The organism is Rhodococcus sp. NPDC127527 (assembly GCF_042672245.1).
GTDB lineage: Bacteria > Actinomycetota > Actinomycetes > Mycobacteriales > Mycobacteriaceae > Rhodococcus_G.
Map to the genome: position 1 here is coordinate 1 of NZ_JBHXVP010000006.1, position 115,343 is coordinate 115,343.

The 115,343-nt window shown below is 70.0% G+C and carries 94 protein-coding genes, 5 tRNA genes and 1 pseudogene (1 of these 100 running past the window's edge); 55 read left to right on the forward strand and 45 right to left on the reverse strand.

Features of this window, described 5'->3' with window-relative positions; genetic code table 11:
• The 3 genes from ACFVH2_RS11990 to ACFVH2_RS12000 all read left to right on the forward strand — a co-directional run.
• Positions 1–684: acetyl-CoA C-acyltransferase (locus tag ACFVH2_RS11990; RefSeq protein WP_378427372.1), on the forward strand; the 684-nt coding region annotated here is incomplete at its 5' end.
• Between the two features lie 92 nt (positions 685–776).
• Complete coding sequence (locus tag ACFVH2_RS11995) at positions 777–1,148, forward strand: DUF3817 domain-containing protein (protein WP_378427370.1); 372 nt, start codon at positions 777–779, stop codon at positions 1,146–1,148.
• 182 nt (positions 1,149–1,330) lie between these two features.
• The gene (locus ACFVH2_RS12000) at positions 1,331–2,203 is read left to right on the forward strand and encodes a tetratricopeptide repeat protein (protein ID WP_378427368.1); all 873 of its coding nucleotides are present in this window, start codon (positions 1,331–1,333) and stop codon (positions 2,201–2,203) included.
• 12 nt (positions 2,204–2,215) lie between these two features.
• On the opposite strand, the gene ACFVH2_RS12005 is transcribed toward ACFVH2_RS12000, so the two are convergent.
• From ACFVH2_RS12005 to ACFVH2_RS12015, 3 genes are read right to left on the reverse strand one after another with little or no spacing between them, the layout of a single operon-like run.
• The gene (locus tag ACFVH2_RS12005; protein ID WP_378427366.1) at positions 2,216–3,643 is read right to left on the reverse strand and encodes a metallopeptidase; all 1,428 of its coding nucleotides are present in this window, start codon (positions 3,641–3,643) and stop codon (positions 2,216–2,218) included.
• Positions 3,640–5,844 carry a 1,4-alpha-glucan branching protein GlgB gene (gene glgB / locus ACFVH2_RS12010; RefSeq protein ID WP_378427364.1) on the reverse strand — a complete coding sequence of 735 codons (2,205 nt, stop codon included), beginning with the start codon at positions 5,842–5,844 and terminating at the stop codon, positions 3,640–3,642. Before glgB ends, ACFVH2_RS12005 begins: the two co-directional genes overlap by 4 nt.
• Positions 5,841–7,847: an alpha-1,4-glucan--maltose-1-phosphate maltosyltransferase gene (locus ACFVH2_RS12015; protein WP_378427362.1), complete on the reverse strand. Its 2,007-nt coding sequence runs from the start codon at positions 7,845–7,847 to the stop codon at positions 5,841–5,843. Before ACFVH2_RS12015 ends, glgB begins: the two co-directional genes overlap by 4 nt.
• 96 nt (positions 7,848–7,943) lie before the next feature.
• Between ACFVH2_RS12015 and glgP the strand changes: the two genes are divergently transcribed.
• Positions 7,944–10,532: an alpha-glucan family phosphorylase gene (glgP, locus tag ACFVH2_RS12020; protein ID WP_378427360.1), complete on the forward strand. Its 2,589-nt coding sequence runs from the start codon at positions 7,944–7,946 to the stop codon at positions 10,530–10,532.
• 40 nt (positions 10,533–10,572) lie between these two features.
• Here the strand turns inward: glgP and ACFVH2_RS12025 are convergent, their stop codons facing one another.
• The 7 genes from ACFVH2_RS12025 to ACFVH2_RS12055 all read right to left on the reverse strand — a co-directional run bounded on the left by ACFVH2_RS12025 (position 10,573) and on the right by ACFVH2_RS12055 (position 20,870).
• The gene (locus ACFVH2_RS12025; RefSeq protein WP_378427382.1) at positions 10,573–11,853 is read right to left on the reverse strand and encodes a PucR family transcriptional regulator; all 1,281 of its coding nucleotides are present in this window, start codon (positions 11,851–11,853) and stop codon (positions 10,573–10,575) included.
• Positions 11,854–11,897: 44 nt separating this feature from the next.
• Positions 11,898–13,331 carry a phytoene desaturase family protein gene (locus ACFVH2_RS12030; protein WP_378427358.1) on the reverse strand — a complete coding sequence of 478 codons (1,434 nt, stop codon included), beginning with the start codon at positions 13,329–13,331 and terminating at the stop codon, positions 11,898–11,900.
• On the reverse strand, positions 13,328–15,157 hold the full coding sequence (locus tag ACFVH2_RS12035) for a DUF3556 domain-containing protein (RefSeq protein WP_378427356.1): 1,830 nt from the start codon (positions 15,155–15,157) through the stop codon (positions 13,328–13,330). Before ACFVH2_RS12035 ends, ACFVH2_RS12030 begins: the two co-directional genes overlap by 4 nt.
• Before the next feature lie 102 nt (positions 15,158–15,259).
• A complete protein-coding gene (locus tag ACFVH2_RS12040) occupies positions 15,260–16,738 on the reverse strand; it encodes a class I adenylate-forming enzyme family protein (protein ID WP_378427380.1) in 1,479 nt (492 codons plus the stop codon).
• 127 nt (positions 16,739–16,865) lie between these two features.
• On the reverse strand, positions 16,866–18,896 hold the full coding sequence (locus ACFVH2_RS12045) for an ATP-dependent DNA helicase (protein WP_378427354.1): 2,031 nt from the start codon (positions 18,894–18,896) through the stop codon (positions 16,866–16,868).
• Between the two features lie 9 nt (positions 18,897–18,905).
• Entirely contained in the window at positions 18,906–19,511 is a 606-nt protein-coding gene (locus tag ACFVH2_RS12050; RefSeq protein WP_378427352.1) for an isochorismatase family protein, read from the reverse strand.
• Between the two features lie 15 nt (positions 19,512–19,526).
• A complete protein-coding gene (locus ACFVH2_RS12055; RefSeq protein ID WP_378427350.1) occupies positions 19,527–20,870 on the reverse strand; it encodes a nicotinate phosphoribosyltransferase in 1,344 nt (447 codons plus the stop codon).
• Positions 20,871–20,972: 102 nt separating this feature from the next.
• Here ACFVH2_RS12055 and clpS point away from each other — a divergent pair, with 102 nt between their 5' ends.
• From clpS to rdgB, 7 genes are all read left to right on the forward strand, one after another.
• Positions 20,973–21,320, forward strand: coding sequence for an ATP-dependent Clp protease adapter ClpS (gene clpS / locus ACFVH2_RS12060; protein WP_378427349.1), 348 nt, complete (start codon positions 20,973–20,975; stop codon positions 21,318–21,320).
• Between the two features lie 58 nt (positions 21,321–21,378).
• Positions 21,379–21,951, forward strand: coding sequence for a DUF2017 domain-containing protein (locus ACFVH2_RS12065; protein ID WP_378427348.1), 573 nt, complete (start codon positions 21,379–21,381; stop codon positions 21,949–21,951).
• Positions 21,948–23,021 (forward strand): P1 family peptidase, encoded by a 1,074-nt coding sequence (locus tag ACFVH2_RS12070; RefSeq protein WP_378427346.1) that lies wholly within the window; start codon positions 21,948–21,950, stop codon positions 23,019–23,021. Before ACFVH2_RS12065 ends, ACFVH2_RS12070 begins: the two co-directional genes overlap by 4 nt.
• Positions 23,022–23,147: 126 nt before the next feature.
• A complete protein-coding gene (locus ACFVH2_RS12075; RefSeq protein ID WP_378427378.1) occupies positions 23,148–23,792 on the forward strand; it encodes a rhomboid family intramembrane serine protease in 645 nt (214 codons plus the stop codon).
• Between the two features lie 109 nt (positions 23,793–23,901).
• Positions 23,902–24,660, forward strand: coding sequence for a cyclic nucleotide-degrading phosphodiesterase (locus ACFVH2_RS12080; RefSeq protein ID WP_378427376.1), 759 nt, complete (start codon positions 23,902–23,904; stop codon positions 24,658–24,660).
• A 21-nt stretch (positions 24,661–24,681) separates the two neighbouring features.
• Positions 24,682–25,470 carry a ribonuclease PH gene (gene rph, locus ACFVH2_RS12085; protein WP_378427344.1) on the forward strand — a complete coding sequence of 263 codons (789 nt, stop codon included), beginning with the start codon at positions 24,682–24,684 and terminating at the stop codon, positions 25,468–25,470.
• Positions 25,463–26,080, forward strand: coding sequence for an RdgB/HAM1 family non-canonical purine NTP pyrophosphatase (rdgB, locus tag ACFVH2_RS12090; RefSeq protein ID WP_378427342.1), 618 nt, complete (start codon positions 25,463–25,465; stop codon positions 26,078–26,080). Before rph ends, rdgB begins: the two co-directional genes overlap by 8 nt.
• A gap of 79 nt (positions 26,081–26,159) precedes the next feature.
• Here rdgB and ACFVH2_RS12095 read toward each other — a convergent pair whose 3' ends face one another.
• From ACFVH2_RS12095 to ACFVH2_RS12105, 3 genes are all read right to left on the reverse strand, one after another.
• Positions 26,160–26,519 (reverse strand): DUF3817 domain-containing protein, encoded by a 360-nt coding sequence (locus tag ACFVH2_RS12095; RefSeq protein ID WP_378427340.1) that lies wholly within the window; start codon positions 26,517–26,519, stop codon positions 26,160–26,162.
• Positions 26,516–26,911, reverse strand: a complete 396-nt coding sequence (locus ACFVH2_RS12100) for a transcriptional regulator (protein WP_378427338.1) — start codon at positions 26,909–26,911, stop codon at positions 26,516–26,518. Before ACFVH2_RS12100 ends, ACFVH2_RS12095 begins: the two co-directional genes overlap by 4 nt.
• Before the next feature lie 78 nt (positions 26,912–26,989).
• Positions 26,990–27,074, reverse strand: a tRNA-Leu gene (locus ACFVH2_RS12105).
• A gap of 487 nt (positions 27,075–27,561) precedes the next feature.
• On the opposite strand from ACFVH2_RS12105, the gene ACFVH2_RS12110 reads away from it, so the two are divergent.
• From ACFVH2_RS12110 to ACFVH2_RS12125, 4 genes are all read left to right on the forward strand, one after another.
• Positions 27,562–36,852, forward strand: coding sequence for a fatty acid synthase subunit beta domain-containing protein (locus tag ACFVH2_RS12110; RefSeq protein ID WP_378427336.1), 9,291 nt, complete (start codon positions 27,562–27,564; stop codon positions 36,850–36,852).
• Positions 36,853–37,269: a holo-ACP synthase gene (locus ACFVH2_RS12115; RefSeq protein WP_378427335.1), complete on the forward strand. Its 417-nt coding sequence runs from the start codon at positions 36,853–36,855 to the stop codon at positions 37,267–37,269.
• Positions 37,270–37,483: 214 nt separating this feature from the next.
• Positions 37,484–38,023: a hypothetical protein gene (locus ACFVH2_RS12120; RefSeq protein WP_378427333.1), complete on the forward strand. Its 540-nt coding sequence runs from the start codon at positions 37,484–37,486 to the stop codon at positions 38,021–38,023.
• Positions 38,024–38,030: 7 nt separating this feature from the next.
• Positions 38,031–39,623, forward strand: coding sequence for an MFS transporter (locus ACFVH2_RS12125; protein WP_378427331.1), 1,593 nt, complete (start codon positions 38,031–38,033; stop codon positions 39,621–39,623).
• Positions 39,624–39,636: 13 nt separating this feature from the next.
• Here ACFVH2_RS12125 and ACFVH2_RS12130 read toward each other — a convergent pair whose 3' ends face one another.
• From ACFVH2_RS12130 to ACFVH2_RS12140, 3 genes are all read right to left on the reverse strand, one after another.
• Positions 39,637–40,377 carry a TetR/AcrR family transcriptional regulator gene (locus tag ACFVH2_RS12130; RefSeq protein ID WP_378427329.1) on the reverse strand — a complete coding sequence of 247 codons (741 nt, stop codon included), beginning with the start codon at positions 40,375–40,377 and terminating at the stop codon, positions 39,637–39,639.
• A 107-nt stretch (positions 40,378–40,484) separates the two neighbouring features.
• The gene (locus ACFVH2_RS12135) at positions 40,485–41,267 is read right to left on the reverse strand and encodes an ABC transporter permease (RefSeq protein WP_378427327.1); all 783 of its coding nucleotides are present in this window, start codon (positions 41,265–41,267) and stop codon (positions 40,485–40,487) included.
• Entirely contained in the window at positions 41,264–42,238 is a 975-nt protein-coding gene (locus ACFVH2_RS12140) for an ATP-binding cassette domain-containing protein (RefSeq protein WP_378427325.1), read from the reverse strand. The genes ACFVH2_RS12135 and ACFVH2_RS12140 overlap by 4 nt, the downstream gene beginning before the upstream one ends.
• Positions 42,239–42,344: 106 nt before the next feature.
• Here ACFVH2_RS12140 and ACFVH2_RS12145 point away from each other — a divergent pair, with 106 nt between their 5' ends.
• The 4 genes from ACFVH2_RS12145 (at position 42,345) to ACFVH2_RS12160 (ending at position 46,623) form a co-directional block, all read left to right on the forward strand.
• Entirely contained in the window at positions 42,345–43,094 is a 750-nt protein-coding gene (locus ACFVH2_RS12145; RefSeq protein WP_378427324.1) for a TetR/AcrR family transcriptional regulator, read from the forward strand.
• Between the two features lie 158 nt (positions 43,095–43,252).
• Entirely contained in the window at positions 43,253–44,731 is a 1,479-nt protein-coding gene (locus tag ACFVH2_RS12150) for an APC family permease (protein ID WP_378427322.1), read from the forward strand.
• A 1-nt stretch (position 44,732) separates the two neighbouring features.
• Positions 44,733–45,224 carry a hypothetical protein gene (locus ACFVH2_RS12155; protein WP_378427321.1) on the forward strand — a complete coding sequence of 164 codons (492 nt, stop codon included), beginning with the start codon at positions 44,733–44,735 and terminating at the stop codon, positions 45,222–45,224.
• A 34-nt stretch (positions 45,225–45,258) separates the two neighbouring features.
• Positions 45,259–46,623 (forward strand): dipeptidase, encoded by a 1,365-nt coding sequence (locus ACFVH2_RS12160; RefSeq protein WP_378427319.1) that lies wholly within the window; start codon positions 45,259–45,261, stop codon positions 46,621–46,623.
• A gap of 6 nt (positions 46,624–46,629) precedes the next feature.
• Here the strand turns inward: ACFVH2_RS12160 and bcp are convergent, their stop codons facing one another.
• Complete coding sequence (gene bcp, locus ACFVH2_RS12165) at positions 46,630–47,103, reverse strand: thioredoxin-dependent thiol peroxidase (protein ID WP_378427317.1); 474 nt, start codon at positions 47,101–47,103, stop codon at positions 46,630–46,632.
• Between the two features lie 112 nt (positions 47,104–47,215).
• Here bcp and ACFVH2_RS12170 point away from each other — a divergent pair, with 112 nt between their 5' ends.
• Positions 47,216–47,437 (forward strand): DUF3618 domain-containing protein, encoded by a 222-nt coding sequence (locus tag ACFVH2_RS12170; RefSeq protein ID WP_378427315.1) that lies wholly within the window; start codon positions 47,216–47,218, stop codon positions 47,435–47,437.
• 312 nt (positions 47,438–47,749) lie between these two features.
• On the opposite strand, the gene ACFVH2_RS12175 is transcribed toward ACFVH2_RS12170, so the two are convergent.
• Positions 47,750–47,822, reverse strand: a tRNA-Lys gene (locus ACFVH2_RS12175).
• Positions 47,823–47,886: 64 nt separating this feature from the next.
• A tRNA-Lys gene (locus ACFVH2_RS12180) sits at positions 47,887–47,959 on the reverse strand.
• A 267-nt stretch (positions 47,960–48,226) separates the two neighbouring features.
• On the opposite strand from ACFVH2_RS12180, the gene ACFVH2_RS12185 reads away from it, so the two are divergent.
• On the forward strand, positions 48,227–49,423 hold the full coding sequence (locus ACFVH2_RS12185) for an Ig-like domain-containing protein (protein ID WP_378427314.1): 1,197 nt from the start codon (positions 48,227–48,229) through the stop codon (positions 49,421–49,423).
• Positions 49,424–49,486: 63 nt separating this feature from the next.
• Here the strand turns inward: ACFVH2_RS12185 and ACFVH2_RS12190 are convergent, their stop codons facing one another.
• The 3 genes from ACFVH2_RS12190 to orn form a co-directional block, all read right to left on the reverse strand.
• Positions 49,487–50,452: a DUF389 domain-containing protein gene (locus tag ACFVH2_RS12190; RefSeq protein WP_378427312.1), complete on the reverse strand. Its 966-nt coding sequence runs from the start codon at positions 50,450–50,452 to the stop codon at positions 49,487–49,489.
• 198 nt (positions 50,453–50,650) lie between these two features.
• Positions 50,651–50,723 (reverse strand) — tRNA-His (locus ACFVH2_RS12195).
• 92 nt (positions 50,724–50,815) lie between these two features.
• A complete protein-coding gene (gene orn / locus ACFVH2_RS12200; protein ID WP_378427310.1) occupies positions 50,816–51,415 on the reverse strand; it encodes an oligoribonuclease in 600 nt (199 codons plus the stop codon).
• An 84-nt stretch (positions 51,416–51,499) separates the two neighbouring features.
• Between orn and ACFVH2_RS12205 the strand changes: the two genes are divergently transcribed.
• Complete coding sequence (locus ACFVH2_RS12205; protein WP_378427308.1) at positions 51,500–53,329, forward strand: helicase HerA-like domain-containing protein; 1,830 nt, start codon at positions 51,500–51,502, stop codon at positions 53,327–53,329.
• A 62-nt stretch (positions 53,330–53,391) separates the two neighbouring features.
• On the opposite strand, the gene ACFVH2_RS12210 is transcribed toward ACFVH2_RS12205, so the two are convergent.
• The 5 genes from ACFVH2_RS12210 to ACFVH2_RS12230 form a co-directional block, all read right to left on the reverse strand.
• Entirely contained in the window at positions 53,392–55,035 is a 1,644-nt protein-coding gene (locus ACFVH2_RS12210; RefSeq protein WP_378427307.1) for an AMP-binding protein, read from the reverse strand.
• A 106-nt stretch (positions 55,036–55,141) separates the two neighbouring features.
• Complete coding sequence (gene lysA / locus ACFVH2_RS12215; protein WP_378427305.1) at positions 55,142–56,485, reverse strand: diaminopimelate decarboxylase; 1,344 nt, start codon at positions 56,483–56,485, stop codon at positions 55,142–55,144.
• Positions 56,486–57,573: 1,088 nt separating this feature from the next.
• Complete coding sequence (cmrA, locus tag ACFVH2_RS12220; RefSeq protein ID WP_378427303.1) at positions 57,574–58,377, reverse strand: mycolate reductase; 804 nt, start codon at positions 58,375–58,377, stop codon at positions 57,574–57,576.
• Between the two features lie 17 nt (positions 58,378–58,394).
• Entirely contained in the window at positions 58,395–60,401 is a 2,007-nt protein-coding gene (locus ACFVH2_RS12225) for an FAD-dependent oxidoreductase (RefSeq protein WP_378427374.1), read from the reverse strand.
• Between the two features lie 96 nt (positions 60,402–60,497).
• The gene (locus tag ACFVH2_RS12230) at positions 60,498–61,025 is read right to left on the reverse strand and encodes a PadR family transcriptional regulator (RefSeq protein ID WP_378427301.1); all 528 of its coding nucleotides are present in this window, start codon (positions 61,023–61,025) and stop codon (positions 60,498–60,500) included.
• A gap of 100 nt (positions 61,026–61,125) precedes the next feature.
• Here ACFVH2_RS12230 and ACFVH2_RS12235 point away from each other — a divergent pair, with 100 nt between their 5' ends.
• On the forward strand, positions 61,126–62,304 hold the full coding sequence (locus ACFVH2_RS12235; RefSeq protein ID WP_378427299.1) for an amidohydrolase: 1,179 nt from the start codon (positions 61,126–61,128) through the stop codon (positions 62,302–62,304).
• On the opposite strand, the gene ACFVH2_RS12240 is transcribed toward ACFVH2_RS12235, so the two are convergent.
• On the reverse strand, positions 62,301–63,743 hold the full coding sequence (locus tag ACFVH2_RS12240) for a PQQ-binding-like beta-propeller repeat protein (protein WP_378427297.1): 1,443 nt from the start codon (positions 63,741–63,743) through the stop codon (positions 62,301–62,303). The two genes, ACFVH2_RS12235 and ACFVH2_RS12240, sit on opposite strands and share 4 nt — an antisense overlap.
• Before the next feature lie 112 nt (positions 63,744–63,855).
• Positions 63,856–64,764 carry a GDSL-type esterase/lipase family protein gene (locus ACFVH2_RS12245; protein ID WP_378427295.1) on the reverse strand — a complete coding sequence of 303 codons (909 nt, stop codon included), beginning with the start codon at positions 64,762–64,764 and terminating at the stop codon, positions 63,856–63,858.
• 148 nt (positions 64,765–64,912) lie between these two features.
• Here ACFVH2_RS12245 and ACFVH2_RS12250 point away from each other — a divergent pair, with 148 nt between their 5' ends.
• A complete protein-coding gene (locus ACFVH2_RS12250; protein ID WP_378427293.1) occupies positions 64,913–66,280 on the forward strand; it encodes an MFS transporter in 1,368 nt (455 codons plus the stop codon).
• Here the strand turns inward: ACFVH2_RS12250 and ACFVH2_RS12255 are convergent.
• Positions 66,253–66,834, reverse strand: coding sequence for a DUF4203 domain-containing protein (locus ACFVH2_RS12255; RefSeq protein ID WP_378427292.1), 582 nt, complete (start codon positions 66,832–66,834; stop codon positions 66,253–66,255). The genes ACFVH2_RS12250 and ACFVH2_RS12255 overlap by 28 nt on opposite strands.
• A complete protein-coding gene (locus ACFVH2_RS12260) occupies positions 66,834–67,679 on the reverse strand; it encodes an alpha/beta fold hydrolase (protein WP_378427290.1) in 846 nt (281 codons plus the stop codon). Before ACFVH2_RS12260 ends, ACFVH2_RS12255 begins: the two co-directional genes overlap by 1 nt.
• 231 nt (positions 67,680–67,910) lie before the next feature.
• On the opposite strand from ACFVH2_RS12260, the gene ACFVH2_RS12265 reads away from it, so the two are divergent.
• On the forward strand, positions 67,911–69,143 hold the full coding sequence (locus ACFVH2_RS12265) for a PucR family transcriptional regulator (RefSeq protein WP_378427288.1): 1,233 nt from the start codon (positions 67,911–67,913) through the stop codon (positions 69,141–69,143).
• A 45-nt stretch (positions 69,144–69,188) separates the two neighbouring features.
• Positions 69,189–70,169, forward strand: coding sequence for an endonuclease/exonuclease/phosphatase family protein (locus ACFVH2_RS12270; protein ID WP_378427286.1), 981 nt, complete (start codon positions 69,189–69,191; stop codon positions 70,167–70,169).
• Here ACFVH2_RS12270 and ACFVH2_RS12275 read toward each other — a convergent pair.
• Together ACFVH2_RS12275 and ACFVH2_RS12280 are read right to left on the reverse strand one after the other, a co-directional pair.
• Positions 70,151–70,954 carry a TetR/AcrR family transcriptional regulator gene (locus ACFVH2_RS12275; RefSeq protein ID WP_378427284.1) on the reverse strand — a complete coding sequence of 268 codons (804 nt, stop codon included), beginning with the start codon at positions 70,952–70,954 and terminating at the stop codon, positions 70,151–70,153. The genes ACFVH2_RS12270 and ACFVH2_RS12275 overlap by 19 nt on opposite strands.
• A 120-nt stretch (positions 70,955–71,074) precedes the next feature.
• Positions 71,075–71,560: a hypothetical protein gene (locus ACFVH2_RS12280; protein ID WP_378427283.1), complete on the reverse strand. Its 486-nt coding sequence runs from the start codon at positions 71,558–71,560 to the stop codon at positions 71,075–71,077.
• Between the two features lie 456 nt (positions 71,561–72,016).
• Here ACFVH2_RS12280 and ACFVH2_RS12285 point away from each other — a divergent pair, with 456 nt between their 5' ends.
• Positions 72,017–72,745, forward strand: a complete 729-nt coding sequence (locus ACFVH2_RS12285; RefSeq protein WP_378427281.1) for an HNH endonuclease family protein — start codon at positions 72,017–72,019, stop codon at positions 72,743–72,745.
• A 72-nt stretch (positions 72,746–72,817) separates the two neighbouring features.
• Here the strand turns inward: ACFVH2_RS12285 and ACFVH2_RS12290 are convergent, their stop codons facing one another.
• Positions 72,818–73,444: a TetR family transcriptional regulator gene (locus tag ACFVH2_RS12290; RefSeq protein ID WP_378427279.1), complete on the reverse strand. Its 627-nt coding sequence runs from the start codon at positions 73,442–73,444 to the stop codon at positions 72,818–72,820.
• Between the two features lie 232 nt (positions 73,445–73,676).
• Here ACFVH2_RS12290 and ACFVH2_RS12295 point away from each other — a divergent pair, with 232 nt between their 5' ends.
• Genes ACFVH2_RS12295 through ACFVH2_RS12305 form a run of 3 tightly spaced genes read left to right on the forward strand, consistent with a single transcriptional unit; the run spans position 73,677 to position 76,197 of the window.
• Complete coding sequence (locus tag ACFVH2_RS12295; protein WP_378427901.1) at positions 73,677–74,714, forward strand: ferredoxin reductase; 1,038 nt, start codon at positions 73,677–73,679, stop codon at positions 74,712–74,714.
• 41 nt (positions 74,715–74,755) lie between these two features.
• The gene (locus ACFVH2_RS12300) at positions 74,756–75,949 is read left to right on the forward strand and encodes a fatty acid desaturase family protein (protein ID WP_378427829.1); all 1,194 of its coding nucleotides are present in this window, start codon (positions 74,756–74,758) and stop codon (positions 75,947–75,949) included.
• Positions 75,943–76,197 carry a hypothetical protein gene (locus tag ACFVH2_RS12305; RefSeq protein ID WP_378427831.1) on the forward strand — a complete coding sequence of 85 codons (255 nt, stop codon included), beginning with the start codon at positions 75,943–75,945 and terminating at the stop codon, positions 76,195–76,197. The genes ACFVH2_RS12300 and ACFVH2_RS12305 overlap by 7 nt, the downstream gene beginning before the upstream one ends.
• 175 nt (positions 76,198–76,372) lie before the next feature.
• Here ACFVH2_RS12305 and ACFVH2_RS12310 read toward each other — a convergent pair whose 3' ends face one another.
• Positions 76,373–76,882 (reverse strand): MarR family winged helix-turn-helix transcriptional regulator, encoded by a 510-nt coding sequence (locus tag ACFVH2_RS12310; protein WP_378427833.1) that lies wholly within the window; start codon positions 76,880–76,882, stop codon positions 76,373–76,375.
• Positions 76,883–76,955: 73 nt separating this feature from the next.
• Here ACFVH2_RS12310 and ACFVH2_RS12315 point away from each other — a divergent pair, with 73 nt between their 5' ends.
• Positions 76,956–78,428 (forward strand): FUSC family protein, encoded by a 1,473-nt coding sequence (locus ACFVH2_RS12315; RefSeq protein ID WP_378427835.1) that lies wholly within the window; start codon positions 76,956–76,958, stop codon positions 78,426–78,428.
• A 55-nt stretch (positions 78,429–78,483) separates the two neighbouring features.
• Positions 78,484–78,651, forward strand: coding sequence for a hypothetical protein (locus ACFVH2_RS12320; RefSeq protein ID WP_378427837.1), 168 nt, complete (start codon positions 78,484–78,486; stop codon positions 78,649–78,651).
• A gap of 17 nt (positions 78,652–78,668) precedes the next feature.
• Here the strand turns inward: ACFVH2_RS12320 and ACFVH2_RS12325 are convergent, their stop codons facing one another.
• Positions 78,669–79,292, reverse strand: coding sequence for a hypothetical protein (locus ACFVH2_RS12325; protein WP_378427839.1), 624 nt, complete (start codon positions 79,290–79,292; stop codon positions 78,669–78,671).
• Positions 79,293–79,727: 435 nt separating this feature from the next.
• Here ACFVH2_RS12325 and ACFVH2_RS12330 point away from each other — a divergent pair, with 435 nt between their 5' ends.
• The gene (locus ACFVH2_RS12330; protein ID WP_378427840.1) at positions 79,728–81,434 is read left to right on the forward strand and encodes a sulfatase-like hydrolase/transferase; all 1,707 of its coding nucleotides are present in this window, start codon (positions 79,728–79,730) and stop codon (positions 81,432–81,434) included.
• A gap of 52 nt (positions 81,435–81,486) precedes the next feature.
• Here the strand turns inward: ACFVH2_RS12330 and ACFVH2_RS12335 are convergent, their stop codons facing one another.
• From ACFVH2_RS12335 to ACFVH2_RS12345, 3 genes are all read right to left on the reverse strand, one after another.
• The gene (locus ACFVH2_RS12335; RefSeq protein ID WP_378427842.1) at positions 81,487–81,627 is read right to left on the reverse strand and encodes a hypothetical protein; all 141 of its coding nucleotides are present in this window, start codon (positions 81,625–81,627) and stop codon (positions 81,487–81,489) included.
• A gap of 633 nt (positions 81,628–82,260) precedes the next feature.
• The gene (locus ACFVH2_RS12340) at positions 82,261–83,181 is read right to left on the reverse strand and encodes an alpha/beta hydrolase (RefSeq protein WP_378427843.1); all 921 of its coding nucleotides are present in this window, start codon (positions 83,179–83,181) and stop codon (positions 82,261–82,263) included.
• 152 nt (positions 83,182–83,333) lie between these two features.
• Positions 83,334–83,660, reverse strand: a complete 327-nt coding sequence (locus ACFVH2_RS12345; RefSeq protein WP_378427845.1) for an ArsR/SmtB family transcription factor — start codon at positions 83,658–83,660, stop codon at positions 83,334–83,336.
• Between the two features lie 16 nt (positions 83,661–83,676).
• Here ACFVH2_RS12345 and ACFVH2_RS12350 point away from each other — a divergent pair, with 16 nt between their 5' ends.
• The 3 genes and pseudogenes from ACFVH2_RS12350 to ACFVH2_RS12360 all read left to right on the forward strand — a co-directional run bounded on the left by ACFVH2_RS12350 (position 83,677) and on the right by ACFVH2_RS12360 (position 85,173).
• Positions 83,677–84,153, forward strand: a complete 477-nt coding sequence (locus ACFVH2_RS12350; RefSeq protein WP_378427847.1) for an SRPBCC domain-containing protein — start codon at positions 83,677–83,679, stop codon at positions 84,151–84,153.
• Between the two features lie 198 nt (positions 84,154–84,351).
• Positions 84,352–84,441 (forward strand): annotated as a pseudogene (locus tag ACFVH2_RS12355) (DUF2510 domain-containing protein); the annotation flags it as partial.
• 336 nt (positions 84,442–84,777) lie between these two features.
• Positions 84,778–85,173, forward strand: a complete 396-nt coding sequence (locus ACFVH2_RS12360) for an Ltp family lipoprotein (protein WP_378427903.1) — start codon at positions 84,778–84,780, stop codon at positions 85,171–85,173.
• A gap of 305 nt (positions 85,174–85,478) precedes the next feature.
• Here ACFVH2_RS12360 and ACFVH2_RS12365 read toward each other — a convergent pair.
• Positions 85,479–85,555 (reverse strand) — tRNA-Arg (locus ACFVH2_RS12365).
• Between the two features lie 124 nt (positions 85,556–85,679).
• Here ACFVH2_RS12365 and ACFVH2_RS12370 point away from each other — a divergent pair.
• Positions 85,680–87,710 (forward strand): cytochrome c oxidase assembly protein, encoded by a 2,031-nt coding sequence (locus tag ACFVH2_RS12370; RefSeq protein ID WP_378427849.1) that lies wholly within the window; start codon positions 85,680–85,682, stop codon positions 87,708–87,710.
• Between the two features lie 20 nt (positions 87,711–87,730).
• On the opposite strand, the gene ACFVH2_RS12375 is transcribed toward ACFVH2_RS12370, so the two are convergent.
• Positions 87,731–88,660 carry an oxygenase MpaB family protein gene (locus tag ACFVH2_RS12375; RefSeq protein ID WP_378427905.1) on the reverse strand — a complete coding sequence of 310 codons (930 nt, stop codon included), beginning with the start codon at positions 88,658–88,660 and terminating at the stop codon, positions 87,731–87,733.
• A 196-nt stretch (positions 88,661–88,856) separates the two neighbouring features.
• Between ACFVH2_RS12375 and ACFVH2_RS12380 the strand changes: the two genes are divergently transcribed.
• The 15 genes from ACFVH2_RS12380 to ACFVH2_RS12450 all read left to right on the forward strand — a co-directional run bounded on the left by ACFVH2_RS12380 (position 88,857) and on the right by ACFVH2_RS12450 (position 109,094).
• Positions 88,857–89,510: a TetR/AcrR family transcriptional regulator gene (locus ACFVH2_RS12380; RefSeq protein ID WP_378427851.1), complete on the forward strand. Its 654-nt coding sequence runs from the start codon at positions 88,857–88,859 to the stop codon at positions 89,508–89,510.
• Positions 89,511–89,676: 166 nt separating this feature from the next.
• On the forward strand, positions 89,677–90,168 hold the full coding sequence (locus ACFVH2_RS12385; protein WP_378427853.1) for a single-stranded DNA-binding protein: 492 nt from the start codon (positions 89,677–89,679) through the stop codon (positions 90,166–90,168).
• A gap of 87 nt (positions 90,169–90,255) precedes the next feature.
• On the forward strand, positions 90,256–91,380 hold the full coding sequence (locus ACFVH2_RS12390) for an alpha/beta hydrolase family protein (RefSeq protein WP_378427855.1): 1,125 nt from the start codon (positions 90,256–90,258) through the stop codon (positions 91,378–91,380).
• A 73-nt stretch (positions 91,381–91,453) separates the two neighbouring features.
• Positions 91,454–92,575, forward strand: a complete 1,122-nt coding sequence (locus ACFVH2_RS12395) for a lipase family protein (protein WP_378427907.1) — start codon at positions 91,454–91,456, stop codon at positions 92,573–92,575.
• A gap of 116 nt (positions 92,576–92,691) precedes the next feature.
• A complete protein-coding gene (locus tag ACFVH2_RS12400) occupies positions 92,692–93,834 on the forward strand; it encodes a lipase family protein (protein ID WP_378427857.1) in 1,143 nt (380 codons plus the stop codon).
• Between the two features lie 142 nt (positions 93,835–93,976).
• Positions 93,977–95,086, forward strand: a complete 1,110-nt coding sequence (locus ACFVH2_RS12405; protein WP_378427859.1) for a lipase family protein — start codon at positions 93,977–93,979, stop codon at positions 95,084–95,086.
• A 75-nt stretch (positions 95,087–95,161) separates the two neighbouring features.
• Entirely contained in the window at positions 95,162–96,841 is a 1,680-nt protein-coding gene (gene ettA / locus ACFVH2_RS12410) for an energy-dependent translational throttle protein EttA (protein WP_378427861.1), read from the forward strand.
• Positions 96,842–96,845: 4 nt separating this feature from the next.
• A complete protein-coding gene (locus tag ACFVH2_RS12415) occupies positions 96,846–97,268 on the forward strand; it encodes an acyl-CoA thioesterase (RefSeq protein ID WP_378427863.1) in 423 nt (140 codons plus the stop codon).
• Positions 97,269–97,407: 139 nt separating this feature from the next.
• A complete protein-coding gene (locus ACFVH2_RS12420) occupies positions 97,408–102,315 on the forward strand; it encodes an NAD-glutamate dehydrogenase (RefSeq protein ID WP_378427865.1) in 4,908 nt (1,635 codons plus the stop codon).
• On the forward strand, positions 102,312–102,764 hold the full coding sequence (locus tag ACFVH2_RS12425; RefSeq protein ID WP_378427867.1) for an acyl-CoA thioesterase: 453 nt from the start codon (positions 102,312–102,314) through the stop codon (positions 102,762–102,764). The genes ACFVH2_RS12420 and ACFVH2_RS12425 overlap by 4 nt, the downstream gene beginning before the upstream one ends.
• Positions 102,757–103,413 (forward strand): hypothetical protein, encoded by a 657-nt coding sequence (locus ACFVH2_RS12430; RefSeq protein WP_378427869.1) that lies wholly within the window; start codon positions 102,757–102,759, stop codon positions 103,411–103,413. The genes ACFVH2_RS12425 and ACFVH2_RS12430 overlap by 8 nt, the downstream gene beginning before the upstream one ends.
• A gap of 135 nt (positions 103,414–103,548) precedes the next feature.
• A complete protein-coding gene (locus tag ACFVH2_RS12435; protein WP_378427871.1) occupies positions 103,549–104,829 on the forward strand; it encodes an amidohydrolase family protein in 1,281 nt (426 codons plus the stop codon).
• Between the two features lie 92 nt (positions 104,830–104,921).
• Complete coding sequence (locus ACFVH2_RS12440; protein ID WP_378427873.1) at positions 104,922–105,662, forward strand: hypothetical protein; 741 nt, start codon at positions 104,922–104,924, stop codon at positions 105,660–105,662.
• A 4-nt stretch (positions 105,663–105,666) separates the two neighbouring features.
• Entirely contained in the window at positions 105,667–107,652 is a 1,986-nt protein-coding gene (locus ACFVH2_RS12445; protein WP_378427875.1) for a YhgE/Pip family protein, read from the forward strand.
• Positions 107,653–107,717: 65 nt separating this feature from the next.
• On the forward strand, positions 107,718–109,094 hold the full coding sequence (locus ACFVH2_RS12450) for a glutamate decarboxylase (protein ID WP_378427877.1): 1,377 nt from the start codon (positions 107,718–107,720) through the stop codon (positions 109,092–109,094).
• A gap of 99 nt (positions 109,095–109,193) precedes the next feature.
• On the opposite strand, the gene ACFVH2_RS12455 is transcribed toward ACFVH2_RS12450, so the two are convergent.
• The 3 genes from ACFVH2_RS12455 to ACFVH2_RS12465 form a co-directional block, all read right to left on the reverse strand.
• Positions 109,194–109,835, reverse strand: a complete 642-nt coding sequence (locus ACFVH2_RS12455; protein WP_378427879.1) for a hypothetical protein — start codon at positions 109,833–109,835, stop codon at positions 109,194–109,196.
• 102 nt (positions 109,836–109,937) lie between these two features.
• Positions 109,938–111,551, reverse strand: a complete 1,614-nt coding sequence (locus tag ACFVH2_RS12460; protein WP_378427880.1) for a glycoside hydrolase family 13 protein — start codon at positions 111,549–111,551, stop codon at positions 109,938–109,940.
• 70 nt (positions 111,552–111,621) lie between these two features.
• Positions 111,622–112,017: a globin gene (locus tag ACFVH2_RS12465; RefSeq protein ID WP_378427882.1), complete on the reverse strand. Its 396-nt coding sequence runs from the start codon at positions 112,015–112,017 to the stop codon at positions 111,622–111,624.
• 176 nt (positions 112,018–112,193) lie between these two features.
• On the opposite strand from ACFVH2_RS12465, the gene ACFVH2_RS12470 reads away from it, so the two are divergent.
• The 3 genes from ACFVH2_RS12470 (at position 112,194) to ACFVH2_RS12480 (ending at position 113,643) form a co-directional block, all read left to right on the forward strand.
• Positions 112,194–112,853, forward strand: a complete 660-nt coding sequence (locus ACFVH2_RS12470) for an HNH endonuclease (protein ID WP_378427884.1) — start codon at positions 112,194–112,196, stop codon at positions 112,851–112,853.
• 72 nt (positions 112,854–112,925) lie between these two features.
• The gene (locus ACFVH2_RS12475; RefSeq protein WP_142097234.1) at positions 112,926–113,186 is read left to right on the forward strand and encodes a hypothetical protein; all 261 of its coding nucleotides are present in this window, start codon (positions 112,926–112,928) and stop codon (positions 113,184–113,186) included.
• Positions 113,173–113,643 carry a DUF5130 domain-containing protein gene (locus ACFVH2_RS12480; protein WP_378427887.1) on the forward strand — a complete coding sequence of 157 codons (471 nt, stop codon included), beginning with the start codon at positions 113,173–113,175 and terminating at the stop codon, positions 113,641–113,643. Before ACFVH2_RS12475 ends, ACFVH2_RS12480 begins: the two co-directional genes overlap by 14 nt.
• An 84-nt stretch (positions 113,644–113,727) precedes the next feature.
• On the opposite strand, the gene pepN is transcribed toward ACFVH2_RS12480, so the two are convergent.
• Positions 113,728–115,343: the 3' portion of an aminopeptidase N gene (gene pepN, locus ACFVH2_RS12485; RefSeq protein ID WP_378427889.1), read on the reverse strand. It continues 964 nt past the right edge of the window; only the last 1,616 of its 2,580 coding nucleotides appear in the window; its start codon lies beyond the right edge, outside the window; it ends in the stop codon at positions 113,728–113,730.

Sequence of the window (115,343 nt, forward strand, 5' to 3'; positions counted from 1 at the left end):
CGGATCGGCCGGGAGGCGCAGGACGCGTTCGCGGCGGCCTCGCACCAGAACGCGGCGCGGGCCTGGAAGGACGGGCTCTTCGAGGCGGAGGTCGTCCCCGTGTCGATTCCGCAGCGCAGGGGCGAGCCGGTGGTGTTCGCGCAGGACGAGGGCATCCGGGCCGACACCACCGTCGAGTCGCTGGGCACGCTGCGTCCCGCGTTCAGCAAGGACGGCACCGTCACTGCGGGTTCGGCGTCGCAGATCTCCGACGGCGCCGCCGCGGTCGTGGTGATGAGCAAGGCCAAGGCGCAGGAGCTGGGCCTGAGCTGGATCGCCGAGATCGGCGCGCACGGCGTGGTCGCGGGCCCGGACTCGACCCTGCAGTCGCAGCCGGCACGGGCGATCGCGAGGGCCTGCGAGCGCGAGGGCATCGACCCGAAGGACCTCGACCTGGTCGAGATCAACGAGGCGTTCGCGGCGGTCGGCATCGCGTCCACCAAGGAACTGGGCCTCGACGAGTCGAAGGTCAACGTCAACGGCGGCGCGATCGCGATCGGTCACCCGCTCGGCATGTCCGGCGCTCGGATCGCGCTGCACCTCGCGCTCGAACTCGGCCGTCGCGGTGGCGGGGTCGGCGCAGCCGCACTGTGCGGCGGTGGTGGGCAGGGCGACGCGCTGATCATCCGGGTGCCGAAGAAGTAGGTACCGCGTTCACTCGCGCCAGAGGTGCTTCGAACTACGGGGCGTCGTAGATCACAGTCTGCGGCGCCCTGTGGTCGGGCACAATGGAGCGCATGCCGAAGTTTCTCGACGTGTCCACGCCCGCGAAGCGCTTTCGCCTTATCGCCGTCTGGGAGGCCATCACCTGGGCGGCCCTGCTCGTGGCGATGTTCTTCAAGTGGGTCCTCGGTCACGAGGAGGCCGTCAAGATTCCCGGCATGGTGCACGGTGTCGCGGCCTTCATCCCGTTCGTGATCATCGCGCTGCTGACTGCGCGCTCGCTCAAGTGGAATCTCACGACCACCTTCTGGGCGCTGGTGTCCAGCGTGCCGCCGTTCGGCTCGATCGTCTTCGAGCGCTGGGCCGTGCGCACCGGCCGGCTCGGCGAGCTGTCCGCGCCCGGCACCGTGGCGACCTCCGAGGATCCGGCGTTCAGCAGGGTCTGACGGCTTCCGGTACTTCCCACTGTGCCCGGCGCACCGCAACGGTTCGCCGGGCACAATGCTGTCCGGGCCGTGACGGCGGGGGTGACCGGAGGTGGCCGCGACGCGTGCGTGCCAAAATGGCAGATGTGACTCGACCCGGATCTCGCCAGCCCGCACGTCCGTCCGCCGCAGTGGCGGCAGCCATGTCCGGGGCAGTGGACCTGTCCGGATTCAAGGACCGTCCGCAGCCCCCCGTGGGCGGTCAGGCTGCTCCTACAGGCGGGCTCGCCCCGATCGTGGAGGTCACCGAGGCGAACTTCGAGGCCGAGGTGCTCGAACGCTCCATGCAGGTTCCCGTGGTCGTCGAGTTGCTCGCGGGCTCGATGCCGGAGAGTGCGGCCTTCTCCGCGACGCTCGAGGATCTCGCGCGTGGGCACGGCGGCGCCTGGGTTCTGGCGAAGGTCGACCTGGACGTGAGCCCGCGGATCGCGCAGGCCTTCCAGGTGCAGACGGTGCCCTCGGTGATCGCGGTCGCGGCGGGTCGACCGCTGGCGGACTTCGACGGCGGCGTCGAGCAGCTCGGTCAGTGGGTGGACGCGGTGCTCGCCGCGACCGACGGCAAGCTGTCCGGGCCGCCGCCGGTCGAGGGTGCCGAGCCCGAGCCTGACGATCCGCGATTCGTGGCGGCCGAGGACGCGCTCGCCGAGGGCGACCTGGCGGGTGCCGAGGCCGGGTACCAGGCGATCCTCGATGCCGAGCCGAACAACGTGCAGGCACAGGGCGCGATCCGTCAGGTGCGCTTCCTGGCTCGCGTGCAGACCGTCGCGCCGGATGCGGTCGCGACCGCCGCAGCGGAACCGGCGAACGTCGCGGCGCAACTCGACGCCGCCGACGCACTGCTCTACACCCAGCAACCCGAGGACGCGTTCGGGCTGCTGGTCGAGGCGATCCGGCGCTACGCGGGCGACGACCGGACAGCGGTGCGCACCCGGTTGCTCGAGCTGTTCGAGCTCTTCGATCCGGCCGACGCGGTGGTCGTCGCGGCCCGCCGGAAGCTGGCCTCCGCCCTCTACTAGGGCAGAGCGCGTTCAGCCGTAGCGGTTGGCGCAGGCGGGCTGGCCGCCGAGGACGCCGGAGCGGAAGGCGTCCACCCGGGCGAACCCGCTGGGTACGGTCTCGCCGTCGACGTCGCTCGCCATCAGACCGTCGGTGAGCAGGCCGGAGACGGCCTCGTCGAGGTCGCCGGGGGAGAGGGCCAGCGCGCCGGCCTGACCCGTCGCGGTCGCGGCCGTCCACGCACCGGACAGGCAGGCGGCCCGGACCGCGGTCTTCGCCTCGGTGAGGGAATCGCCCGCGACCTTCTGGACCGCGAGCGTGAAGCGCGAGGCCACCAGCACGTAGGCGCCGAAGTCCCCGCGCACGTCGGCGGCGATGTCGTTGCGCGACTCGCCCCGCGGCGTGCCGCGCTCGACGAGCTGCGGCATCGACACGCCGATGGTGTTGGTCGAGGGGCAGTAGGACACCGGCTCGGTACTGCGGGCGTCGGCGCAGCCGGTGTCGGCGCCGGTGAAGACGACCACGGGCTTGTCGGGCAGCGTGAACAGGGCCTGCAGCGAGTCGACGGTCTGCGTGACGGTCGACTCGGTGACCGGTGTCTCCCCGTTCCCGCCCGCCGCCCCGAACTGCTGGGGCAACTGCGCTCGTCTGCCCTCGACCTCGGCCTCGTCGATCTTGGTACAGGGGCGGGCGCCGTCGGTGAAGCCGATCTGGAACGCGGTGATCCGCTCGAACGCCGAGCCGTGCACCGACTCCGGGTCGTTCGGGTTGGTGTCGCGCACCGCGACCATCGCGGCCATCACCGAGTTGAGCCCGTCCGAGGTGTTGAGCGTGAAGTGCGCGGCGTCGCCCTCGGCCACGTGCCGCATGAACGCGCCCGCGAAGCAGTCGGCCTGCTGTTCGAGCACCAGCACCGGGGTGTCGTCGCCGGCCAGTCCGGAGTCGTGCTGGACGGCGTGCCCGTACTCGTGGGCCATCACCATCACCACCGCCATCGGACCGAAGGTGTCCATCAGTGTCGGCAGCAGGCTGGTTCGGTCCCAGCCGATCGAGCCGTTCCGCATGCAGTAGCCGGCGTTGACCACGCCGTGGGTGCTGTCGCCGCAGAAGGTGTCCGAGCGCGCCACGGGGGTGTCCGGGTCCCAGGACTGGAGATCGGTGACCGGCCGGAACTCCCCGGCGAACACCCTGGGGTACTCCGCGCGCCAGAAGGCGGTGATGTCGTCGACGGCGTTGGTGGCCAGGACGTCGGCGGCCGAGCCGTCCGCGCCGCGCACCGGCAGCGTGGACGCGGGCACGCCGTCGCGCGGGCCGCTCGGACCGGAGGTGGCGGGCAGGCCGGCGACGGTGAACGGATTGTCGTAGATCGAGACCGCGCGCCCGCCGACCGCCCCGGCGCAGCCCGCCAGTAGCAGTGTCAGCGACGCGGCGACCGACGTCGCCGCCGTCCGCATGCTCATCCGCGCTCCAGGCTCAGCCAGATCGCGCTGTTGGCGGGCAGCATCACCGCCGCGGACGCGGGCCTGCCGTGCCAGGAGTCGGTGGTGGCGTGCACCTGCCCGAAGTTACCCAGGCCGGAGCCGCAGTACTCGGTGGCGTCGGTGTTGAGGATCTCGACCCATCGGCCCGGCTCGGGCAGGCCGACACGGTAGTGCGCGTGGTTGGAGCCGGAGAAGTTGAACAGGCAGGCCACGATCGACCCGTCCGTGCCGTACCGCAGGTAGCTGAGCACGTTGTTCTCGGTGTCGTTCGCATCGATCCACGAGTAGCCGCCGGGGGAGGTGTCCAGGGTCCACAGGGCCTGGTGCGTGCGATAGACGGCGTTGAGATCGCGGACCAGGTCCCGGACCCCGCGCTGCAGTGGCGCCGTGGGGCCGTCCGCGAGCTGCTCCCAGGCCAGCCCGTGCTCCTCCGACCACTCGGTGCGCTGACCGAACTCCTGGCCCATGAACAGCAACTGCTTGCCGGGGTGCGACCACATGTACGCGAGCAGCGTGCGCAGGCCCGCGGCCCTGGCGAAGTCGTCGCCGGGCATCCGGGTCCACAGCGTGCCCTTGCCGTGCACCACCTCGTCGTGACTGATCGGCAGCAGGTAGCTCTCGCTCCACGCGTACATCAGCGAGAAGGTGACCTCGTGGTGGTGGAAGCTGCGATGGATCGGGTCTCGGCCGAGGTAGCCGAGGGTGTCGTGCATCCAGCCCATGTTCCACTTCATCGTGAAACCCAGACCCCCGACCGAGGTGGCGCGGGTGACGCCCGGCCAGGCGGTGGACTCCTCGGCGACGGTCACCACCCCGTGGTGATGCTTGTGCACGGTGGCGTTCATCTCCTGCAGGAACGCCACCGCCTCGAGATTCTCTCGACCGCCGTGAATGTTCGGGGTCCAGCCGCCGGGCGGGCGGGAGTAGTCGAGGTAGAGCATCGAGGCGACCGCGTCCACACGCAGGCCGTCCACGTGGAACTCCTCGATCCAGTACAGCGCGTTGGCGACCAGGAAGTTGCGGACCTCGGGCCGGCCGTAGTCGAAAACGTAGGTGCCCCAGTCCAACTGCTCGCCACGCTGCGGGTCGCCGTGCTCGTAGAGCGGACCGCCGTCGAACCGGGCGAGGGCCCAGTCGTCCTTGGGGAAGTGCGCGGGAACCCAGTCGACGATGACGCCGATGCCGGCCCGGTGCAGGCGGTCGACGAAGGCGCGGAAGTCGTCGGGCGTGCCGAACCGCGCGGTCGGCGCGTAGTAGGAGGTGACCTGGTACCCCCAGGAGCCGCCGTAGGGGTGCTCGGCCACCGGCAGCAGCTCGACGTGGGTGAAGCCGGCGTCCTGGACGTACACCGAGAGTTGCTCCGCCAGTTCGAGATACGTCAGCCCGGGACGCCACGACCCCAGATGTACCTCGTACACGCTCATCGGCGCCTGGTTCGGTTCCACGCGAGCGCGGGCCGCGATCCAGTCGTCGTCGGTCCAGACGTGGCTGCCCTGGTAGACGACGGACGCGGTGGCCGGTGGCACCTCGGTGGCGAACGCCATCGGGTCGGCCTTGTCGCGAACCGAGCCGTCGCGACCGTGCACCCGGAACTTGTAGAGCTCCCCGGGCCCGACGCCGGGCACGAACAGTTCCCACACCCCGGTCGATCCGAGCGCCCGCATCGGCAGGGTCCGGGCGCCCCACCCGTCGAAGTCGCCCATCACGGTGACGCCCCGGGCGGCGGGCGCCCACACCGCGAACGAGGTGCCGGCGACGTCGCCGTCCGGGGTGGTGTAGGTGCGCGGGTGCGCGCCGAGCACGTCCCAGAGTCGTTCGTGCCTGCCCTCGGCCAGCAGGTGCAGGTCCAGTTCGCCGAGGGTGGGCAGGAATCGGTATCCGTCCGCCACCACGACGGTGTTGCCGCCGGCGTACTCGACGACGAGCCGGTAGTCGATCAGGTCCTCGACAGGGACGACGCCGCTGAACAGCCCGTCGGCCAGGTGGTCGAGCGGATGGTCGGTGCTGCCGATGCGGGCCGACACGGCGACGGCGTGCGGTCGGAGGGTCCGAACCACGGTGCCGCCGGGGTGCGCGTGGGCACCGAGGATCGAGTGCGGGTCGTGGTGGGTGCCCTCGGCGAGGCGGGCGAGATCGGCGGCGGGCGGGGCGGCGTCGTACCGCCGCGGCGCGCCGCTCACGAGACGGGTGCGCGCAGGGCGAGGTGCATTCGCGCGGGGTAGGGGACGGTGGGCAGGGCGAGAACGTGCGCGACCGCACGCCAGGGCTCGAGCCGGACGAAATTGGCCTGGCCCCAGTGGAACTGCTCGCCGGTGACCTCGTCGAGCACGGTCATGTGGTCCTGCCAGTCCCGGCCGAGGGCGGGCATGTCCAGCCAGATGGTGCCCTGCTCGGCGCCGTACGGGTTGAGGTTGACGACGGTGAGCACCGCGTCGCCGGTGACCGGGTCGAACTTCGAGTACGCGATCAGGGAGTCGTTGTCGATGTGGTGGAAGGTGATGGTGCGCAACTGCTGCAGCGCGGGATGCGCGCGCCGGATCCGGTTGAGCACGGTGATCCACGGCTCGAGCGACTCGCCGCGTGCCCGCGCCTCGTCGAACGGCCGGGGCCGCAGCTGGTACTTCTCCGAGTCGAGGTACTCCTCGCTGCCGGCGCGCACCGGAACATGCTCGTAGAGTTCGTATCCCGAGTAGACGCCCCAGCTCGGGCCCATCGTCGCCGCGAGTACCGCCCGCAGCGCGAACATGCCGGGGCCGCCGACCTGCAGGCTCTCGTGCAGGATGTCGGGCGTGTTGACGAACAGGTTCGGTCGGGCCTCGTCCGCCTTCGCCGCGAGTTCGAGCGCGAACTCGGTGAGCTCGGACTTGCCGACCCGCCAGGTGAAGTACGTGTAGGACTGCGTGAATCCGCGTTTGGCGAGGCCGTACATGCGCGCCGGCCGGGTGAACGCCTCGGAGAGGAACAGCACGTCGGGGTCGGAGGCCTTCACCTCGGCGATCAGCCACTCCCAGAAGTCGGGTGGCTTGGTGTGCGGGTTGTCGACCCGAAAGATCTTGACACCGTTGTCGATCCAGTACCGCACCACGCGCAGCACCTCGGTGTAGATGCCGTCGCGATCCTCGTCGAAGTTGACCGGGTAGATGTCCTGGTACTTCTTCGGTGGATTCTCGGCGTACGCGATGGTGCCGTCGGGCAGCACGGTGAACCATTCGGGGTGCGCGCTCGCCCAGGGATGGTCGGGCGCGCACTGCAGGGCCAGGTCCAGCGCGACCTCGAGGCCCAGCCGTCGGGCGCGGGTGACGAACGCCCGGAAGTCCGCGAGGGTGCCCAGTTCCGGGTGGATCGCGTCGTGACCGCCCTCGGCCGAGCCGATCGCCCACGGCGAGCCGACGTCGTCCGGTCCGGGGGTGAGCGAGTTGTTCGGTCCCTTGCGGTTCACCCGCCCGATCGGGTGGATCGGTGGCAGGTAGACCACGTCGAAGCCCATGCCCGCGATGCGGGGCAGGTCGTTGGCCGCGGTGGCGAAGGTACCGTGCCGGGGCCTGCCCTCGGCGTCCCAGCCGCCGGTCGAGCGCGGGAAGAACTCGTACCAGGAGCCGAACAGGGCACGCCTGCGATCCACCGACACCTGCAGGATCCGGCCGCGAGTGACGAGATCGCGCAGCGGGTGGGCGCGCAACAACTGGGCGAGGTCGGAGGCGAACGCCGGCGCCACCCGGGCCGGCAGCTGCTGGTCGCTGCGCAGTGCGTCCGCGACCGCGGCGCACCGCGGCCGGTCGGCCCGCGGCACCGTCCGCGCGGCGCGGTCGAAGAGCCGGGCACCGAGCTCGAGGTCGTTGGCCAGATCGGCGGGCCCCTGCCCGACCGACAGCTTTGCCTCGACCACCGCACGCCAGGTGGTGATCGGGTCGCTCCAGCCCTCGATCCGGTACGTCCAGGTGCCGGGGCAGGTGGGGGTGAAGACCGCCGCGAAGGTGTCCGGGAGGGGGCCGGGGAGCATCGGGATCCGGATGGTGGAGACGGACTCCGGACCGCGGACCGCGAGCGTGGCGGCGACCGCGTCGTGGCCCTCCCGCCAGACCGTCGCCGAGACGGGGAAGGTCTCGCCGACCACGGCCTTCGCCGGGTATCGACCGCCCGCGAGCTCGGGGACGACGTCGTCGATTCCAATCCGCCCGGTCATGACCTCAACCTTACGGGTAGGTGGACGGCCCCGCGCGGGCGAACGCGGCCGCCGGACGACAGGACCGCGGCACCGGATTTGCGTAGTCTGATCCGGGTGAAAGCCTTGCGTCGGTTCACCGTCCGTGCCCACCTGCCCGACCGGCTGTCCGCCCTCGGGGCGCTGTCGACGAACCTGCGGTGGTCCTGGCATCCGCCGACCCAGGATCTGTTCGCGCGGATCGACCCGGAGTTGTGGTCGCAGGTGCGTCAGGACCCGATCCGGATGCTCGGTGAGGTCTCGCCCGCCCGACTGGACGACCTCGCCGACGACGCGGACTTCGTCGCCGAGCTCGACACCCTCGCCGCGGACCTCGACGACTACCTCGAGCGCCCGCGCTGGTACCAGAACCAGCAGGCGAAGGGCGCCGACCTGGCCAGTGGGATCGCCTACTTCTCAATGGAGTTCGGTGTCAGCGAGGTGCTGCCGAACTACTCCGGCGGGCTCGGGATCCTCGCGGGCGACCACCTCAAGGCGGCCTCGGACCTCGGTGTGCCCCTGATCGGCGTCGGTCTGCTGTACCGGTCCGGCTATTTCCGGCAGTCGCTCACCGTGGACGGCTGGCAGGCCGAGCACTACCCGTCGCTGGACCCGCAGGGTCTGCCGTTGCGGCTGTTGACCGAGCCCGGGTCGGGCGCCGCGGTCCTGCTGCACGTGGCGATGCCCGGCGGCCGGGTGCTCCGGGCGCGGGTGTGGATCGCGCAGGTCGGCCGGGTGCCGCTGCTGCTGCTGGACTCCGACATCGCGGAGAACGACCCGGATCTGCGGGGCGTGACCGACCGGCTCTACGGCGGCGATCAGGACCACCGGATCAAGCAGGAGATCCTGGCCGGGATCGGCGGGGTCCGCGCGGTGCGGGCGTACACGCGCTCGGAGTCGTTGGCGGATCCCGAGGTGTTCCACATGAACGAGGGCCACGCCGGATTCCTCGGGGTCGAGCGGATCCGGGAGCTGATCACCGGGTCCGGGCTCGACTTCGAGGCGGCGCTGGCCGCGGTGCGCGCGGCCACCGTGTTCACCACCCACACCCCGGTACCCGCCGGGATCGACCGGTTCCCGTCCGATCTGGTGCGGCACTACTTCGGCGGCAGCGGCGGCGAGAACGCGTCGGCACTGCTGCCGGGGCTGACCGTGGACCGGATCGTCGAACTCGGACGGGAGAACGATCCGTCCGTGTTCAACATGGCTCACATGGGCCTGCGGCTGGGCCAGCGCGCGAACGGGGTGTCGAAGCTGCACGGCGTCGTCAGCCGGGAGATGTTCAACGGCCTGTGGCCGGGATTCGACGCCGCCGAGGTTCCGATCGGCTCGGTCACCAACGGCGTGCACGCGCCGACCTGGGCGGCCCGCGAGTGGATGGACCTGGCGCGGCGGGCGGTCGGGCCGGAGCGGGTCGAGGAGGCACGGGGCTGGGAGCGGCTCAGCGAGATCGCGCCCGCCGAGCTGTGGACCACCCGCAACACCCTGCGTGCGCAACTGGTCGACGAGGTGCGGCGTCGGGTGCGGGCGTCCTGGCTCGAGCGCGGCGCGACGGACGCCGAACTGGGTTGGGTGTCCGGGGTTTTCGACCCGGAGGTGCTGACCGTCGGGTTCGCGCGCCGCGTGCCGACGTACAAGCGACTGACCCTGATGCTGCGCGACCCAGAGCGGCTGCGGGCCATGCTGCTGGATCCCGACCGCCCGGTGCAGTTGGTGGTCGCGGGCAAGTCGCACCCCGCCGACGACGGCGGCAAGGCGCTGATCCAGCAGGTGGTGCGGTTCGCCGACGCCCACGACGTGCGGCACCGGATCGTCTTCCTGCCGGACTACGACATGTCGATGGCGCGGTTCCTCTACTGGGGATGCGATGTGTGGCTGAACAATCCGCTGCGACCGCTCGAGGCCTGCGGAACGTCGGGGATGAAGTCCGCCCTCAACGGGGGCCTGAACCTGTCGATCCGCGACGGCTGGTGGGACGAGATGTTCGACGGCGAGAACGGCTGGGCCATCCCGACCGCGGACGGTGTCAGCGACGAGGTGCGCCGCGACGACCTCGAGGCGAACGCGATGTACGACCTGCTCGAGCAGGCCGTGCTGCCCAAGTTCTACGACCGCGGCCCCGGTGGGGTCCCGGTCCGGTGGGTGGAGATGGTGCGGCACACGCTGCAGTCGCTGGGGCCGAAGGTGTTGGCGTCGAGGATGGTTCGCGACTACGTGGTGGACTACTACGCCCCGGCCGCGCGCGCGTCGCGGGCGGTGATCGTGGACGGGTACGCGGGGGCGCGGCAGGTGGCGCAGTACCGCGAGCGTGTCGAGTCCGCCTGGCCCGGAGTCCGTGTGGTCCAGGTCGACAGTGCGGGCCTGCCCGACACCCCGGTGATCGGGGCCGAGCTGTCGCTGCGCGCGTACGTCCGGCTCGGCGGACTGGACGTCGCCGACGTCACCGTGGAGGCGGTGCTCGGCCGGGTCGACGCGGACGAGGAACTCACCGACGTCGTGACGGTGCCGATGACGCACGCCGGCGCCGAGGACCTGGGCGAGGTGTTCGTGGCGACCACGCCGGTGCCGCTGTCGGGCGCGGTGGGGTACACGATCCGGGTGCTGCCGCACCACGAACTGCTCGCGGGGGACGCCGAACTGGCGTTGGTGGCGGAGCCGGTCGGGTAGGCGCGAGGACATGGCCCGAGGCTCCGCCCGAGAGCGTCGGTCAGGCCGGCCGCAGCACGATCGCCCCGAGGTACTCGCACACCTGCAGCGCCAGCGCCACGTCGAGCTTGCTGCGTGCGCCGGGACCGCCCGGCGCGGAACCGCCGAGGGCCTTGTTGATGCGGTACTTCACGGTGTTGCGGTGCAGGTTCATCTGCTGGGCGGTGTGCAGATGGCTCTCGCCGGTCGCGAAGTACGTGCTGACCGTGGCCCGCAGGGTGGCCGCCTGCTCGGTGTCGGCGGCCAGCGGACCGAGCACCTCCCACACCCATGCGCGGGTCGAGTCCAGGTTCTCGGCGAGCAGGGACACCACCGCGACACCGCGGTCGCCGAAGCTCACCACGTGCCGGGCAGGCGAGTTCGGCACGCTGGCGACGGCATAGGCGGCGACGGCCTGCTCGTGCGATCGGCGAAATCCCGCCAGGCCCGCGGCGGGCAGACCGAGGGCGACCCGCGTGCCGGTGCCGGTCGGCAGGCCGTGCGCGAGTTCGGCGGTGTCGATCGTCGGTTGGCGTCGTCCGAAGGGCAGCCAGGCCCAGAGGGTCCGGCGGTCGACCGCGGTCACGATCGGTGACCCGTCGGTGGCGAGATCGCGCGCGATGTCCCGGACGTAGCGGTCCAGCACGGTCAGCCCGGTGCCGTCGTCGGCTCCGGTGGACCAGACGACGACGGCCACGTGGTGCTGCTCGAGGCGGTACCCGGTGGCGGACTCGAAGGCCGCGACGTCGACGGCGCCGCCGGCCAGCACCGTGTGGATGGTGGTGGAGTGGACGTTGGCCTGTGCGCCGATCCATCGGCTGCGCTCCTGTTCGTACGCGTCGAACACGTACAGCGTGATCCAGTCGATGTAGCTGTACACGACATCCGAAAGGTGCTGCAGGACAGCCAGACTCTGTCGGGAGGGCAGGTCGAGCGCGCTCACCTCGTCGAAACAGATGCGCATCATCGCGTCCTGGCCCATGTGGTATGCCCGTACCAGCGAGTTCGAGGACACGTCGCGTTGCGCGAGTCGCAGCGCGTACTCGACGGCCGCGGTGGTGGGCTGCAGATGGTCGACCGGGATGTCGTTGGCGAGAACGTGAATCATCGTCGAGACGTTTCCCTGCACGCTCGCCTCGAGCAGTTCGACGAGTTGAGGGTCCTCGTCGAGTTCGTCGATCTCGTGGGCGAGCAGGGCGCTGATCGTGCGCGTGATCTCGCCCTGCCTGCGGTCGAGCCCGCGTGCGATCCCCACGACGACGTCGAGCACGTCGGACTCGGCCGTCGCGGGAACCCTGGCCAGCTGCCGCCGTGCGTCGATGCCGCGGTCGCGGTGTCCGGGTCGGCTCACAGCACCTCGTTCCGGCCGCGGCGCAGGTGACGCAGGGCGGACTCGGCCGCGTTGTAGCCGCACATCCCGTGTGCGCCCGCCCCGGGCGGTGTCGAGGCCGAGCACAGGAACACACCCGGCACGCCGGTGCGGTACGGGTCGAGCGCGACCCGCGGTCGCAGCACCACCTGGGTCTCGGTGTTGGCGCCGCCGATGATGTCGCCGCCGACGTAGTTCGGGTTGGACTCGGCCAGCCGGCCCGGACCGCTGCTCACCGCGGCGACGATCCGGTCCCGGAAGCCGGGTGCGAACCGTTCGACCTGCGCGACGATCGCCTCCGTCGCGTCACCCGTGTATCCGTGCGGCACATGGGCGTACGCGTACACCGGGTGCAGGTCTCCCTTCGATCGGGTGGGGTCCGCGAGGTACTGCTGGCCCAGCAGGACGAACGGCCGCTGCGGCATCCGGCCGGCAGTGACGTCGCGCTCGGCCCGGGCGACCTCGGCGAAGCTGCCGCTCAGGTGCACGGTGCCGGCGCGACCGCAGTCGGGGTCGGTCCACGGGACGCCGCCCTCGACCGCGAAGTCCACCTTGAACGCACCCGCGCCGTGCCGGAAGCGGCGGTACGCCCGGGCCACCCGGGCCGGCACCCGGTCGCCGAGGATCTCCAGCGCGGCCGCCGGCGCGAGATCGAGCAGCACGACATCGGCCGGCGGGATGTCGGCGGCGCTGCGTACCCGGACCCCGGTGCTGATCTTCCCGCCCCGGTCGGTGAGCATCGCCGCGAGTGCGCCCGTGATCGACTGCGACCCGCCCTCGGCCACCGGCCACCCGTACCGGTGACCCGCCGCGACGATCATCAGACCGACCGCCGAGGTCGCCGGACGGTCGAGCCGGTAGTACGCGTGCGCCGCGACACCGCCGAACAGCGCCCTCGCCTTGTCGGTGCGCCAGAACTTCGCGGTCGCGGTCGCCGGGAGCAGGGCCCGGGGGCCGAAACTCGCCAGCCGGAGCGGGTGGCGGGGCACGTTCGCGATCGGGCGCATCAGGTCGGCGGCCAGGTCGTCGAAGCCCTCGGCGAGGCCCCCGAACATGCGCCGCCACCGGGGGCCGTCCGCACCGAGGCCGTCCGCGGTGGCCGCGACGGACCGGTACAGCAGGCCCGCGTCCCCACGGTCGAGGGGATGGGCGCAGTCGATCTCCGGCCACCGCCAGGTGAGACCGTACCGGTCGAGTCCGAGGGTCTGCAGGTACGGCGAACCGGCGCCCATCGGGTGGAAGGCCGAGCACTCGTCGTGCAGCAGGCCGGGCACGGTGAGTTCGCCGGATCGCGTTCCGCCGCCGATGGTGTCCGCGGCCTCGAGCACCTGGACGTCGACCCCGTGCCGGGCGAGGTGGACCGCGGCAGCGAGCCCGTTCGGCCCGCTGCCGACGACGACGGCGGTGGTCACGGGCGCACACCCTGCTCGACGTCACGCATGTCCCGCTCCTTCGGCTCCCGGAGTGTCCGATCCGTCGGCTCCGCCTCCAGTCTCCACCGCACGTCGAACGGAATGGGCCCGTTCGGCAGCCACGGCTGCTCGTCGATCGCGTCGCGGACCCGGTAGGTGCCGCGTTCGATCACCCCGAGCGCCGCGTCGATCACCTTGTACTCCTGGAAGTTCTTGTGGATGGGCTGCGATTCGACCCAGGCGACGAGGAACTCGCCTGGCGCGAAGTTGCAGCGCCGCTGGATCGCGGCGATCAGGTGCTCGTTGTGCAGGTGCCCGTCGCCGAAGTTGAAGGCCACCAGCGAATTACAGCTGAACTCGGCCTCGCGCAGCGAGTAGGCGTCGAGGTCGTCGCCGAGGTGGTTCATCATCAGCGAGAACAGTGCGCGGCCCTGACTGTGCATCGATCGCCAGCCGAGCATCTGGTGCAGGACGACATCGGCCTCCTCCGGGGTGTAGGTGGCGAGCAGCTGGGTACGGGGGTTCTTGGCGGGCCGGGGGATGTACTCGTCGAGCTTGTCCTCGGCACCGGGCGCGAACGCCCAGGTGGCCGACGCCCAGTTTCCCGCGTACTGACGCATGGACGGCAGGAACGAGACGAGGTCGGGTCGCAGATTGCCCAGGATCGGGAAGAACACCAGCGCGGCGACGATGCCCGCGGTCAGCCACGGCGAGGACATGTCGGCCACGCCGTAGCCGTTCCACGCGGGGAAGCCGAGGAACAGGAACACCGAGGCGTAGGCGAACAGCAGGTTCCACTCCAGCGGGACCGCCAGCGGGAACGTGGACAGGATGAACAGGTGGAACGCCACCATCAACGCGACGGCCAGCAGGGTGAGGGTCCGGTTGGTGGAGAAGAGCAGCACCAGCGGGGTGACCACCTCGACGACGGTACCGAGCACGTGGGCGACCCCGCCGGCGACGATCGAGGGCCTCAGGTCCTCGGGGAAGCTGCGGTAGTGGGCACGCTTGATCGTCTTCGACGGCATCCACGGCGTGTTGCTGAGCATCGGCGGCACCACCATCGAGAAGTGGTGGCCCAGCTTGGAGATCCCGGCGCCGACCCACACCGTGACGATGAGCAGCTTGAGGGCGATGATCATGTCGACGAACGGGAGCGCCGCGAAGAACACCAGGGCGGGCAGGTACTGCTCGCTGCGGGCGGCGATGAAGACGACCTTGTCGCGCAGGCCGAGGACCACCAGCAGCACGACGATCGGGACCAGCACGGCGGGCCGGACCAGCCCGGCGTTGTCCGCGATCGCGGCGTCGATCGACGCGCTGTGCACGCCCGGAAGGGCAAGCGCGGCAACGATGTTGACCAGCAGCGCGGCGTACATAACGACGTCGGCGACGGTGCGGGTGTCGCCGGCGGTGAACGGGACCTTGCCCGGCCACGGTGCGAGCCGGATCGTGCCCGGACGCAGCCAGTATCGGAAGCCGCCGGTCATCGGCTCGAAGTGGCCGGCCAGCGGTCCCCATGATCCGCCGAGCCCGAGAGCCTCGAGCAGCACGGTCCACAGGACGAGCTTCTGGTAGACGATCGGTTCGTTCCACCACGAGGTCACGTCGAGCACGTTGTGCCCGGAGGTGACGGTGGCGATCGACACTCCGGCGGCGATGTAGAGGAAGAGCAGTTTGAGAATGTAGATGGCGTGCACCATCTTCGGTGATCCGAAGCCGTGGTCCACCCAGTGCGTCGAGACAGCCCGCAGGCGATCGCGGAAGGGTCGGTCGAGGAAGGTGGCGGGGTCGACGTCGGGGAAGTTCCCGGTTGTGAAGCCCATCGGATGCTCCTAGGGGTGTGGCTTGGGGTGTCTCGGGGTAGGCGTCATCGCCTCGGGTGCTGCCCGAGGTGCGTGACGGTGTGGGGTCGGCGGCCGAGGCGGTCAGCCGGCGGGGGCGGGCTGCGGCCGGTGGCGGCTGCGGAGTCCGGGTTTGTCGATCTTGCCGACGGGGTTGCGCGGCAGCGCGTCGACGATGTGAATGGCAACGGGCAGTTTGACTTTGGTGAGCCGGTCGCGCAGGTGGTCGGCGAGCTGGTCGTCGGTGACGGGGGTCTCGGGGTAGACGACGACGTAGGCGACGGGTACCTCCCCGTACACCTCGTGCGGCGCCCCGATCACCGCCGCTTCCAGCACGGCTGCGTGACCGGCGAGGGCGTTCTCGATCTCCTTGGGATAGATGTTCTCGCCGCCGCGAATGATCATGTCCTTGATGCGGTCGACGAGGGTGAGGTAGCCGTCCTCGTCGAGGTGGCCGACGTCGCCCGTGTGGAGCGCACCGTCGACGACGGTGCGCGCGGTCTCCTCGGGGCGTCCCAGATATCCGTGCATGACGTTCGCGCCGCGGATCACGACCTCGCCGGTCGAACCCGGCGGCAGTTCGGTGCCCGCCTCGTCCACGATCGCGATCGTCTGGCCGGGGAGTGCGGGTCCGACGGTGCCGGGCTTGCGGGTGCCGCCCGGCGGGTTGCACGCAGACGCGCAGGTGCCCTCGGTGAGCCCGTAGCCCTCCACGATCGTCATGCCGAACCGCCGCTCGGCGCGGTCGAGGAGTTCGCGCGAGATCGGTGCGGCGCCACAGACCGCGAAGCGCAGGGAGGAGGTGTCGGCGACCGTGTCCTCGGGCTGCGAGACGAGCAGCGCGTAGATGGTGGGAACCGCCGAGAAGTACGTCGGTCGCAGCCGGGCGAGGTCGTCGAGGAAGCGGGTGGGGGAGAACCGCGCGGTGACGCTCAGTTGCGCGCCGGCCAGCATCGGGGCGAGGAAGCTGACGCAGATCGCGTTGACGTGGAAGAGCGGCAGGATCAGCAGGCAGTGATCGTCGGTGGTCAGCGAGAGGAGCCGCGCCATGGACGAACTCATGAACTGGAGGTTGTCGTGTGTGAGCATGACGCCCTTCGGGCGTCCCGTGGATCCCGAGGTGTAGACGAGGAGGGCGACGTCCTCGTCACGGGGGCGGGCGCTCGGCCGCCAGCCGGGGTCGGGGGTGTGCGCCAGGTCGTCTACCGCCAGGACGGGCCGGTCGGCCGAGGCCGGGTGCGACGCCTCGCCGACGACGAGAACCGCTGCGGCGTCGTCGATCTGATACCGAGCCTCGGCGGCGGTGAAGGTCGGGTTCACCGGGGTCGCGGTGGCCCCGATTCGCCAGGTCGCCATGAGGGTCACGAGCAGTTCGACGCGATTGGGCAGCATGATCGCGACGACGTCGCCGCCGCGCACGCCCGCGGACTCGAGTTGCGCGGCGGCGGCGTCGACCCGGTCGGCGAAGCCGCGATAGGTCAGGTCGAGTTGGTCGTCGCGCACGCAGGGTGCGTCAGCATGGAGCGGGGCGAGGTTCCAGGCGAAGTAGCCGATGTCCGACACGATTTCGGTCACCTTTCCGGTCGATGTGACTCACGACACTATCGACGGGAAACTGCCTGGAAAACGGTCCGCGAGGCTCGAGTTCGGGGCGGGTGTTGTCAGTTGGGGACAAAGGGCTCGACGGTAGCTACCCCGCCGCCAGCCGGGTGAGGGCCTTGCGCACGACCTCCGGATCGGAGGTCTCCCAGAACGGCGGCAGCGACGCGCGCAGGTACCCGCCGTACCGTGCGGTGGCCAGGCGGGAATCGAGCATCGCGATCACCCCCTTGTCGTCGACGCTGCGGAGCAGTCGGCCGACACCCTGCGCCAGCAGCAGGGCGGCGTGATTGGCCGAGACCGCGAGAAAGCCGTTCCCGCCGCGGGATTCGACGGCGCGCTGTCGCGCCGCCAGCAGCGGGTCGTCCGGGCGGGGGAACGGGATCCGGTCCAGAATCACCAGCGACAGCGACGGGCCCGGCACGTCCACGCCCTGCCACAGCGACAGGGTGCCGAACAGCGAGGTCGCCTCGTCCTCGGCGAACTTGCGCACCAGCTGTCCGGTGGCGTCCTCGCCCTGGCACAGTACCGGCGTGTCGAGGCGGTCCCGCATGACCTCGGCCGCGGCCTTCGCCGCCCGCATCGAGGAGAACAGGCCCAGCGTGCGCCCGCCCGCGGCGGTCACCAACTCGGCGATCTCGTCGAGGTAGCTCGGCGCCAGTCCGTCCCGGCCCGGTGCGGGCAGATGCTTTGCGACGTAGAGGATTCCGGCCTTGGCGTGGTCGAACGGCGAGCCCACGTCGAGGGAGTTCCACCGGATGTCGGCGCCGTCGGAGGGCGTCTCGGTGCCCGTCGCCATCGCCGGATCGCTGCGGACCGCCGACTCCGGGGGCAGGCCCCAGTTGGCGGCGAGGCCGTCGAAGGAGCCGCCCACCGTCAGGGTCGCGGAGGTGAGCACGACGGTCGACTCGGCGAACAGGCGCGAGCGCAGCAGCCCGCCGACCGACAGCGGCGCCATCCGGACCAGCCGGCCGCGGCGTTCCTCGTCCGCGAGCCACACCACGTCGCGTCGCTTGGAGTGGTCGGGCTCGTCGAAGGCTGTGAGCACCCGCACCGCGCTGTCGTGCACCTCGTCGACCGCGGCGAGCGCGGCGTTGCGGGCGGCCGCGGCCTCAGGGTCGGTCGCGTTCATGCCCGGCCGCACGGGTCCGATGGCCGTGCGCACCGCCCAGGCGGCGTCGCGCACCGCGGCCAGTGCCGGGCCCGCGCCGTCGGGCAGGTCCTCCCAGCGGCCGACGCGGGACTCCTCCAGCACCGCCGCCCAGCCCTCCGCGGAGGCCTCCATCCGGTCGGCGTCCTGCTCCTCGACCAGCTTCACGCAGCGCCGCGCGGCCGCGCTGATGGTCGACGGCGACAGCTCGGCAGTGGCGACGCCGGTGACCCGGTCGACGAGTTCGTGGGCCTCGTCGACGACCACCACGTCGTGCTCGGGGAGTACCGCGATGCCGGTGATCGCGTCGATGGCGAGCAGCGCGTGGTTGGTGACCACGACGTCCACCTTCGACGCCTCCGACCGGGCGCGCTCGGCGAAGCAGTCCTCGCCGACCGGGCAGCGGGACTTGCCGAGGCACTCACGGGCGGTGACGCTGACCTGCCGCCAGGACTGGTCGCTGACGCCGGGGACCAGTTCGTCCCTGTCTCCGGTCTCGGTGTCCGAGGACCACTTGGTCAGCCGCTGCACCTCGCGGCCCAGCCGGGAGATCGCGAACGCGTCGAACAGTTCGGCGTTCTCCGGCTCCTCCGCGGTCCCGGTGTGGATCTTGTTCATGCACAGGTAGTTGTTGCGGCCCTTGAGGATCGCGAAGCGTGGCTCGCGGCCGAGCGGCTTCTTCAACGCCCCGGCCAGCCGCGGCAGGTCCCGGTCGACGAGCTGACGCTGCAGCGCGATGGTCGCGGTGGAGATCACCACCGTGCGGCCGGACTCGACGGCGTGCCGAACGCTGGGGACCAGGTAGGCGAGGGACTTGCCGGTGCCGGTGCCGGCCTGCACGGCGAGGTGCTCGCCGGTGTCGATGGCGTGGGCCACGGCGGACGCCATGGTCAGCTGGTTCCGACGTTCGGCGCCACCGAGCGAGCGCACCGCCTCGGAGAGCAGGTCGGGGACGGCGGGGAGTTCGGGCACCGACTCAGGTTACGTGGCGACGGTCCCGACCAGCCGCACCCCGGCCGTACGCATCCGGTCGAGCGGTCCGTCGAGCGTGTCGGGGGCGACCGCCGCCGTGTACCGGAGCAGCACGGTCGTGTCGAATCCCTCCCGGCGTGCGTCCAGCGCGGTCGCCAGCACGCAGTGGTCGGTCGCGATCCCGACCACGTCGACGGCGTCGATTCCGCGCCCGCGCAGCCACCCGGCGAGCGAGTCACCGGCTGCGGTGCTGCCCTCGAACCCCGAGTACGCGGCCGAGTACGCGCCCTTGGCGAACACCTCCTGCAGCGGGCCGCGGTCCAGCGCCGGGTGGAACTCGGCGCCGACCGTGCCGGCCCGGCAGTGCGGCGGCCAGGTGTCGACGAAGTCGGGATGGTCGGAGAAATGGGTGCCCGGGTCGATGTGGTGGTCGACGGTCGCGACGACGGCGTCGTACCGAGGTCGATCCGGGTCGGCCAGGTACGCCGACACGGCCCCCGCGACCGCCGCGCCACCGGTGACGGCGAGCGAGCCGCCCTCGCAGAAGTCGTTCTGCACATCGACGACGATCAGCGCGCGCTTACCCGTGGCGGGGGGCCTACCGCTGGTGCTCATGAGAACTTCCTGGTCCTAGCTGACGAATCGGGTGGGCACGGCCGCCTCGCCGCGCGAGAGTTTGAGGCCCTCCCACGGCAGGCTCACCAGCCCGTCGGCGAGCAGCTTCCGGCTCTCGGTCAGGGTCGGCTGGCCCGGCTCCCGGACCCCGCCCCGGACCATCGGCACCATCAGCGGCCGAGCGGTCAGGTCGCCGACGTCGGGGACGGCGACGTCGGCGGGGTAGACGAGCTCCTCGACGATCGTGCCGGTCGGACGGGCCACGCGCATCGCGCGTTTCGTCCCGCCGCGCGAGACCTTGTTGCTGCTGCGCTTCTCCACCGGGATGCCGTCGACCTCGACCAGCTTGTAGACCATGCCCGCCGTGGGCGCGCCCGAGCCGGTCACCACGGAGGTGCCCACACCGTAAGTGTCCACCGGTTCGGCGCGCAGCGCCGCGATCGAGTACTCGTCGAGGTCGCCGGAGACCACGATCTTCGTCTCGGTCGCGCCGAGACCGTCGAGCTGCTCGCGGACCTGACGCGCCCACACCCCGAGGTCGCCGGAGTCGATGCGAACCCCACCGAGCCCCGGGCCCGCGATCTCGATCGCCCTCTTGACGCCCTCGGTGATGTCGTAGGTGTCGACGAGCAGGGTGGTGCCGACACCCAGCGCCTCGACCTGTCCGCGGAACGCCGCGGCCTCGTCGGGCCCGCCCGCGCCGGTGTGCAGCAGGGTGTACGAGTGCGCGCTGGTGCCCGCCCCCGGCACGCCCCAGCGGCGCACCGCCTCGAGGTTGGAGGTGGCGTCGAAGCCGGCCAGGTAGGCCGCGCGCGAGCAGGCCACCGCGGACTCCTCGTGGGCACGTCGCGAACCCATCTCGATCAGCTTGCGGCCCGCGGCGGCACTGACCATCCGCGCCGCGGCGGAGGCGATCGCGCTGTCGTGGTTGAGGATCGACAGGATCACGGTTTCGAGCAGCACGCATTCGGCGAACGTCCCGCGGACGGACAGGATCGGCGAACCCGGGAAGTACAGCTCGCCCTCGCGGTAGCCGTCGACGTCGCCGGAGAACCGGTACTCGCGCAGCCACTGCACCGTGCGCTCGTCGAGGAACCTCGACACCACCGCCAGTTCCGGGTCCCCGAACCGGAACCGCTCGAGGGCGTCGAGCACGCGCGCGGTGCCACCGACCACCCCGTATCGACGCCCGTCGGGCAGCCGCCGTGCGAACGCCTCGAAGGTGCACCGACGGTGCGCGGAACCGTCGGCGAGTGCGGCCGAGAGCATGGTGAGTTCGTACTGGTCGGTGAGCAGTGCGGTGCTGGTCGCGGGGACGGACCAGTCGGAAGCGGAGCTCGACGCCGGAGTGTTCGTCACGCGCTCACCTTACGAGTCGCGACCGCGGGGAGGCCGTTCGTCGTCCCCGGCGTTTTGTCCGCGGCGGTTCAATCTGTCCGGATCACGTCGTAGGCTGGGGGCATGGCCCCATGCCCAACCGAGTTCCCGATGGTGGCCCCGACGGCGAGCATGCCCGCCCCGGCGCCGCAGGTGCTGCCTGCGGAGCAGGAGATCACCGATGCCGACGAGGCGCAGGACCGTCCCTGGGTGACGGTCGTATGGGACGACCCCGTGAACCTCATGCACTACGTGACCTACATCTTCCAGAAGCTCTTCGGCTACAGCAAACAGAAGGCAACGGATCTGATGATGCAGGTGCACAAGGAGGGCAAGGCGGTGGTCTCCTCCGGCTCGCGCGACAAGATGGAGCACGACGTGCAGCGGCTGCACATGGCCGGTCTCTGGGCCACGATGCAGCGGGACAGCTGACGCGGGACCTCCCGCGACGGTCTCAACACCACCTCGAGAGGACCTGTAGGTATCCACGGTGCGCACATGGAGTCGGAAGAACTCGCTGAGCGGCGTCAAGATTCGCTCCGAGATGGATGCGCGTGAGGCGTCGGTGCTGCGGTCGCTGGTGACCTCGGTGCTCTCCCTGCTCGAGGACCGGTCCGAGTCCGCGCCGCAGGACGACCTCGCCGAACTGACCGGCCTGCGGACCGGGAACTCCACCGCGCCGACGGATGCCGCACTGGCCCGGCTGCTGCCGGACTTCTTCCGGCCGGAGGACGCGATTGCGGACGGGGACCGGACCGCGGACGCCAGCGGGGCGCTGCGCAGCCTGCACGAGCCGGACATCATCGACGCGAAACTGGCGGCCGGGTCGGTGATCCTGAAGACCGTCCCCGCCGAGGGCGGCAAGGTGGTGCTCACCCCCGAGCAGGCCGACGCCTGGCTGTCCGGGCTCAATGACGTTCGCCTCGCGCTGGGCACCACCATCGGGATCGACGCCGACACCCCGGACGAGCTCGACCCCGACGACCCACGCGCCCCGCACCTGGACGTCTACCACTGGCTCACCTGGATGCAGGACTCACTCGTACAGGTCCTGCTGCCGTGACGGGGCCCACGACTGGGTCGCGCAACTCGCTCTCCGACGTGGACGGGCTGCTGGTCGGGCACCATCACGAACTCGACGAGGACGCGACCCTCGGCTCGGGCCGGGCCACCGGATGCACGGTGGTGCTCGCGCCCGCCGGAACCACCGCGGCCGTGGACGTGCGCGGCGGCGGCCCGGGGACCCGGGAGACGGACCTGCTCGATCCGAGCCACAGCGTGCAGCAGGTGGACGCGGTGCTGCTCACAGGTGGCAGCGCGTACGGACTCGCCGCCGCCGACGGGGTGATGCGGTGGCTCGAGGAGCGAGGCCGTGGCATCCCGATGGACGCGCAGGGGCACGTCGTCCCGATCGCGCCGGGCGCCGTCATCTTCGACCTGCCCGTCGGCGAGTGGTCGGTCCGGCCCACCGCCGACCACGGCTACCTCGCGATCGATACCGCCGCGGCGGACTTCGCCCGCGGTTCGGTCGGGGCGGGCACGGGGGCTCGCGCGGGGATCCTCAAGGGCGGAGTCGGCACGGCCAGTGTCGTGCTCGGCGCCGGCCCCGCCGAGGGCGTGACGGTCGCGGCGCTGGTGGTCGCGAACCCGGTCGGCTCGGTGTTCGACCCGGGCACCGGACTGCCCTGGGGAGTCGGATACGCCGACGCCGCGAGTTGGGGCCTGCGGCCGCCGGACCGCGCCGAGGTGGACGCGGCGGTCGAACTGGGGCAGAAGGGCACCGTGCTCAACACCACCATCGGGGTCGTCGCGACGGACGCGGCACTGAGCAAGGCCGGCTGCCGCCGCGTCGCCGTCGCCGGGCACGACGGACTCGCCCGGGCGATCCGTCCCGCACACTCGCCGCTCGACGGTGACACCCTGTTCGCGCTCGCCACCGGAACCGCCGAGACCGCACGGGTCGAGGTGCCCGCGGCGTTCCCCGCCGAGCTGCCGGTCCTCGACGCCGTCTGCGCCGCCGCCGCGGACGTCGTCGCCCGCGCCATCGTGGACGCCGTGCTGTCCGCCGCCCCGGTCGCCGGCATCCCGACCTACCGTGACCTGTTCCCGTCGGCGTTCGACGTCTCGTCGTAGTCCTTCGGTCGGGTCGCGGCGGTAGGCTCGAGGTAGCGAAACCAGCCCCGGCGATTCGCCGACGGGCGTGACGAAAGAGGTTCCGTCGCCGTGACATTGCCCAGTGGTTCGAGCGACGCGTTCGACATGAACCCGGCCGGACTGCCGCCGGGGAAGTCGTCTCCGCCTGCGACCAGGTCACTGGGCGAGCGACCGGTCTGGCAGCAGGCGGCCATGGTCATCGGCGTGTTCGTGTTCGCGCTCTACGTCCTCGAATTCGTCGACATGCTCTTCCGCGGCGGACTCGACAACGGCGGCATCGAGCCGCGAACCCTCGACGGGCTGTGGGGCATCGTGTTCGCGCCGGTGCTGCACTACGGCTGGGGACACCTCGTCGCGAACACCATTCCGCTGCTGGTCCTCGGCTTCCTGGTGCTGCTGTCGGGTATCGGGCGAGGCCTGGCCGCCACCGGCATCATCTGGGTCGTCGGCGGCCTCGGAACGTGGCTGTTCGGCGGCGCCAACAGCAACCATCTGGGCGCCTCGGTGCTCGTGTTCGGCTGGCTCACCTACCTGATCGCGCGCGGGTTGTTCACCAGGCACTTCGGCCAGTTGATGCTCGGTGTGGTCGTGCTGTTCGTCTACGGCGGCCTGCTGTGGGCCGTGCTGCCCGGCGTGCCCGGCATGTCGTGGCAGGGCCACCTCTTCGGTGCAGTAGGCGGCGTCCTGGCGGCCTGGATTCTCGCCTCCGACGTGCGCAAGGATCGGGCGGCGAAGGCCCTCGCGCCGTAGTCGGCGCGACCGGGTGTGACGGCTGGCGCAGCCCCTCGCATGTGCCGTGTTCGTCTCGAATCGCCCCGAACGTTATTCGGGATCCGGTCAGCGTGGCAGCATGGCATTCATGCGCATCACCGTCCTGGGCTGTTCGGGTAGCGTCGGGGGTCCCGACTCGCCCGCGTCGGGCTACCTCCTGACCGCGCCGGACACCCCACCCGCGGTCGTCGACTTCGGTCCCGGGGTGCTCGGCGCGCTCCAGCGATACGCGGACCCGGGTGAGGTTTCGGTCTTCCTGACGCATCTGCACGCGGACCACTGCCTCGACCTGCCGGGTCTGCTCGTGTGGCGCCGGTACCACCCGAATCCGCCGTCGGGGCGGGCGCTCATCTACGGACCCACCGACACAGCCTGCCGGATCGGGGCCGCGTCCGCCGAATGTGCGGGCGAGACCGACGACATCACCGACACCATCGATCTGCGCATCCTCGACGACGGCGCCGCGGTCGAGTTCGGCGCGCTGCGCGTGCAGGCCCGCCGGGTGTTCCATCCGCCGGAGGCGTACGGGCTGCGCTTCACCGACCCCGACGGCCGTTCGATCGTCTACACGGGCGACACCGGCATGTGCGACGAGGTCGTCGAGCTCGCGCGCGGCGCGAACGTGCTGCTGTCCGAGGCGTCGTGGACCCATCACCCGAGCCGTCCGCAGGGCATTCACCTGTCCGGGACCGAGGCCGGTCGGGTCGCGGCGCTCGCCGGGGTGGACGAGCTGCTGCTGACCCACATCCCGCCGTGGACCTCCCGCGAGGACGTCATCGCCGAGGCCAAGGCCGAGTTCTCCGGTCCCGTGCACGCGGTCAGCGCCGGGGACGTCTTCGACATCTGATCGTCCTCTAGGCTTGCGCCCGTGAGCAGACGACTGGACGGCAGGGCGGACGACGAACTCCGCGAGGTACGAATCACCCGAGGTTTCACCAGCCATCCGGCGGGATCGGTGCTGGTCGAGTTCGGCAACACCAGGGTGATGTGCACGGCGAGCGTCGAGGAGGGCGTGCCGCGCTGGCGGAAGGGCTCCGGCCTCGGCTGGCTGACCGCCGAGTACGCGATGCTGCCCGCCGCCACCCACACCCGCAGCGGCCGCGAGTCGGTCAAGGGCAAGGTCGGCGGACGCACGCAGGAGATCAGCCGCCTCGTCGGCCGTTCGCTGCGTGCCTGCATCGACCTCGCCGCGATCGGTGAGAACACCATCGCCATCGACTGCGACGTCCTCCAGGCCGACGGCGGAACCCGCACCGCGGCGATCACCGGCGCCTACGTCGCGCTCGCGGACGCCGTCACCTACCTGCGCGCGGCCGGCCGGCTCGCCGACCCGCAGCCGCTCTCCTGCGCGATCGCCGCGGTCAGCGTGGGCGTCGTCGACGGACGGGTGCGCCTGGACCTGCCCTACGAGGAGGACTCGCGGGCGGAGGTCGACATGAATGTCGTCGCGACCGACACCGGCACCCTGGTCGAGGTGCAGGGCACCGGCGAGGGCGCGACCTTCCCGCGCACCACGCTGGACAAGCTGCTGGACTCCGCACTCGCCGGGTGCGAGCAGCTGTTCGAGGTGCAGAAGCAGGCGTTGGCGCTGCCCTACCCGGGCGAGCTGCCCGAGCCGAAGGAGTCCGAGGCGGCGAAGAAGAAGTTCGGTGCCTGAGCCGGTCCGCCTGCTCGTCGCCAGCCGAAACGCCAAGAAGCTGAAGGAGCTTCGGCGGGTGCTCGAGGCGGCCGGGGTGAGCGGCATCGACCTCGTCGGGCTGAACGAGGTCCCCGAGTTCCCGGAGGCGCCCGAGACCGGCGCGACCTTCGAGGACAACGCGCTGGCCAAGGCCCGGGACGGCGCGGCCGCGACCGGGCTGCCCTGCGTCGCCGACGATTCCGGGCTGGAGGTGGACGCGTTGAACGGCATGCCGGGCGTGCTGTCCGCGCGCTGGTCGGGCGGCCACGGCGACGACGCCGCGAACACCGCGCTGGTGCTCGCGCAGCTGTCGGACGTGCCGGACGAGCGCCGCGGTGCGGCGTTCGTGTCGGCGTGCGCACTCGTGGTCCCGGGCGGCGCTGAACGCGTGGTGCGCGGGTCGTGGCCCGGCGCGATCGCGCGGGAGCCGAGCGGCGACGGCGGCTTCGGCTACGACCCGGTGTTCGTGCCGGCGGGGGAGCGGCGCACCGCCGCCGAGCTCAGCCCGCAGGAGAAGGACGCGGCCTCCCACCGCGGCCGAGCGCTGGCACAGCTGGTGCCGGACCTCGCTGCCCTCGCCGCGCGCTGACCGCCCGTCAATTCCCGAATGGCCCACCCGTTCAGTCAGAGTGAACGGGTGGGCCATTCGGGAACGAGGGGGAGGGCGGTCAGACCCCGAAGTCGCGCTTGACCTGCTGGGTACGCCAGTGCTCGACGAAGAACGACAGGAACGGGACGGTGCCGGCCAGCAGCGTGCCGACGGTCCGGGCCGCGGGCCAGCGCACCTTCACCGCGAGATCCATCGTCAGGATCAGGTACACGAAGTAGACCCAGCCGTGCACGATCGCGATCCAGCTCGGCAGGTTGTCGACCTTGAAGATGTACTTGGCGACCATCTCCGCGGTGAGCACGAGCAGCCAGATGCCGGTGGCGTAGGCGAGCACGCGGTACCGAAGCAGCGCGCCTGCGATCTTCTTCGTGTCGCGGGCGGGTGTCGCGGTGACCGTGTCCTCGGGGGCCGTGCTCACGTGGTGCTCCTATCGGCTGCGCGCAGTTGCGCGAGGTAGTTGTTGTAAGCCTGGTGGGCCTCGTCGTCCGGGTTCTCGGCGTCCAACGTTTCGGTGCGGGTCTCGACCCGTTGCGGCAACAGGTCAGTGGGGATCTCGCGGGGCTCGGTGCCGTTCGCGACCGCCGACCGCTCCTCCGGGGCGGTGTCCTCGAGCTGGACGAAACGTCGGTAGGCGTACACGACGAACGCGGCGAACAGGGGCCACTGGAAGGCGTAGCCGAGGTTCTGCCCGGTGCCGCCCGCCGACTCGTACCTCGTCCACTGCCACCAGCCGAGGGCCAGGCACGCGAGCGCCGCGATGACGACGAACAGAATCAGCGCTGGTCGACGACGGGAGGGTGAACTGGCCACCCCACGACGGTACCCGAGCCGAAGCGGCCCGAGACAGGGTGTGGAGGGAGGTGACCGTCACAGGTCACGGGAGGGTTCTGGTGCGCGAGGGGGGACTTGAACCCCCACGTCCTGAGACACCAGGACCTAAACCTGGCGCGTCTGCCAATTCCGCCACTCGCGCGTGCCGGAACAGACTACGCCACGGCGGCGCTGCGAGATGCGTCGGACACGTCGTGCGTGGATCTGTTCCGGCCTGCCCAGTTCGGCGTCTGGTCGAGGCGGTTCGAGTCGGTGAGTCTCGGACCCGTAGTCAGGAGCTGTATGCGCTGTTCGTCCCAATTGGGGTAATCGCCGCGCGGGGGCGACGAAGCCAATGAGTAACGGTTTCATAACGATCAATGTGAGGGATTCCTCAGGTTTGCTACTCGCCGGTTTTCGGTTCAGCCAGCGGGTTCGTTTCCTACTCCAGAGTCACTTGGACGGCTGTATCGTGACCTGGATCACGCCTACTACCTGGTAGAACGCTCGGCCGGTCGGCAAACGTGAGGAACCCCTCATGATTCTGTGCGAACCTGATCGAGCCCCCCGAAGAACTTCCCGTGGACCGCCTGTGCGCCCGCGAGAGGTTGTGACGTCGGTGGGTACCGACCAGGAGAGGACCATCCAGCGTGACGATCGACGAGAGCACACCACTGGGCAACGGAGATGGCTCCGGAGGGTCCCGGTACGCGCCGGCGAGGCCGAGCTCGGCCAAGCTGCCGCTGCGCGACCGACTGGTTGCCGGCGAGCCCTACGCGCTCGCGTTCGGCGGCCAGGGCGCCGCCTGGCTCGCCCCCCTCGAGGAGCTGGTCCGCGACAACGGCCTCGAGCCCGAGATGACCGACCTGGTCAACGCCGCGGCCGCGCTGCTCGAGCCGGTCGCCCACGACCTGCTCGTGGTGCGCCCCGCGGGCTTCGACCCGATCGGCTGGATCCTCGAGCAGGACGTCGCCGACGAGGACACCCCCGCGGCCGGCCCGTCCGCGGCGGCCCTGACCTCGGCGTCGGTCTCGCTCCCCGGAGTCTTCCTCACCCAGCTGGCCGCGCTGCGCTCGCTGCGCCTGCAGGGCCTCGACCCCGCACAGCACGCGCCGGCCGCCGTGATCGGGCACTCGCAGGGTCTGCTCGCCGCCGAATCGGTCGCCGACAGCGGTGATGCCGACGGCGCGCTGCTCGCGATCGCCCAGCTCGTCGGTGCCGCCGCGGTCCTGGTCGGCCGCAGGCGCGGCGTGATCGGTACCGCCGACCGCGCCCCGATGCTCGCCGTCTCCGACGTCGACCCCGCGCGCATGCAGGCCATCGTGGACGAGGTCGCCGCCGGCCTCGCCGCCGACCGCGCCGCCGTGATGGCCATCCGCAACGGCCGCCGACGCGTCGTGCTGTCCGGCCCGCCCGCCCAGCTCGCCCGCGTGCAGCAGCGCGCCGAGCAGATCGCCGCCGACGAGGCCCGCGAGCGCGAGGACAAGAAGCGCGGCGGTGCCGTGTTCGCGCCGGTGTTCGAGCCCGTCGCCGCCGAGGTCGGTTTCCACCACCCCGCCCTGGCGGACGCCGTCGACACCGTCGGCGCCTGGGCGGTGCGCTGCGGCCTCGACGCCGACCGCGCCACCCGGATGGCCCGCGCCTGCCTGACCGACTCGGTGGACTGGGTTACCGCAGTCGACACGGCGGTCGAGGCCGGCGCCGCATGGATCCTCGACCTGGGCCCCGGTGACCTGCTCACCCGCATGACCGCCTCCGGGCTGCGCGGCAGCGGCGTCGGCATCATCGCCGCCGCCACCCGCGGCGGACAGCGGAACCTGCTCACCCCCGGCGCGACCCCCGAGGTGGCTCCGGCGTGGACGCAGTTCGCGCCCACCCTGGTCTCGCTGCCCGGCGGCAAGGTCGCGGTGGAGACCGCGTTCACCCGGCTCACCGGCCGGTCCCCGATCCTGCTGGCCGGCATGACCCCGACCACCGTCGACCCCAAGATCGTCGCGGCGGCCGCGAACGCCGGCCACTGGGCCGAACTCGCCGGCGGCGGCCAGGTCACCGAGCAGATCTTCGCCGACAACGTCGCCGAGCTGCAGACGCTGCTCGAGCCGGGTCGCGCGGTGCAGTTCAACTCGATGTTCCTCGACCCCTACCTGTGGAAGCTGCACGTCGGCGGCAAGCGGCTCGTCCCGCGCGCCCGTGCCGCGGGCGCCCCGTTCGACGGCGTCGTCGTCACCGCGGGCATCCCCGAGCTCGACGAGGCCGTTTCGATCATCGAGGAGCTCACCGAGGCGGGCATCACGCACGTCGCCTTCAAGCCGGGCACCATCGCCCAGATCAAGTCGGTCATCCGGATCGCCGCCGAGGTGCCGCACTTCCCGGTGATCGCGCACATCGAGGGCGGCCGCGCCGGTGGCCACCACTCGTGGGAGGACCTCGACGACCTGCTCGTGTCCACCTACGCCGAGCTGCGCGCCCGGCCGAACCTGGTGGTGTGCGTCGGCGGCGGCATCGGCACCCCGGAGCGGGCCGCCGACTACCTGACCGGACGCTGGTCCGAGCAGCTCGGCCACCCGGCGATGCCGGTCGACGGCATCCTGGTCGGCACCGCGGCGATGGCGACCCTCGAGGCCACCACCGCGCCCGAGGTCAAGCAGATGCTGGTCGACACCCCCGGCACCCCCGACTGGGTCGCCGCGGGCACCGCGTCCGGCGGCATGGCCTCCGGCCGCAGCCAGCTCGGCGCCGACATCCACGAGATCGACAACGCCGCCTCCCGCACCGGCCGCCTCCTCGACGAGGTCGCCGGCGACGAGAAGGCGGTCGCGAAGCGCCGCGACGAGATCATCGCGGCCCTCGACATCACCGCCAAGCCGTACTTCGGCGACGTCGCCGCGATGACCTACGAGCGGTGGCTGCGTCGCTACCTGGAGCTGACCGTCGGCATCGACGCGGCCAAGGAATTCGACTGCGGCACCGACTGGGCCGAGGCCTACGCCGACGCCACCGAGTCGGTCTGGCTCGACATCACCTGGCGGGACCGGTTCGCCGAGATGCTGCAGCGCGCCGAGGCGCGGCTGCACCGCAACGACCGCGGGCCGATCCGGACCCGGTTCGCCGACGAGCTGACCCTCGAGCGTCCCGAGGCCGCGCTGTGCGCGCTCGCGGCCGCCTACCCGGACGCCGCGTCGACCGTGCTGCACCCGGCGGACGTGCCGTTCTTCACCTCGCTGTGCAAGACGCCGGGCAAGCCGGTGAACTTCGTGCCGGTCATCGACAAGGACGTGCGCCGCTGGTGGCGTTCGGACTCGCTGTGGCAGGCCCACGACCCGCGCTACTCGGCCGACCAGGTCTGCATCATCCCGGGCACGGTCGCGGTGGCGGGCATCACCCGCGCCGACGAGCCCGTCGGCGACCTGCTCGACCGGTTCGAGCAGGCCACCACCGACGAGCTGCTCGCGGGCGGCGCCACCCCGACCGAGGTGCAGGGCCGTCGCCGCGCCGACGCCCGTGGCCTGCTGGCCACCGTGCTCGGCGCCCCGGACGTGCTGTGGGCGTCCCGGCTGACCCGCAACCCGGTGCACCGCCTCGGCGAGCTCGCCGAGTGGACCGCCGACGACGCCGGCGCCACCCATGTGCCGTCCGGCGCCAGCCTGCGCGCCCTCGACGCCGAGCGGGTCGAGCTGCGGGTGCCGCTGGTGGGCGATCGCGCCGTCACCATCGCGATCACCGTGCCCGCGTCCACCCGTGACGGCGGCGCCCCGGTCGTCACCGCCGAGGCCGCCGAGGCCGCCATGTCGGCGCTGCTCGGGGTGGCCGCGGGCCAGGATCTGCCCGCCGTCAAGAACGACGTGGCGCGCCTGAACGTCGCGTGGATCCCGGACCTGGTCGCCGACCACTCCGGCGTCACCGCCTCCGGGCTGCCCGCCTCGCTGGCCCCGGGCGTCTCCGCGGTGCCGGACGTGCTCGTCGGTGCCTGCTGGCCGGCCGTGTTCGCGGTGCTCGGCGCCGCGCAGACCGAGGACGGCGTGCACGCCATCGAGGGCATGCTCGACCTCGTCCACCTCGACCACGCCGTCGAGCTGGTCGACGCCCCGCCCACCGATGCGGCCGTGCTGACCGTCAAGGCGGAGGGCGCCTCCGTCGTCGACACCGACCTCGGCCGGGTCGTCGAGGTGCGCGTCGAGGTCGGCGCGATGCGCGGCGAGCAGGGCACCACCGCCCCGACCTTCGCGACGATGGTCGAGCGGTTCGCGATCCGTGGCCGCACCGGCAAGGCCGAGCTGGCCGACCCGGAGCGCGCCGGCGGCTCGCTCACCGACGCAGCCACCGACACCCCGCGTCGCCGCCGCCGCCAGACCGCGATCGTCGCGCCGCGTCACATGGGCGCCTTCGCGAAGGTCTCCGGCGACCACAACCCGATCCACACCTCCGACAACGCCGCGCTGCTCGCCGGTTTGGGCAGCCCGATCGTGCACGGCATGTGGCTCTCGGCCGCCGCCCAGCAGGTCGTCATCGCGGTCGACCCGGAGGCCACCGTCCCGGCCCGCCGGCTGACCGCGTGGACCGCCCGCTTCCTCGGCATGGTGCGCCCCGGCGCCGAGATCGACGTCCGAGTCGACCGGATCGCGCACGACGCAGGCGCCGAGATCATCGAGGTCGGCTGCCGCGTCGACGGCGAGCTGGTGATGGTCGCGACCGGCCGCACCGCCGCGCCGAAGACCGTGTACGCCTTCCCCGGCCAGGGCATCCAGCGTCCCGGCATGGGTCTCGACGCCCGCGCCCGGTCCAAGGCCGCCCGCGAGATCTGGGACCGGGCTGACAAGCACACCCGCGAGGCGCTCGGCTTCTCGATCCTCGCCATCGTCCGCGACAACCCGACCGTCGTGAAGGCGCGGGGCGTCACCCACAAGCACCCGGACGGCGTGCTGCACCTGACCCAGTTCACCCAGGTCGCGATGGCGGTCCTCGGTGTCGCGCAGGTAGCGGAGCTGCGCGAGGCCGGCGCCTTCGTCGAGGGTTCCTACCTGGCCGGTCACTCGGTCGGTGAGTACAACGCGCTCGCTGCGGTGGCCGGGGTGCTGCCGCTGGAGGCGGTGCTCGAGGTGGTGTTCCAGCGCGGTTCGGCGATGCACGAGCTCGTGCCGCGCGACGCCCAGGGCCGTTCGGACTACCGGATGGCCGCGATCCGGCCGTCGCAGATCGGTGTCGACGACGCCGACCTCGAGGCATTCGTCGGTGGAATCGCCGACGAGACCGGCGAGTTCCTGCAGATCGTCAACCTGAACCTGCGCGGGTCGCAGTACGCGATCGCCGGTACCGTCGCGGGCCTCGACGCCCTCGAGAAGGAGATCGACCGCAAGCGCGCCGAGTTCGGCGGCAAGCGGGCGTTCATCCTGGTGCCCGGCATCGACGTGCCGTTCCACTCCACCGTGTTGCGCGGCGGCGTCGACGACTTCCGGGAGCGGCTGCTCAAGCTGCTGCCCGAGGAGATCGACCCGGCCATCCTGATCGGCCGGTACATCCCGAACCTGGTGCCCAAGCCGTTCAACCTGGGTCGCGACTTCATCCAGGAGATCGCGGACCTGGTCCCGTCGGAGCAGCTGGTCGAGGTCCTCGCGGACTTCGACAGCTGGTCGGCGAAGCCGGTCGCGCTGACCCGCGTGGTGCTCGCCGAGCTGCTGGCCTGGCAGTTCGCCAGCCCGGTGCGGTGGATCGAGACGCAGGACCTGCTGTTCGGCGACGAGGTCGACGGTGGTCTCGGCGTCGAGCGGTTCGTCGAGATCGGCCTGGCCGCGACCCCGACGGTCGCGAACCTGGCATCGCAGACCCTCAAGCTGCCCGGCCGTTTCGGCGGACCGGTGGAGGTGCTCAACATCGAGCGCGAGGCCGGCGTCGTGTACTCCACCGACACCGACCCGGCACCGGTCGACGACGAGCCGGAAGCCCCGGCCGCCGAGGCCGCGCCCGCGGCCGCCGCTCCGGCTCCCGCGGCGGCCCCCGCGGCGCCCGCCGGCGGCCCGCGCCCCGACGACATCGCGTTCGCGGCGTCCGACGCGACGACCGTGCTGATCTCGCTGTGGACGAAGCTGCGGCTCGACCAGATCGGCCCCGCCGACACCATCGAGGCGCTGTGCGACGGCGTGTCCTCGCGCCGCAACCAGCTGCTCGTCGACCTCGGCTCGGAGCTCTCGCTCGGCGCCATCGACGGTGCCGCCGATGCGGACATGGGCTCGCTGGGCACCACGGTCAACAAGCTGGCCCGCACCTACAAGCCGTTCGGCCCGGTGCTGACCGATTCGCTGAACGACCACCTGCGCAAGGTGTTCGGCCCGTCCGGCAAGCGTCCGGCCGCGATCGCCGATCGCGTCACCAAGGTGTGGGAACTCGGCGCCGGCTGGGCCAGCCACGTCACCGCCGAGGTGGCCCTCGGCACCCGCGACGGCTCCAGCGTCCGCGGCGGGGCGATGGGCGGGCTGCACGAGGGTGCGCTCGCCGACGGCGCCGCGGTGGACACGGTGATCGACGCTGCCGTGCAGGCGGTCGCGGCGCGCCGCGGGGTCGCGGTGTCCATGCCGTCCGCGGGCGGCGGCGCCGGTGGCACCGTCGACGCGGCGGCGCTGGGCGAGTTCACCGAGCACATCACCGGACGCAACGGCGTGCTCGCCTCGGCGGCCCGGCTGGTGCTCGAGCAGCTCGGCCTGCAGGACGAGCCCACGGTGGCGGCCGCGGCCGACACCGAGCTCGCCGACCTGGTCTCCGCCGAGCTCGGCGCGGACTGGCCGCGGCTGGTCGCGCCGGCGTTCGACGCCCGCAGGGCGGTGCTGATCGACGACCGTTGGGCCACCGCCCGCGAGGATCTGGCGCGGCTGTGGGTCGGCGACCACGCCACCGTCGTCTCGGTCACCGAGGCCGACTTCACCGGCGCGGGCAACACCGTTGCCGCGCACGCGAACTGGTGGCGTGAGCGCGCGGCGGTGGAGGGTCGTGAGGACCTCGTCGGCGCGTACACCGCAATCGCCGAGGCGGCCGCCACCGGCTGCGACGAGCGCGGCCACTGGTCGGATCAGGTCGCGGTCGTCACCGGCGCCAGCAAGGGCTCCATCGCGGCTTCGGTCGCGGGCGGCCTGCTGCGCGGCGGGGCCACGGTGTTCGTGACCACCTCCCGGCTGGACTCCGAGCGGCTCGGCTTCTACCGGAAGCTGTACCGGGCCAACGCCCGTGCCGGCGCCGCACTGTGGGTGGTGCCCGCCAACATGGCGTCCTACGCGGACGTCGACGCGCTGATCTCCTGGATCGGCGAGGAGCAGACGGAGACCGCTGGCGGTGCCAAGAAGCTGGTCAAGGAGGCCGTCACCCCGACGATGCTGTTCCCGTTCGCCGCGCCCCGGGTGGCCGGCGAGCTCTCCGACGCCGGCGCCCGCGCCGAGATGGAGATGCGGGTGCTGCTGTGGTCGGTCGAGCGGCTGATCGGCGGGCTGTCGCAGATCGGCTACGACCGCGACGTGGACACCCACCTGCACGTGGTACTGCCCGGTTCCCCGAACCGCGGCCTGTTCGGCGGCGACGGCGCCTACGGCGAGTCGAAGGCCGCGCTCGACGCGGTCGTCAAGCGCTGGAACGCCGAGCGCACCTGGGCCGAGCGCGTGACCCTCGTGCACGCGCTGATCGGCTGGGTGCGCGGCACCGGGCTGATGGGCGGCAACGACCCGATGGTCGAGGCCGTCGAGGCAAAGGGTGTGCGCACCTGGTCCACCGACGAGATGGCCGCGCAGCTGCTGGCCGCCTGCACCCCGGAGACCGTCACCGCGGCCGCCGCCGCGCCGGTCCAGCTGGACCTGACCGGTGGTCTCGCGGAGGTCGACCTGGACCTGGTGGCCCTGGCCCGCGAGGCGGCCGACGCGGAGAAGGATGCGGTCGAGTCCGAGGACGACTCGGTCGCCACCGTCGACGCGCTGCCCGCACCGCCGCGAATCTCCGACGCGCTGCCCGCGCCGGTGTGGCCGGAGCTGGACGTCAACCCGTCCGACCTGGTCGTCATCGTCGGCGCAGGCGAGCTCGGCCCCTACGGCAGTGCCCGGACCCGTTTCGAGATGGAGGTCGACGAGCAGCTCTCGGCGGCCGGCGTGCTCGAGCTGGCCTGGAACACCGGCCTGGTGTCCTGGGAGAACGACCCGACGCCCGGCTGGTACGACGCCGAGACCGGTGAGCTGGTGCCCGAGGCCGAGATCGCCGACAAGTACCACGACACCGTCGTCGAGCGGTGCGGTATCCGCACCTACATCGACGAGGGCGCCATGGTCGACAACACAGCGCCGCTGCTGACCTCGGTGTTCCTGGACAAGGACCTGAGCTTCGTGGTCGGTTCGGAGGCGGAGGCCCGCGCCTTCGTCGACTCCGACCCCGAGCACACCGTCGCCTCGCAGCAGCCCGACACCGGCGACTGGCAGGTCACCCGCCGGGCCGGCACCGAGATCCGGGTGCCGCGCAAGGCGAAGCTGACCCGCACGGTCGGCGGCCAGATCCCGACCGGGTTCGACGTCACCAGGTGGGGCATCCCCGCGGACATGGCCGGGTCGGTGGACCGGGTCGGCCTGTGGAACCTGGTCACCACGGTGGACGCGTTCCTCACCGGCGGCTTCACCCCGTCGGAGCTGCTGCGCTGGGTGCACCCGTCGACCGTGGCCAACACGCAGGGCACCGGCATGGGCGGCATGACCTCGATGCGCTCGCTCTACATCGACACCCTGCTGGGGGAGTCGCGGGCGAACGACATCCTGCAGGAGGCGCTGCCGAACGTCATTGCCGCGCACGTGGTCCAGTCGTACGTCGGCGGCTACGGCGCGATGGTGCACCCGGTCGCGGCCTGCGCCACCGCGGCGGTGTCGGTCGAGGAGGGCGTGGACAAGATCCGGCTCGGCAAGGCGCAGCTGGTGGTCGCCGGCGGCTTCGACGACCTCGGCATCGAGGGCATCGTCGGCTTCGGTGACATGTCCGCGACCGCGAAGAGCGAGGACATGGCGGCCAAGGGCATCGACGAGCGCCGCTACTCCCGCGCCAACGATCGTCGTCGCGGCGGATTCGTCGAGTCGGCGGGCGGCGGCACCATCCTGCTGGCGCGCGGTGACCTGGCGCTCGAGATGGGACTGCCCGTGCTCGGTGTCGTGGCGTGGGCCGGTTCCTTCGCCGACGGCGTGCACACCTCGATCCCGGCCCCCGGTATCGGCGCCCTCGGCGCCGGTCGCGGCGGGCAGGACTCGCAGCTGGCACTCTCGCTCAACGCGCTCGGTGTCACCGCGGACGACATCTCGGTGGTGTCCAAGCACGACACCTCCACGGCCGCAAACGATCCCAACGAGGCCGAGCTGCACGAGCGGCTGGCGTCGGCCCTGGGGCGCAGTGCGGGCGCACCGCTGTTCGTGGTCTCGCAGAAGTCGCTGACCGGTCACGCGAAGGGTGGCGCCGCGGCGTTCCAGCTGATCGGCCTGTGCCAGGTGCTCAGCCAGGGCGTGGTGCCGCCGAACCGCAGCCTCGACTGCGTCGACGACAAGATGGCCGAGTTCGACCACCTGGTGTGGCCGCGTGAGGCCCTGCGCTTCGGTGGGCAGTTCCCGCTCAAGGCGGGCCTGCTGACCAGCCTCGGCTTCGGCCACGTGTCCGGGCTGATCGCGGTCGTGCACCCACAGGCGTTCGTCGAGTCGATCCCCGCCGAGCGGCGGTTCGACTACCTCGAGCAGTCGCAGCGGCGCACCGTCGAGGGACAACGCCGACTCGCCTCGGCGATGTGCGGCGGCGCGGACCTCTACGAGCGGCCGGCGGATCGTCGCTTCGGCGGGGACGCGGTGCCGGCGAAGGCGGCCCGCCAGCTCGAGGCTGACGTCCTGCTCACCGAGGACGCGCGCCTCGGTGACGACGAGGTGTACCGGTCCGGACTGCCGGGGTGCAGCTAGATGGCAATCCTGGGAATCGGTTTCGACCTGGTGACCGTCTCCGAGTTCGCGGAGCAGCTGTCCCGGCCGGGCACGGCGATGAAGTCGAGCTTCCGGCCGGGGGAGCGGCGCTACTGCGAGTCCAAGAGCACCGACCCGGCGCGGCACTACGCGGTCCGTTGGGCGGCGAAGGAGGCCGTGATCAAGGCCTGGGCGGCGTCCCGCTTCGCCCGCCCGCCCGCGGTCGGGGACAACGCCTACGCGCAGATCGAGGTGATCAACGACGCGTGGGGCCGGCCGACGATCAAGCTGCACGACGAGGCCGCGCAGTTCCTACCGGGCGCGATCATCCACCTGTCGTTGACCCACGACGGTGACATGGCGGGCGCAATGGTCGTGATCGAGGAACCGGACCTCGTCGTTCCCGGCGGGAACTGAGCATCGGTTCGACCACACGAGGCCGGCCGGCGGAGCAATCCGTCGGCCGGCCTCGTTCGTGCACGGTTCAATCCGCCCAAGCGACGGACACGGCCCGTCCATCGGCGTAGAACGAAAGGACGAGGCTGTTCGAAGTGTCCGACGACGAACCGCAGGTGGACGCCTCCGGGCGTAACTGTCGTAACCAGGCCGGTGTCCGCCGGAAGGGCGCATCATGCTCGACTCGACACGGAGTCACTCGACTCGGAGTCGCCGGACGAAGCGGCGCGCGGCGGCCGCCGTCGGATTCGGCGTGGTCCTCGCGCTGACAGCGATCGGCTGCGGCGGCTCGAACGAGAGCACGACCTCCGGCACCACACCCACGTCGGCCGCGGCGGGGAGCGACGCGCACGCCGCGGTGACCGACGCCTTCGTCGTGTTCTTCTCCGGCGACACCGCGGCGGCCCAGAAGATCACCATGGTCCAGAACGGGCAGGCGTTCGCGGACACCATCGACGCCCAGGCGGGCTCGCCGATCGCGAAGGGCACCACCGCGACCGTCTCGACGGTCGACCTCGACGCGCCCGGTCACGCGACCGTCACCTACACGGTGCTGATGGACGGCAAGCCCGTGCTGCCGGATCAGACGGGCGAGGCGGTCGAGGTGGACGGCAACTGGAAGGTCGCACAGTCGACGTTCTGCGCGCTGCTCACCCTCGAGGGCAGCCCACCCCCGGTCTGCGCGGCACCGACCACCGCCGCGGCGCCGAGCTAGGGACCACATGACCTCCGACGCCGACACCAGGCTGGGCGCGGCGACCAGGCCCCGCGTCGCGCTGGCGACGGTCTGCGCGGTGTTGTTCCTGACCTTCCTCGACACCACGATCGTCAGCGTGACCCTCGCCAGCGTGCAGTCGGACCTGCATGCGGGGGTGATCTCGCTGCAGTGGGTCGTCAACGCGTACACGCTGGTCTTCGCGAGCCTGATGCTGACCGCCGGATCGCTCGGCGACCGGTGGGGCCGCAAACGGGTGATGGTGGTGGGCATCGTCGTGTTCTGCGCCGGCTCGGCGGTCTCCGCACTGGCCCCGACCGTGGTGCTGCTGATCGTCGGCCGGGCGGTGATGGGCGTCGGCGCGGCCGCGTCCGAGCCCGGCACGTTGTCGGTGATCCGGCACATCTATCCCGACCGGGCCGATCGGGCGAAGGCGCTCGGCGCGTGGGCCGGGGTCTCCGGTCTGGCGTTGGCGCTCGGCCCGGTGATCGGCGGACTGCTGGTCGGTGCGTTCGACTGGCGCGCGGTGTTCTGGTTCAACCTCGCGCTGGGGGCGGTGCTGTTCGCCGCGGCACTCCGGTTCGTGCCGGAGAGTGCGGATCCGCAGCCGGGGCCGCTGGACCTCGCCGGCTTCGTGCTCGGTTCGGCATTCCTCGGCTGCGTCATCTACGCCGGGATCTCGGGCGAGGACGTCGGCTACGACGCGACGTCGGTGGTCACCCTGTTCGTCGTGGGCGGGTTCGCGCTGCTCGCCTTCGTCGCGGTGGAGATGCGGGCACGCAACCCGATGCTGAACTTCCGGTTCCTGCGACCGCCGATGGTGCGCAGCGCCCTGGTCGTCGCGTTCGCCGTCTACTTCGGGGTCTTCTCGATCTTCTTCTTCACCGCGCTGTACCTGCAGGAGGTCGTAGGCTACTCCGGAATGCGTACGGCCGCAGTCTTTTCGCCGATGGCAGTGGCGATCGTGGCGGGTGCGGTGGCCTGCGGGTTCTGGGTGGCGCGCAGTACGGCGGCAGTGCCGATGATCGCGGGGTGCGTGCTCGGCGGCGCCGGAATCCTGTTGACCCGAGCGTGTCTGGGTGAGAGTCCCGAGTTCACGCCGCTCGCGGCGGCGCTGGCGGTGGCGGGGCTCGGTTTCGGGATCGCGGTGGTGCCGTTGACGTCGGCGGTGCTGACGGGGGTGCCCGCCGCGCACTCGGGCATGGCGGCGGCCGCGACGAACACGATGCGTCAGGTGGGGGCGGTGGTCGGGGTCGCGGCGCTCGGCGCCCTCGTCAACGCGCACCTGACCGCGGACCTGACCGGCAGGCTGAACCAGCTCGACGTCCCGGTGAACTTCCAGTCGATCATCATCGACGCCATCGAGAAGGGCACGGTGCCCGCCGGCGGCGACGCGGCGGCGTCGGCGGCCTACGGGCCGATCGTGGACAAGGTCATTCACGCCACCTACGCGGCGTTCCACGCCGGGCTCGACACCGCGTTGCTGGTCTCGGCGGTCATGATCTTCGCCGCGGCCGCGATCACCGCCGTCGCGGCGCTGCGCGGATCCAGCCGTGGCGGCTACGACGAGCTCGCCGCGGACGTCCCCAGGGCGAGCTGACCGCCGCGTCCGGTCAGCTCGAGCGTGATTCCTTCTCGGCGACGAGCAGGTACGCGGCCATCAGCCGCTTGAGTTCGTCGACCGCGTCGGCGTGCGACTGGCCGTCCTGGACCGAGAAGTTGAGCATCGAGTACACGACGTGCACCAGCACCTCGGCCATCATGATCCGGCGATCGCGCCCGGTGCGGGGGGTGAGCGGGGCGAGCATCAGGGCGATCTGCCCGGCCAGCTCCTTCTCCTGGATCTTGCCGGTGGCCCGGGTCGAGGGTGTGGACTGCATTGCCAGCCACACCTCTCGCCGGGACGGGTCGGAGGTCCACAGCTTCGCGAGGTGGTCGACGAAGTTGTTGAGGAATCGAAGCCAGTCGAGCGACGGGACCTCGCCGTTGAACTGCTCGAGTTCGTCGCGCACCGCCGCGAAGTCCCGCCGGTTCAGTTCGCACACGATGACGTACTTGTTGGCGAAGAACTGGTACAGCGTGCCGATCGGGACGTCCGCGCGGGACGCGACCTCTTCGCAGGTGAACGACTCGAAGCCGACCTCGGTGAGCAGTTCCCGTGACGACGCCAGCAGGGCGTCGAACTTGCGTCGGCTGCGTTCCTGGGTAGGCCGCTTTCGGGGCAGCAGTTCCTGCGGCGCGTCGGGGGCCGACAGCGCCGCCGGGTCGACGGTTCCCGCCGACAGTGCGGCCGGGTCGGCGGTTCCCGCCTCCAGGGCCGGGTCCGCGCGCCGCAGGGCTCGGCTGCTGGTCATGGCGTCCACCTGTCCAGGTTAGCCGTCGCAGGTGCCGGATTCGACGAACCCCCGACTTCGGTGTTTCTCCGAGTATCGGATACCTGCGCGAAGTCGGGGGCGGACGGTCAGGCGGCGACGCGCCGGCGGTAGAGCACGGTGGACCAGACGAACCCGACCACGGTGATCGCGGTGCACCAGGCGAGGGCCAACCAGGCGCTGTTGCCGATCTCGGTGCCCATCAGCAGGCCCCGGACGGTCTCGATGACGGGGGTGACCGGCTGATTCTCGGCGAACCACTGCAGCCACGTCGGCATCGAGTCGGCGGGGACGAACGCGCTGCTCACATAGGGCAGGAACATGATCGCGAAGGTGAACCCGCTCGCCGCCTCCGGATTCTCGGCCAGCAGCCCGAGCGCCGTCGACAGGTACGACAGGCCGAAGATGAAGACCCCGATCACGCCGAGAACCGCCAGCCACTTCAGCGGGTCCGTGGTCGGGCGAAAGCCCATCAGCAGCGCCACCGCGATGACGATCGCCGTGGTCACCAGGTTGCGGACCACGCTGACGAGCACGTGCCCGGTGAGGAACGACGACTGCGCGATGGGCAGCGTGCGGAACCGGTCGATGATGCCCGCCGTCATGTCGCTGGACACGCTGACCGCGGTGGTCGAGGCGCCGAATGCCGCGCACAGCAGGATGATTCCGGGGACGACGTAGTCGATGTACTCGGTGCCGGTGTCGATCGCGCCGCCGAAGACGTACACGAACAGCAGCATCAGCATGATCGGCAGCGCCACCGCCATGAGCATGGTGTCCGGGCTGCGCAGGACGTGCTTGAGGTTGCGCCGCAGCATCACCGTGGAATCGGCTGCGACGGTGGAGAATCCGTGGTCGGTGTGGGTGCTCATCGGACTGCGGCTTTCGTCGAGGGGGCACCGGTCACGCGCGGCGCGCCGGTGAGGGCGAAGAAGACGTCGTCGAGGTCGGGGGTGTGCAGGGCGAACTTCTCGACCGAGATCTCGGGGGAGTCGATCCGGTCGAGCAGGGCCTTGAGGGAGGCGACGCTGCCGTCGGTGGGCACCTCGACGGTCAGGGTGCCGTCGTCGGTGACCGCCCCGGGCAGTGCACTCGCGGCGAGGTCGAACTGCGCCCGGTCGGCGAACTGGAGTTCCACGTGGCCGCCGTCGACCAGTTGCTTGAGCTCGCCGGGGGTGCCCTCGGCCACGATCCGGCCGCCGTCGATGACGGCGATGCGGTCCGCCAGCTGGTCGGCCTCCTCGAGGTACTGCGTGGTGAGGAAGATGGTGACGCCGCCGTCGGCGAGTTCGCGGATGACCGCCCACATCTCACGCCTGCTGCGCGGGTCGAGTCCGGTGGTCGGCTCGTCGAGGAACACCACCCGCGGGTGCGCGACCAGGCTCATCGCCAGGTCCAGCCGACGAGCCATGCCGCCCGAGTAGGTCGAGGCGCGGCGGTCGGCGACGTCGACGAGGTCGAACCGGTCCAGCAGTTCCGCCGTGCGGCGGCGCGCCTCGCTGCGGCCGAGGTGGTTGAGCTCGGCCACGAGCACGAGGTTCTCGCGGCCGGTGAGCACCTTGTCGACCGCCGCGTACTGGCCGGTGACGCTGATGCTGCGGCGCACCGCCCCCGCGGCGTCGGGGAGCGGGTGCCCGGCGACGGTCGCCTGGCCGGAGTCGAAGGGGAGCAGCGTGGACAGGATGCGCACCGTGGTGGTCTTGCCGGCACCGTTCGCGCCGAGAAGGGCGAAGATTCGGCCGGCCGGGACGTGCAGGTCGAGGCCGTCCAGCACGGTGCGGTCGCCGTAGGTCTTGGTGAGGCCGGAGACGTGAATCGCCCCGGTGGGTTCGTCGTGAGTCATCGGTCTTCTCCCGGATTCGGAAACTGTGTATGACATAAACTTCGTGTTTATAACGTACACAGTTTTACGATGAGCGCAAGAGGGTGACGACGGGAGCGGCACGGACATGGACAGCAGTGGTGCGGACACCGCGGCGACGGGCGACCTGCCCCGCACCGTCAAGCTCGCCTGGGGGCTCGCCGAACCGGGCAGCCGGGGCCCACGGCGCGGGCTGAGCATCGAGCGGATCCTCGACGCCGCGATCGAACTCGCCGATGCGGAGGGCGCGTCGGCGCTGTCGATGGCGCGCCTGGCCAAGCAGCTGGGCTTCACCACGATGTCGCTGTACCGGTACGTCAAGAGCAAGGACGAGCTGATCGAGCTCGTCACCGACCGGGTGGTGGGCCCGGCGCCGCACATCGAGCCCGGGACGCCGTGGCGGGATGCGTTGGCGCAGTGGGCCGCATCCGAGTACGAGGCGCTGATGCGACACCGGTGGTGGCTGCAGCTGCCGATCACCGCGGTGCCGACCGGCCCGAACAACATGGCCTGGCTCGACGCCGGTCTCGGAGCCCTGGCCGGGACCCCGCTGCCCCCGGCGCTGAAATTCACCGTCGTGGTGAACACGTCGCTGTACGTGATCGGCCGGGCCCGCTTCGCCGCCGACATCGCCTCCACGCCCCCGGCCGAGGAGGTGGCCTACGGGGCGCTGCTGCCGCAATTGCTGGATCCGGCCAGGTTCCCCCACCTGACCGGGGCGGTCGCGGACGGCGCGTTCGACGCCGACCCCGACGTCGACTGGGACGACGCGGACTTCACCTTCGCGCTCGACCTGCTGCTCGACGGCATCGCGAAGCTGATCGACGAACATCGCTGATTCGGCGTCCGCCGGCTCACCCGATCCGGGTGAAATCACGTCTCGTATCGGTTGCACCGCTGCGAGTTCGCCTCGCGGCGTGAATAGTGCGCAGTGAAGCCAGTGGTCGCCCGTGCACGTTGACTGGACGGCGGCCTGTCCGACGGGATGGTGGAGCGATGAGCGTGGACACTGCCGGGGAGTCGAGTTCGGCCAGGGCGAGGGCGTTGCCGACCGCGCCGCGGCAGCAGTACATCACCTGGATCGCACTCGCGATGATGACCACCAGTTCGGTGGCCAGCCTGCGCTCGGCGCCGTCGATGGCCGTGTACGGCCTCGCCTGCGTGTTCCTCTACGTGGTGCCGGCGATCGTGTTCCTGCTGCCCACGTCCCTGGTCTCCGCGGAACTGGCCTCCGGCTGGTCGGGCGGCGTCTATCGCTGGGTGGGCGAAGGGCTCTCGGACAAGCTGGGCTTCCTCGCCGTCTGGTGTCAGTTCGCGATGACGATCTTCTACTACCCGACGCTGCTCGCCTACGTCGCGAGCACCTTTGCCTACGTGGTGAATCCGGCGCTGGCCTCGAACGGGCTCTACACCGCGATCATCATCGTGACGCTCTTCTGGACCGGGGTCTTCGTCTCCTCTCGGGGCATGAAGGCGGTTGCCGGTCTGTCGAGCGCCGGCCTGATCCTCGGCACCCTGATCCCGGGCGCGCTCCTCATCGTCATGGGCGTCGTGTTCCTCGGTCAGGGCAACCCCTCGGCGGCGCCGATGGAGTTCAGCGCCATGCTGCCGGCCTGGACCGGGATCGCGAGCCTGGTGCTGATCGTCAACAACTTCCTGTCCTACTCGGGCATGGAGATGAACGCGGTGCACGTGTCGAGCCTGCGCAAGCCCGCCAGCGAATTCCCGCGGGCGATGTTCGTGGCGATGGGGCTGGTGCTCGGGATCTTCATCCTGCCGGCGATCGCGATCAGCTGGGTGGTGCCCGCCGAAAAGCTCTCGCTCACCGCGGGCGTCATGCAGGCCTTCGACACCTTCTTCGCGCACTTCGGATTCGGCTGGGCCACACCGATTCTCGCACTGATGCTGATCGCGGCCTCGCTCGGCGGCATGTTGACCTGGCTGGCCGGGCCGTCCAAGGGCCTGCTGATGATCGGCCGCCAGGACGGCTTCCTGCCCCCGGTCCTGCAGCGACTGAACAAGCACGGCGTCCAGCAGAACATCCTCGTCGCGCAGGGCGTGGTGACCACGCTGATCGCGCTGCTGTACGCCTTCATCCCGGAGGTGTCCAGCGCCTACTGGATCCTGTCGGTGATCACCACGCAGGTCTACCTGGTGGTGTACGTGCTGATGTTCGCCGCGGCGATGCGTCTGCGGCGCAACCGGCCGGACCATCCCCGTGGCTACCGGGCGCCCGCACTGTTCCTGCTCTGCTGGGTCGGCATCGTCTCGAGCCTCGCCGCGTTCTGCATCGGGTTCGTGCCACCGTCCCAGTTCGGCGGCGGCAGCGTGTTCGTCTACGTGCTGATCGTGGGCGGCGGCTTCGGCATCGTCGGGCTGGGGCTGCCGTTGCTGATCCTGGCGCTTCGCAAACCGTCCTGGAAGCAGGAGGTGACGGTGGACCCGCTCGCCGCGCTCGAGGCGGAGGAGGCGTGAGATGACCACCTCCGGAACCCCGACCTCGCCCGACGACGGCGTCAACGTCGCCGCCGTGGACGACATGCAGAAACATCCCGAGAACACCCACCTGATCATCTATCTCACCGCCTTCGCGCTGTTCGTGGGGCTGTCGGTGTGGGGTCTGGTCGCATTCGACAGCAACAAGCGCAGCGCCGAGGCCGACTCCAAGGCCACCGAGCTGGCGCTGCGATTCCAGCAGGCGGGTCTGGGCACGATCGACGTGGACGCCACCGCGCGGGTGCTGGGGGTGGACGGGGGAGCGGCCTGCACGGATCCCGGCAACTCCCTGCGGGAGGGCACCTTCGACCAGCAGATCGTCAACGGCGCCGCGGGACCCGGACAGCGCCCGGTCATCGCGACGCGCAACCAGGTCGAGGGCGCGCGGCTCGTGATCGGGGTGTACTGCCCGGACGAGTTGAGCGGCTTCGATCAGTACGCCGACGATCTGAAACTGGTGGACGACGAGTGACCGGCACCCGGCCGGGACACAGGAGGAGGCGACGGTGACGGACGTGACGACCACGGTGGACGGGATCCGCTCCAGGGTGCAGGCACTGATGCCCACGGCCCGCGACGAACTCGCGGCGCTGGTGGGCTTCCGGTCGGTGGCCGACGCCCGCCAGTTCCCGCCCGAGGAGTGCCGCCGCGCCGCGAACTGGGTCAAGGACGCGTTCGTCGCGGCGGGCATCGGCCACGTCGAGTTGATCGAGACCCCGGACGGCTCGGACGCGGTCGTCGGGCACCAGCCCGGTCCCGACGGCGCGCCGACCGTCCTGCTGTACTGCCACTACGACGTTCAGCCGCCCGGCGACGAAAGCAAGTGGCACACCGCTCCGTTCGAGCTCACCGAGAAGGACGGGCGCTGGTACGGCCGGGGCACCGCGGACTGCAAGGGCAATATCGTCATGCACCTGCTCGCACTGCGGGCGCTCGGGACGCCATTCCCGGTGGGGATCCGGATCGTCGCCGAGGGGTCCGAGGAGATGGGTACCGGCGGACTGGAGGCCCTCGTCCAGCAACGGCCCGACCTGTTCCAGGCCGACATGATCCTGGTGGTCGACACCGGCAACGCCGCGGTGGGGCAGCCCACCGCGACCGTCACACTGCGGGGCGTGGCGAACGTGGTGGTGCACGTGGAAACGCTGGCGAGCGAGGTGCATTCGGGGATGTTCGGCGGCCCGGCGCCGGACGCGCTGGCCGCCCTCGTGCAGATGCTCTCGACCCTGCGCGACGCCGACGGCAACACCGTCGTCGACGGACTCGAGTCCGACCAGGCCTGGTCGGGAGTGGACTACGCCGAGGACCAGTTCCGGACGGACGCGGGCGTGCTCGACGGGGTGGAGCTGGCCGGGACCGGATCGGTCGCGGACCGGGTGTGGGCACGGCCCGCGCTGACGATCCTCGGGATGGACTGCCCACCGGTGGTGGGGTCGGCGGCCGCGATCCAGCCGCGCGCGTCGGCCCGCCTGAATCTTCGCGTGCCGCCGGGCATGGACCCGCAGAAGGCGCGGGACGCGCTGACCGCACACCTGCTCGCCGCGGCCCCGTGGGGCGCCAAGGTGACCGTCGATCCGGAGCAACTCGGCGCGCCGTTCCGCGCCGGCACCGACGGGCCGGGCTACGCGGCGCTCGCCGCGGCGATGGCGGCGGCGTTCGGCAAGGCGATGGGCACGGTCGGGCAGGGCGGCTCGATCCCGCTCTGCAACGTCTTCGGGGGCGAGGTCCCCGACGCCGAACTGGTCATGCTCGGCGTCGAGGAACCGCGCTGCCTGATCCACGCGCCGAACGAGAGCGTCGACCCGTCCGAGATCGAGAACCTCGCCGTCGCGGAGGCGTTGTTCCTGACGAGGTTCGCCGACACCCGCTGACTGGTGCTACACGGACAGGTCGCGGCGCAGCTTGGCCACGTGGCCGGTGGCACGCACGTTGTACTGCGCGACCTCGATCTTGCCGTTCTCGTCGACGAGGAAGGTGGAGCGGATGACGCCCTGAACCTTCTTGCCGTACATGGTCTTCTCGCCGAACGCGCCCCACGCCGCGAGGGTGGACCGGTCGGGATCGGACAGCAGCGGGAAGGTCAGTTCCTCGGTGTCGCGGAACTTGGCGAGCTTGGCGGGCTTGTCCGGGGAGATCCCGACGACCTCGAGGCCCGCTCCGTTCAACTCGGCGAGGTTGTCGCGGAAGTCGCAGGCCTGCTTGGTGCAGCCGGGCGTGCTGGCGGCGGGGTAGAAGTAGACGATGACCTTGCGTCCGCGGAAGTCGGACAGCGACACCTCCTTACCGTCCGCATCGGGGAGGGTGAAGCTGGGCGCGGTGTCTCCGGCGACGAGCCGGTTGTTCTCGGTCACGGTCGTCAGGCTACTTCGTTTCCGCCGAGAGGCGTTCCTGCCTACGGCGGCGCCGAGCGCACCGGTACGGTCATGGCAAGCAGATCGACTGACGACAGGAAGTGGGATTCACGTGCCCAGGGACACCGAGAGCATCGAGCGAGACATCGAGCGGGCCCGCAACCAACTCGCGAGCACCCTCGACGAGCTGAGTGTGCGGACCAACCCGAAGCGTCTGGTCGAGAACACCAAGGTTGCGGTGCTTGCCAAGGTGAACGAGCCGCCGGTGAAGTTCGCGCTGATCGGGGCGGGCGCGCTGGTCGCACTGCTGGTGGTGCGCAAGATCTTCCGCTAGGTCGCGGCGGTGTCCACCCGAACCCGTGTGCTGGAACGGACCTCGGTCGTCGAGGCCCGGTGCGATGCGGGACCTTCGGGTGGACACCCTTCCGGTGAGTCGGCGGGTTGGCTTCCACAGTGCTCGTCGATGCTGCGTCGGTACTTTCAGGGGCGCTGACCGCGGACCCATTTCCTGGCGTGCCGGTGAGATCCGCTCGAATGCGGTGGGATGCGCCCGGTCCGCGGACCGGATCGCTCGTGATGCGCCTGTGTGAAGTGTCTTCGGCCCCTCACGGGGGTGCCCCCGGCCGGAGGCCGGCGGTGTCTGGAGTGCGCCATCAGGGACTTGAACCCCGAACCCGCTGATTAAGAGTCAGCTGCTCTGCCAATTGAGCTAATGGCGCCCGTGCCGCGTGGGCGACACGAAATCAAGCAAGCCCCGGTCCGAGGACTGGGGCTTGCTTGGAGTGCGCCATCAGGGACTTGAACCCCGAACCCGCTGATTAAGAGTCAGCTGCTCTGCCAATTGAGCTAATGGCGCATGTGCGTCTCGCGCTCGTTCCCTCGCGCTCGGTGCGAAAGGAACAGTAACAGGAGTGGGCGCCAGAAGTGAAATCGGCTGGTCAGGATCGGTATCCGGTAACGCCGGACGGCCCGACGTCGATTGCAATGTGAACGTTATCGCCGACGTCAGGGGCGCCGTGGGTCGGCGTCGCGGCCGGCTGGGATCATTTGTGTTCGCGGGTCGTGGCGGTCGGCACTGTCGGTGGCCCGATCTGGACTTGTTGGTGAAGTGGGGTGGAGCGAGATGAAGCGGGTTTCGCTGGGCGTGGTGGCGCTGGGGGCAGCGGCCCTCGTCCTGGGTGTTTCGGGGTGCACGGTGCCGTCGGGTGGCAATGCGTCGGCGGCACCGACCGTCGCGATCGACGTGAATCCGGTCGCGGAGCTGATCAAGCCCAAGCTGACGTCCGTGGTGCCGGACGGGGCGGTCGGGCACTCGCCGAGTGACCCGGTGACCGTGCTCGTCGGGGACGGGAAGCTGTCGGCGGTCACCCTCGTCGACGGTTCCGGCGTTCCGGTGCCCGGCGCCATCGCGCCGGACGGGAAGTCGTGGGTGAACACGGCGCCACTGGTCTACAACGGTCGCTACCGACTGCAGGCGGACGCCTTCGGTCTCGGCGGCACGGGCACGGTCACGTCGAACTTCACCACCAGCTCGCCGGGCAATCTCGCCAAGCCGTACATCCTGCCGACCGAGGGCGAGGTCGTCGGGATCGGGCAGCCGGTGGCCGTGCAGTTCGACGAGAACATCCCCGATCGCAAGGCCGCGCAGGACGCCATCACCGTCGTCACCAATCCGCCCGTCGAGGGCGCCTTCTACTGGGTCAACAACCGCGAGGTCCGGTGGCGGCCCGAGAAGTTCTGGGCCCCGGGCACGGCGGTGACGGTCGACGTGAACGTCTTCGGTCGCAACCTGGGCGGCACCCTGTTCGGTCAGTCGAACGAGCGCTCGGAGTTCCGGATCGGGGACGCGATGATCGCGACCGCGGACGACACCACCAAGCAGGTGACCTTCGAGCGCAACGGCGAGGTGGTGCGGACCATGCCGACGTCGATGGGCAAGGACAGCACGCCCACGGACAACGGCGTCTACATCATCGGTGACCGGTTCGCGAACCTGGTGATGGACTCGTCCACCTACGGCGTGCCGGTGAACTCGGCGCAGGGCTACAAGACGCCCGTGGACTGGGCGACCCGAATGTCCTACAGCGGCATCTTCTTCCACTCCGCACCGTGGTCGGTGGGACAGCAGGGCTACACCAACACCAGTCACGGCTGCCTGAACCTCAGCCCGGCCGACGCGAAGTGGGTGTACGACAACACCAAGCGCGGTGACCTGGCGATCGTGAAGAACACCGTCGGCGGCACGCTGTCGGGTGTCGACGGCCTCGGTGACTGGAACATCCCGTGGGCGACCTGGAAGGCCGGCAACGTCGCCGTCTGACCCGCTCGCTGCTTCCCGAATGGCGCATTCGGTCACTCGGACCGACCGAATGCGCCAACCCGCCTAACGAGGACGGGGGCTATTCCTGTGTCCTGCGCGGCGGGTGACCGACTCGCCTTGGCGACCGGCCCGGAGTGACAACAGCAGCAGCACAGCTACCCCGGCAAGCACGATGCCGATCAGATTGACGCCGAGTTGAGCAAGCGAGCTCAGCACGACATTCCACTTTCCTGCGAAGACCGCGACGACGGCCAAACCGGCAGCTGGCACGGTGGTTACCGAAATGAACACGCCCACCAGGACGGTGGAGGCGTAGGTGACCAGCGCAAGCATGCCTGCCGCCCCCGCTAGCAGCGCCACCACCAGTGAGAATGGCCCCACCTCGTAGATGAAATCGAAGGCGCGGGCGTTCTCGACATCACCGATCCCGATCCAGCCGAGGCGAATCCACAGCAGTGTTGCCAGCGCGGTGACCACCATCGCGGCCGGAAACGAGATGGCCAGGGTGCGTGCCGAAGTCCGCACGAGCCCGATGTCCCGGCGGACCAGACCCACCGAAAGCGCTGCCAGCGGTCGGAACTCGGGCCCAACCACCATCGCACCGACCAGGGTCAACGGCGAGGCCGTCGCCACGCCTACCGCCGACAGCAGGAACGCGATCGCCAGAAACGCCAGGAACGTGGGAGTGAGTCGGGCCCCCTCGCGCGCTTGACCGAGCAACTGCTCCCACACCACCGTTCCGTCCGGCCGTGTCGGAGCCGCACGGTCCGCCCGCTCGCCGGCGGACGAAAGCACGGTCCCCGTCGGCTCGAACGAGATTCCGCCCGTCCGCACCAGATCGAGAGCGGTCAACGCGGCGAGCACATTATTCGCGGAGGCACGCGCGACATCCGCCTCGATCACATCGCCGGGCGGATCGATGGCGGCACTGAGTGCGAGCGTCACATGGGTAGCGCCGGGTTCGGCGGCCAGCATGTGCAGCACTTCTCCGGTCCGCTCACTCGGCGAGATGACGCGCAGATGCAGCACGGTATTGCCTCCTTGGGTCACGCCTCCATCACGATCACGATGGATGTCTACGCCCACGTGCTGCCTGGGGCACAGAAGAGTGCAGCCGATCGGTCGCATCCCTGCTCGGGTAGGTCGCTACTGCAGATTCTGTTGCACGACCCGGAAACGAGAAAACCCCTGACCTCTGTCTTAGCAGGTCAGGGGTTTTCACTTCGGGGTGACCGACGGGACTCGAACCCGCGACAGCCAGGATCACAACCTGGTGCTCTACCAACTGAACTACGGTCACCATCGCTTTCCGACGCTCCGCCCCTAGCGGGGCTGTGCGTCAGCAGCGTGGACGATACTAGCGTGTTCGGGGGCCGAGTTGCCAATCGGTATCTAAACGGCGCCCAGATCCTCGACGACGGCGGCGATGTCGCTGGTAGACGGGCCGGGGTCGGCGACGAACGCGGTACGCCGGTAGTACTTCAGTTCGCGGATCGACTCCTTGATGTCGGCGAGGGCCCGGTGCGAGAGGCCCTTCTCGGGCTGACCGAAGTAGATCCGCGGGTACCAGCGCCGGCACAGTTCCTTGATGGAGCTGACGTCGATCATCCGGTAGTGCAGGTACTCGTCGAGCGCGGGCATGTCCCGGGTGATGAACCCGCGGTCGGTGGCGATCGAGTTGCCCGCGAGCGGTGCGGTGCCGGCGGCGGGGATGTGCTCACGGATGTAGGCGAGCACGCGGCGTTCGGCCTCCTCGAGGGTGACCGTGGAGGCGCGGACCTCCTCGGTGAGCCCGGACCGCGCGTGCATCTCCTTGACGACGTCGGGCATGTCGGCGAGCGCGGCGTCGTCGGCATGGATGACGATGTCCACACCGTCGCCGAGGATGTTGAGGTCGCTGTCGGTGACCAGCGCGGCCACCTCGATCAGCTTGTCGGTGCCGAGCCGCAGTCCGGTCATTTCACAATCGATCCACACAAGTTTGTCCTGCACGAGCATCCACAGTAGTCAGCGTGTTCTCGGTTAGGGTTCGCGGTGGACACAAACTTCTGGCGTTGCGCCTCGAGGAGGGCATGAATGACGGTGGATCCGACCGCTTCCGGTGGCCCGGGACAGGACTCGGCGGCACTCGCGGAGAAGGCGAAGGCGGCCAAGGCCGCCGCGGAGGAGGCCGCTCGCGTCGCGGCCGAGGCGGCAGCGGCGGCGGAGGCCGCAGTGGAGGCGGTCGCGGCCGCCGAGCGTGAGCACGCGGCGAAGGTGGCCGCGGCGAAGACGCCCGCCAGGCCGGCCGCGGAGCCCGCGGCGGCGGAGGTTGCATCTCCTGCCGCCGAAACGGCCGCCGCCGCAACGCCGCCGGCCCCCGTCGCCGCGGCACAGGAGATCGCCGCCGGCTACGCGTTCGACGGCGGGGCGCTCGAGCTCGGCACGATCATCGTCGACGGCGTCGTCGATCCCACCGCGCGCGTACGCATTCCGCTCGCGACCCTCAACCGCCACGGACTCGTCGCCGGGGCGACCGGCACCGGCAAGACCAAGACCTTGCAGGGCATCTGCGAACAGCTCTCCGCCGCAGGGGTTCCTGTGGTGATGGCCGACGTCAAGGGCGACGTGTCGGGACTGTCCGCGCCCGGCCAGGCGGGGGAGAAGATCGCCGCCCGCGCCGTCGAGACCGGCGTCGCCGACTGGGCGCCGACGGCGTTCCCGGTCGAGTTCCTCTCGCTCGGCACCGAGGGCATCGGCATCCCGGTGCGCGCGACCATCACCAGTTTCGGGCCGATCCTGCTCAGCAAGGTGCTGGGGCTCAACGACACCCAGGAGTCCACCCTCGGGCTGATCTTCCACTGGGCAGACACCCAGGGCCTGGCGTTGCTGGACCTCAAGGACCTTCGCTCGGTGATCGCGCACCTGACCTCGGACGAGGGCAAGGCCGACCTCAAGGGCATCGGCGGGGTGTCGTCGGCGACAGCGGGGGTGATCCTGCGGGCGCTGGTGAACCTCGAGGCGGACGGCGGCGACACCTTCTTCGGCGAGCCCGAACTCGACACCGCGGACCTGCTGCGGGTCGGCCCCGACGGCAAGGGCGTCGTCACGCTGTTCGAGCTCGGAGCCCAGGCCGCCCGGCCGGTGATGTTCTCCACGTTCCTGATGTGGGTGCTCGCCGACCTGTTCCAGACGCTGCCCGAGGTCGGCGACGTCGACAAGCCCAAGCTGGTGTTCATCTTCGACGAGGCGCACCTGCTGTTCGCCGACGCGTCGAAGGCGTTCCTGCAGCAGGTCGAGCAGACGGTCAAGCTGATCCGGTCCAAGGGCGTCGGCGTGTTCTTCTGCACGCAGCTGCCGACGGATGTGCCGAACAACGTGCTCTCGCAACTCGGCGCGCGCATCCAGCACGCCCTGCGCGCGTTCACCCCGGACGATCAGAAGGCGTTGACCAAGACGGTCCGGACCTACCCGAAGACCGAGCACTACGACCTCGAGAAGGCGCTCACCTCGCTGGGCACCGGCGAGGCCGTGGTGACGGTGCTCTCGGAGAAGGGCGCGCCGACACCGGTGGCGTGGGCGAAGATTCCGCCGCCGCGCTCGTTGATGGACACCATCGGGGAACCCGCGATCCGGGCGGCGGCCGCGGCGAGTCCGCTGCACGCGAAGTACGGAGAGACGATCGACCGGGAGTCGGCCTACGAGCTGCTGACCGCGAGGGTCTCCGGCGCGCCGAGTGACGGGCTGGATCTGCCGCCCGCGTTGCCGGACCTGCCCGACCTGCCGTCGCCGGCACCCGACGAGCCGAGCGCGGTGGAGAAGATCATGGACAACCCCGCGGTCAAGAGCTTCCTGCGGTCCGCGGCGACCGTCGCCGGCCGCGAGATCTCTCGCTCGATCTTCGGTACCGGCCGCCGCCGGCGCTGACGCACCTGTGCGCGGTTGACGAGTCCCTGGACTCGTCAACCGAGCACAGGCGGCGGAGCCGCCTACACCTTGGGGAGCAGTCGGGGCACGACCTTGCCGGTGGGGTTGCGGGGCAGTGCGTCGAGGAACACGACTTCCCTCGGCACGCAGAACCGGGCCAGGTGGGTCTTGACGTGCGCGCGCACGCCGTCGACCGTCAGGTCGGCGCCGTCCGGGTCGTCGGTGCGCACGACGTAGGCGGCGAGGCGTGCGCCGAACTCCGGGTCCTCGATCCCCACGACGGCGTTCTCGAGCACGCCGGGTAGTTCGCTGAGCAGGTTCTCGACCTCGCGCGGGTAGACGTTCTCGCCGCCGGAGACGATCATGTCGTCGCTGCGACCGTCCAGGAACAGCAGGCCGTCCTCGTTGAAGTGGCCGAGGTCGCCGGTGGACATCAGGCCGTCGCGCACCTGCTTCTCGCTGCCGCTGCGGGTGTAGCCGTCGAAGAGCATGCCGTTGCCGACGAACACGTGGCCGACCTCGCCGTCGGGAACCGGGCTGCCGTCCTCGCCGAGAATCCGCACGACAGTCCCGAGCGGGGGCCGACCGGCCGTGGTCGGGTGCTGTGCCAGCTCCGCGGGTTGGGCGATCGAGGCCCAGCTCACCTCGGTGGAGCCGTAGAAGTTGTAGAGCACCGAACCGAACAGGTCCAGGGTCTTGTGCACGACCCCGGTCGGAATCGCGGAGCCGCTGGCCGCGATCACCCGCAAGGAGGTCAGGTCCGCGTTCCGTTCGCCGGGGGGCAGGTCGGTGATGCGCTGCAGCATGGTCGGCACCACCCACAGCGCGCTGGCCCTGTGCTCGGCGACCGAGGCGACCGTCGCGGCGGGGTCGAACCGGCGGGTCAGCACCATCGTCGAGCGCAGCGCCAGGCCGATCTGGGTGGCGGCCAGGCCCCAGGTGTGGAAGATCGGCGACGCGACGACCGTGGTCTCCGCGCTGCGCAACGGCAGCCGGGAGAGCACCGCGGACGCCGGCATCCAGCTGCGCGGTTCGGGGCGTGAGGCGCCCTTCGGGGTGCCGGTGGTGCCGGAGGTCAGCACGATGATCCGCCCGCGACGGGGCCGCCGGGCGAGCGCTCCCGCGCCGCCGGTTCTGCCGTCCTCGACGAGGCCGTCGAACCGGGCCCAGCCCTCGGCGCCCGACGCCGCGTCGCAGGCGTGGTCGGGGTCCTCGAACACCGCCACCCGCAGCGTCCCGTCCGGGATGAGCGCGGTGAACTCGGGATCGACGAGCAGCCAGTCGAGGCGCTGCTCGACGACGACCTCGGCGAGCTGGGCGTCCGAGGCGCCGGTGTTCAGCAGGACCAGGTCGGTGCCGAGCCGCGACGAGGCCCCCATCGCGACGAGGAATCCGCGGTGGTTGCGGGCCAGGATGCCGATGCGTCCGCGTTCACGCAGGCCCCGGTCGTGCAGGGCGACCGCGAGCGCGTGCGCGTCGGCGTCGAGCTGGCGGTAGCTGACCGAGCCGAGGTCGTCGACGACGGCGATCCGGTTGCCGTCGCGGCGCGCGGCGACGGCCAACAGGCCGCCCGCGGTGAAGTCCCACTGGTACCAGGCGGAGACCACGCCGGTGAGGGCGCTCGGGCCGATCGGTCCGACGATGCCGGCCCTGGTGATGGGGACGAGCCCCTTGAGCAGATCCGTGGCTCCGGCAAGGCTCGGCATAAGGCGGTGTCCTCCTGGCGGCGGTGGGGCGGCGGGCGTGGGTCAGACCACGCCCGCCGCCAACTTACTCGTCGGTAAGGAGTGGCGCCAGTGGGTGCCGGCGTTGCTAGCGGGACACCTCGCGGCGGAGCAGGTCCTCGACCGTCTCCCGCCGGATCAGCTCGCGACTGCGGTCGTCCCGCACCGCGACGATCGGCGGCCGCCCGACCGCGTTGTACGTCGACGCGAGGCTGTGGTGGTAGGCCCCGGTCCCGGGGACGGCGAGGACGTCGCCCGGGTGCAGGTCCGACGGCAGCTGCACGTCGACCGCCAGTTCGTCGCCGGCTTCGCAGTGCCTGCCCGCGACGGTGACCGTGGTCGTCGGGGCGATCGAGTGCCGGTTCGCCAGCGCGACGCTGTAGTGCGCGCCGTACAGCGCGACCCGGGGGTTGTCGCTCATCCCGCCGTCGACGCAGACGAACGTCCGCCCGCCCGTCACGTGCTTGACCGACACGACCCGGTACACGGTCACTCCGGCCCGGCCCGCGATCGCCCTGCCGGGTTCGAGGGTGAGGCGCGGACGAGGGAAGCGGTGCCGCGCGCAGGCGTCGTCGAGCGCGTCGTCGAGCGTCGAGGCCAACGCGCTCAGGTCCAGCTGCGGGTCGCCGCACACGTACGAGATGCCGTGTCCGCCACCGAGGTTGAGTTCGGTCAGGATGGTGCCGTGGTCGATCCTGATCTGCGCCATCTGCGCGATCATCCGATCCACCGCCGTGCGGAAGTACTCCACCTCGGTGATCTGCGAACCGAGGTGGCAGTGCAGGCCGATCAGGTTCAGCCGCGGCTGGCCGAGGACCCGCTTGACGGCCTCGTCGGCCTGGCCGTGCTCGAGCGGGAAGCCGAACTTCTGGTCGGTCACGCCGGTCGCGACCGCCCGGTGGGTGTGCGCGTCGATCCCAGGGGTGACGCGCAGGAGGACGTTCTGGCGGCGGGTCAGCGACGCGGCGAGCAGGGTGATCTCGGCGTGCGAGTCGATCACGATGCGGCCGACGCCGGCGTCCCGGGCGGCCGACAGTTCTATGGGGGTCTTCGCGTTGCCGTGCATGATGATTCGTCGCGGGTCGACGCCCGCCGACATCGCGATGGCCAGTTCGCCGGACGAGCACACGTCGAGCGAGAGGCCCTCCTCGGCGACCCACGAGGCCACCGCCCGGGTCAGCAGTGCCTTTCCGGCGTAGGCGATCTCGGCCTCCGGGAACACCTCCCGATAGGTGCGGCAGCGGTGCCGCAGGTCCAGTTCGTCGAGGACGTAACAGGGCGTGCCGTACTGGTCGGCGATGTCCGCGAGCGCCACCCCGGCCACCGTGATGCGGCCGTGATCGTCCACGTGGGTGCCGTCGGGCCAGACGGCGGGGTCGAGCCGCGGGGTCATCGCCGAGCGCAGCGACGGGAAGATCTCGAGCAGGGTCACCGTGGTCTCCTTGGGTGGGTGTCACCCTCCGGAATACCCGCCGGACGCCGCCCCGACCGCACCCTTGACGGGTCCTTGACGCTGGTCGGGGCGGTCTTGACGCGAACCGGCTAGGGTGTGCCTCCCAATCCCGCGACAGGGATCGCGAGACATGCCCTAACTGGCAGCCAGCTCGGCGGGGAGGATGCGGAGGTGACCAAGACAGCCAGGGCGGGGCACCCCCTCGTAGGCCCCGCTGCAGGTCTCGCTGCTGCCCACAGCAGCGCTGCCTGACTGAACGGGGCCCGCAGCGCTGCCCGTCAGTGGGAGAACAATGGCTGCAAGGAGATCTTGGATGATGGTGGGGTTGGGGTCCTCAGCCGACATGGCGGGGTTGGGCTCCTCGGCCGACGCCGTGCCCCCACCGAGTGCCAGGCCACCGCCGAGCAGAGCCGCCGCGACCAGGACGGACGCGCCGCGGCGCGCCAGAATTCGAGACATGCAACTCCTTCGTTCGAATGTGTAGGACCGGGGCGACCACCCCGACGCGGCGCCAACCGACCGAGCCAGAATAGGGCGAATCGGCCAGCCCTGCAGCCGAATCGAATTCGAGTTCCGGCAGGCCACAGCGTTAAACACGACCGGCGGCAGGATCCCCCACCGCGTTGCGGTCCTGCCGCCGTGGATCCCACTCACTTGGGTGATTCGGACCTCGGGCATGTCTCCTGGTCGGCGAGGTGTCGTAACCAGGTGCACACCGCCGACAACAGCGCACCGGCCCGGTAGGTCAGGGCGAGCTTGTCGTAGCGAGTAGCCAGGGCCCGCCACTGCTTGACCGTGCAGAAGGACCGCTCGACGACATTGCGGCCCTTGTTCTTCTCGACGTCGAAGTCGACCGGACGGCCACCGCGACCGCCTCTTGGAGGCGATTGCGTTCCGTCGAGTCCAGCGACACCATCCAGTCGATCTCGCCGATCTGGTCGGCCCGGGCGAGTAGATGGTCAGGACCTTGTCCCAGGCGCGACAATCGCCGACTGCTCATCACCGATCGCACTCGTGCACACCGAGCATGGTGCCGCACAGACACGATCAGATTAGGGAGACAAGCCCTAGCCGCCCAGCTTCTTGTAGAAGGTGCCGACGATCGGTGCCACCACGGCCCGCGGGCTGTACTGCCCGGCGACCGACATGCCCTTGCTGAGGATCCCCGGCACCACGCGCATCTTGTTCTTCGCGAGCGCCTCGAGGGAGACCTTCGCGGTGTACTCGCTCGAGATCCAGAAGAAGTCGGGAACCAGCTTGTCCACGATGGACGCGTCGGCCGGGTCGGGGATCTCGGTGCGAACCGGGCCCGGCGCGAGCAGCGTCACATGCACACCGGAGTCCTTCAGCTCCCCGCGCAGGGACTCGGAGAAGGTGTTCACGAACGCCTTGGTGGCGGCGTAGGTCGCGTTGTTGGGGATCGGCATGTTCCCTGCCGCGGACCCGACGTTGAGGATCCCGCCCGAGCCGCGCTCGATCATGCCCGGCAGAACCGCGAGCGTGAGGTCGTGCACGGCAACGGCATTGAGTTCGACCTGGGCCCGCTCGTAGCCGGCGTCGAGCTCGGACACCGGACCGAAGGTGGCGATGCCCGCGTTGTTGCACAGGATGCTGACCGGCCGCTGCGAGAGCTCCTCGGTGAGCGTCGCACGCTTGTCGCGGTCGGACAGGTCCACCGCCCGGACCTCCACGGTGACGCCGTGGGCGTCGGCCAGTTTCGTGGCGAGCGCCTCGAGCAGGTCGCCGCGGCGGGCGACGAGGATCAGCGAATGACCCTGTGCGGCCAGCTCGGTGGCCAACGCCTCGCCGATGCCGGAGGAGGCGCCGGTCACGACGGCGCGGGTGTCGGGGGTGGGGGTAGGCAGGCTCACGGTGGTCAGGCTAACCGCTACACCGTCGCCGCGAGCCGGGTGCCCTGTTCGATCGCCCGCTTCGCGTCGAGTTCGGCGGCCACGTCGGCGCCGCCGATCACGTGGACGGTCATCCCGGCCGCGGTCAGATCGCCTTCGAGGTCCCGGACCGACTCCTGGCCGGCGCAGATCACCACGTTGTCCACCGCCACCACCTGCGGCCGTTCGCGCTTCTCGCCGAAGCTGATGTGCAGGCCCTCGTCGTCGATCCGCTCGTAGTTGACGCCGGAGATCTGGTGCACGCCCTTCTTCTTCAGTGCGGCGCGGTGCACCCACCCGGACGTCTTGCCGAGGCCGACGCCGATCGGGGTCGTCTTGCGCTGCAGCAGGTACACCTCGCGCGCCGACGGCGTGGACTTCGGCTCGGTGAGCCCGCCGGGGGCCGACTCGTCGGCGGTGACGCCCCACTCGCGGTTCCACTCCTGCAGGTCGAGAGCGGGCGAGCTGTCGTGGGTGAGGTACTCGGAGACGTCGACACCGATGCCGCCGGCGCCGATCACCGCGACCCGCTCGCCGACCGGGCGGCCGTCGCGGACCAGCTCGGCGTACGACAGCACGCTGGGATGTTCGATGCCCGGAATCGCCGGGATTCGCGGGGTGACCCCGGTCGCGAGCACGACCTCGTCGTGGCCGCCGTCGACGAGCCGCCGCGCGTCCACCCGGGTACCCAGATGCACCTTCACGCCGGCCAGTTCGAGCTGACGGGTGTAGTAGCGGATCGTCTCCGCGAACTCCTCCTTGCCGGGGATGCGTCGCGCGATGCCGAACTGTCCGCCGATCTCGTCGCCGGCCTCGAACAGGTTCACCTCGTGCCCGCGCTGGGCCAGGTTCAGCGCCGCCGACAGTCCGGCGGGCCCGGCTCCGACCACCGCGACGTTCTTGCGTCGCCGGGTGGGGGAGAGCACGAGTTCGGTCTCGCGGCCGGCGCGGGGATTGAGCAGGCAGGAGACCTTCTTGTTGCCGAAGGCGTGGTCGAGACAGGCCTGGTTGCAGGCGATGCACGTGTTGATCTCGTCGCTGCGGTCGGACTCGGCCTTGCGCACCCACTCGGGGTCGGCGAGCATCGGCCGGGCCATCGAGATCAGTTGTGCGTCACCGCGGGTGAGGATCTCCTCCGCGGTCTCGGGCATGTTGATCCGGTTCGAGGCACACACCGGGATGGTGACCTCGCGGGCCAGTCGTTCGGTGAAGTCCACGAACGCCGCGCGGGGCACGGAGGTGACAATGGTCGGAACCCGCGCCTCGTGCCAGCCGATGTCGGTGTTGAAGATCGTGGTCCCCGCGGCTTCGAGTTCGCGTGCGAGGGTGACGATCTCGTCCCAGGTCTGGCCCTTCTCGACCAGGTCCGCCATGGACAGTCGGAAGAGGATGACGAAGTTCGGGCCGACGGCGGCGCGGGTGCGTCGGACGATCTCCACGGCGATGCGACGCCGGTTCTCGGCCGACCCGCCCCACTTGTCGGTGCGCTTGTTGGTGCGCGGCGCGAGGAACTGGTTGATGAGATAGCCCTCGCCGCCCATGATCTCCACGCCGTCGTAGCCGGCGGACTGGGCAAGTCGCGCGCACCGGACGAAGTCGCCGATCGTGGACTCGACGCCGCGACCGGTGAGCGCGCGCGGGCGGAACGGGTTGATGGGGGCCTTGATCGAGGAGGCGGACGCGCTGAGCGGGTTGTAGGAGTACCGGCCCGCGTGCAGGATCTGCAGCGCGATCTTGCCGCCCTCGGCGTGCACCGCGTCGGTGACGGTGCGGTGCCGCTTCGCCTGCGCCTCGGTGATCATCTCGGCGCCGAACGGCAGCAGCCAGCCGGTGCGGTTCGGGGCGAATCCTCCCGTCACGATCAGGCCCACCCCACCGCGGGCCCGCTCGGCGAAATAGGCCGCCAGCTTCGGGATGTCGCGTGCGCGGTCTTCGAGTCCGGTGTGCATCGAGCCCATGACGACGCGGTTGCGCAGGGTGGTGAACCCCAGGTCGAGCGGGGACATCAGGTTCGGATACGGGTTGCTCACGGCGTCGGCCTCTCGGTCGTGGGAGTCGGGACGGTGGTCGTCGGGAGGGGCTGAGCCTGCGAGCGACCGGAACTACAGGGCATCGAGGACCTCCTGGCACCACGCGGTGAAACCCTCCTCCACGCGGATTCCGCCGCGCAGGACCAGGTACTGATGCAGGTCGGGGCCGGAGAGCCGATCCGGCGCGGGGAAGTCCCGCTTCTCGATCAGTCGGTAGATCTCGAGTCGGCGGGTGTGCTCGTCGCGATGTCGGGCGACCTCCGCCCTGACGTCGGCGAGGTCGCCGAGGGAGGCGGCGCGAATCTTCACGGCGAGTTCGTTGCGCAGTTGCCCCGGCTCGGTGGGCTCGGCGATCCATCGCTGCAGTTCGGCGCGGCCCGCGTCGCTGACGCGGTACACCTTCTTGTCGGGGCGGCCGTCCTGGCCGACGGTCTCCGCGTCCACCCAGCCGGACTCGTCCATCCGCTTGAGGACGCGGTAGATCTGCTGGTGGGTGGCGTTCCAGAAGAACCCGATGGACTTGCCGAATCGGCGCGCGAGCTCGTATCCCGAGCCGGACTTCTCCGACAGCGAGACCAGGAGTGCGTGTTCGAGTGCCACGTGGTCGAGTATCTATGCAACGAGGAGACTATGCAACTAGATGCATAAACTCGGTCGCCATCTCCTTCGTCCGGATCGGATCAGCGGCAGAATGGCACCGATGGCACGGTCTTCCGGGGGCACGCCGTCCGGATCCGCTGGGTCCGGCGAACGGGACCTTGCGCGGTTCGTCGGGCGGATCGCTCTGGTCGACCATCATTGCCACGGCGTGCTGCGCGATCCTCTCGATCGCGCCGGGTTCGAGTCCTGGCTGTGCGAGGCCGACGGACCCGGGCGCTGGCACGGCAGCCTGTTCGACACTCAGGTCGGTCTCGCGGTCCGCCGCTTCTGCGCTCCGCGGCTCGGCCTGGAGCCGCACACCGCCGCCGACTCCTACCTCGCGCGGCGCGTCGAACTCGGTCCCGACGAGGTCGCCCGGCGGCTGCTGCGAGGTGCAGGTATATCGGAGTATCTGGTCGACACCGGCTTCCGGGCCGACGGCCTGACGACACCGACCGAGTTGGCCGTCCGCGCCGGTGCGCCGGCGCGGGAGATCGCCCGGCTGGAGTCGGTGGCCGAACGGGTGATCGTCGGGCGCGGCGCCGCCGAGTTCGCCGCGGCGTGCCGGGACGCACTGGCCACCGCTGCCGCGACCGCCGTCGCGTTCAAGACGATCGCCGGGTACCGGGTCGGCCTCGACCTGGCGCCGGACCGTCCGGCCGCGAGCGAGGTGGTCGACGCGGCCGCACGGTGGGCGTCGGCCATCGAGCGGGGCGCGCCGGTCCGGCTCGCCGACGAGACCCTGACCCGCTTCCTGGTCTGGACCGCCGTGGACCTCGGACTGCCGATCCAGTTCCACAGCGGGTACGGCGACGCCGACGCGGACCTGGCCCGGTGCGATCCGCTCCTGCTCACCCCGTTGCTGCGTGCCACCGCCGGCCGCGGCGTGCCGATCATGCTGCTGCACACGTACCCGTTCCACCGGCACGCGGCCTACCTCGCGCAGGTGTTCGACCACGTCTTCGTGGACGTCGGTCTCGCCGTGCAGAACGTCGGCACGGGAGCCGGTCGGGTGCTGGCCGAACTGCTCGAACTCGCGCCGCTGCCGTCGGTGCTGTTCTCCACCGACGGCTGCGGGCTGCCCGAGCTGTTCCTCGTCGGCGCCGAGCTGTTCCGCCGGGCGCTGACCTCGTTCCTCGTCGCGGGCCTCGCCGACGACGCCTGGTCGTACCGGGACGCGCAACGGATCGCAACGCTGATCGCCGCCGACAACGCCCGGCGCGCGTACCTCCTCGACTAGTGCGACGTCGGGAGGCGATCGGCATGCAGCTGCCCGGTGCCGTCGGGGTAGTAGAGGTAGCCGTCGGCCGCGACCAGGCTCTGCCAGTGCAGCGCGATGTCGCCGGCGTTGTCGGCCCAGATCCGTTTGCCGGTGGCGGGGTCCAGGCCGACTGCGCCGGCATCGGTCAGGTAGTAGACGACGCCGTCGACGACGATCGGGGAGGTGCCGCCGCCGTCCGTCGTCCAGCGCGACGTCAGCGCGGGTGTCCCGTCGACGGTCACCACCTCGAGTCCGGACAGGCCCCGGCCGTTGGCGACGAAGACCCACGATCGGCCTTCGGGATCGCGCCAGGTCGCCGGCTGCGCCAGCACCTCGCCGGTCTCGGGGACGGGCACGATCTGCACCTCACCGCCCGTGCCGTCCGGGTTCACCCGGCGATGACCGCCGAGGTCGGCCAGGTCGAGCAGTCGGAGCATGCCGTCCTTGCCGGCCTGCACGGCCAGCGGTGTCGTTGCGCGGTCGGGGAGGATGGCCGGTGCGGCGCTGCCGAGGTCGAGGTCGCCCTCGTCGAGCTGCACCTGGTTCGACGGGGTGTAGAAGTCGACGGGACCGCCACCGGACCCGGTGCCGTCCGGGTTCAGGGCCAGCACGCTGTCGCCGAAGTTCCGGCTGCCGTCGTAGGCGCCGTTGCCAGTGGCGAGATAGACGCGGTCGGTGCCCGGGTCGTATACGACGCCGGGCCGGGCCCACACCGCGGCCTGGACCCGGCCGCAGTCCGGGGTGCCTGGCGCCGACACGAAGTGCACGGCCTGATCGCTGCAGACGGTGTTGAACACGGTCTGGCCGCCTGTGGCCAGATCGATGGTGGTGAGGTGGCCCTGATAGTCGCCGCGGTCGCCGAGGTACCCGCCGCTGGCGACGTAGAGGTAGGAGCGGCCGGACCGGGCGGTCGCGACGGTCAGGTGGGCGGAGCCCTTCTCGTCGAACGGTTTGGTGGTGGCCAGTTCGGGCCAGCCGAAGGCGGTCACCTCGGTGCCGGTGCCCGTCGCGCGCTTGTGGACGCGGCCGTCGAGTCCGTAGGAGTACACGAAGTCGCCGCTCGGGTCGACCGCCGGGGCGGAGGTGGTGTAGCAGGGCTGTCGTCCGTTGTTGATCCGGCAGGCCCCGGGACCGTCCTGGGCCTGCCACACCACGGTGCCGTCGCGGGCGTCGACGGCCACGGCCGTGCCGTTCTTCGTGGTGAGGAACAGTAGGTTGCGCGGGCCCGCCGCCGTGGGCACGTTCGCCAGGTAGACCGCCGGGCTGTCGGCCGGGCCCGGCAGGGTCGCGGTGAAGCCGCCGGTCCCGTCCGAACTGGCGTTCTCGGCGGTCGTACAGGCTGCGAGCGTGAGGACGCCCGCAGCGATCGCGCAGGCGCCGCGGGCGACCGTTCGGCGCGCCGGGCCGGATCGATTCATCCAGGTGTCCTTCACGAGCGAAGTGACGACTCGAGTCTCGATCGTAAGGCGCCGCCGGATGGTGCGGCACCCCTCGACCCGGCGCGCGTCGCCGGGTCGAGGGGTGTTCGGTTCAGGACCCGCTGGACCCGGTGCCCGCTCCGGGCGCGTTCGAGGTCAGCAGCGGCAGGAACGCGTCGGCGATGATCTGGTGCCCGACCGGGTTCGCGTGGATGTCGGCCATGGAGCACATCCACGTCCACGCGCAGATCCTCGCGACATTGCGGGGCAGGGTGCCGAAGGGTGGGACGTCGACGGGATTGCCGACGTCGTTGTTGGAGAACGCGTTCAGGACGTCGGCGGTCTTGAACCCGTTGGCACTGTTCGCGCTGGCGATGGTCGCGGCGAGCAGGTTGTTCGCGGCGGCGGTCGCCTGCGCGGTCAGCTGGCTGGTCCCGCCCTCGAGCCAACCGGCGAGCGCGGGGTCGTAGTAGTTCATCCCGACGTAGCGCGGGTCCGTGCCGCCCGCCTTGTGCAGCTCGCCGGTGATCTTGCCGAGGTTGGTACCGATCGTGCCGAGGCTCTGCGTGATGCAGCCGATGTCGGGAAGACCCGCGGACCCGGAACCGCCGGTCAGGCAGTGGTAGATGTCGTTGGCCCCGACGGTGAGGGTGAGGTACTCGACCCGGCCCTGGTGCGCCGCCAGGAACTTGGTGGCGAAGTCGAGTTGGGAACTCGCACCGGGGTAGACGCACTTGCCTCCGTTGATCATCGACGCGGTGGTCTCGCCGTCGCATCCGATGCGCACGAACTGCAGGTGGGGATCGGATGCCTTCAACGTCTCGTAGACCCGGTCGCTGTAGGAGACGGGTTCGTCCTTCTTCGTGTTCGGCTGATAGCCGGCGGCGAGGGAATCACCCATCGAGACGTAGTACGTGTCGGTCGGATTCTCGGCGGGGACGGTGGGAGCGGCGACGGCGGGAGCGCCGCCCAGCCCCATCGCGACGGCGATGACGGCGATGGACAGGAGTCGAGAGCGCATGTGTGGCCTCCGGATCGGTGCGGACTGACCAGAACGACGAGCCGCACGAAACGGTATGGGTGTCACGGGCGGTGGGCAATGCGAACCGGGGTAATCGTTACGTTGCGGTGACAGGCACCGGCGGGTCGCGCTCACCTAGGCTCGCCGTATGAGCGCACCGGTGGTCGGCGAGGGCGTCACCCGCAGGCAGGTCTTCGCCTGGGGCCTGTGGGACTGGGGTTCGGCCGCCTTCAACGCGGTGATCGTCACGTTCGTGTTCTCGGTCTACCTCACCGACGGGGTGGGCGCGGATCTGCCCGGCTCGGTGTCGGCGAGCAGCTGGCTCGGCTGGTCGCTCGGCGCCGCGGGGCTGTGCATCGCGCTGCTCGCCCCGGTCACCGGCCAGCGCTCGGATGCCACCGGACACCGACGGCGTTCGCTCGCGCTGCTCACCGCCGCGGTGGTGACGTGCATGCTGCTGATGTTCCTGGTGCAGGATCGCTACCAGTACCTGTGGCTCGGCCTGGTCCTGCTCGGCGTGGGCTCGGTGATCTTCGAGCTGGCCCAGGTGCCCTACAGTGCCATGCTCCGCCAGGTCTCCACCCCGCAGAACATCGGCCGGGTGTCCGGGTTCGGCTGGGCGATGGGCTATTTCGGCGGCATCGTGCTGCTGCTGGTCTGCTACCTCGGATTCATCGCCGGTGACGGGGACACTCGTGGGCTTCTCTCGCTGAGCACCGACGGTGGCCTCAACATCCGGCTGGTGGCGGTGCTGGCGGCGGTCTGGTTCGCGTTGTTCGCGATCCCGGTGCTGTTCGCCGTTCCGGAACTGCCGCGCGCGACGGCCGCCCCCGGCCTCCCGGGCACGGTGACCGCGGCCGCCGACGCCGGCTTCCTCGGCTCGTACCGCGTGCTGTGGTCGGACCTGCGCGAGCTGTGGCACGCCGATCGGCACACCCTGTACTTCCTCGGGGCCAGCGCGTTGTTCCGGGACGGGCTGGCGGGCGTGTTCACCTTCGGCGCCGTGCTCGCGGTCAACGTCTACGGCATCGCCTCGTCGGACGTGCTGCTGTTCGGGGTGGCGGCGAACGTCGTGGCCGCGGTCGGGGCGCTGGCCGCGGGCCGTCTCGACGACCGGCTCGGACCGAAGACCGTGATCGTCGGATCGCTCGGCTCGATGCTCGCGGTCGGGGCTATGCTGCTCGTGGTTCCGGGACCGGTGGGATTCTGGATTCTCGGGTTGCTGCTGTGCCTGTTCGTCGGGCCGGCCCAGTCCGCGGCCCGCACCTTCCTGACCCGGATCACGGTGACCGGCAGGGAGGGGCAGATGTTCGGCCTGTACGCGACGACCGGACGGGCGGTCTCGTTCCTGGCGCCGACGCTGTTCGGGCTGTTCGCCTGGATGTTCGCCAGTGACCGCGCCGGGATCCTCGGCCTCCTCGTGGTGCTCGCTGCGGGTCTCGCTGCGCTGCTCCCGGTGCGCGCACCGCAGCGTGACCCGCGCGGCGGCTACCGGCTCGAGCCCTCGGCACGCTGAAGGCCGAGCTTCTCCGGGAACAACCGACGCTGGACGATCCAGCCCGCGGCGGACAGCGCGATCCAGAGCAGGGTCGAGGTGACCTGTTCCCAGCCGGGATTCGGCTGGTGCAGGAAGCTCAGGGCGTTGGTGGTGAGGCCGATACCGGTGAGCATCATGCTCGCACCGCCGATCGAGGTCAGCCACAGCAGCGCCCGGGCCCGGTACTTGTCGGCGAGGAAGGCCGCCGCCACCGCGATCGCCACGATCACGATCGCGCTCACCGCCCAGTTGTTGTCGCCGTGCTGGACCACGTCGGCCAGTTTCGCGCCCGCCATCGCACCGGTCAGACCGCCGATGAAGAAGGCCGAGAACCTGAAGATCAGCGAGGTGACGACCCACGCGGCGACCGCGCCGATCAGCGCGAACAGGAACAGTGTCGCGAGCGAGGCGTTGAAGAGGTCGGTGATCAGCCAGCCGAGGCCGAAGCCCGCGGCGAGCACCGCTAGGTGCATGGACCGGATGCCCCAGAAGCACAGCAGGGCCCCGACCAGGAGTACTGCGATACCGTTCATCAGCGTTTCCCTTCGATTTGTGCGAGGACCGCCTCGGCGAGCGCATCGGGTGCCTGTTCCGGAATCCAGTGACTGACGCCGGCGAGTTCGACGAAACGGTATGGCGCGTCGACGAATTCACCGCACCGCTCGGCGCCCGCCCGGCCGAGCGCCTCGTCGCCGTCGCTCCACACGTAGGTGGTGGGCACGGTGACCGGCGGAATGTCGCCGAACTCGTGACCCATCGCGCGGTACCAGGACAGGGCGGCGGTCAGTGCACCCGGCTCGGTGAGGGCGCGCACGTGCACCTCGACCAGGGCGCTGTCGACGCCGCCGAAGACCGCTCGCAGTCGGTGGGCGTCGTCGGCGAGCAGGGCCCGTTCGGCGGAGTCGCCGTGCCGGAAGACCGTGATGTAGGCCGACCGCTGCCGCTGATCGTCGTCCTCACGCAGGGCCCAGCCGAACGCGGCCGGGTGCGGAACGGACACCGCGGTGAGCGTGCGGACCCGGTCGGGGTGCCCGGCGGCGACCGCCCAGGCCACGGCGGCACCCCAGTCGTGTCCGACCAGGTGGGCGGCGTCGATCCCCAGCGCGTCGAGCAGGCCGACGACGTCGCCGACCAGGTTGTCGATCGCGTAGTTCTCGACGCCGATCGGCCGGGCACCGGGGGAGTACCCGCGCTGGTCGGGTGCGATCACCCGGAGTCCGGCGGCGGTCAGGGCGGGCGTGACCGGCCGCCAGCAGGCGGCGGTCTCGGGGAAGCCGTGCAGCATCAGCACCGTTGGGCCGTCCGCCGGACCCGCGGTCGTGACGCGGAAGGTGTAGTCGCCGACGGCGACGGTCGCGGTGGTGGCAGTTGGATTCACATGTCCCCCAGGGTCACTCGCGGCGACGGGCGTAGCTGTTCGCGGCCGCCCTGACCGGAACACTACCGCGCAGGGACCGTCGGCCAGGTGATTGTGGACGTGTCCGGGCAGTCGAAGACGAGCAGGTCGGCGGCGGCGGAGCCCGAGGTGGCATAGGGTGCGCACTACATGACGACGATCACATAGGCCGGTCAGGGGCCGGTATTGTCCGATTCATGCGAGGGGGAAGTTGTGGCGGATGACGATCGGAAGGGGCGACCCCTACAGATTGCCGGCCGTCCCGCCGCGCAATGGCTGTCGGCTTCGGCGGAGGACCTCACCGAGCGGGTCATCGCCCGTCTGGTGGACGAGTCCCCGGTGTATCGCGCGCTGCCGCGCGAAGAGGTGGACGGCGAGATCGCCGAGATCGTGCACCACAACATGGAATTGTTCGCCACGCTGGTGTTCGAGCGGCGGGCCGTCAACGACTCCGAGCTTGTCGAGCAACGCAACTCGGCCGCGCGCCGGGCCGAGGAGGGGGTGCCGCTCGAGGCGGTGCTGTACGCCTATCACCTCGGGATCGGAATGTCCTCGCAGGACCTGTTCGCGGCCGCGCGGCCGGACGACATCCGCGACGTGCAGGTGCTGATGGCGATGGTCCTCGACTTCCTGCGCCGGCTCACCCTCGCGGTCAGTGCCGCGTACCTCGAGGAACGCCAGATCATGGAGAGCCAGGAGAACTCGGGTCGGCGCTCGTTGATGTCGGCCCTGGTCGCTGGCGAGCGGCTCGACGCCGTCGTGCACCGGACCGGGCTTCGGCTGGCCCCGCAGTACCTCGCGCTGACCCTCGCGATCGACGAGAACGCCGACGAACGCGGATCGGGGATGAGCGGCACCGTCGCGAGCCGACGCAAGTTGCGGCGCCTGCAGGCACAGCTGGACCGGATCACGGGTGAGCCCGCGCTGACGGTGATCGACAGCGGTGGCGGCACCGCGCTGATTCCGTGTTCCGCGGCGCCGCCGGACTGGGACCAACTGCGCGCGGCGATCGAGCGGATGCGGGTGGTGATCGGAGCCGACCTGTGGGTCTCGGGTGCCCTCGCCACCCCTGGCGAGGTGCCGGATGCGGTCACCCTGACCGCGGACATCGTCGCGCTCGTGGCCCGGTCGGGACGCCCGCCCGGCCTGTACCGGCTGACGGACGTGCTGCTCGAGTACCAGCTGAGCCGGCCCAGCGCGGCGCATCGGGAGCTGGCCACGCTGCTCGACCCGCTGGTCGGCAAGCCGGAGCTGATGCAGACCCTCCAGACGTACGTGGCGACGGGACTGAACCGCCGCGCCACCGCCGCCGCACTCGAGGTGCACGCCAACACGGTCGACTATCGGATACGCAGGGTGGCCGAGCTGATCGGGCGCAACCCGTCCGACCCGGCGGACCTGCCGCACATCGGGGCGGCACTGGTGGCACAGCGCGCGTTGGGCTGAGCGCCGACGTCGGGCATGCTGGACCGGATCTCGAGGGGGAATTCGATGGTGTGGGTTCGGCGTGCGGTGGCGGTGCTCGGTTGGCTGGCGGTGTTCGCGGCCGCGGTCGGGATCGGGGCGCACTTCCTCGACACCTCCGTGACGGTGCTCGTGGTCCTCGCCTCGTTCGCGCCGCTGCTGATGGTGTGCGCGGGTGCCGGCCTGCTGGCGCTCGCCGCAACCCGGCAGTGGGTGGGGACGGTCGTGGCGGCGGCGGTGCTGGCGGTGGCGGCGTGGACCCAACTTCCGCTGTACGTCGGCGACGCACGGCCCGACGGCGCATCCGATCTGACGGTCATGCAGGCGAACATCTTCTTCGGCAACGACGACATGGAAGGCGTTGTCGCGCAAGTCAGGTCGAGGAACGTCGACATCCTGACGGTCAACGAGCTGACGCCCGGTGCGGTGCCCCGGCTCGGCGCCGCCGGCCTCGACGAGGTGCTGCCGTTCCGGTATCTGCGTCCGACGGAACTGGGCGGGGGGACCGGGATCTGGAGCCGGCATCCGCTCTCCGCGCAGACCGAACACATGGGGTTCGTGATGAACATGGTGTCGGCACGGGTCCGCCCGCCGGGGCAGCGGCCGTTCGTGGTCGTCGCCGCGCATCCGCTGCCGCCCGTGCCGCGGCAGCAGACCGACATCTGGGCCCGTGAGATGGCGCAGGTGCGGGACATCCTGCAGCGCCTGCGCGATGGTGCCGAGCCGGTGATCGTCGGCGCCGACTTCAACTCGACCTACGACCACGCTCAGTTCCGTGCCCTGCTCGGGGACGGATTCCGGGACGCGGCAGAGCAATCCGGTGCGGGTGCGCTCCGGACCTATCCCGCCGACCGGTGGTGGCCGCCGCTGTTGGCGATCGATCACGTCCTGGTCGCGGGCGCGACGGCCACCGGCGCCGGCATCGTCGACCTGCCCGGTTCCGACCATCGCGGGGTCGTCGCCACGGTCGCGGTGCCCGCTCCCGAGGGCTACTCGGGGCTCGGCTGACCGAGGGGCGCGCGCTGGTGGACGAGTGCGTCCACCCCGTCGAGGATGCGGTCGAGCCCGAATCGCAGTGCGTGCTGAGGACTGCTCGCCGCCTGATGCTCCCGGCCGGCGGCCGATCCGACCCGGTCCGAGACCGGATAGGCGGCGGGGTCGAGTAGTCGTTCGAGGATCGGCGCGGTCGCCGCCCACCATTGGGCGTCGGTGAGCCCGGAATCGCGGGCGGTCTGCTCGACGCTGACGAGCAGCCGAGCGGTGCCGGTCACGTGCGAGAGCACCAAGGACAGCACCGCGTCCATCTCCACGTCCGTCAGGCCGATCCCGTCCAACGGGCGCAGCTCGGCCTCGTACTTTCGGCTGGTGTTGGGTCCGAGAACGGGTCGGGCGCCGACGATGTGCAGCAACCACGGGTGGCGGCGGTAGAGGTCCCAGTTGCGGTCGACGACGAATTCGACGCCGCCGCGCCAGCCGCCGCCGGCGCGGGCCGGTTCGTCGGTGTCCGTGTACAGGTCGGCGAGGGTGGCGTCCTGCATCAGGTCGACCAGGACCGCCTTGCCCGGGACGTGGGTGTAGAGCGACATCGCGCCGACACCGAGCCGGTCGGCGAGCCGGCGCATGGACACCGCCTCGAGTCCCTCGGCGTCCGCGAGTTCGATTGCGGCGGCGACGATCGCGTCGACGCCGAGACCGGTGCGGCCGGACGTGCTGTGCTCTCCCCACAGCAAGGCCAGCGTGCGGGCCGGATCGGTCCGGCCCTCGTGGCTGGTCGTCGCCCTCTTCTCGGTCACAGGAACATTCTCCCCCAGTTCGTCGTCGAGACACTCGACCGGCGAGCACACGGCTCGGCGGACTGGGGGATCGACCCGCGGTGGGTGGCGTCCCCGAACACCACCCACCGCGGTCGGTTGTCAGCTGGCGAAGCCGAGCAGCTGCAGCAGCGCCGCCGGGCTGAAGTCCGCGCTGCCGGTGCCGCCGCCGGGGTTCGTGGGGTCGCCGGCCAGGGTCACCTTCGCCACGGACCCGAGCTTGACGTACGGGTTGGTCGAGGCGCCTTCCTTGCACTGGGTGATCACCGCATAGGTGCCGGCCTTCAGCGCGATCGAGGTGCCGGTTGCGGCGCCGCCGGTGAAGCCGGGGTACGTGATCTCGTCGACGCGGGTGGTCTTGTCGTAGACCGCGGCGTCGAACGGGAAGATCTGTGCCTCACAGTGATTGAGGGCCTCGGTGGTGGCGATGTCGTGCAGTGCGACCGTGATGGTGCCGGCGCTGTTGGTCACCGTCGAGGAGCCGGTGACGGCGGCCGAGCCGAGGGCGGGGTTCGCGACCATGGCGAGGGTGGCGATGCCGGCGACGGACGCGGCACCGGCGATGCGGCGCATGCTGAACGAAGACATGTGAGGGGATCCTTTTCGATCGCACCGCGCATCGAGGTGCGCGGTGAACGGGAAGCCCGTAGGCGGCCGGAGGGGGCCGGGGCTGACGGTGCTGCGAATTATCTAAGGCTGCCCTTCGTGAGGGCAGGCTTAGTTAAGGGGATGTCCGGGGTCGCTGTCAATGCGTGTGACTGTCGTCACTGATTGCGCTCGAGCTGCAGGTGAAGAGCATGAAGACCGTCCAGTTCGTGCCGTCCGTATTGTCGGATTGCCGGGTTGTTCATGCCCTCGCATCCACGGCGGCACTCGCCTGCCCCGACCACGGCCGGGCGGGTGGTCGCCGTTCCGGAGTGTGGGTCCGCCCTCGATCCTCGTAATATGCGTCACCCCAATGACTTCCGCAGCGTGGCGTGCGCTCGACGGGGTGCGGTCGGGGGCATACTCCTCTCGGTCTGATCCCGAGTAAGGAGTTCCCCCTTGAGTTTCCACACTGTGGCCCGCCCGCGACTGATCATGATCGCCGCGTGTACGGCCGCACTGACCCTCACCGGCTGCAGCGCGCAGCTCGCCGAGGCCGACGCCGCGTCGACCGGCAGTTCGGACTTCGGTAGCTCGGGCGGCGGGCAGCCGGCCGACCAGTCCGCCACCCTGGCTCTGCTCGACACGCTGGCAGTCAAGGGCCGCGCGCCCAAGACCGGCTACAGCCGTGACGAGTTCGGGCAGGCGTGGTCGGACGACGTCGCCGTCGCGGGCGGGCACAACGGCTGCGACACCCGCAACGACATCCTCGACCGCGACCTGACGAACAAGACGTACAAGGCCGGCAAGAAGCAGTGCATCGTGCTCACCGGCACCCTGAACGACCCGTACACCGGCAAGCAGATCCAGTTCACCCGTGGGCAGGACACCTCGACCGCGGTGCAGATCGACCACGTGGTCGCCCTCAGCGACGCGTGGCAGAAGGGTGCCCAGCAGCTCGACGCCGACACCCGCCGCAACCTGGCCAACGATCCGCGCAACCTGCTCGCCGTCGACGGACCGGCCAACCAGCAGAAGTCCGACGGTGACGCGGCGACCTGGTTGCCGTCGAACAAGTCGTACCGCTGCACGTACGTCGCCAAGCAGGTGGAGGTCAAGGCCGCCTACAGGCTGTGGGTGACCCAGTCGGAGAAGGACGCGATCGTCCGTCAGCTCGGCTCCTGCTGACCGCCGTCCGAAATTGATTGAACGGGGGTTCAGTGGTCGGATCGATCCCGAAACCGACCACTGAACCCCCGTTCATCGCGTCGTCGGTCGCCAGCCGCCCATGCCGATCATGATCAGCCGCAGCTGATGCTCGGCCCGATCGATCACCGCCCGCTCCTCGCGGCCGCCGGGGTGGTCCACCTCGAGCAGGTCGATCACCGTCGACATCATCACCCCGACGATCAGGTCGGCCGCCATCTCCAGGTCCTCGACCTCCCAGCTCGCGAGCGCGGGCATGCGCGAGAGGTCGATGGTGAGCTCGCTCGCGAACAGCCGTAGCTCCGCCGCGATCGCCCGGCGTACCTCGGTGACGCCGCCGTAGCGCTCGCGGCTGAGGAAGCGGAACTGGCCCTCGTGCGCCCGCACCTGCCGGAGTAGGATGTCCAACGACGCGCTCGCGTTCTTGGTGCTCGGGTCGCGCCGGGCCTCGCGGAGCATCCGGCGCAGCATGCGCATGCTGTCCTCCACCAGTGCCACGCCGAGGTCGTCCATCGAGGCGAAGTGCCGGTAGAAGGCGGTCGGGACGATGCCCGCCGAGCGGGCCACCTCGCGCAGGCTGAGGCTTGCGAAGCCGCGCTCCTCGAGCAGTTCCAGGGTGCCGTCGAGGAGCGCCTGCCTGGTGCGTTCCTTGCGTTCGGCTCGACTTTCGGGCTCGGTCACAGTTCGAGTGTATGTCTGTACACCGTCCGGTAGTGCACTGCCCCTGTAATCGCCGTCACACGCAAGTGGGGGTTGACATCTACCTGGGACTTCCTGTCACACTTGTTTGTGTACAACTGTGCACTGAAAAACGGATCAACCGTTCGCCACAGGCCCACCGCAGGAGGTTGCAGTGACCGTGCAGACCCGAACCCGCTCGCGCCGGCCGTCGCTGGTGTCGCTGCTCGAGGCGATGGCCACGCCGCATCAACTCGACCGGTACCTCGAACTCGTCAACCCCATGGCCACCGTGCGCGACCTGCGCGCAGAGGTCACCGAGGTGCGCCGCACCACCGCCGACACCGTCACCCTCACGCTCCGGCCGACCCGGCAGTGGGAGGGCTTCGCGGCCGGCCAGTTCGTCCAGGTCGGCGTCGTCGTCGACGGCGTCCGGCACACCCGCTGCTACTCGCCGGCGTGCTCGCAGTACCGCGCCGACGGCCGCATCGAACTCACGGTCAAGGCGCACCCTCAGGGGCTGGTCTCGCAGCACCTGTACCGGCACGCCGAGGTCGGCCTGGTGGTCGGCCTCTCGCAGGCCGACGGGGTGTTCCGACTCCCGGCCGAGCGTCCCGGGAAGGTCCTGCTGATCAGCGGCGGCAGTGGGATCACTCCGGTGATGTCGATGCTGCGGACCCTGCTCGACGAGGGTCATGCCGGCGAGGTCGCCTTCCTGCACTACGCGGACACCGAGCACGACGTCGCCTACCGCGACGAGCTGGCCGACCTGGCAGCCCGGCACGAGAACCTGCGACTGCTCCTGGCCTACACCCACTCCGAGAACGGCGACCTGCGCGGGTTCTTCGGCCGCGACCATGTGGACGCGGCCGCACCGTGGTACGCCGAGGGGCAGACCTACCTGTGCGGTCCGCCTGGGTTGATGCGTTCGGTGCGTGAGCATTTCGACGCTCTCGGACTCGGTGGCCGGTTGCACATGGAGGAGTTCGCGCCCGCTCTCGCGCCGGTCGACGACGAGGCGACCGGCGAGGTGTCGTTCACCGCGTCCGGCGTCACCGCGGACAACTCGGGGGCGAGCCTGCTCGAGCAGGCCGAGTCTGCGGGTCTGACACCCGAATTCGGCTGCCGGATGGGTATCTGCTTCACCTGTACCGCAGTCAAGACCTCAGGTTGCACCCGCAATCTGCGCACCGGCGAACTCGACTCCGACCCGGACCAGCCGATCCAGCTGTGCGTCAGCGCGCCGGTCGGCGACGTCTGCCTCGACATCTGAGTCGTCGACCACTCGAATCCCACCGACCGAGGAGAACTCCCATGTTCGGCCTTTCCCTCTCGTCGCTGCCCCTGCTGGGTGGCGCGAGGAACGTCACTCCCGCGGACCCCGTCGTGCTCAGCTACGAGCAGGTCGAGGACATCGGCCGCGAACTCGACGAGCTGCGCGCCCGCGTCGTCGCCGACCTCGGCGCGAAGGACCGCGACTACATCTACTCGATCATCAAGGCGCAAAGGGGGTTCGAGGTCGCCGGGCGCGGCCTGATGTACCTCGGCTTCCTGCCCCCGTTCTGGCTGGCGGCGGTGGGTGCGCTCGGGATCTCGAAGATCCTCGACAACATGGAGATCGGCCACAACGTCATGCACGGCCAGTACGACTGGATGCGCGAGCCCGGGCTGAACTCCCGGGTCTTCGAGTGGGACACCGTGTGCCCTGCCGACCAGTGGCGTCACTCGCACAACTACATGCACCACACCTACACGAACATCGTCGGCCGCGACCGCGACATCGGCTACGGCATCCTGCGCATGGACGAGGGGCAGAAGTGGCACCCCTACTACCTGGGCAACCCGGTGTACGCGTTCGCGCTGATGATGCTCTTCGAGTGGGGCGTCATGCTGCACGACCTCGAGACCGAGAACGTGATCAAGGGCAAACGCACGTGGCGCGACGTCAAGCCGCTGCTGCAGGGGATGCGGCGCAAGGCGGGCCGCCAGGTGCTCAAGGACTACGTCGTCTTCCCTGTGCTCACCGGACCGCTGTTCGTGACCACCCTGCTGGGCAACGCCGGCGCGAACCTGGTGCGCAACGTGTGGACGTACTCGATCATCTTCTGCGGTCATTTCCCCACCGGTGTGCAGACTTTCACCGAGGAGGAGACCGCCGAGGAGACCCGCGGGCAGTGGTACGTGCGCCAGATGCTCGGCAGCGCCAACATCGAGGGCGGCCGACTGTTCCACATCATGTCCGGCAACCTCTCGCACCAGATCGAGCACCACCTGTTCCCCGACATCCCCGCCAACCGGTACCCGGAGATGGCGCCGCAGGTGAAGGCGCTCTGCGAGAAGCATGGCCTGCCCTACAACACCGGCGGCTTCTTCCGGCAGATCGGCTCCGTCTGGGCCAAGATCTTCAAGCTCGCGTTGCCCGACTTTCTCACCGGTTCGACACCGCCGCCCGGTGTTATCGTCGAACGTCAGAAGGCCGCAGCCGGAGAGGTACGCGTCCCATGGTGAGCAAGTTCGAGCGACGCAAGGACACCGTGCAGGAGTTGACGGAGTCCGGTGCCACCCATGTCGGCAGGATCGCGATGATCATCGCGGGCGCCGTGCGGGACGTCACCCGCGAGATCGGCGACTGGATCAGTGACGGCATCGAGATGAGCGAGGCGGCGAAGAGGGCGCGGGCCGACGAGGACCGGACGGCCACCCGTGCGGATTCCGATGGCGAACCAGACGCGGGGGAGCCCGAACCTCGGACCTAGCGCCCCGCGCCCGAAGTCTTCTCGCGGATGCCAGGGCCCGCGCGGCGCCTCGCTGCGTTGTCGGAGTCCCAGGTAGAACACCGCTACCTGGGACTCCTCCGCCTTCCGATGCATCCACGTGGATCCCCGGCAACCATCAACGGACTTCGAGCACGAGGCGCTAGCGGCCGCCGCCTCAGGGTGCGGAAGCCTCGGCGTTACGGGACACCCGCCGAAGCAGATCCGCGAGCGCCCGCCGCTCGCGCTCGTCGAGTCCGTCCAGGAGCCGGCGCTCTCGTTCGACGCGGCTGGGCAGTTCGGCCTCGACGAGGTCGCGCCCTGCCGGGGTCAGTTGCAGCAGCACCACGCGGCCGTCCCGCTCGAAGGGCAGCCTTTCGAGCAGTCCGATCTTCGTCAGCCGGTCGGCGTGCTTGGTGGTCGAGGCGCCGCTCGTCATCGTCACCGCGGTCACCTCGCTGGCGCGGAGCGGGCGGTCGGCGCGAGCGAGGGCGCACAGGATCTCGAACTCGACGCGGGTGACGCCGGTCGGCGCGAGGGCACGGTCGAGCTGGTGCAGCGCTAGCGAGCTGATCCGGTTGACGCGACCGATCACCTCGATCGGGGCGGTGTCCACCTGTGGGTAGGTCCGGGCCCATTCGACTCGAACGCCGTCGACGAAGTCGGGGGAGGTGTCGGTGTCGCCCATGCGGTCATCCTAGCGACCGGGTTCACACTATTTCAGATGTATTTTACAAGTGAAATACATCTATGATGGGAACGTGCCTACCGCGACTGCCGACGTCCAGAACCCGCCCGTGCCCGCGGCCCGGCTGCGGCACTCCGGGGGCGCCCTCGCGCACTCGGTGTCCGCTGCCACCTGGCGGCGAGCCTTCGAGATGCGGCCGGCCGACGCGACCGTCGCTGCCTCGATCCGCGTCGGTATCGCCGCCGCGCTGGTGTTCGTCGGCTGCGGACTGCTGGACCTGCGGCAGTACGCAGGCTTCGCGGTGCTCGGCGCGCTGGCCTCCGCCTTCGCCCGGCACGAACCGATGGTCCGGGTCACGGCCAAGGTGACGCTCGTCGGCGCCCTCGTCGTCGCCTTCGTGGCCGGCGGCGGACTGCTCGCGCTCGCGCACCCGCCGATGTGGGCGGAGGTCGCGCTCATGTCCGTCGGTGCCGCGCTCGCCGCGGCCGCGGTGTCGGCCTTCCGGATCACCGGCCCGGGTCCGGTGATCCTCGTCTTCGCCGCCACCGCCGCGGTCGGGTACGTCACCGCGCCCGGCGACCTCGCCCGTGCATGCCTGGCCGCCGCGGCCGGGGCTGCGGTGGCCTTGCTCGCGCAGGCGGCGCACCTGCTGGTGTTGCCCCTCGGCCCGGCGCGGCTGGCTGTCGCGCGGGCACTCTCGGCGGTCGCCGGGCTCGAGCGTGGCGCGTCGGTCGAACCGGCCCGAGCCGCGATCGCACACGCTCGGGAGAAGTTGGCGCTCAGCGGTGTTCGGGGCGATACGTCGCGGCACCACCGAGACCTGGTCGCGCTGCTCGACGACGCCGAGTCTGCGGTCGACGACTGGCAGGCGGGCGATCCGGGGCTGCTGCGCGACGTGGTCCGGCACGAGGCCGAACTGCGGAAGGTCAAGCGGCGCAGCACGATCTTCGACGGTGATGCCGAGATCGAGGTGTCCGCGCTGCCGCGGCCGGAGGGTTTCGTGGAGATCGGGCTGTCCGGGCTGCGCTCACGCATGGTCCTCGGCAATGCGGCCCGGATCGCCCTCGCCTCGGCCTTCGCAGGCTGGTTCGCCGCGGCGGTCGGGCTCGACCATCCGCTCTGGGCGTCGATGGGCGCCATGGCCGCGATGCAGGGCGTCTCCTACGCGATGACCGTGCAACGGGCGATCCAGCGGCTGCTCGGCAACGTGGGAGGCGCTCTCGTCGCGGCGATGCTGATCGCGGCGAGCCTCGGGTACTGGCAGACGGTGATCGTCATCGTGGTGCTGCAGGTGACCGCGGAGCTGACGGCTGCCCGGAACTACGCACTGACCTCGCTCTCGGTCACCCCGATGGCGTTGCTCATGGTTGGCCTCGGGACGAACCTCGCGCCCGACATCGGCGTCAGCCGCGTGGTGGACACCCTGATCGGCGTGGCGGTGGGTGTCACCGTCGCCGCCGTGACCATCAGCCGTTCGGACCGGCAGCATCTTCCGGCATCCGCTGCCGCCGATGCCGGGGAAGATGTCAAGATTGGTCGTACCTGAAAACTGAGCGGCGCGGTCGTCGAGCGTGCCCGTCGAGCGTGGAGGCGATGATCCGATGAGCGGGAGTGTGCAGGCCGGAGACCTGGTCCAGATATCGGACACGGCAGGCACCTGGGTCGTGGAGGAGGTCCGGTCGGGCATCGCGCTGCTGCGCGACGGCGAGGACCGGAGGATCTCCTCGCGGCTGTCGAAACTGACCGTCGTGCGCAAGGGCGCCGCCTGATCCGGCGCCCACCGCCGTCACGGCGTGGCGAGGAACTTTTCCACCGACGGTCGCGCTTTGGGGTTGCCCTCGTCGATGCCCATGAGGGCGCCGATGCCGGCGCCGACGACGTTGCCGATCATGCAGCCGGCCATGAAGTTCGGGAAGATCGACACGCAGCCGATCAGCAGGCCCACGACGGAGCCGACCATCATCTTCTGCTGGCCGCCGTTGGCCCAGCCGATGTTGACCTCGTTCGCCATGGTCTGGAAGGACTCACGTTTGGCCGGGTTGTCGGGCCAGGCGCGCTGCGCGAACATGTCGCTGACCTCCGCCGTCGAGGGCGGCGGCGGGCCGCCGGGCAGGCCGGGAATCTGCGGCAGGCCGGGGATCTGGGGCGGCGGTGGCAGGGCCGGTAGCTGCGGAAGATCGACGAGCTGCGGCGCCGGTAGCTGCGGCGCCGGCAGCTGTAGCGTGGGTAGCTGTAGCGGAGGCAGCTGGGGCAGGTCGGCAAGCTGCGGGCTGGGAAGCTCGAGTGCCGGGAGCGGCGGCGGGGGCGGGACCGTCGGCAGCTCGGGCAGTGCAGGCAACGGCGGCAACGCTGGTTGCGCGGCCGCGGTCGCAACTCCTGATCCGAGTGCGGCAGCGACGATCACTGGCATGACAAGTGCCTTGGCCATTTTCATGGCGATCCCCATTTTGATCTCGACGGTGTTCCGGACCCGACAGTTCAGTCGGACACGACGACGGGCCCGATGCCTGGGCCCGACCCTTGGGCGCCGCACCACGGTGCGGTCGTCCCACATCAGAGAATTCGCGAGCTAGCTCGCGTCGAGCGAGAACCTACGTATGCCGTGCGGCACAGGTGACGGTGCCCGCAACTCGGTCTGCTTCCATAGCGCTCCTCGGAGGGTCGCCGAAAACCAGAGTTCGACTGTACCGCGGGCGCGGGCGGCCCGCAGGCGGAATCGGTGATGCCGGACCATCCGAACCGTCACGGACCCTTCGTCCGAATTGGTAACCTGCGCAAGCGCACACGTGTTGATCGACCGTCCACGTCCACTGCATTTCCGCTTCGTTTCGAGGAGGAACTCGCCATGCCGACACCCGCGACGGACCCGGCGACCGCGTCGAATCACACGCCACCGGTCGAGCCGGATCCGGCGGCCGCCCATGGCGACACGGCCGGAACCGAAGTGCCGCGACGCACCTTCCTCGGCGGGGCGGGCGCTCTGCTCGCCGCGGGCATGGTTGCCGGTGTCGTCGCGGAATCCGGTGCAGCGCAGTCGAAACCGGCGCCCCGGGCGGTCGCCGGCAAGCTGCCCGCGCGTCCGAACATGCTGATCCTGATCACCGACCAGGAGCGCCCGCCGATGTACTGGCCGCCGGGATGGTCCGAGCGCAATCTGCCGAACCGGCAACGGATCGCGGATCACGGACTGTCCTTCGACAACGCCTTCTGCTCGGCCGCCATGTGCTCGCCGAGTCGCAGCACGTTCTTCACGGGGCTGTACCCCGCGCAGCACGGCGTCGTCGCCACGCTGACCACGGGCGGGACGGTCTCGCCGACCGAACCGGTGCTCTCGACGGCGACCCAGAACATGGCCCGCGTCCTGGCCGCGGCGGGCTACGACGTCCAGTTCCGCGGCAAGTGGCACATGAGCAAGGGCGCCGACGGCGGCGACGCGAGCACCGAGGATGTCGCCGAGTACGGGTTCAAGGGCTGGCAGCCGCCGGAGGCGGGGCAGGACACCAATCCCGCGAACTTCGGTGGCGGCTGCGCCAACCGGGACCAGAAGATCGCCGACGAGGCGGTGGAGTTCCTCAATTCCGTTGACCCGCACAGTGACACCCCGTTCGCGTTGGTGGTGTCGATGGCCAATCCGCACGACCTGCTGGCGTATCCGCAGACCTGGAACGCGGTCGAGGGCGACTGCGACAACTACGGTTCCGCGGCGCCGGGCTGCTTCGAGCAGGGCATCGACCTGCCGCCCACCATCGACGAGTCGCTGCTGACGAACTTCAAACCCACCGCGCAGGTGCAGTCGCAGGTCCTGCTGGCCGCCGGACTCGGCCCGCTGCTGGGCCCGCAGTCCGCGCACAACTACGTCAACTTCTACGGGTACCTGCAGAAGGTCGTCGACCGGCACATCGGCAGCGTGCTCGACGCGCTCGAGGCGAAACCGGGCCTGGTCGACAAGACGGTGATCGTCCGCTTCTCCGACCACGGGGAGATGGGCCTCTCGCACGGGGGACTGCGGCAGAAGATCTTCAACGCCTACGAGGAGACGCTGCGCGTGCCGCTGGTGATCAGCAATCCGGTCATGTTCCCGCAGCCGGTGCGGACCGGCGCCCTCGCGTCGTTGATCGACGTGCTGCCGACGCTGGCGACGCTCGCCGGTGTCGCCGGCCGCGGCGCCTGGAACTTCCTCGGAACCGACCTGACCCCGGTGATCGACGACGCCGTCGCCAATCCGGCGTCGCCGACCGCGACGGTGCAGGACAACGTCCTGTTCACCTACGACGACCAGAACTGCGCCACCCCGGACGGTCAGTTCATCGTCACGCAGCCGAACCACCTGCGATGCATCCGCGAGGGGCGGTACAAGTACGTGATGTACTTCGACCCCGCCCGGATCGCGCCGTCGCAGTACGAGCTGTACGACCTGCAGGCGGATCCGCAGGAGCTGCACAACCTCGCCGATCCCGCGAACATCGGTCACTACCGACCGGACCTGCAGGCGCAGATGCACGGAAAGCTCTACGCGAAGATGGCGGCGACCGGGACGACGCCGCCGGGCTGACATGGCGAAGGCCCTCGGCGGGGTTGCCGAGGGCCTTGTGGCCGGTTGGTTGCTAGAGGCTTCCGCCGCCGAGACTCCCGGTGCTTCCTCCGCCGAGGAGGCCGCCGCCCTGACCGCCTTGGCCGCCCTGCATCTTGCCCATCACGGTCATCAGTTCGCCCAGTACATTGACCAGGCTGGTGAGAATGTCCATCTTGGTATCGCCTTCACTATCGGGTCGTGCTTGGTGACGCGGCGTCGATCGCGTCGGGCGCATACCGGGGTGCGCACCCGTCGACGAGTGCGGCGACGGATCGTCGATCCCCGCGACCGCGCGCGGGGTGATGCCGTCGTCGCCGTGGCGGCGGAAAGCGGTGGCGAGCGGCAGGGGAGAGCCGCCACGCTCTCGATGTCGGGTCGACCGGACCGGTCGGTGCACTGTCCTGCCATGAGACTCACCTCACCCAGGACTATCGTCCTCGGGCCACGAAGTGTTGCACATCACTTCGTGGGATTGCGACGCGGTTGACTCGATCCGGTTTCGGCGGGCACGCCTTCGCATGTCAAGGCCGATTTACGGTGTACAGCAAGGGAAGTCCGGGGACGAGTGTCTCGCGGTGGGGTGGCGTCGACGTCTGCGACGGACATGGAAATGGCGCCGCCGGGTCGGGGGTCCGGCAGCGCCATCGAGTTAATTTCTACCGGCCGCGGTCTCGGATGGGAACGGTTCCGCAGCAGATTAGGGGAAAGTACGGGGACCGTCGCGGGATAGGGGAATCACCTCTCCGGCACCAGGGGGGACGGTTTCGTCAGAGTCGAGTTCGCCGTGACTCCCGGAACCGTCGATTCACCAACCCTTGACCGCGGTCCCGTCCCACCGTGGATCGGCCAGCAGCTCCGGCGCCGGACCGACGAACGCGCGGGCGGCGTCGGTGTCGCCGGTGAGGGTGAAGCGCAGCCACGCGGTGAGGTACCCGCGGAATCCGCCGCCGTCGGTGGGCCAGTTGTGCCCCACGCCCAGCAGGCGGCCGCGGGCCGCGGGCACCGGGCTCACGGCGTGATAGGCGGCCTGCGGTATGGCCGTCGAGACCGGATCGTCGGACCCGGTCAGGTAGAACACCGGTCCCGTCAGTCGGGCCACGTCGATCACGTCGACGGGTCGAGAGGCCCACCAGGGATCGGGCAGGTCGAGTACGGCGGTGGAGGTGATGAGTCCGTCGGAGTTTGTGCTGGCATTGATCGAGCCCCCGGCGCCCTGCGAATGTCCGACGGCGGCGACGTGAGCGACGTCGATGCGATCGTGAAAGACGCTCTCCGGGTTGTCGTTCTGCGCGAGGATGTAGCGCGCTGCCGCCAGGATCTCGGTGCCGTCGCCGGTGACGCTGCTGTCGGCGACCACGACGACGAAGCCCCAGGAGGCCAGGTGACGCAGCAACTCCTCGTACTGCTCGTAGGTCGCGTAGCTGCCGTTGCCGAAGGTGACCACCGGATGGCGGTCGGGGCTGGTGGCGATGTCGGCGGGGTGGAACACCTGGTATCCGGGCGCCGCGACCGATGTGACGGCGTGGATGCCGGCGGCCGCGTAGCGCTCGCTGACGGACTGCCGTTCCGGAGCAGCGGGAGCCGCCGGCGCCGCGGCGCCGGCCGCGGGCACCGATGCGAGGGCCGGTGCGGAGAATCCGGTGGCCACGGGCATCGCGATGAGCGCGGCGAGGAGCAGGGTCCGGGTGGGTCGGGTGGTGGGCAGTAGAGGTAGTCGTAGCGGCACGAGCGCATCCTAATCAGCGTCGGCGGACGAGGCGTGGATGTCGTCCGACTTGGGTGTCAACGGCGAAACGGGCCATCGCGAACGTGAAGGCGAATGGACCGTCCCCCGCTTGTTGCGAGGTCGCTGCCGGGCGGACGCCCCGATACGGTCCGTCATTCGCCGCCGAGTCGGTGCAGCAGTTCGACGGCAGCGCGGGTGTATTCGCCGATCCAGCGGTCGTGGATCCGCTTGATCGGCATCGGTGCCAGTGCGAGTTGCCGTTCGCGTCCCGCCTTGCGTCCGGTGACCAGTGCCGCCCGCTCGAGCACCCGAAGGTGTTGCAGCACCGTCGTGCGGTCGATCTCGGGAAAGTGCGCACACAGTTCGCCGGTCGTGCAGGGAGAGTCCTTGAGGACGTCGAGCATCCGGCGTCGGGTTCGGGAGGCCAGCGCCTTGAAGACCCGGTCGTCGTCCGCGCCCTCGCCGCGGTCCACATTCATGTTGTAAAATTACAACATGAATGACTCGACCGCCCTGACGGAGCTCGCATTCACGGTCTCCGGTCACGTATCACGCCCCTGCGTCGAGGTGTACGAGGCCGTCGCCGACCCCGAGCAGCTCTCGAAGTACTTCACCACCGGTGGCGCGCGCGGTCGCCTCGAAGCGGGCACCGAGGTCACCTGGGACTTCCACGACTTCCCGGGCGCGTTCCCCGTCACCGTCGTCGAGGCTCGGCCACCCCGGCGGATCGTCATCGAGTGGGCCGGCACCGCGACCGCCGGCGACACCGGGAAGACCACCACCACGTTCGAGTTCGAGCCCGTCGACGATGACACCCGCACCCTCGTGACGATCACCGAATCCGCCTGGCTGCCAACCAGCGAGGGCGCCACGCACGCGTTCGGAAACTGCCAGGGCTGGACTGGCATGCTCGCCGCACTGAAGGTCTGGGTCGAACACGGCATCAACCTGCGCGACGGTTTCTACAAGTAGCAGTGTCGGGGCCGTTCAACACGCCCAGGCAATTGCCAGTATCCTGGTGTGGACTCGGAATGCGTTGTCCTCCAACCGAATGACAGTCAGGATCGTCTGCTAGAAATCCGTTGAACTACCGCTGGCAATCCACCGGTTCGCTGGTCAATGGACGCGCCCGACGCCGGTGGTCGAATACATCAGCAGAACGGACTTCCGATGAACCCTCCCGCAGGCTGGCACCCCGACCCCGCTGACCCAACCGCCGAACGCTGGTGGGACGGGGCGACATGGACTGAGAACACCCGACCCCGAACGGCGTTCGTCGCGCCGCCTACGCACCCATACGCAGCCGGTTCGCAGCCTGCCACCCAACGAGACGAACCATCCGTGAACACGGGCGAGCGGCAGCCCGAGTCCGTCGAGCCGACGAAGAGCAAGAAGAAGTGGATCGCCGGAGCGGTCGGAGTGGTCGGAGTGGTCTTCGTGCTCGGCATTCTGGCAAATGGTGGAGACACTGACCCACACGGGGTAGCTGCGCTGAGCACACCCACCACCACATCACAGAGGACCACCACTTCCCAGACGCCCGCTCCGGCCCCGTCGTCCAGCAAGGCGGACGTACCAGCGCCCACCACATACGAGGTGCCCGCTCCTGCCCCGTCACTCAGCAAGGCAGAGGTCCCCGCGGCCACCACGTACCGGGCGCCCGCGCCCGCACCCGCGCCCGCGGCCGTCCCGGCCAAGCCGCAGATCAGTTCCGGTCAGCGGAACGCCGTCCGGTCCGCCCAGCAGTACATCGACATGAGTGCCTTCTCCCGCAGTGGGCTGATCGAACAGCTCGAGTACGAAGACTTCTCCGCCGCGGATGCGACGTACGCGGTCGACAGTTTGAACGTGGACTGGAACAAGCAGGCTGCTCGGAGTGCCAAGCAGTACCTGGACATGACGTCGTTCTCTCTGTCGGGACTGATCGAGCAACTGGAGTACGAAGGCTTCACGAGTGCGCAGGCTGAGTACGGAGCCAACGCGGCGTACTGACAAGTCCGCGCAAGACGTGTCGAGTAGCTCCCCGGCGCGCCGATGCACGTGACCGATGATCTCGCTGTAGCAGGCGGTGGAGGTCCTGCCTACGCCCGCACGCGCCCGGGCGGATCGAGGCGACCGGTGTCCGGATCGGTGAGGGGATGCCGTTGTGATTCACGGCACCTTCGCGCCGGCTCCCGGGCGTGACGAACCCAACGATCCCGTGTGTGTCGAGGCTGTCGAAACTGGCGGGAAGATTGTGGGATGAGATCCTGACGGCTACCTCCGTCGCCACCATTGGTGGTGCTGACCTGGTCAACTGGTGCCCCCGGCAGGAATCGAACCTGCGACCTAGAGATTAGAAGGCTCTTGCTCTATCCAACTGAGCTACGGAGGCATGATCCCCGTGGGATCGGCTCAGGAGTCTACCGGCTCTCGGGGGTCGTTCCGTCCAGGCGCGGGTGTGGGGCCCCGCGAACCTGATCGAAGTGCACTCGCCGCCGCCTCCTACCCTGGTAGTCATGGCAACACCCGAGCTCGCCCCCTCCGACACGCCGCCGACCCGCAAGGCAGGGGAGTCCTCGGTTCCCATCTTCGTCACGCTCGGGATCATCGCCGGGCTGGTCGCGGCGATCGTCGTCGGGCTGACCGCCTCGGAGGCGCTGATCCGGTTGGGCATCCCCGACCCCGGGCCGCTCACCACGTACGGACTGCCCGCGGTCAAGGCCGCGGGCGAGGTCGCGGCGGTGATCGCGATCGGGTCGCTGCTGCTGGCCGCCTTCCTGGTGCCGCCGCAGCGCAGCGGCGTGCTCGACGTCGACGGCTACCGCGCGGTGCGGATCGCCTCGAACGCTGCGATCGTGTGGGCGGCCTGCGCGCTGGTCCTCGTCCCGCTGACGGTCTCCGACACCTCGGGCCAGCCCCTCGGTACCGCGCTGCAGCCACAGAACCTCTGGAAGGCGATCCCGCAGATCGAGCTCGCCGGGGCCTGGCGCAACACGGCGATCCTGGCGGTGCTCCTCGCGGTCGGCACCCGGGTGGTGCTGCGCTGGGGCTGGACGCCGGTGCTGCTGCTGCTCGGCATCGCGACCCTGATCCCGCTCGCCCTGACCGGGCACTCCTCGGCCGGCGGCTCGCACGATGTCGCGACCAACAGCCTGCTCTGGCACCTGATCGCGGCCTCGCTGTGGGCGGGCGGCCTGATCGCGCTGCTGGCACACGCCCGCCGACGCGGTGCGTACACCGACGTGGCGGCCCGGCGGTTCTCCGCGCTGGCGGCCGTGGCCTTCGTGATCATGGCGATCTCCGGCGTCGTCAACGGCCTCGTCCGGTTGCCCCTCGCCGACCTGTTCACCAGCACGTACGGCTGGTTGCTCGTGGCGAAGACGGTCGCGCTGGTGGTGCTCGGCGTGATCGGTTTCGCGCAGCGTCGCCGGGCGCTGCCCGCGCTGGCCGCCGACCCCACCTCCCGGGGGGCCCTGATCCGCTTCGCGGGAGTCGAGGCGCTCGTGTTCGCCGCGACCATCGGCATCGCCGTCGGCCTCGGCCGGACGCCGCCGCCGCCGGTGGACCTGCAGCCGACGCCCGCCGAGGTGCAGCTGGGCTACAACCTCGACGGCCCGCCGACGGTGGCCCGCCTGCTTTTCGACTGGCGCTTCGACCTTGTCTTCGGCACCGCCGCGATCATCGCGGCGGTGGTGTACGTGATCGGCGTGCGACGACTGCGCAAGCGCGGCGACAGCTGGCCGGTGGGCCGGACGGTGGCGTGGCTACTGGGCTGCCTGGTGCTGCTCTTCGCGACGTCCTCGGGCGTCGGCCGGTACTCGACCGCGATGTTCAGTGTGCACATGGGTGGGCACATGGCACTGTCCATGCTGGCGCCGGTGCTGCTGGTGCTCGGCGGACCGATGACCCTGGCGTTGCGCGCGCTCAAGCCGGCCGGACCGAACGGTGTGCCGGGACCGCGGGAGTGGCTGCTGGCCGCCCTGCACAGTCCAGTCTCCCGCTTCCTCACCCACCCCCTGGTCGCGTCGGTGCTGTTCGTCGGCGGCTTCTACGCCCTGTACCTGGGTGGCATCTTCGACGCGACCGTCGACTCGCACGGCGCGCACCTGCTGATGAACCTGCACTTCATCCTCAGCGGGTACCTCTTCTACTGGGTCGTGATCGGTATCGACCCGGCCCCGCGGAACCTGACGCCGATCACCAAGCTCGCGATGGTCTTCGGGTCACTGCCGTTCCACGCGTTCTTCGGCGTCGCGTTGATGATGACGTCCGATGCGATCGGCGGCTGGTTCTACCGGGCGCTCGCGCTGGGCTGGAACGACGACCTGCTCGGGGATCAGCGGCTCGGCGCGGGCCTGGCATGGGCGACCGGCGAGATCCCGCTGGTGCTGGTGATGCTGGCACTGCTGGTGCAGTGGTCGCGGGCCGACCAGAAGACGGCCAAGCGGGTGGACCGCGCCGCCGACCGCGACGACGACGCCGAGCTCGCCGCGCACAACGCGATGTTCGCCGAGCTCGCGCGCCGGGACCGAGAGGCCGGTTCGTAGCGCGAGGCACCAGCCGGTCGTCAGGCCCCGGCCGCCGCGAGTTCGCGCGCGCGAGCCGGGGTGACGGTCTCGGCCAGTGTCGGCGGGGCGCCGTTGAAGTGCTGGTCGAGCACCGCGTGTGTCATCGGTAGCAGTCGCTTGATCACCGCGAGTTCCACCCGCGGCGTGGCGGTCGCCCGAACCGCGCCCCGGGTCAGGGGAGCGACGATCCGGTCCACCGCCGTGGGCTGGTCGAAATCGCCGAGCCGGCGCATCCACGCGGGCAGGGTGGAGACGGTCGCGGGTGCCATCGCCCGGCTCATCGCCCACAGCGGCCATCGCCCTCGCCCACCCCGGGTGCGCAGTAGGTAGTGCATGCCCTCGAGCGCAGGCTCGGAGACGCACAGTCGCGACCGGACCGACTCGAAGTACTCGCGCACCTGCTCCCGCGACCGCGGGACGTCCGAGCTCTTGCACGTCTGCAGTTCGGCGGCCACCACGCACTCCGCCCAGTACCGGTCCTCTTCCCCGGGGGTCAGCGGACCCGGCCCGAACATCTCGTAGCACTTGAGCACCGAGTGCCACCCGGTCACGTGGATCCACAGCTGGCTCTCGGGACTGTTGGCGCTGTAGCGCTGGCCGCTGATCGGTTCGATGCCGGTGGCCTTGGCATGCACCCGCATCAACAGGTCGGACGTCGCGATCGCCGAGCGGCTGTCGCCGACCGCGACGATGAGGAAGTACGAGAGGGTGCCGTCGAGCCGACCCCGTGGATCGAGGTAGATGCCGCGCGCATCGGCGACCGCCGCGGTCAGGAAGGGGTCGAAGTGTTCGAGCGTGACCGCGCGCTGGAAGCCGAGCAGGGCGGTCGGGCTGGTCCACACCTTCCACGTCGGTGATCCGGGGCCGAAGAAGCCGAGGTCCTCGCGTCGGCGGGACGGGTCGAACGGCCAGCCGCGGTCGGCCAGCATGCGGGTGGAGGTCGGGTCCTGTGTGGCCGTCATCTCGGTCGTCTCCCTCGGCTTCCGGGCGGCGGCGGGCCACCCTGTCGTGAATACAACGCGACCGTAACAATTGTGGTCCACGAATACAACGGTTGCGTAGCATTGGCGGGCGACGGCGGGACCGGGTGCCCGCGACCGTAGGGTGGACGCGGAGGTGCAGTGGATGACGAAGGCGGGTACGACCGCGGACGGACGGTCTCGCCGCAGGTACGCGCCGCGGCTGCCGCCCGAGCAGCGTCGGGAGCAGTTGCTCGACGCCGCCTTCGCGGTGACGGGCCGGGTCGGCCTGCACCAGCTCAGCATGGAGGCGGTCGCATCCGAGGCGGGCGTCGGTAAACCCGTGCTGTACACCGTGTTTCGCACGCGTGGCGAGCTGGTCGCGGCACTCCTCGACCGAGAGAACCGGCGCGCCCTCGAACAGGTGCTCGCCAACATGCCGACGGACCTGAGCGTCCTCGGGCCCACCGCCGCCTACGCGGGCACGGTGTCGGCGTTCGTCTCCGTCGTACTGCAGAACCCGGTCCGGTGGGGGCTCATCCTCACCGCACCCGACCATGCCCCGAGTGAGTACCGCGAGCACCTGCGCGCCTCCCGGGCCACGGTACTGGGCCGCGCCGAGGATCTCGCGCGGGTCGGTATCGCGCTGGAGCCGCGCCTGGCGGGCCTGGACCCGGTGCTCCTCGCGCACACGATGCTCTCGTTCGCGGAGATGCTCGGCAGGCTCGCGGTCAGCGACCCGGACACGTACACGAGCGATCGACTCGCGACCTACGCGCATGCGCTGGCCGGGTCCGTGACGGGTCGTCCCGCGCCCTAGCACGACCGTCCGACGAACGACGGTTCGGCGCATCGGATTTGGTGACCCCTGTGGACGAGCGGTGCGGGTGTCCACGGATTCGCCGCGCCCGTGGCTTCCGGTCGGGGGCCGGGGGAGGCTGGCAGTCGAGGGGCCCTCGGGCCCACCGGATGCAAAGGGGCGGAACATGTACGAGACGCACACGGCGGTGGTCGGCACCGTCATCACCATGCCGGCCAAGCGGCTCACCAACTCCGGCGAGGAGGTGGTCAGCTTCCGGATGGCCAGCAACACCCGGCGACGCGACCAGTCCACCGGTGAGTGGACCGACGGCGGCACCCTCTATCTGACGGTCAGTTGCTGGCGCCGTCTCGTCGCCGGCGTCGGTGCGACCCTGATGAAGGGCGACCCGATCATCGCGTACGGACAGCTGCGCACGAGCGAGTACACCACCCGCGACGGCGTGGAGCGCTCCGATCTCGAGATGCGGGCGAGTGCGCTCGGGCCGGACCTCGCGCGATGCATCGCGAAGCTCGATCGCCCGCGCGGCGGATCGTCGGGGCCGGAGTCTGCCGCCGACCCGGGGGAGGGCCCCGGCTCGACACCGGCGGACCCATCCGCCGCACCCGTGCCCGACGAGGACGGCGAGAGCGAGCTCGCGGCGGTTGCCGCCGGCTGAGATGACCGGCCGAAACCGCCTCGGCGGCGCCCGATGCGGGCCTACCGTGGTGAGAACCGACCGTCGATGTCGGGGAGGCGATTCGCAATGCTGCGCACGAGGGTCTCGGTGCTGGTGGTGACCGCCGTGGCCGTGCTCGCCGCCGTGGTGGGACTTCCTGCCACTGCGGCCTCAGCTCCGCCCGGATCGGTGATCTCTTCGGTGGAGCTGCCCCGGGAGATCTGGTTGCCCGGCGCGGCGCAGGCACAGCGGATCACCTATGCCACCACCGATCACGTCGGCGCGCCCGCGACAAGTACCGGCGCGGTGTATCTGCCACCCGGCCGGCCGCCTCCGGGTGGCTGGCCGGTGGTGTCCTATGCGCACGGGACGATCGGGGTCGCGGATCAGTGCGCACCCTCGACCGCGGGCCTGTACGCACCCGAGGCGGACTACCTCGCCGGATGGCTTCGTCGCGGGTACGCGGTGGTCGCCACCGACTATCTCGGTCTCGGTACCCCCGGGGTGTTGCCCTATCTCGACGGGAGGGCCGCCGCGCACAGCGTGATCGACATGGTGCGGGCCGGACGGGCGATCGACTCGGACCTGTCACCCCGATGGGTCGTGGCCGGGCTGTCCGAGGGCGGGCATGCGGCGCTGCTCACCGCGCACGAGGCGACGCGGTACGCGCCCGAACTCGATTACCGGGGCGGGGTCGCCCTGGGTGCTCCGGCGAATCTCGAGAAGCTGTTCCCGTTCGGTGGCCCGGCGTTCCCGGACGTGGGCGTGCAGGGCCTGACGACCTTCGGACTACTGGCGATCGTCGGGATGCGCTCCGCGCGACCGGATCTCGACGTCGACCGGTATCTGTCCCCGCTCGGGCTCGAACTGGCCACCGAGGCGGAGCGGCTGTGCTCACCCCAGCTCGGTCGCGCAGTCGCGGGCATCCCGGTCGGTCAGCTGTTCTCGCGGCCGCTCGACAACCGCGAGATGCGAACCGCGCTCACCGACTACCTCGCCGTGCCGACGACCGGATACGACCGCCCGCTGTTCGTCGGGCACGGTGTCGCCGACCGGACCGTACCGATCCCGTTGGCGCTCGCGTTCGTCGCCGACCTCGAGCGCGACGGTACCGACTTCACCTTCGTCGCGTACCCGGGCACCGGACACGTGGACACGCTCGCCGCCTCGTTCGCGGACTCGGCCCGGTTCGTGGACCGGGTGATGCGATAACCCGCCGCGCTCACGCCGCCGTGCGGTAGACAGAATCGTTCCGTCGGCCGGGGTGGGGGAGACGATTGCGATGATGCGCACCAATATCCGGGTACTGATCGCCGTTGCCTGCGCTGTGGTCGTCGCGGTCGTCGGGGCGCCCGCTTTCGCGGGCCCTGGTGCGAACGGCGAGGTGGTGTCCACGACGGATCTCGCTCCGGCAGCGTCGATTCCCGGGGCCGGCCGCGAGTACCGCGTCACCTACCGCACTGCAGACCACAACGGTGCCCCGACCGTCAGCAGCGGCGCCGTGTACCTACCTCGGGGCCCGGTGCCCGCCGGCGGCTGGCCGGTCGTCTCGTACGCGCACGGCACCGTCGGGATCGCGCAGCAGTGCGCACCGTCGGTGGTGGGATCGAGCGCGGCCGAGGCCGACTACCTCGCGCGCTGGCTGGCCCGTGGGTACGCGGTGGTCGCCACCGACTACACCGGGCTCGGCACGCCCGGCCCGCTCGCCTACCTGGACGGAGTGGCGGCCGCTCACAACGTGATCGACATGGTGCGTGCGGCCCGGTCGGTGACACCACAGCTGTCGCCGAAGTGGGTCGTCGCCGGGTTGTCGCAGGGTGGGCAGGCGGCCATGCTCACCGCTCGGCTGGCCACCGGCTACGCGCCCGAACTCGACTACCGCGGCGCGGTCGCGCTGGGGGTTCCCTCGAATCTGGATCGGGTGTTCCCGCTGGCCGGCCCCGGCATCCCGGACCTCGGGCTGGTCGGGCTCACGAAATTCATGCTGTTCACGATGGTCGGGCTTCGGGACGCACGGCCGGACGTGCACGTCGATCGGTACCTCTCGCCGAAGGGCCGCGAGCTCGCGGCCCTCGCGACTCAGATGTGCACGGTGCCGTTCGGACAGCACGTGGTGGGTGTCTCGGTCGGGGACCTGTTCGCACGGCCGCTCTGTACCGACGAGATGCGCCGCGCGTTGACCGAGTACCTGGGCGTGCCGACCTCGGGCTACGACCGACCGGTCTTCCTCGGTCAGGGCGTCAGCGACCTGGTGGTGCCGATCCCGCTCACGCTCGCCCTCGCGGGCGAACTGGCGGCGTCCGGAACCGATCTCACCTTCCGGACCTACGCCGGCGCCGACCACCTGGGCACCCCGGCGGCCTCCTTCGAGGACTCGGTTCCGTTCGTCGAGCGGGTGCTGCGGTGACCACTGGGTGGAACCGGTCTCTCAGAATCCGACAATTCGTCGCGGCGGCGCTGTAGACAGGACGCGTGCCGGAGACGACTGCGATCAAGCCCGTGAATTCCCCCTCGACTGTTGGTGTGCGACGCCGGGTTCGGCGCTGGGTTCGCGCACTCGCCCCGGCCTCACTGGCGGTGGTCGTGACTCTTGCCCCGGTTCCCGCGCTCGCCCAGGTCGCCGATACCGACCCCGGGACGGTGGTCTCCCGTGGCGAGCTGGCGCCGGTCGCGCAGCTGCCGGACACCGCCGACAGCTACCGCCTCGTCTACTGGACCGAGGGACCGACCGGCACCCCCGCGCGCAGCGCAGGCGCGGTCTACCTGCCCAAGGGCGTCGCCCCCGTCGGTGGCTGGCCGGTGGTGTCGTGGGCGCACGGAACGACCGGCGTCGGCGACGACTGCGCTCCCTCCTCGCGCTACGACGTCACCGCGCTCACCCGCGACTACGTCTCCGCGTGGCTGGCGCAGGGCTACGCGGTGGTAGCCACCGACTTCGTGGGCCTCGGCACCGAGGGCACGCACGCCTACCTGCACGGACGCAGCGAGGGTCGGGCCGTGATCGACATGGTCCGTGCCGCCCGCGACGTCACGCCGTCGTTGTCGAAGTCCTGGGTGGTCGTCGGGCATTCGCAGGGCGGCCACGCCGCGATGTTCGCCGCCCACGAGGCGACCCGGTACGCGCCGGAGTTGGACTACCGTGGCGCCGTCGCGACGGGAACGCCGGCGAACCTCGAGCAGCTGTTCCCGTTCGGCGGGCCGGGATTCCCCAATCTGGGTCTGAACGGCCTGACCTCCTTCGCGGCCTACGTGATCGACGGACTGAAGGTGGCGCGACCGGACCTGCCGATCGACGACTACCTCACCCCGGCCGGCCGCGAGCTCGTCAAGGCCTCGGAGACGATGTGCTTCGTCCCGCTCCTCAAGCACACGGGAGCCCTCGGCGTCGGCGAGATGCTCAGTCGCCCGCTCGGCAACGAGCAGATCCGCTCGGCCCTGCGCGACTACCTCGCCGTTCCCACCACCGGCTACGACCGGCCGGTGTTCGTCGGGCACGGTCTGACCGATCAGACGGTCCCGTTCCCGCTCGGCGCGAAGCTCGCGCTCGACCTGCAACTGGCCGGCCAGCCGGTGACGTTCCGGCCTTACTCGGGCAACCACGGCGGATCGGTTTTCGAGGCCTTGCCCGACACCTCGGCGTTCGTGCGGTCGCTGTTCGGCCGCTGACGGTGACCGCACCGTGACGTTACGCGGCTACGTAGCACGACACTTCGGCCGCGCGGTGCGGTAGACAGAAGTCGTGCCACACACGACGGAGGTCCGGTCCGGGCGAGCATGTTCGACAATAGTTGTGCCACAGCATCTTCCGATGTTCTGGGTGGTTGTGGCCTCGACGGTGCTCGCAATGCTCGTCAGTCTCCTGCCTGCGATCGCGCGGGCCGCGGACACCGACCCCGGGAGGGTGGTCGGCCGCGGTGAGCTGGTGTCGGCGTCGAGTCTTGCCGGCGCTGCCGAGGGCTACCGGCTCACCTACTGGACCGAGGGGCCCGCCGGCGCACCGGCGTTGAGCACCGGCGCGGTGTACCTACCGCGCGGCGTCGCCCCCGCCGGCGGATGGCCGGTGGTCTCGTGGGCACACGGAACGACCGGCGTCGCGGACGACTGCGCGCCGTCGTTCGGCGACGTCTCCGCGCTCACACGCGACTACCTGGACACCTGGCTGGGTGCCGGCTTCGCGGTGGTCGCCACCGACTACGTCGGGCTCGGGACCGCGGGCGTACACGCGTACCTGCACGGCCGCAGCGAGGGTAGAGCGGTGATCGACATGGTTCGGGCGGCGACGTCGGTCGCTCCGGAACTGTCGCGTACCTGGCTGGCCGTCGGGCACTCGCAGGGCGGACACGCGGCCATGTTCGCCGCCCACGAGGCGACGAACTACGCGCCCGAGCTGGACTACCGCGGTGCGGTCGCGACCGGGACCCCGGCGAACCTCGATCAGCTGTTCCCCCTCGGCGGGCCGGGCTTCCCCGACCTGGGCCTGACCGGGCTGACCGGTTTCGCCGCCTACGTGGTCGACGGGCTCAGGGTGGCCCGGCCCGATCTGCCGGTCGACGAGCTGCTCAGCCCGGCGGGCGCCGCGATCGTCGAGGACTCCGAGACGATGTGCTTCACCGAGCTCGCGGACCGGGCCGGCTCGGTCGGGGTCGGGGAGATGCTGGCCCGTCCGCTCGACACGCCGCAGTTCCGCGACGCCGTTCGGGACTACCTCGCGGTGCCGACCGCCGGCTACGACCGGCCGGTGTTCGTCGGGCACGGACTGTCGGATCGCACGGTCCCGTACCCGCTCGGTGCGAAACTCGCCGCCGACCTGTTCGCCAACGGGCAGGATGTCACCTTCCGCACCTACCCGAGCGCACACCAGGTCTCCTTGACGCAGTCCCTGCCCGACGTGATCGCGTTCGCCCGCGCGCACATCTGACCAGCGGCGCGGCTGTCCACAGCCTGGGGCGGCGTGGATTGGGGCGCCGCGACGTGTGCCGATACTCTGGTGCCCATGGCGGAGTTCATTTACACGATGAAGAAGGTGCGCAAGGCGCACGGCGACAAGGTCATCCTCGATGACGTCACGATGAGCTTCTACCCGGGAGCGAAAATCGGTGTCGTCGGCCCGAACGGCGCGGGTAAATCCTCCATCCTCAAGATCATGGCCGGGCTCGACCAGCCGGGCAACGGCGAGGCCTTCCTCGCGCCCGGTGCCTCCGTCGGCATTCTCATGCAGGAGCCGCACCTCGACGAGACCAAGACCGCCCGTGAGAACGTCGAGGAGGGCCTCGGCGAGACGATGGTGCAGCTCAAGCGCTACAACGAGATCGCCGAGCTGATGGCCACCGACTACTCCGACGAGCTCATGGAGGAGATGGGCGAGCTCCAGGAGAAGCTCGACCACGCCGACGCCTGGGAGGTCGACTCCCAGATCGAGCAGGCCATGGACGCGCTGCGCTGCCCGCCGGCCGACGAGCCCGTCACCCACCTCTCCGGTGGCGAGAAGCGCCGCATCGCGCTGTGCAGGCTGCTGCTGAGCAAGCCGGACCTGCTGCTCCTCGACGAGCCGACCAACCACCTCGACGCCGAGTCCGTGCTCTGGCTCGAGCAGCACCTGGCCGCCTACCCCGGCGCCATCCTGGCCGTCACCCACGACCGCTACTTCCTCGACCACGTCGCGCAGTGGATCTGCGAGGTCGACCGCGGCCGTTTGTACCCGTACGAGGGCAACTACTCCACCTACCTGGAGCAGAAGGCCGCCCGCCTCGAGGTGCAGGGCAAGAAGGACCAGAAGCTGCAGAAGCGTCTCAAGGAGGAGCTCGCCTGGGTCCGCTCCGGCGCCAAGGCCCGCCAGGCCAAGAACAAGGCCCGCCTCGACCGCTACGACGAGATGGTCACGGAGGCCGAGAAGCACCGCAAGCTCGACTTCGAGGAGATCCAGATCCCGACGCCGCCGCGCCTCGGCAACGTGGTCGTCGAGGTGGACAACCTGGACAAGGGCTTCGAGGGTCGCCTGCTGATCAAGGACCTGTCGTTCACGCTGCCGCGCAACGGCATCGTCGGCGTCATCGGTCCCAACGGCGTCGGCAAGACCACGCTGTTCAAGACCATCGTCGGTCTCGAGGAGCCGGACTCGGGCACCGTCAAGGTCGGCGAGACCGTCAAGCTCAGCTACGTCGACCAGACCCGCGCGAACATCGACCCGAAGAAGACGGTGTGGGAGACGGTCTCCGACGGACTCGACTACATCGAGGTCGGCCAGAACGAGATGCCCTCGCGCGCCTACGTCTCAGCGTTCGGTTTCAAGGGTCCGGACCAGCAGAAGCCGGCCGGGGTGCTCTCCGGTGGTGAGCGCAACCGGCTGAACCTGGCGCTGACCCTCAAGGAGGGCGGCAACCTGATCCTGCTCGACGAGCCGACCAACGACCTCGACGTCGAGACCCTCAGCTCGCTCGAGAACGCGCTGCAGGACTTCCCGGGTTGCGCCGTGGTGATCTCCCACGACCGCTGGTTCCTGGACCGGACCTGCACGCACATCCTGGCGTGGGAGGGCGCATTCGGCGACAACGAGGCTGCCTGGTACTGGTTCGAGGGCAACTTCGAGGCCTACGAGGAGAACAAGGTCGCCCGGCTCGGCGCCGACGCGGCACGCCCGCACCGGGTCACGCACCGCAAGCTCACTCGGGACTAGTCGAGTGTCCGACAAGACGTACTCCTGTGAGATCCAGGTGCGCTGGGGTGATTCCGATCGCCTCGGTCACGTGAACAACGTGCTGTACGCCGAGTATGCACAGGAGGCACGGACCCGGTTCTTTCGGGAATGCATCATCGGGGCGGGCGCGTCGCCCGCCCCGATGGTCGTGCGCCGGATGGAGTTCGACTACCTGCGTCCGGTGACCGACGCCACCGGACCGCTCACCGTCGAGGTGAGCATCCTGCGGGTCGGGACCTCGTCGATGACCGTCCGGAACGTGATGCGCGACCGGCACGACGCCGTCTGCGTCGTCGCGGAGGGCGTGCTGGTCGGCTTCGATCCGAAGACCGAGCAGTCGGTTCCGCTCGCTGAGCGCACCCGTGAGCTGCTCACGCAGTACGTGCCTGCGGGGGCGGCGCTCTAGTCGCCCCGCGCCCGAAGTCTTCTCGCGGCAACCATCAATGGACTTCAGGCACTAGGTCGGCGGTTGTCGGTGTCGCGGCCTTCCCGAGGCTAGGCTCGAGGGGCACACCTGTCGTATCGACCAGGGGGTGAACCGCGAGATGACCGTATCCGCCGACCGATTCGACGCGGGCTGGACGGCGAGCCTGCCCGGCAGGCTCGCCGGTCACCTGCCGGCGGTCGCCGCCGCCTACTTCCGGAACACCGACTTCGCGTGGACCGGCGGCGCGATCACCGACGACGCCATGGCCGCGTTCCGTGAACACCTGAGCTTCGCCCAGCACCGGCCGCCGGACCGCTCGGTGTCCCGGGTGTGTGTGCCGACGGCCGGAGCGCCGGCCGTGCAGGTGGTCACCGACGACATGCCGATGCTCGTGGAGTCGGTGACGGCGATGCTGGCGCGGCTCGGGGTCACCGTCGTCGAGATCGTGCACCCGGTGCTGCGCGTCCAGCGCGACGGTGACGGCGACCTTGTCGACGTCCTGGTCGACGGCGGACAGCACGAGAGGTCGACACACTCCGAGTCGTGGATGCACCTGCAGTTGCACGCGGCGACCGACCCGGCACAGTTCGACGAGATCGCGCAGGCTGTCCGGGACGTGCTCGCCGACGTGCGGCACGTCATCTCCGACACCGACGCGATGCGCTACACGCAGGCCGCGCTCGCCGAGCAGCTCGACACCTTCGCCGACCGCGGACCCGGCGGCTACCCCGCGCTGCAGGTGCGCGAGTGCGCCGCGCTGCTGCGCTGGCTCGCCGCGGGCAACTTCGCGCTGCTCGGCTACCGCCGCTACGAGTTCGGGGACCCAGGTGTGCACGGCATGCCGGTCGCGCACATCGTCGCCGGCAGCGGTCTCGGTGTGCTCGGGACGAAGACCCGCACCGATCACCGAATCGACCTTCCGGCACCGGAATTCGGCACTGATCGTCCGCTGCTCACCTTCGCGCAGGGCCCGATGCCCGCCACCGTGCACCGCTCGGTGTACCCGTCCTTCGTGGCCGTCACCGAGGTCGATGCCGACGGCCGCATCGTCGGCGAACATCGCTTCCTCGGGGTGTTCACCGTGACGGCCCTGCACGAGAACGTCCTCGACATCCCGGTGATCTCCGGCCGGGCGCGGGCCGTCATCCAGCGCGCGGGTTTCGAACTGCACTCGTTCTCCGGGCAGGCGATGCTCGAGGTCATCCAGTCGTTCCCGCGCACGGAACTCTTCTCCATCGACGCGGACGCCCTCTTCGAGACCGTCACCGCGGTCCTCGCGATCGGTGTGCGCAGGCAGGCGAGACTGTTCCTGCGCGACGACCACGCGGGCCGCTTCGTCTCCGCCCTGGTGTACATGCCACGGGACCGATACAACACCCGGACCCGGCTGGCGATGCAGGAGATCCTGCTGCGCGAGCTCGGTGGCGGCACCCTCGACTACGGTGCCCGGGTCACCGAATCCGACCTCGCGATGGTGCATTTCACGATCCGCAAGCCAGTCGACCGAGAGGCTGTCCTCGTCGACACCTCGGCCGCCAACCGCGAGCGCATCGAGTCGCTGCTCGCGGCGGCAACACGGTCCTGGGACGACGACCTGACGGATCTGGCGGCGGTGGAGCCACAGGTCAGTATGCTCACCGCGCAGCGGTACTCGTCCGCGTTCCCGGAGAGCTACAAGGAGGACTTCAGCGCGGCCCGCGCGATGCGTGACATCGCCAGGCTCGAGCTGCTCGGCCCCGACGAGATCGACCTCGAGCTCTACCGCTGGCGAACGGCTCTGCCGGGGCAGTGGCGGTTCAGTCTCTACATCTGCGGTGACGGGGTCTCGCTCAGCCAGGTGCTGCCGGTGCTGCAGAGCCTCGGCGTCGAGGTGATCGACGAGCGCCCGTACTCCGTGCGCAGGCCGGACGGGAACACCTGCTGGATTTACGATTTCGGGTTGTCCGCGGCACCCGAGCTGATCGACGCGGAGGTCGAGGAGAACCTGGACCGCGAGATCGGCGAGGCCGAGGACATCGCGGAGTCGGACGAGGCGCGCGCGCTGCAGAAGCGCTTCACGGACGCGTTCACCGCGGTGTGGTTCGGGCGCTCCGAACCGGACAAGTTCAACGAACTGGTGCTGCGGTCCCGACTGGAGTGGCGTCAGGCCGTGGTGCTGCGGGCGTACGCGAAATACCTTCGCCAGGCTGGTTTTCCGTACAGCCAGTTCCACATCGAGGGTGTGCTGCTCGAGCACGCGCACACCGCGCGCCTGCTGGTCGAACTGTTCGGCGCCATCTTCGACCCGGACTCGGCCTCGATCGAGCGGGCCGAGAGCCTGGCCGGCGAACTGCGGGCGCAGATCAAGGAGATCATCAGCCTCGACGCAGATCGCATCCTGCGCGGAATGCTCTCGCTGGTGCTCGCGACGCTGCGCACCAACGCCTACGTGCGAGGCGCCGACGGCGCACACCGCGACGTCCTGGTGTTCAAGCTCGATCCTGGCCGGATCGCCGAACTGCCCCGTCCCCGTCCGCGTTTCGAGGTCTTCGCCTACTCGCCCCGAGTGGAGGGTGTGCACCTGCGCTTCGGTGCGGTCGCGCGTGGCGGCTTGCGGTGGTCGGACCGCCGGGAGGACTTCCGTACCGAGATCCTCGGCCTGGTGAAGGCGCAGGCGGTCAAGAACGCGGTGATCGTGCCGGTGGGAGCCAAGGGCGGATTCGTCGTCAAACGTCCGCCGCAGCCGACCGGTGACGCGGTGGCCGACCGGCAGGCCGCGCTGGCCGAGGGGCAGGCGTGCTACCGGCTGTTCATCTCCGGACTGCTCGACGTCACCGACAACGTCGATCCCGCCACCGGGGCGGTTCTGCCGCCGGCGCGGGTGGTCCGCCGGGACGGTGACGACACCTACCTGGTGGTGGCGGCGGACAAGGGCACCGCCTCGTTCTCCGACCTCGCCAACGAGGTTGCCGCGCAGTACGACTACTGGCTGGGGGACGCGTTCGCCTCCGGCGGGTCGATCGGCTACGACCACAAGGCGATGGGTATCACCGCCAGGGGTGCGTGGGAGTCGGTCAAGCGGCATTTCCGGGAGATGGGCCTCGACCCCGCGAGCGACGACTTCACGGTGGTCGGGGTCGGTGACATGAGCGGTGACGTGTTCGGCAACGGCATGCTGCTCAGCCAGCACATCCGACTGGTCGCCGCCTTCGACCACCGGCACGTCTTCCTCGACCCGAACCCGGATGCGGGCCGTTCGTTCGCGGAACGCGAGCGGGTCTTCCGGTTGCCCCGCTCGTCCTGGGCCGACTACAACCGTGCCGCGATCAGCGAGGGTGGCGGCGTGTGGGAACGGTCGGTGAAGTCGGTGCCGCTCGCCGCACCGGCCCGGGTCGCGCTCGGTCTGGGCGACTCCGTGACCGAACTGTCGCCGCCGGAGTTGATCCGGGCGATCCTCCGAGCGCCGGTGGACCTGCTGTGGAACGGCGGCATCGGCACCTACGTCAAGGCCGGCAGCGAATCGCAGGCCGACGTCGGCGACAAGTCCAACGACACCGTCCGGGTGAACGGAAACGAGGTACGCGCCAAGGTGATCGGCGAGGGCGGCAACCTCGGCGTGACCTCGCGAGGGCGGGTCGAGTACGACCTGTCCGGTGGCCGGATCAACACGGACGCATTGGACAACTCGGCGGGTGTCGACTGCTCCGACCACGAGGTCAACATCAAGATCCTGCTCGACACCGCGGTCAGCGCCGGCGAACTCTCGCCCCCGGACCGCAACGAGCTGCTCGCGTCGATGACCGACGAGGTTTCGCGACTTGTGTTGCGCGACAACATCTACCAGAACGTACTGCTGGGCACCTCCCGAGCGGACGCGGTGGGCATGCTCGGCGTGCACGCGCGCCAGATCGCCGATCTCGAGGCCGCCCGCGGCCTCGACCGGGAGCTCGAGGTGCTGCCGTCGGAGGCGGAGATAGAGCGGCGCCGCGAGACCGGCAGGGGACTGACCTCGCCCGAGCTGGCGACGCTGATGGCGCACGTCAAGCTGGCGGTCAAGGACGACCTGTTGGCCAGTGAGCTCCCCGACAGTGACACCTACGCCACCGGGCTGCCCCGGTACTTCCCGCGCCAGCTGCGTGAGCGGTTCGCCCCGCGGATCCGTACGCACCGGCTGCGCCGGCAGATCGTGGCCACCATGCTGGTCAATCAGGCCGTCGACTTCGGCGGAATCAGCTACACGTACCGACTGGCGGAGGAGACGGGTGCCGGCAGCACCGATGCCATCCGAGCCTTCACCGCTGCCGCCGAGATCTTCGGCCTGCGGGACGTGTGGACCGAGATCGGCCACGCGCCGATCGACGTCACCGTCGCCGACGACCTGATCCTCGAGTCCCGTCGGATGCTCGACCGCGCGTCGCGGTGGTTGCTCGCGAACCGGCCGCAGCCGATCGCGGTCGGCGCCGAGATCAACCGGTACGCGGCCCGTGTCCGCGAGATGGTGCCTGCGGCGCGGGGCTGGCTGCGCGGCCACCACCTGACCGAGCTCGAGGCCCGGACGACGTCCGTGCTCGAGCGGGGCTGCCCACGCGAGCTGGCGCTGCGGGTCTACTCGCTGCTGGACCTGTTCCCGGTGCTCGACATCATCGACATCGCCGACATCGCCGAGCGCGAGCACGACGAGGTCGGGACCTTGTACTACGCCCTCGACGAGCACCTGGGCATCGACGAGTTCCTCACCGCCATCTCGGGTCTCGAACGCGGGGACCGGTGGCACTCGCTGGCCCGGCTGGCCCTGCGTGACGACCTGTACGGCTCGCTGCGGTCGTTGACGACGGACGTACTCGTCGCGGGGGAGCCGCACGAGAGTCCCGAGGAGAAGATCGCGGACTGGGAGTCGACGAACTCCTCGCGGCTCGCAAGGGCGCGGGCAGCGCTCGGCGAGATCGTGGCGTCTGGGACGCTTGACCTCGCGACGCTCTCGGTGGCGGCGCGGCAGGTACGGAGCATGGTGCGCGGAGCGGGCACCCGATCGGAGGGTATGCGGTGAAGGTCGAATCGGCTGGGGCCACGGTGGATGCGGCGGTGGGGTTTCACACCAAGGTCGGGGTGCGCTGGTCGGACATGGATGTCTTCCAGCACATCAACCACGCCAGGATGGTGACGCTCCTCGAGGAGGCGCGGATTCCGTGGCTGTTCGAGGACGGCCGGCCGACCGTCACGCTGCGCGACGGCGCGGTGATCGCGGACCTGCACGTGCGCTACCGCGGCCAGCTGCGCCACGACGACGGCCCGCTGGACGTGCTCATGTGGATCGAGCAGGTGCGGGCCGTGGACTTCACCATCGGGTACGAGGTGCGCGCGGGCGGAGCCGACCCCGGCTCGGCGCCGGCGATCGTGGCCTCCACCCAGATCGCGGCCTTCGACATCGACACCCAGCGCTTGCGCCGGCTCACCGCGCCCGAACGCGAGTACCTGGAGGGCTGGAAGCGTGGCTGACCGGGTGCTGACGGTCGCGGACGCGCGGGAGCGGGAGAACCTCGCCGCGTTCCTGACGCGGGCCGTGCGTCTCGACGAGGCCGCGGTGGTGCGCCTGCGGCAGCGCGGCGACACACACGTGGTCGCCTGGGCGGCAACGGGATTCGACACGCTGGCCGCACGGGTGGTGTCGGGCCGGATCCGGCCGCAGGACACCGTCGTCGCGGCCGACGGCCTGCTGCAGGCGCTGCGCACGGGTGACGAGGTCGACCCGGGCTTCGCGATGGACTCGGCCTGGCGGGGCGCGCTGCCCCCGGACCAGGGCTTCGTGCACGTCGACGACGTGCCGGCCCGGATCCTCGTGGACCTGGCGCGGCAGGGGGCCGAGGTCGCGGCCGAGCACGCCGGACCCAAGGGCCCGCCCGCCTCGCTGCTCGCACAGGAGGTGCTCGCCGTCGACGGCGCCGGTGAGCACGTCGTGGTCAGCATGCGGACCGTGTTCGCCCTCGCCGGCATGGGGTTCGTGCCGGGCACGGACACGGAGTCCGCGACGGTGGATCCGGCGGAACTGGTCCGGGTGCGCGCGAGCCGGACCTGGCTGCGACTCGACGCCCGCTACGGGTCCGTCTTCGCCCGACGCGGCGGCGAGATCCCGTTGTCGGTGGTGTAGCTGCTCACCGATCGACACGGAACTCTTTCACGATTTACGTAGCTCCTGTGTGGTTTATCTCGAAAATCTAACGTTCCGAACGGCCGTCCAGTCTCCTCGAGACGCCTCTTTGGATCTTGCATACCATTTGCTGGCATGACGACTTCTTCGAAAGCAAAGCTGCGCATTGTTTTTCGTGATGTTCGGGTATTCGACGGCGTCTCCGAGAAACTCGTCGCCGGAGACGTTCTGATCGACGGGGACCGGGTAGTCGGGGTCTCGGAGTCCCCCGTCGGTGACGAACCGGGTCGCGAGACGCAGGTCATCGACGGGGGCGGCCGGGTGCTCATGCCCGGAATGAGTGACGCTCACGTCCACCTGGTGGGCAACGCGAACTCGTACGTCGACATGGTGATGGGCTCGGAGAGTCACATCGCGATCAACGGTCTCGCCGAGGCGAGGAACATGCTGCTGCGCGGCTTCACCGCGGTCAGGGACATGGCCGGCGACACCGGCAGCATCAAGTCGGCCATCGATCGCGGACAGTTCCAGGGCCCGCGCATCTACCCGTCGCAGGCCGCGATCTCGCAGACCAGTGGACACGGCGACTTCGGGTTCGTCTACGACACCCCGACCGCGCTGGCCGGGAAGGAGTCGCGGGCGGAGAGCATCGGTTTCATGCGGGTCGCGAACGGTGAGGCACAGGTCCTGGCCTCGGTTCGCGAACAGCTGAAGAAGGGGGCGTCCCAGATCAAGGTGATGGTCGGCGGCGGCGCCGCGTCGATGTACGACCCGCTGTACACGGTGCAGTTCACCGCCCCTGAGCTGCGGGCCGCGGTCGATGCGGCGACCGACTACGGCACCTACGTCGCCACGCACGTCTACAACGTCACCGGCATCCACCGGGCGGTCGAGGCCGGCGTCAAGTCCATCGAGCACGGCCACCTCGCCGACGAGCCGACCATCGCCATGCTCGCCGAACGGGAGGTCTGGCTGTCGATGCAACCGTTCGCCCTCGGCGATCACCACTACCCGGACGCCGATCGCGCCGGGAAGGACCGGGAGATCTGCACCGGCACCGACAGCGTGTACGAGTGGGCGAAGAAGCACGGCGTGAACGTTGCGTGGGGCACCGACCTTCTACTGGAACCGCAGCTCGCCGCCAGGCAGAGCGAGATGGCGGCGCGACTGGGTGATCACTACAGCAATGTCGACGCGCTGCGGATGCTGACATCCGGCAACGCCGAACTGTTCCGGCTCGCCGGCGAGCGTGACCCCTACCGGCAGGCGCCGTTCGGTGTCGTCGCCAAGGACGCGTGGGCGGACGTGCTGCTCGTCGACGGCAACCCGCTCGAGGACCTGAACCTGCTCGCGGATCCGGGAAAGAACCTGCCGGTCATCGTCAAGAACGGCGAGATCGTCAAGAACGCCCTCTGACCCGTGCCGTCGAGCCATTCATCGAACACGAACAGCACTGCCGAAACACGCGCGCCGTCGATCCGTCGCACGGCCCGGAGAAGAGGTGTGAGTTGGTCGAGACAACTACGGCGGAACCGGAGAACTTCTGGGAGCCGATACCCGGTTCGCTCGTGTCCGCGAGGGCGATCGAGCTCGACGGTCCGTGGGGGCACGTGTTCGGCCCCCTCGACCTGGACATCGACGAGGGCGGGGTGACGGTGCTCGCCGCTCAGGCCGGTGCCGCGCGGACCGCCCTCCTCATGGCCTTGTGCGGCAGGATGCGCCTGTCCGGCGGGTCGCTGACCGTCCTCGGCCACAAGGACCGGCCCGCCAAGGTGTTCGCGCGGTCGGCGATCTCCTGCCTGAACGAACTCGACGACGTCAGTCCGTCGGTGACCGTTCGTGACCTCGTCACCGAGCAACTACGGTGGGAATCGCCCTGGTACAAAATGGTTTCCAGGGTGCACGAGGACGGCGTGGCACGCATGTGCGGCGAGGTCTTCGGTGATGTTCCGCTTCCTGCGCTCAATGCATTCGTCGACGATCTGCCGGAGCTCCAGCAACTGTTGCTCCGGATCGCGGTGGCGAACACCCGCCGTCCACCGTTGCTCGTCGTCGGGCGGCTGGACAGGATCGCCGATGACGACGAGCGCCATACCCTGCTCGAACGCCTTGTGGCGCTGGGGGAGCGGCAGTCGGTGATCACCGCGGACGTCAACCCGCTGCCGCCGGACTCAGGGGTGCGGGCGGTGGTCGACATGCAGGGCCTGCTCGGTGCGGGCGACATCGGTGTCATGACCGAGGGGCGGTGAGGTCGTGCTCGCAGGGGTCTCTCTCGGGAGCGATTCGAAGCGGTACTTCCGTGGCACCATGCCGCGAATCGCGATCATCACCATCATTCTCATGCCACTGCTCTACGGCGCGATGTACCTGTGGGCGTTCTGGAATCCGTTCGGCGCGGTCGACAAGATCCCGGCGGCGATCGTCAACAACGACACCGGTCGTACCGCGGACGGGCAGCAACTCGATGCGGGCGCCCAGGTGGTCAAGTCGCTCGTGGCGTCCGGGCAACTGGACCTGGCGGAGGTCTCCGCGGAGGGGGCGGCGCAGGGGCTGTCGTCCGGAAAGTACTACTACACCATCACCCTGCCCGAGAACTTCAGCGCGGCGGTCGAATCGCCGAACGGGGACAATCCGGAGAAGGCGGAACTGGTCTTCACCTTCAACGACGCGAACAACTACCTCGCGACCGTCATCGGGCAGGACGCCTCCGAGCAGGTGATCAATCAGGTCAACTCGACCATCGGTGCGCAAGGTGTCGGGCAGGTCCTCACCGGATTGCAGAGCGCAGGCTCCGGCCTCGAGAAAGCCGCGGACGGTGCCGAACAGCTGGCCTCCGGGATCGACACCGCCAAGGGTGGCGCGGACCAGCTCAGCTCGGGGGCGAACGAGCTGGCGACGAACATGGTCACCGCGGAGTCCGGGTCGGCGCAACTGGCCAGCGGAGCAGCCCAGCTCGCGACCGCGATCGACGGGGCGACCACGCCGTTGATCAACGCCCTCGGCAGCGGCGCCGTCCCGAACATCGGGGGCCAGGTGTCCGAGCTCCGTCGATCACTCGAAGCCCTCGGCAGCCGGCTTCCCGGACCGGCGGAACCCGCACCCGCCACCGCGGTGTCGCAGGCGCTCGACATACTCAGGCAGAGCTCGGATCCCCTGGTGCAGAGGGCGGTCGCGGCACTGTCACCGCTCACCGCCCAGCAGGTCGGCACCGACACCGGGGAGCTGCAGGCGGAGATCAATCGACTCAGCGGTGATGCGCGCGCGGTCGAGTACCAGCTCACCGACCCGAACAGTCCGCTTCAGTCCGGTCTGACGATGCTGCAGAACGGTGGGGTCGCGTCGGACCTGCGCCAGTTGCGCGGCGGCGCAAACGAGCTCAGTAGCGGCGCCGCAACCCTCAGCTCGGGCCTGGTCCAGCTGACCGACGGCAGCAAGCAGCTCGCCGGCGGCGCCGGTCAGCTCGCGTCCGGGATGGTCGAACTGCAGTCCGGTTCGAAGCAGCTCGCCACGGCGCTCGACGAGGGCGCCGGTCAGGTTCCGAGCTGGACGGACGAGCAGAAGACGGCGACGGCGGAGACCCTCTCGACGCCGGTGAAGCTCCAACAGGACTACACGAACGTCGCGCCGACCTTCGGTACCGGATTCGCGCCGTTCTTCCTCTCGCTGGCCCTGTTCGTCGGCGGCATCATCACCTGGATGCTGTTGACCCCCTTGCAGTCGCGACCCACGGTCGGTGGAGTCGGCCTGTACCGAACGGTGCTCGCGTCGTACTGGCCCGCACTGTTCGTGGGGATCCTGCAGGTGATCGTCATGTACACCGTCGTCCACTTCGGTGTAGGTCTCGACGTCAAACACGTGCTCGGCACGATCGCGTTCCTGATGCTGATCTCCGCCACCTACCTGGCGATGATCCAGGCGTTCAACGCGGTGTTCGGGATCGCGGTCGGACGTGTGGTGACCCTCGCCTTCCTGATGCTCCAGTTGGTCTCCGCCGGCGGGATCTACCCGGTGCCGACCACCGCCAAACCCTTCCAGTACATCCACCCGTTCGACCCGATGACCTACACGGTCAACGGGCTGCGCCAGCTCACCATCGGTGAGCATGTCGACTCGCGGCTGTGGATCGCGATCGCGGTACTGGTGGGCATCCTGGTCGTGAGCCTGACCGCCAGCGCCCTGTCCGTCCGCCGCAACCGCCAGTACACCATGGAGCGGCTCTACCCACCACTGGAGGTGTGACCAGGAGAAGTCCCTGTCGATCGCCGACCCCGAGCAGGTCTATCACACCGAGTATTGGAGAGAAGATGTCTGATTCCTTTGCCGCTCCGACCGAAACCCTCGCTCCCGCCTACACCGGACGGCTCGGCACCGATGCGATTCCAGCTCTTCGCATGCCGAAGTCCGAAACCGACCCGGAAGCCGCCTACCGGTTCATCCACGACGAACTGATGCTCGACGGCAGCTCACGGTTGAACCTGGCGACCTTCGTGACCACCTGGATGGACCCGCAGGCCGACCGCCTGATGGCCGAGACCTTCGACAAGAACATGATCGACAAGGACGAGTACCCCCAGACCGCGGAGATCGAGACCCGCTGCGTGAACATGGTCGCGGCCCTCTTCAACGCGGTCGACCTCGACGAGGCCGATCCGGCGTCTGCCACCGGGGTGTCCACGGTCGGCTCCTCGGAGGCGGTCATGCTCGCCGGGCTCGCCCTGAAGTGGCGGTGGCGCGCGGAAAGAGAAGCGGCGGGCAAGGACTCGACGCGACCGAATCTCATTCTCGGCAGCAACGTCCAGGTGGTGTGGGAGAAGTTCTGCCGCTACTTCGACGTCGAGCCGAAGTACCTGCCGATGGCGAAGGGGCGCTACGTCATCACACCGGAGCAGGTCCGGGAGGCGGTGGACGAGAACACCATCGGTGTCGTCGCGATCCTCGGTACCACCTTCACCGGTGAGCTCGAACCGGTCGCCGAGATCTCCGACGTTCTCGACGAGATCGCCGCGAAGGGCGGGCCCGACGTTCCGCTGCACGTCGACGCGGCGAGCGGTGGGTTCGTGGTTCCGTTCCTGCATCCGGAACTGAAGTGGGACTTCCGCCTTCCTCGCGTGGTCTCGATCAACGTCAGTGGTCACAAGTACGGCATGACGTACCCGGGCATCGGTTTCGTGGTGTGGCGGTCGAGGGAGCATCTGCCCGAGGACCTGGTCTTCCGGGTCAACTATCTCGGTGGTGACATGCCGACCTTCACGCTGAACTTCTCCCGCCCGGGCAATCAGGTTGTCGGCCAGTACTACAACTTCATCAGGCTGGGTGTTGCGGGGTACACCCAGATCATGGAGTCGCTGCGCGACACCGCACTGATGATCTCGTCGGAGCTGTCCACGATGGACCACATGCACGTCATCACGGACGGCACCGCGATTCCCGTGCTGTCGTTCGAAGTGGTCGGTGATCCGGGGTTCACGGTGTTCGACATCTCGCACGAACTGCGTGCCCGCGGCTTCCAGGTCCCCGCGTACACGATGCCGGCCGACGCCGAGGACGTCGCGGTACTGCGAATCGTGTTGCGGGAGGGATTCAGTCGGGACATGGCGTACAAGCTCGTGCTGGCGATCAAGGACGTGGTGGCACGGCTGAAGGCCGGTACCGAGCACACCGCCAGCGGCTTCGCCCACTGAGTCGATTCGAGGGGGAGGTACCGGTGCGGGTGAGCGCCGGTACCTCCCCTCGCTCGTGCCGGAGGGAGCTCTGGTGACCAGCTCGCACGGGAGTTCGCGTCAGGTCGCGTCGGCGAATTCCTCTGCAGGCCGATCGTCCTCGCCGAGGTAGATGGCCGAGGCCGAGAAGAAGCACAGTGCGCCGACGAACGTTCCCCCGACCGCGAGCGCCTGATCGATCACGGTGCCCTCATGTGTGATGAACGCGCCCACCGCCGAAACTCCGAACGCGATCGATCCGAGCATGTTGAGCCATACGCTCTGCCAGTCCTTCGAGCGTGGTTCCCAGAACTGGTTGGCCCGCAACAGAATCAGGACGGCAAGGGCGCTGCTGGCCAGGAAAGCGACAGATCCCTCGGCATTGGGATTCCAGACGAGGTGCTCCTCGCCCTTGATCGTGTGTGCGTGCAACGCGGCGCCGGTGCTGACGTTGAACAACAGCGTCCCGAGGAATTGAATTGCGGCGGAGAGCCACTCGGCTCGGATCGCAGGCTTGCCCCGGTCCGTGGTGGTGGCAGCGCCGCTCAGCACCAGTTGAACGAACGCGGCGCCGGTGAAGAACCAGGATCCCACGAAGAACACGGTGTTGGCGCTTGCGCTTCCCATCGCCGTGGAGATCCAAGGGGCGGAACCGAGCGCGAACAGCAGCGCGCCGATGGCGAACCCCCACGACTGCATTCTGAGAGTCGGGTGAATCAGCATGGGGCGCAGTCTAGGTCGCAACCGGCCGGGGTAATCCGGTTTGCGGCGTGGGGATCGAAATCGTTACGGGGCGCGCACCGTCGACGGTCACCCGTCCCCGATTCACACCAGCCAGGCGGCGGCGTTTGCGGGCAGCGTGCCGTCGACCAGCGGTGCACTCGACAGCAGCACCTCGCCCGGCGGCAGCGGGATCGGGGCGTCGGTCGCGTTGAGCGCGCAGGTCAGTCCACCGCGACGCCGGAACGCGAGGCAGCCGGGCGGGCTTCCGTACCAGTCGATCTCGGAACCGCTGAACTCCGGACGATGCGATCGGAGTTCGATCGCGGTCCGGTACAGCGTCAGTGTCGAGTGCAGGTCCTCGAGCTGCGCCTCGACCGTCAGCGCCCCCCAGTCCCGGGGCATCGGCAGCCAGGTGGAGAGGCCGGCGGTGAATCCGTACGGCGGCCGCGTGTTCTCCCACGGAATCGGAACCCGGCAGCCGTCGCGGCCGCGCTCGGTGTGCCCGGAGCGCTCCCACACCGGATCCTGCAGTGCCTCGTCTGGCAGATCGGCGTTCGGCAGGCCCAGCTCGGCACCGTTGTAGATGAAGGCGGCGCCGGGCAGTGCCAGCTCGACCAGCGCCATGCCGCGGGCCCGGTCCAGGCCGACGCGGCCGCCGCCGTAGCGCGTCACCTCCCGCTCGACGTCGTGGTTCGACAGGGTCCACGTCGGGGTGCCGCCGACGCTCGCCACCGCGGCCATCGAGTTCTCGATCGCCGCGCGCACGGTGTCCGCGCCGAACTCGGCCTCGGCCAGGCGGAAGTTGAAGCCCAGATGCAGCTCGTCGGGCCGGATGTACTCGCCGAAGCGCTCGTTGTCGCGCACCCAGATCTCGCCGACCGCCATGGTCCCCGGGTACTCGTTCATCACCCGCCGCAGGCCGCGGTGGATCTCGTGCACACCCGGATTGTTGAACCGGGGATCGTCGTCGTCGCTGCCGAGCAGCTCTGTGTCACCGCCGCGCATCCGCTCGTTGGTGTCCCAGTCGTGGTCCGGCAGGCCCTCAGGCTTGGCCATGCCGTGCGCGACGTCGATACGGAACCCGTCGACGCCCCGCTCGAGCCAGAATCGCAGCGTCCGCTCGAGGTCCTCGGCGACCTCCGGGTTGTCCCAGTTCAGGTCCGGCTGTTCGCGGGCGAAGATGTGCAGATACCACTGGCCCGGCGTGCCGTCGGCCTCGGTGACGCGGGTCCAGGCCGGCCCGCCGAAGATGCTCGGCCAGTTGTTCGGCGGCTGCGAGCCGTCCGCTCCGAGGCCGTCCCGGAAGATGTACCGGGCCCGTTCGGGACTGCCCGGCGCGGCGGCGAGGGCCGCGACGAACCACGGGTGCTGTGAGCTGGTGTGATTGGGCACCAGGTCCATCGTGACCTTGATCCGGCGCGCGTGCGCCTCGGCGATCAGGCCGTCCATCACCGAGAGGTCGCCGAAGAGCGGGTCGATGTCGCGCGGGTCGGACACGTCGTACCCGTGGTCGGCCATCGGTGAGCGCATCACCGGGCTGAGCCACAGCGCGTCCACCCCGAGCAGTTCGAGGTAGCCCAGGCGATCGCGGACGCCGCCCAGATCGCCGACACCGTCACCGTTCGAGTCGGAGAACGAGCGCGGATAGATCTGGTAGAAGACGGCATTAGTCCACCACGGAGTGGTGGCCTCCGGTCCGATCTCGGTAGTGCTCACAGCCCCGTCAGTGCTCACAAGCTCACATAGTGCCAAACCCGGCCGACCACCACGACTCGTGGCGGGGCGGTCAGATCGGCGAGTTCACCATCGATGCGGCGGCCATGTCCATGTAGTCGGTGAGAGCTCGGCGGTGCTCCGCGTCGAGGGTCGACTCGTCGATGGAGTCGATCGCGATGTGCATGCAGCGGAGCCAGGCGTCGCGCTCGAGCGGACCAATCGTGAACGGCTGGTGACGCAGTCGCAGTCGCGGATGTCCGCGCTCGTCGGAGTAGGTGCGCGGCCCGCCCCAGTACTGCTCGAGAAACAATCGCATGCGTCGCTCGGCCGGACCGAGGTCCTCCTCGGGATACAGCGGTCGGACGATCTCGTCCTTGGCAACTTCCTCGTAGAACCGGGCAGTCAGTCGGCGGAACGTCTCGGCTCCGCCCACCGCGTCGTAGAAGCTCATCTCGGCATCAGTCATGGCGTGCTCCATTGTGCCCGGCCCGGCTCGGGTGTGCCGCCAGGCCGGACGGATCGCGGCGCTGCGTCCCCGTCGTAGCCTCCTGTTCACCGAGTGTCCAGCATCTTTGTGCCGAAATGGGCGTGCGTCGAGATCCTATCCGTGGTCCACTGGGTGGGGTCTTTTCCGGAGGTGGCATGAAGCACCGGCACGGCGCGCGAGCGCATCGACAACTCGAGCCCACTGGCCTGCGCGACGCGCGCGGGGCGGGGGCTTCTACGCTGCAAGTGTTAGACGAGGGACTCAGACCCTCGATCCCGGGCGAGGACGCGGTGCCTGCCTGGGTGAAACGCCGGGTGCTGCTGCTCAACGCCACCTACGAGCCACTCACCGCGCTTCCCGTCCGCCGAGCCGTCGTGCTGCTGGTCTGCGACAAGGCCGACGCCGTCCACGAGGATCCGCTCGGGCAGGTCATCCACTCCGCCGGCTGCTCCGTGCAGGTCCCGTCGGTGATTCGGCTGCGCAACTACGTACGCGTTCCGTACCGCGCCAGGATCCCGATGACGCGTGCCGCGCTGATGCACCGCGACCGATTCCGGTGCGCCTACTGCGGGGACAAGGCGGAGACCATCGACCACGTCATCCCGCGCAGCCGCGGCGGCGGTCATTCGTGGGAGAACTGCGTCGCCTGCTGCGCCCCGTGCAACCACCGCAAGGCCGACAAGTTGCTCAGCGAGCTCGGCTGGACGCTGCGCGCCGCGCTGGTCCCGCCGAAGGGGCAGCACTGGCGCCTGCTCGCGGCGACCAAGGACCTCGACCCGCTCTGGTTGCGGTACCTGGGGGAGGGCGCGGCGTAGCGGGGTGGTCCCCGCCGCCCTTTCGTGCGGGTCGTGTCACCTTCGCCGGGCGTCTGGGCTACCGTTTGGCAGGTGAGCATTCTTGAGACAGTGCTGATCTTCGTCGGGATCCCCGTGGTCGCCACGGCGATCATCGCGGGACTGTGCTTCCTGGCCAAGCCGGTCGCGGGTTCGACGCCCGCGCACTACTCGCTCGACAAGGAATGGACCCACAAGCCCGTGCTGTGGTCCGCCGTCGACGAGGTCACCGTGGCGGGACACCATGGCGGACACAAGGCCATCGCGGCCGGTTCCGCAGATCTGATCGGAGGTTCGGCAAGTGGCAGGTGGTAACCGTTTCCCGGCAGTGATCGAGGCCGACCTCCCGGTGGGGTCCGTCGTGACCGCCAGCGGTCGAGTCTCCTCGGTGCACCGCATCGGTGATCCGTACGACGATCTCCCGTTCACCGTGGACGAGCTGGTGACGCTGGACGACGCGCTGACCGACGCGACGCGTTCGACCAAGGTGCGCTTCAACGCGTACATCGGACCGCTGGGTGAGGATCCCGCGACCGGCGTCGACGAGCTGTTCCCGACCACTCCCGAGGCCGAGCGTTCGGTGCTCATCGCGGTGTCGCCGAACCAGCGCGCCGTCGAGGTCCGCTCCGGCAAGGCAGTCGCGGACCGGGTCACCGACCGCGTCGCGCAGCTCGGCGTGACCGCGGCCGTCTCGTCGTTCGGCGAGGCGAACCTGATCGACGGACTGGTCAGTGCGGTCCGCGTCATGAGCGCGGCCATCGCGGCCCGCTAGGCCCTCTCGTCCCATGTGACCCAATGTCACATCGGTTCAGTTAGCCCGAACCGATGTGACATTGGGTCACTGCCGTTGGTGGGGTCAGGTCGCGTCGAAGGCGCGGGCCTCGAGCGAGCGCTCGATCCCGGCCCGGCCCTCGACGACCAGCCGGCGCAACGCCGGCGGATGGTCGCCGGCGAGGAACTGGTCGGCCGCGGCGACCGACGCCTCGCTGATCGACCAGGCCGGGTACAGCCCGACGACCACCGTCTGGGCGACCTCGCTCGACCGCCGCTCCCACACCCCGGGAATGTCGGCGAAGTAGCGGGCGACGTACGGCTCGAGCAGTTCGTCCTGACCCGGCGCCGAGAAGCCACCGATGATCGCGCGGGCGGTGATGTTCGGGACCGTGTCGTCGTCCACCACCGTCGACCAGGCCCGCTCCTTGACCGCGGCCTGCGGTCGAGCGGCCCGCGCCGCGGCGGCCTGCCGGGCGCCGGCAGCGGTCGGATCGCGCTGCGCCTCGGCGTCGATGAACGGACTCGAGGTGCCGTCCGCATCGACCTCCCCGGCGACGGCCAGGGCCTGTACCAGGCGCCAGCGCAGGTCGGTGTCGACCACCAGCCCCGGCAGCCCGACCGTCGCGGGATCGGCGTCGAGCAGTTCCTGCAGCACCTCCGTGTGCCACGGCGAGAGCTGCGCCCCGGTCAGCGAGTTCACGAACGCGAGCTGGTGGTCCGAGCCGGCCTCGGCCTCGCGGGCCAGCTCGAGCAGCCGGTTCGCGAAGTCCGGCCAGCCGGTCCCGGCCGCCCAGCCGGGTTCGGCGTAGGCGGCGAGCGCGGTGTGCCCCTGCATCAGCAGCCGCTGCACCACGCCCACCTCGGTCTCGGCGCCGATGCCGCGCTGCACCAGGGCCACGAAGTCGCGGGCCTTGAGCTCGGCCTGACGGGTCATCTCCCAGGCCGCCGACCACACCAGCGTGCGGGGCAGTGGGTCCGCGATGTCCCCGATCCGCTCGATGGCCGTGGACAGCGACTCCGGGTCGAGCCGCACCGAGCAGTAGGTGAGGTCGTCGTCGTTGACCAGCACCAGCTTGCCGCGCTCGACACCGACGAGTTCGGGCACCTCGGTGCGGGGACCCTCGACGTCGAGTTCGATGCGTTCGGTGCGCACCAGCTTGCCGTGCTGGCCGTCGTCGTAGATCCCGATCGCGAGCCGGTGCACGCGGGTCTCGCCCGCGCCCGGCGCCGCGCCGTCCTGGATCACCGCGAAGGAGGTGAACCGTCCGTCGGCATCGACCTCGAACTCGGGTCGCAGGATGTTCAGTCCGGTCGTCTTGAGCCACTGCGAGCCCCAGTCGGACAGGTCCCGGCCCGAGGCCTTCTCCAGCGCGGCGAGCAGGTCGTCGAACGTCGCGTTGCCGTACGCGTGGTCGGCGAAGTAGGCGCGCAGACCGGCGAGGAACGGCTCGAGTCCGACGTACGCGACGAGTTGCTTGAGCACCGACGCGCCCTTGGCGTAGGTGATGCCGTCGAAGTTCACCTCCACCGCGGCGAGGTCCGGGATGTCCGCGGCGATCGGGTGCGTCGAGGGCAGCTGGTCCTGCCGGTACGCCCAAGACTTCTCCACATTCGCGAACGTGGTCCAGGCGTTGGTGTACTCGGTGGCCTCGGTCTGGCACAGCACCGAGGCGAAGGTCGCGAAGGACTCGTTGAGCC

Coding starts and splice junctions, on each gene's coding strand:
- ACFVH2_RS11995 (WP_378427370.1), top strand. CDS start 777: ATGCCGAAGTTTCTCGACGTGTCCACGCCCGCGAAGCGCTTTCGCCTT.
- ACFVH2_RS12000 (WP_378427368.1), top strand. CDS start 1,331: ATGTCCGGGGCAGTGGACCTGTCCGGATTCAAGGACCGTCCGCAGCCC.
- ACFVH2_RS12005 (WP_378427366.1), bottom strand. CDS start 3,643: ATGAGCATGCGGACGGCGGCGACGTCGGTCGCCGCGTCGCTGACACTG.
- ACFVH2_RS12015 (WP_378427362.1), bottom strand. CDS start 7,847: ATGACCGGGCGGATTGGAATCGACGACGTCGTCCCCGAGCTCGCGGGC.
- ACFVH2_RS12035 (WP_378427356.1), bottom strand. CDS start 15,157: ATGGGCTTCACAACCGGGAACTTCCCCGACGTCGACCCCGCCACCTTC.
- ACFVH2_RS12050 (WP_378427352.1), bottom strand. CDS start 19,511: ATGAGCACCAGCGGTAGGCCCCCCGCCACGGGTAAGCGCGCGCTGATC.
- clpS (WP_378427349.1), top strand. CDS start 20,973: ATGGCCCCATGCCCAACCGAGTTCCCGATGGTGGCCCCGACGGCGAGC.
- ACFVH2_RS12075 (WP_378427378.1), top strand. CDS start 23,148: ATGAACCCGGCCGGACTGCCGCCGGGGAAGTCGTCTCCGCCTGCGACC.
- ACFVH2_RS12080 (WP_378427376.1), top strand. CDS start 23,902: ATGCGCATCACCGTCCTGGGCTGTTCGGGTAGCGTCGGGGGTCCCGAC.
- ACFVH2_RS12115 (WP_378427335.1), top strand. CDS start 36,853: ATGGCAATCCTGGGAATCGGTTTCGACCTGGTGACCGTCTCCGAGTTC.
- ACFVH2_RS12120 (WP_378427333.1), top strand. CDS start 37,484: ATGCTCGACTCGACACGGAGTCACTCGACTCGGAGTCGCCGGACGAAG.
- ACFVH2_RS12125 (WP_378427331.1), top strand. CDS start 38,031: ATGACCTCCGACGCCGACACCAGGCTGGGCGCGGCGACCAGGCCCCGC.
- ACFVH2_RS12130 (WP_378427329.1), bottom strand. CDS start 40,377: ATGACCAGCAGCCGAGCCCTGCGGCGCGCGGACCCGGCCCTGGAGGCG.
- ACFVH2_RS12135 (WP_378427327.1), bottom strand. CDS start 41,267: ATGAGCACCCACACCGACCACGGATTCTCCACCGTCGCAGCCGATTCC.
- ACFVH2_RS12140 (WP_378427325.1), bottom strand. CDS start 42,238: ATGACTCACGACGAACCCACCGGGGCGATTCACGTCTCCGGCCTCACC.
- ACFVH2_RS12145 (WP_378427324.1), top strand. CDS start 42,345: ATGGACAGCAGTGGTGCGGACACCGCGGCGACGGGCGACCTGCCCCGC.
- ACFVH2_RS12150 (WP_378427322.1), top strand. CDS start 43,253: ATGAGCGTGGACACTGCCGGGGAGTCGAGTTCGGCCAGGGCGAGGGCG.
- ACFVH2_RS12155 (WP_378427321.1), top strand. CDS start 44,733: ATGACCACCTCCGGAACCCCGACCTCGCCCGACGACGGCGTCAACGTC.
- ACFVH2_RS12185 (WP_378427314.1), top strand. CDS start 48,227: ATGAAGCGGGTTTCGCTGGGCGTGGTGGCGCTGGGGGCAGCGGCCCTC.
- ACFVH2_RS12205 (WP_378427308.1), top strand. CDS start 51,500: ATGACGGTGGATCCGACCGCTTCCGGTGGCCCGGGACAGGACTCGGCG.
- ACFVH2_RS12210 (WP_378427307.1), bottom strand. CDS start 55,035: ATGCCGAGCCTTGCCGGAGCCACGGATCTGCTCAAGGGGCTCGTCCCC.
- ACFVH2_RS12225 (WP_378427374.1), bottom strand. CDS start 60,401: ATGTCCCCGCTCGACCTGGGGTTCACCACCCTGCGCAACCGCGTCGTC.
- ACFVH2_RS12235 (WP_378427299.1), top strand. CDS start 61,126: ATGGCACGGTCTTCCGGGGGCACGCCGTCCGGATCCGCTGGGTCCGGC.
- ACFVH2_RS12240 (WP_378427297.1), bottom strand. CDS start 63,743: ATGAATCGATCCGGCCCGGCGCGCCGAACGGTCGCCCGCGGCGCCTGC.
- ACFVH2_RS12245 (WP_378427295.1), bottom strand. CDS start 64,764: ATGCGCTCTCGACTCCTGTCCATCGCCGTCATCGCCGTCGCGATGGGG.
- ACFVH2_RS12250 (WP_378427293.1), top strand. CDS start 64,913: ATGAGCGCACCGGTGGTCGGCGAGGGCGTCACCCGCAGGCAGGTCTTC.
- ACFVH2_RS12255 (WP_378427292.1), bottom strand. CDS start 66,834: ATGAACGGTATCGCAGTACTCCTGGTCGGGGCCCTGCTGTGCTTCTGG.
- ACFVH2_RS12270 (WP_378427286.1), top strand. CDS start 69,189: ATGGTGTGGGTTCGGCGTGCGGTGGCGGTGCTCGGTTGGCTGGCGGTG.
- ACFVH2_RS12280 (WP_378427283.1), bottom strand. CDS start 71,560: ATGTCTTCGTTCAGCATGCGCCGCATCGCCGGTGCCGCGTCCGTCGCC.
- ACFVH2_RS12295 (WP_378427901.1), top strand. CDS start 73,677: ATGGCCACGCCGCATCAACTCGACCGGTACCTCGAACTCGTCAACCCC.
- ACFVH2_RS12300 (WP_378427829.1), top strand. CDS start 74,756: ATGTTCGGCCTTTCCCTCTCGTCGCTGCCCCTGCTGGGTGGCGCGAGG.
- ACFVH2_RS12305 (WP_378427831.1), top strand. CDS start 75,943: ATGGTGAGCAAGTTCGAGCGACGCAAGGACACCGTGCAGGAGTTGACG.
- ACFVH2_RS12310 (WP_378427833.1), bottom strand. CDS start 76,882: ATGGGCGACACCGACACCTCCCCCGACTTCGTCGACGGCGTTCGAGTC.
- ACFVH2_RS12320 (WP_378427837.1), top strand. CDS start 78,484: ATGAGCGGGAGTGTGCAGGCCGGAGACCTGGTCCAGATATCGGACACG.
- ACFVH2_RS12325 (WP_378427839.1), bottom strand. CDS start 79,292: ATGCCAGTGATCGTCGCTGCCGCACTCGGATCAGGAGTTGCGACCGCG.
- ACFVH2_RS12330 (WP_378427840.1), top strand. CDS start 79,728: ATGCCGACACCCGCGACGGACCCGGCGACCGCGTCGAATCACACGCCA.
- ACFVH2_RS12335 (WP_378427842.1), bottom strand. CDS start 81,627: ATGGACATTCTCACCAGCCTGGTCAATGTACTGGGCGAACTGATGACC.
- ACFVH2_RS12345 (WP_378427845.1), bottom strand. CDS start 83,660: ATGAATGTGGACCGCGGCGAGGGCGCGGACGACGACCGGGTCTTCAAG.
- ACFVH2_RS12350 (WP_378427847.1), top strand. CDS start 83,677: ATGAATGACTCGACCGCCCTGACGGAGCTCGCATTCACGGTCTCCGGT.
- ACFVH2_RS12370 (WP_378427849.1), top strand. CDS start 85,680: ATGGCAACACCCGAGCTCGCCCCCTCCGACACGCCGCCGACCCGCAAG.
- ACFVH2_RS12375 (WP_378427905.1), bottom strand. CDS start 88,660: ATGCTGGCCGACCGCGGCTGGCCGTTCGACCCGTCCCGCCGACGCGAG.
- ACFVH2_RS12380 (WP_378427851.1), top strand. CDS start 88,857: ATGACGAAGGCGGGTACGACCGCGGACGGACGGTCTCGCCGCAGGTAC.
- ACFVH2_RS12385 (WP_378427853.1), top strand. CDS start 89,677: ATGTACGAGACGCACACGGCGGTGGTCGGCACCGTCATCACCATGCCG.
- ACFVH2_RS12390 (WP_378427855.1), top strand. CDS start 90,256: ATGCTGCGCACGAGGGTCTCGGTGCTGGTGGTGACCGCCGTGGCCGTG.
- ACFVH2_RS12395 (WP_378427907.1), top strand. CDS start 91,454: ATGCGCACCAATATCCGGGTACTGATCGCCGTTGCCTGCGCTGTGGTC.
- ACFVH2_RS12405 (WP_378427859.1), top strand. CDS start 93,977: ATGTTCTGGGTGGTTGTGGCCTCGACGGTGCTCGCAATGCTCGTCAGT.
- ettA (WP_378427861.1), top strand. CDS start 95,162: ATGGCGGAGTTCATTTACACGATGAAGAAGGTGCGCAAGGCGCACGGC.
- ACFVH2_RS12420 (WP_378427865.1), top strand. CDS start 97,408: ATGACCGTATCCGCCGACCGATTCGACGCGGGCTGGACGGCGAGCCTG.
- ACFVH2_RS12435 (WP_378427871.1), top strand. CDS start 103,549: ATGACGACTTCTTCGAAAGCAAAGCTGCGCATTGTTTTTCGTGATGTT.
- ACFVH2_RS12450 (WP_378427877.1), top strand. CDS start 107,718: ATGTCTGATTCCTTTGCCGCTCCGACCGAAACCCTCGCTCCCGCCTAC.
- ACFVH2_RS12455 (WP_378427879.1), bottom strand. CDS start 109,835: ATGCTGATTCACCCGACTCTCAGAATGCAGTCGTGGGGGTTCGCCATC.
- ACFVH2_RS12465 (WP_378427882.1), bottom strand. CDS start 112,017: ATGACTGATGCCGAGATGAGCTTCTACGACGCGGTGGGCGGAGCCGAG.
- ACFVH2_RS12470 (WP_378427884.1), top strand. CDS start 112,194: ATGAAGCACCGGCACGGCGCGCGAGCGCATCGACAACTCGAGCCCACT.